Consider the following 115343-nt stretch of genomic DNA (forward strand, 5'->3'; position numbering starts at 1 on the left):
ACCAGCGAGGCGAACGGCTCGGTGATGCGCGCCGCGCCGCTCGGCATCCTCGGCGCGGGCCGCCCGCAGGAGGCCGCGGCCTGGGCGCGCGACGACAGCGCGCTCACGCACCCCCACCCGGTCTGCTGCGCCGCCTCCGCCGCGTTCGTCGCGGCCATCGCCGCCGCCGTGGGCGGCGCCGGCGTCGAGGGCGCCTTCGCGATCGGCCGCGCCGAGGCGGAGCGGAGCGGCGAGCGCGTGGTCCTCGCCGCGCTGGAGGCCGCGCGCCGCGCGCCGCCCCGGAGCTTCTCGCACCAGGCCGGCTGGGTCCTCATCGCCCTGCAGAACGCCTTCTACCAGCTCCTCCACGCGCCCTCGCTCGAGCAGGGGCTCATCGCGACCGTGATGGCCGGCGGCGACGCCGACACGAACGCCGCGATCGCCGGCGCGCTGCTCGGGGCGGCGCACGGCCGGGACGCCATCCCGGATCGCTTCCGCCGCCTCGTGCTCACCTGCCGCCCGCTCCCCGAGGCAGGGGCGAAGCACCGGCGCCCGCCCGAGCTCTGGCCGGTCGACGCGATGCTCCTGGCCGAGGCGCTCCTCGCCTCGGGGCAGCGAGCGCAGCCCGAGGAGAGCGACCTACCGGAGAGCTTCCGGACCGGTGATACAGGTTAAATCATAATAATTTCAACAGTTTACATCCATTTTATGAGCCTCTCCAGGAGGATGAGAGGTTCCCGGGCGGGGGTGGCCCGGGCGCGCCGGGAACGCGCTCCCGGCTCGTCGCTCGAATGGCGGCCGGGAGCGCCGCTCAGCCCCCCGTCGGGCGCTCCAGGTGACCGCCGAACTTGTGGCGCATCGCCGACAGGACCTTCTCGGCGAAGGTGTGATCGTGGCGGGAGCGGAAGCGCGCGTAGAGCGCCGAGGAGAGCACCTCGGCGGGCACCGCCTCCTCGATCGCCGCCATCACGGTCCAGCGCCCCTCGCCGGAGTCCTGCACGAAGCCGCTGTACTCGCCGAGCTCCGGGCTCTCGGCGAGGGCGATCGCCGTGAGATCGAGCAGCCACGAGCCCACCACGCTGCCCCGCCGCCAGACCTCGGCGATCTCGCCGAGGTCGAGCGCGTACCGGTGCTCCTCGGGCAGGCGCTCGGTGGCCGCGTTCTTCAGGATGTCGAACCCCTCCGCGTACGCCTGCATGAGGCCGTACTCGATGCCGTTGTGGACCATCTTCACGAAGTGGCCGGCGCCGACCGGGCCGCAGTGGAGGAAGCCCTCCTCCGACGTGCTCTGCGCCGCGCGCCGGCCCGGCGTGCGCGGGATGTCTCCCGGCCCGGGCGCGAGCGTCCGCAGGATCGGCTCGACGAGGGCGAACGTCTCGGGGGCGCCGCCGACCATGAGGCAGTAGCCGCGCTCGATCCCCCACACGCCGCCGCTCGTCCCCACGTCGACGTAGCGGATGCCCTTCGGGGCGAGCGCCCCGGCGCGGCGGACGTCGTCCTTGAAGTAGGTGTTGCCCCCGTCGATGATCACGTCGCCCGCGCCGAGCTTCTCGCCGAGCTCCTGCACGACGTGCTCGGTCGGCGCGCCCGCGGGGAGCATGACCCAGATTACGCGCGGCGATGCGAGCTGCGCCGCAACCTCGTCGAGCGACGAGGCCGTCCCTGCGCCCTCCTCGCCGAGCTGCTTCACGCTGTCCTGGTTCAGATCGAACGCCACGACCTCGTGGCCGCCGCGCATGAGCCGGCGCGCCATGTTGGCGCCCATCCTCCCGAGTCCGATCATTGCGAGCTTCATCTGTCACGCTCCGGTTTGCGACGGCGGGCGTATCACGGGGAGCTGCGCGCCGCGCGCGGCAGGCGCCGCTCCGATCGGGGCGCTCCTTCCGCAGGCGGCCGGAGGCGGCTACCGCGGCTTCGGCCGGAGGACGCCCATCACGTGCTCGAGCGCGCTCTTCAGCGTGCTGAACACCGGGATCCCGTCCAGGCTGCCGCCGGCCTCCAGGATGTGCTCGACCATCACCGCCGGGACGCCGGAGATGATGCACTGGCTGCCGAGCAGCCTCGTCGCCGCGAAGAGCCGGAGGAGGTGCTCGATCGTCGAGGCGTCGGTCGCGTGCGCGCCGGTGAGATCGACGATCATGAAGCGGGCGGCGTGCTGGACGACCGCGCCGAGCACCTCTTCCATCATGCGCGCCGCCCTCACGCCGTCGATCATGCCGATCACGGGCAGCGTGAGCACGCTGTCCCACACCTGGATGAGCGGCGTGGACATCTCGAGCATCGCCTCGTGCTGCGCGCGGGCCCGGTCGAGCTGCAGCCTGAGCTCGAGCTGGACGCGCTCGAGCTCCTCGTTCTGCTCACGCAGCTGCGCGCTCGCGGCGGCGAGGTCGAGCGAGTTCTTGAGCATCGTGTAGGTCGCCCCGACGTAGAGCGCGTACGTGGTCGCGCTCGCCAGCGCCTTCCGGTCGATCTGGCGCTGGTCTTCCAGGGCGAAGAGCATCGTGCCGATCGTCTTCTTGTAGACCTGGATCGGCACGTGGAAGACGACGTCGGGGTCGTCGGCGAGGAGCCACGCACGCGCGCTGTCCGCCTCCCGCGCCTCGGCCCACGGCCCCTTGAACCACGCGGCGCGCTGCGCCTCCAGCGCCGCGACCATCCATGCGTCCACGACGACGCCGCCGCCCTCGGGCGCGCCGTACTCGAAGCTGCCGCGCTCGTACCGCGCCGCGACCCGCGCGCCGCCGCCGTCGTTGCCGAGCACGACGCAGAGCCGCTGGGACGGGACGATCCAGCGCGCGCTCGAGCAGACCTCTTCCCAGAGCGATCTCAGATCCGGCTGGCTCGCGAGCTTGAGGAGGATCTCGTTCAGGACGCCGAGGACGATCCACCCTCCGCCGGCCTCCGGGGGCTGGCCAGACTCTGGCGTCGGCGTCAGCAATCGACGTCGAGCGCGGGGCCCGCTGCGTGGGTCCGTGGTTCGGTGCGCTGCGAGGAGGCCACCGTCATGACGCTCCCCCGGGACGCTTCCGCGCAGAGCCCCGCCTCGCCGATGCGAGCGACGGGATCAGGACCAGATCGAAATCTCGGCACGGTGCATACTCCTCGCGCGCGGCGCGGTTGCATCCTACAGCGCAACCCGCCCGCGGTGGAGGGTCTCTCGCCCGGCCGGCCGTCGGGGACGCCGCCGCGCGCGCCGCGGCGCGGTGTGCGCCGCGCGCGGCCGTTGCGTGCTACCGCTAGGGCATGAAGATCAAGGCGCGTGACGGCAAGGTCTACGAGGTCGCCCCCGCTCCGCCCGGAGGGAGCCACGAGGTGCGGCTCGACGGCAAGGTGGTCGGCTCGTTCGTGCTCCTGCCCGACGAGACGCAGGTCACCGTGAAGAGCAAGCCCGCCACCGACGCGCTCCTCGTGGACATCGCCGATCGGTTCGTCGCCGAGGGCGGCGCGCCCATGGGCATCAGCTGATCCTGCGCCGACGCGGGGCCGCCTGCGGGCCCCACTCCCGAGAAAGGCCGGTCGTTCCGGCGCTCTCGTCGCGGCGCTCTCCTCGGCCGCCCTGTCCCGTTCTACCTCGACGGCGTCGGTGCTGCAGACTTCGTCCGACATCGTCATCCTGATCCTGACCGCATGTCGTTTCCGAGATAGCGCCGTCGCTCTGCCCGGAACCCGTCAACGACGTCGACCCGTTGCACCGCAGCGGCAGCCTGAGCGCAATCTCGCGCGCCGCTCTCCGGCGTCCTCGTCGGAGACGGCACTCGTCATACTGCTCCTGGCCGCGGTCGCGCCGCTGCGCCGGGCCGCGCGGAGGGGGAGGGAGGCGGCGTAAAGCGTGCGGCCATCTGAGGCGGCGCGCAGCGTGCGGGCGGGGTGCTCCTCGCTCCGGCCCGCACCAGGTCGCTCGACGCGGATGGGACGACCTCGGCGTCATGCCTACCTCTCCTCGTGTCCAACTCTGGGCGAGCGTAAGCGCTCCCCCAATCGTCACCGTATATCCGCCCGCCCCCCGCGCCCGACGCGTGAACACACACGCCTGGCCCACCCAGGAGCATTGTATACCGTGCAAAGGAGGGATATAAAGTTGATCATGCGATACATCCGTACAAGCGCCGCTGGCGCTTGCCTCTCCCTCCTCGTGCTTGCGGCGTTCCCCGGGACGGCGTCTGGGGCGACGACCGCGATCACGCTCATCATCAACCACGCCGATTGCGGCGACGCCGAGTTCTCACTGTACCTGAACGGGGTCCACCTCGGCACGATCCCGAGCGTCAACGACTGCGAATGCGGCACAACGACGCTCCAGAAGAGGTTCACCGAGCCCGAGGTGCTCGCCCTCTACAATCCGGCCACATGCAACGATGTCCGGGTCGATATCGCCAGGGGCGCGAATCTGCTCGTCGGCTTCGCGCGCATCCACGTCGATGGGACCGAAGGCTCGTCGTTCCTGTGCCTGCACGACGCGGTCTCCGGTACGTTTCCGTGCGGCGATCGCGACGTCTGCGACGGCTACAACCGCGGGCTGACGTCGCTCGGGAGCCACGACGGGGACGGCGTCGCGCCGGGCCTGGGCACGGGCTGCGACAACTGCGCCACCGTGAACAACCCGGACCAGGCCGACAGCGACGCTGACGGCATCGGCGACGCCTGCGACCCGTGTCCGCGCGGCGACAGCGACGGCGATGCCGTCTGCGACGCGGTCGACAACTGCCCGGGCGTCGCGAACCCGGACCAGGCCGACAGCGACGCCGACGGCATCGGCGACGCCTGCGACAACTGCCCGGGCGTCGCGAACCCGGACCAGACCGACGGCGACGGCGACGGCACCGGCGACGCATGCGTGGACGCGTGCGTCACCGTGCAGCGAGGCACCGCCGGCGAGGTCGCGGACGCCGGTATCTGGGAAGCGTTCCCCGACTACGGCGACGGCCGCGTCCCCTACAACGACTCGGGCTCCGCGCACGGCCTCCCCAAGCAGGCGCTCTTCAGGTTCGGGCTCGACAGCATCCCCGCCGGCGCCACCGTCACCTCGGCCGACTTCGGCGTTGTCGCCTACGGCGCCGGCGATCAGCGCGTCCGTATCCACCGGATCACCGCGCCCTGGAGCGAGGACGCCGTCACATGGAACCGCTTCGCCGCAAGCTACGACGAGGCCGTCGAGGCCGACCTGACGTGGGCCGGCCCCTATGAAATGACCGCCGATCTGACCGGCCTCGTCCAGGCGTGGGTCGATGGCTCCGCCCCGAACCACGGCTTCCTCGTCGAGGAGGATCCGCACGGGCGCACGTCGTACAGGTCGAGCGACCACCCCCTCCAGAGCGACCGACCCTGGCTCGAGATCTGCTACTTCGTTCCCTGATCCGCGCCGCGCGGGCTCGCCTCCGCGCCGTCCGCCGCCGCCGGGTAAGCAGGACGAGCACGCCCTGGTGGACGCCCGAGAGCGAGGACTCCAGGCCGAGCGTCATCGGGAGCTTCAGGCTGCCGGTCATTGCCCTGGCGGGGACCGTCGATGAGGATGCGCGCGTGAACTATGCGTGCGGCATCGACTCGTTCTCGTCCATCCTCGAGGCTCCCTGCACGCTGTCCGAAGCCATGGATCGTGCGCCGCTCCTCATCGCGAACGCGGCCGAGAATGCGCTGCGCTACATCCTCATCGGCCGAGCTCTCCCCGGGCTCCGCGAGGCGCGCGGGCGCCCTCGTTCACGCGCGCGGGGCGGAGCGGGTGCGTCTCGACGCGCCAGTTGCCCTCGTCCGTCAGCCGGATGGCCGCGAACCGGGCGATGCCGTCGAGGTGGCCGTCCGTCTCGTGGCCCAGCGTCGACGAGGGGTGCGCGTAGACGCTGACGCGACCGCCGCTCTTCGAGCGGTAATGGCCGAAGAACGCGAGGTGCTTGTGCCCGTGCAGCACGAGCGCGCTGTTCTTCCTCGGGTTCTTCTGCTGATACGCCGCGAGCATCTCGAGCAGGCGCGGGCCATCCATCGCGATCATGAACGTGTCGTTGAGCGAGATCGGCCCCGCGAGGCGCGCCACGTGGTGGTGCAGGAGCACGACGACCGGGCCGGTGCCCCGCCTGAGCGCGCGGGCCAGGCGCCGGAGCTGACCGCCGCCGATCTGCCCGATCGCGTTCGACCCCACGAACCGCGACCGGTAACGGTTCGAGTTGAGCCCGAAGATCCGGATACCCCCCTCGAGATCGAGCCGCCTCGGATACAGGCCGGCGATCGCGCGCAGCCGGCGCCGGGCCCGCTTGCGGGCCGGGATGTGCAACGGGGGCTGGAACGGGCCGCGCTCGACCCGGGTGAGCACCTCGATGAAGCGCTGCTCGCGCTCCGCTCGCTTCGTGAGGTACGGATCGGGCGACGTGCCGAGGTTGATGGCGATATCATGGTTGCCAGGCACCATGAGCACCTGCGTGGCGGCAGGGATGCCGGCGAGCGCCGCCTCGAGCTCGGCCCACTGCGCCTCTTCCCCGAGATCGGTCATGTCGCCGGTCAGCGCGACGAGCGGCGGCCTCATGGCCGCGATCTCCGCGACGAGCCGCCGGAGACGGCCTGTCAGATCGGCGGTGTCGGGGCGCGCGACGCCCTCGGGCCACGCGGCCGAGCTCTCCTCGATCTCGTACGGCTCGCGGCCGTCCGCCGTGAGGTGCAGATCGGAGAGCTGGCAGAGCACGAGCCGCCCGCCGGGGATCGCGTCCCCGGGGTCGGGGAAGAGCGTCGCCGCGCCGCCATACCGCAGGATCACGCGGATCGCCTCGCCCATGGCGAACGCGAGCCAGGCATAGAGCGAGATCCCGAGGGCGAGCAGCGCGAGCGCCACGCAGCCGACCAGGACGAGCGCCGCGCCGCCCCCGAAGGAGAGCCTGCCGCCCGCAGGGAACCACGCGAGATCGGACCCGACGGACGAGGCGAAAGGCCCGTCCGGCCGCGCAGAGACCCAGCTCGGGACCCCGATCTCCAAGAGATGCACGATGAGCCCGCCGGCGAGACAGAGCGCGGCGAGGAGGAGGACCAGCAGGATCACGCGATCGCGGACGACGTCGATGACGTCGACGACCTCGCCGAGCCGCCCCCGAAACGACGATCCGAAGTAGCGGCTCCCGTAGGAGATCTTCTTCCATGTCTCGGGCCGCCACACGCGGCCGCGGCTCGCGATGCGCGAGACGACCACGGCGGGGGCGACGATCAGCGCGAACAGGACGAGCACCGGCAGGAGCGCCAGGTAGAGAATTCGGAGGGCCGCCCTGCGCACGATGCCCCATTTGACGTGCCCCGGGCAGGACCGTCAAGGCGTCGCTCGGGCCGGCTGGCGATCGCGCGCGCTCTGAAAGTTGCCGAAATCGACGGATGTCCGTAGCCGTAAGCGCGAGGTCGCACGCCGATGTCCTGCCCCGAGACGCCGAACGATCCGGCCTCCGCGCCGCGACCGCCCGCGCCGAGCGCACCGCCGCCGGCGCTCTCGGCGGGCGTGCGCGCCGACAGGGCGCGCGGGGGCGGCCGCGGAAGGACAGCGGCCCTCGTCGCCGCGGGCGTGCTCGTCGCGGGCGCCGCCGTGTGGATCGGCGCGGGCGCCGCCGTGTGGACCGGCGAACGCGCGCGCCTGTCGAGGGCGCCGGTGGCGCGCACCGCAGCGCCGCTCCTCGCAGGCGCGCTACGGGAGCGCCCGGCCGCCGCGTCGGCCGCGCCGGCGGAGCGCGTGGCGCCCACCATGGATGATGAGGACCTCGCGCCTGCCACGCTGGACGAGCAGCGCGCCCGGCTGTTCGCGCGGATGCGGCGCGAGCTCGCGCTCTCCGACGAGGCGATGCGGCAGGTCGAGGCGATCTTCGCGGCGTCGCCGGTGCTCGGCCAGGGCAACCCCGCGCTCACGCGCCACCCGATGTCGCGCTCGGAGTGCCGCCGCATCCGGGAGATCGCGGGCGTCGAGCGGGCGCGCGAGCCGGCCTGCGGCGCGCCGGGGATGGTGCCGCTCTTCGACCCCACGCGCGGGCAGACGGCGGAGGACGCCCCTGTCTGCATCGATCAGCTCGAGTTCCCGAACATCCCCTGCGAGTACCCCGTGGTGCACGTCCGGGCGCGCGAAGCGGCGCTCCTGTGCAGGGCGATCGGAGAGCGGATCTGCGATGCGCACGAGTGGGAGGGGGCGTGCGCCGGCGCCCTGAGGGAGCCCGACGTCGAGTACGAGTGGGAGAGGCCCCGGAGCGAGGCGAGCTGGCATCACAACCTCCTGCGCGAGAAGGTGTGGAGCTACGGTCCCGAGAAGAACCACGCGCTCTGCGGCACGGAGAGCTCCCGCACGCCGGGATGCCCAGGCGGCGGGTGGGACCGCTGCGGCTCCAACACGTATCCGGCCGGCGCCTTCCCCGCGTGCCGGAGCAGCCTCGGGGTCTTCGATCTGCACGGCAACGTGGCCGAGCACATGAGCCTGCCCATCCTGCCCGACGAGCTCGCGCGGCGCGGCGATCGGGGCTTCACCGAGATGAAGGGCAGCTGGTTCGCGTTCTCGTCGATGGAGGTCCACGCCGACGACTGCCGCTTTCGCGCGCCCGACTGGCACGCGACGCGGCTCATGAGCAAGGGCAGCCACGCGAACTACCACCTTGGATTCCGCTGCTGCAAGGACATCGCGCCGCCGTAGAGCCCGGGCGGGTCGACGGCCAAGGCGCCGAGGACGGCAGAGAGGAAGAAGAGGCGAAGAAGAGATGGAGCGTGGAGGGGCGCCGTTCAGGCCTTGAACGTGTCGTAACGACCGGCTCGGGGCGCGACGCGCGCCTCGAGCGCGCCGCGCTCGGCGGGCGGCATGGGGAAGGGCAGGGCCCTCGCGCCGAGGTTCTCGCGCACCTCGGCGATCGAGGAACAGCCGATGATCACCGTGTCGGCGTGGCTCGCGGCGTAGTGGATGAGCTCGCCTGGGCTCGCGGCGCGATCCTGGAGCAGGCGGCCCGCGGCCATGATCTTCATGCCGATGACGCCGACGCCGCGCCGCCGCGCCTCCTCGACCACCGTCGTCAGGAAGGGGAGCCGCGCCGGATCCGCGGGGTTGATCGCGCACAGCACGGTGTCGACCGGATAGCGCCGCATCGCCTCGACGAGGATCTGCGGGTCGTGGTGCCCGGTGATCCCCACGTGGCGCACGCGGCCGTCCGCCCTGGCCTGCTCCACGGCCTCGATCGCGCCCCCCTTGCCAAAGATGGCGTCGAGCTCGTCGCTCTCGCGCAGATCGTGCAACTGCCACAGATCGAGGTGGTCTGTCCCGAGGCGGCGCAAGCTGTCGTCGAGCAGCCTGAGCGCGCCGTCGCGATCGCGCGCGTGCGTCTTGGAGGCGAGGAATACCTGCTCGCGGGCCCCCGGTCCGGCGGCGCGGAAGGCCTCACCATAGTAGTCCTGGCTCTGGTGGTACGCAGGCGCAGTGTCGCAGTACCTGACCCCGAGGCGCAGCGCCTCCAGGATCACCGGCACCGCCTCGCGGTGGCGACCGGTCGTCCGGAGGATCCCCTCTCCGCCGAGCGACACCGGCTCCACCTGCGCGCCGGTCCGCCCGAGCCTGCGCAGCGGCGCCGCCGCCGCGGCATCTCGCGGGGCTGCAGGCGCCCCGGGCGGCGCGCACCCGACAGCCCCGCCCGCCATGGCCGCCTCGGTCGTGGCGGCCGCTCGCAACACCCCACGACGACCCGTGTCTGCCCCTTCCGTCTCGCTCGGCTCGTTGCTCATGCGTCCTCCGGAGAAAAGTTCTACCAACCCGCCGGCCGTACGTAAACGGCGCCTGGATCCACAGAGCGCATACTTGCTCACATGAGCCCACTTGCGCGCATCTGGTGGTCTGCCAGCGCAGGAGCGCGCCGGCAGGGTTCGTTTCGAGCGCCCATCGCGGAGCTGCGGTGACGGAGGCGGATGGTTACGGCCCGAGTCGATCGATTCTCGTGCTCTGCCTTCATTGGTCACAAACGGCGCATCCTGAGCAGGTCAGGCGCAGAAGTGTCGATATCTCCGGGGCGGTACGGGCGGGTTCTGGCCGGGTCAGACGAGCGGCGGAGAGGCGGCGCGCGGCGGCCGTCTGCGCGTCGCCGGAGGGGCCCAGCTGCTCTCGTTCGCGACGGCCGCGGCGCGGGCGAGAGCGCACGTGATCTGCTCGAACGCGCGAGAGAGATGGGTTTGCGCGCCCCGCTCGAGCGCCGGCCGCCGAGGCGGTGAGTTCGCCATCTCCAGCCGATGCACGCAGCCCGCGCGCAGGGGCCGCGGCGCTGGGGGGCCGTCCGGCCGGTCCTCGCGTTGAGATATCGGAAAACCAGAGCCGGCGCTGATCCAGAGAATGTCTTTTCGCCGATGCGGCGAGGCCGGCGACGCGAGCTCGCAGCGGCAGTGTCTGCACACGAGCGCTGAGGCACACAGCCTGCTCTTCGGTGAACCCAGGATGGCTCGGGGCTTCCGGCCATCACGGGATATTGAGGAGGACAACACATGCTCTCGATTCATGGCAAGGTGATGGGGCTCGCGATGGTGATGGCGGCGCTGGGCACGGGGTGCGCCGTCGATTCAGTGGGCGACGCGGACCTCACCGAGGTCGAGCTCGTCAATTCGGCTGCCGGGGCGCTCGAGGGGGACGAGGCTGCCGGGGCGCTCGAGGGGGACGAGGAGAGGGGTGGATTCCAGGCGCCGGGCAAGTCGCCGCTCGGGCCGAGCAAGGGGAAGGGAGGGATGCTCGGGCCGCAGGGGCCCATCGACCTCGGGCAGGGGACGGCGGGCCCCGGTCTACAGGAGCAGATTGGCCAGGTGGGCCAGGCGCCGATTGCCCAGGTGGGCCAGGCGCCGATTGCCCAGGTGGGCCAGGCGCCGATTGGCCAGGTCGGGCAAGGGCCGGTGGGCGCGCCGGGCCTCGGCGCGCCGGGTGTCGGCCTCGGCGCGCCGGGCGTCGGCCTCGGCGCGCCGGGCTTCGGCTTCGGCGCGCCGGGCGTCGGCGCAGTGGGCTCGCGCTTCGGCGGCTTCGGCGGCTTCGGCGGCGGCTTCGGCTGCTGCCCGTCGAATTTCATCAACAACAACAACATCAACATCAACACGCTCTTCGACCACAACTTCCGCCACGACTGCTTCCGCAACGACTTCCGCCACGACTGCTTCCGCGACGACCGCTTCCGCGGCGACTGCTTCCGCGACGACTGCTTCCGCGACGACTGCTTCCGTGATCGCAACAGGTTCGACGACTTCGACTTCTGCTGCTTCCGTGATCATGACAGGTTCCGTAACCCCGGGTTCCGGCCCCCCCACTGCGGTGGGGAGAACGGCTTCCGCTGGTAACGGGCGCTCGAACCTCCGCAGCTGCTGGCGCCACGCCCGCTCGCGCGGCGCTGGCGGCCCCCTCGACCGCCTGACGGCGTGCCTCCGCAGGCGCACGGGCGGTCACGGGAGAGCGCGAGTCGCTCGTCCTCGATGGCCGACCGGGCGTCGGCCTCCCGTCGCGCGCTCTCTCGCAGACCTCTCCGCGGTCGCCTGGGGTCCACCCCCCAGGCGGCCGGCGGCGCCGGGGACGTGACGGCGGCGGAGGCGGGCGGCCGGCGCCTCGACCCGACGGGGCGCGACCGGGTGGGGCCGCCCCCGTTTTCGGGGGTGGGCTTCCCTCAGGAGCGCGATCTGTCCCGCCGAGCTGTACGAGGATCCGCGGCAGGTTGAGCCGCGAGCGCGCGCGCGTTCGCGGACATTGCTCCCCCGTGCGCAATCCCCTAGAGTGCCCCTAACGCTGTGATCGGCACGATCATCGACGGCAAATATCAGATACGCCAGCTGCTCGGAGAGGGCGCCATGGGCTCGGTCTATGAGGCCGAGCACACGGGGACCGGCCGTCGCTGCGCCGTCAAGGTGATCAGCTCGGCCGATCTCACCCGCGATCCGAAGGTGGTCAGCCGCTTCCAGCGCGAGGCGCGCGCGGCGGGCGCGATCGACACGCAGCACATCACCCAGGTGCTCGACGCCGGCGTCGATCGTGGATCGAACCTGCCTTTCCTCGCGATGGAGTTCCTCGCCGGCGAGGACGTCCACCAGCTCATCAAACGCGTCGGGCCGCTCGCGCCCGACCTCGCGCTGCGCATCGTCGCGCAGTCGTGCCTCGGGCTCCAGAAGGCGCACGAGGCGAGCGTCGTCCACCGCGACATCAAGCCGCACAACCTGTTCCTCGCGCGGCGCGACGCCGGCGAGATCCTCGTCAAGCTGCTCGATTTCGGCATCGCCAAGGTCAAGATGGACCGGGCGAACGAGACCGAGGGCGCCGATCTCACGCGCACCGGGAACCTCATCGGGTCGCCGCTCTACATGTCGCCCGAGCAGGCGCGCGGCCAGAAGGAGATCGACCACCGCACCGACATCTGGTCGCTCGGCGCCGTGCTCTACCAGGCGCTCACAGGGCGAACCCCGTACCATCACATCACCGCGCTCGGCGAGCTCATCATCTCCATCTGCTCGGATCCCCCGCCGCCGGTGCAGGACTTCGCGCCGTGGGTGCCGCCGGAGGTCGCGGCGATCGTGCACCGCTGCCTGCTGCAAGCGCCCGGGCAGCGCTACCAGAGCGCGCAGGAGATGTTCGGCGCCATCCGGCCGATGCTCCCCTACGGCTGGGGCATCCACGAGAGCATGCTCGTGCCGCTGCCGGAGGCCGTGCACAGGCAGTCCGCGCCGCGGTTCTCGGTGAACGTCAGCCTCCCGCCCCCGAACCAGAGCGGCGCGTATGCCGGCGCGTCGCCCGCGAACCAAAGCGGCGCGTATGCCGGCGCGTCGCCCGCGAACCAGAGCGGCGGATACGCGGCGCTCGCGGCGTCGCCCGCGAACCAGAGCGGCGGATACGCGGCGCTCGCGGCGTCGCCCGCGAACCCGAGCGGCGGGTACCCCGCGGCCCCGCACGAGCACCGCGGCGGATCGCACCCGTCGTTCGCGCCGCCGGCGAACCAGAGCGGGCCGCACGGCGCGGTCGTCCCGGCCGGCAACCACGCCGGCGCCGCGACGACCGGGGCGCTCACGCAGTCGCATCGCGGCACGCAGCCCGGCGCGTCGCGGGGGCCGGTCGTGGCCGGCGCCGCGCTGCTCGCCGCGGTCATCGCGGCCGGCGTGTACTTCGTCAGCAGCCGGCGGTCGCCCGAGCCCGTCGCGCCGCCGGTGGCGCAGGCGACCGCCGAGGCGCTCCCGCCGGCGGCGGCCACCCCGGCGCCGGCGCCGATGCCGCCGCCGCCGCCGGCCGCGACGGGGACGTCGGAGGTCGTCGAGGCCGCCGAGCTGCATCCGAGGCGCGTTCAGGTGGTCATCCTGCCTGCCGACGCCTCGGTCGAGATCGAAGGCGCACGCGCGAAGACCAGGAACGGCATCCTGGAGATCACCGGGCCGCTCGGGAGCGAGCACAGGGTGCGCGTGTTCAAGGGGGCGAACGAGGTGGTGACCGACGTGTTCGTGACCACAAGCGGCGCGCGGCCGCTCAAGATCGAGCTCATGCCGCCCTCGGCGAAGGGCGCTCCGGCGCCTCCGGCGAAGAGCGTCTCCGCCGCGCCGACGCCGCCACCCGCGCCGACGACCCCCAAGGGGATCATCGACAACACCGAAGAGTTCGGAAAATAACAGCAGAAGAACAGGCTGAGTACGGTGCTCGATCGAATGGATCTGCGTACGCGGCGCGGCGGCTCGTGCCCTCTCTCCCTCGCGCGACGCCCCCGGCCGGCGCGGCGGCTGCGCGCGCTCTCGGCCGCGCTCGCCGTCGCGATCGCCGCGGGACCGGCGCTCGCACAGCCGGCGCCGGCCGGCGCGGAAGGCGCCGCGCCGGCCGGCGCGGAAGGCGCCGCGCCGGCCGGCACGGAGGGCGCCGCGCTGGCCGAGGAGGCGCCCGTCTCCGAGACGGACCGGCAGGTCGCGCGGCTCCACTTCGAGAAGGGGCTCGCCCTCCTGCGCGAGGAGGCCTGGAGCCCCGCGCTCGCCGAGTTCCTCCTCTCGCGCAAGCTCTACCCGACGCGCGCGGCCACGAACAACGCCGCGATCGCGCTGCGCAAGCTCCAGCGCTACGACGAGGCGCTCGAGATGTTCGAGACCTTCCTGCGCGACTTCACCATGTCGACCGCCGAGCGCGCGGTCGCGCAGCGGGAGATCGCCGAGCTGCGGGCGCTCGTGGGGACGCTCGACATCACGAACGCGGAGCCCGGGGCGTCCATCGTGGTGAGCGGCGAGGAGCGCGGACAGTACCCGCCCGTCAAGCCGATCCGCGTGGCGGCGGGCGCGCACGTCGTCCGCGTCTTCAAGGAAGGCTACGAGCCGGTGGAGACGCGCGTCGACGTCGCCGGGGGGCAGACCGTCACGATGAACGCGAAGCTCCGCAGGCTGACCCGCTCCGGCCGGCTGCGCGTGGTGGAGCGCGCCGGCAAGACGGTCGACGTGCTCGTGGACAACGTCGTCGTGGGGCAGACCCCGTGGATCGGCGCGCTGTCGGTCGGCGACCACATGGTCGCGCTGCGCGGCGCGGGGAAGCTCGGGACGCAGCCGACGGCGGCGCCCGTGAAGCCGCAGGAGCTCACGACGCTGTCGCTGCTCGCCGAGGATCTCGACGCGTCGCTGCGGATCGACCCCACGCCGCCCGGCGCGAGCGTGTGGATCAACTCGGTCAACGTGGGCAACGGCGTCTGGCTCGGCCGGCTCAAGGCCGGCACGCACCGGGTCGAGGTGAAGGCCGACGGGTTCGTCACCGGGACGCGCACGGTGGCGCTGCAGAAGGGCCAGCGCCAGAGCCTCGACATGCGGCTCGAGCGCGACGAGGACGCCGACATCTGGCGCAAGCCGCCGAAGATCACGCTCGACGTGAGCGCGTCGTTCCTGCTGGCGCCGACGCTGGGCGGGGCGATCACGGACGGCTGCGATTCGGGTTGCTCCAGCTCGCTCGGCCTCGGCGGGCTCGGCATGATCCACGGGGGTTACGAGCTCGGCTCGGGGATCGGCGTCGGGATCGAACTCGGCGGCCTGTTCGCGGCACAGCAGATCGACGAGCGCTCGGCGACGCTCAGGCCGGTCGGCTACCGGGATCCGCTCGACGGCACGGCGAGCGACACGCTCCGCCTGGGCGGCTTCCTTGCCGGCGCGACGTTCGGGTACCACTTCGGCGAGGACTTCCCGGCGCTGCTCCGGCTGGGCGCGGGGGTGCTCGTCGGCGAGGTCCGCGATGAGCGGACCGGCAGGTTCAGGACGACGGGCGGGGAGTGGTTCAACACGTCCCCGGTGGTCGACTTCGCCTCGGCGACGTACTTCTACGCGGATCCTGAGGTGCGGCTCGGCCTGCGGCTCGGAGAGCGGTGGGAGGTGTCCGGCAGCCTGAAGCTGCTGCTCCTGATCGGCCTCAGCAAGCCGAAGTGGGACAGGACGATCGAGCTGGCGGCGGCGAACGACGGGATCGGCACGTACGACGCCGAGTCGCTCATGGGGGACTTCGTCTTGATGATCTCGCCCGGGGCGAACCTGCGATACCAGTTCTGAGGAGCTCGGCGCCGATGCGCCGGTCCGCTGGATGCCGTCACGAGGCGGCGCTCAGCGCGGCGTGTGCCTGACAAGGTGCGACTGGAGGCCTGGCCTCATCGCGCTGCACCTGCGCCCGGCCTCCGCGGTGCGCGCTGGGCACCTGCGGAGAGCCGGGAGCGTGCAGGCTGGAACGCCTACCGGCCGCGCCGTCGGCGGCGAAGCCCGGCCACCGCCGCGGCGGCGGCGAGCAGGACCGAGACTCGTGCGGTGTTGTTCCCGGTAGAGGCCCCGACGATGCGGCAGGAGCAGGACGGGATTTCCAACGGTTCGATCGGCGAGACACACTGGCCCGCGAGGTTGCACACGGAGCCATCGACGCAGTCGGCAACCGATCTGCACGGGGAGGCGCAGGCGCTGCCGCCCGGCGGGCAGCTGTACGGGGTACAATCCGTGTCGGCGCCGGCGGCTCGGAGCGTGTGCTCGCCGTCGCAGCTCGGTCCGACTTCCTTGAGGTCGGCGCAGACGCCGTCCTGGCAGATGAAGTCCTGGATGCAGTCGGCGTCGGAGGCGCACGAGGTCTTGCAGGCGGTCTCGTCCGCGCACTTGAACCCGCCGCAACGTTCGGTCACGGGATCCTGCTCTTTGCCTTCTTTACCGCAGAAGAAGCGGGTGAGCGTCGCGGGGCCGACGGCGCAACCCTCGTCCGCGCAGGAGCACGTGGAGGTCCTCGCGACCGCCCCTTCCACTGGGAACATGCACTCGGCTTCGATAGCGCCGCCGCAGTAACCGGCACACGCCCCCTCGCCGGGGCAGGCCTCGCGCTGGAAAGTGCCGCCTTCGTTGGGGTGCGGGGCTTCGTGGTCGACAGGCGTCCCGACGGGCGTGCACTTGCCGGCGTTGTTCACCACGTTGCACGCCTGGCACTGGCCTTCGCAAAGGGATTCACAGCAGAAACCGTCTACACAGTAGCCAGAGTCGCACTGCCGATCCCGGGTGCACTTTGCGCCGTTGGCGAGCCGATCGACGCAGAGGCCCGAGCCGGGGGGCGCGCCCCCCGATCCGGTGTCAGCGCCACCCGATCCGTCAGCGGCCCCCCCCGATCCGGCAGCAGCATCGCCCGACCCGGCAGCAGCGCCGCCCGAGCCAGCAGCAGCGCCGCCCGAGCCAGCAGCAGCGCCGCCCGAGCCGGCAGTTGCGCCACCCGCACCACCTACGCCACCCGCACCACCTACGCCACCCGCACCGCCTACGCCACCCGCACCACCCGCGCCACCGGCGCCCATACCGCCCGAACCAGCAGCGCCTCCCCCTCCACCGGCGCCCCCTGCGCCAGCCGACGAGGTGCTGCCCACATCGCAGGTGCCCGGATCTCCCGCCTCCGCATTGCACCAGCCGGTCTCGGAGCATTCGCAATCGTTGAAGCAATAGGGGATGCAGACGTTGTCACGCCCGCAGCGGCCCGGCTTGCAGTCCCTCGTGGCCTCGTGGGCGATCACGTTCCCCGCGCCGTCGCACTGGGTGTGCACCTCGATCTCGTTGAGGCAAGCGACGGGGAGCTTGATCCCATATTTCGTAGGACCGCAGGTGCCGCTCGGGCTGCCGTCCGCCTTGCCCTCCTGGGTGCACGAGGTGCACACGCCGGTGCACGCTCGGTCGCAGCAGACCTTCTCCGCATCGGAGCAGTGCCCTGACGCGCACTCTTGATCGCGCGCGCACGGCTCCCCGTTGGCCTTGATGAGCAGCTGGGCGCTGGCGAGCGGCTGCGCGCTCGTGGCCCCGATGCCACCCGCGACGAGCACTGCTTGACCTGCCGCGCGGTCGGCGCCGGCGTTGACGACGACGGCGACGTGCTCCCGACGAGCCTCCTGAGCGGGCGAACCGTTCGGGGGGCTGAGGAGGGTGAACGCCCTGGTCAGCGGATCATAGATCTCGGCGCTCGCGAGCGAGGTCGTGCCGTCGAACCCGCCGGCGATGAGGACGTCTCCCGTTGGCAGAAGGCTCGCCGTATGGTAGGCGCGCGCGCTCTTCATCGGGATCAGCGTGCTCTGGAGCTCGAAGCCTCGCTTGGTCGGATCGGCCACGCCATCGTGATAGATGTCGATGGTGTTGGTGTAAGCGCCTCCAGAGAGCCGTGTGGTGCCGCCGACGAGGAGCACCTCGCCTGAATCGAGCGACGTCGCCGCCTCACCGCCCAGCGTCTCCGTGCGATCGATGAGCGTCGCCGTGTGGAAGCCGCGGAGGGCGCTCATCTGCGACCTCATCGTCATCCCAGGCGGCGATAGGACGGAGATCGGCTGGAAAGCGCGCGTGTCCTCGTCGAAGATCTCGGCCGAGGTGAGCGCGGCGCCCGAGAGGACGAAGCCGCCTGCGATGAGGACGTTTCCGGCCTTCAAGCGGACAGCCGTGTGGGCATGGCGCGAGGTCGCCATGCCGCCGACGGGGACGAGCGTGCTCGAGATGGGCGCGCCTCCGCTCGGTCCGAAGGAAGCGAAGGTGTAGATGGAGGCGGTGCTTGTAGGCTGGTTGAGCGGATCCGCGAGGCCGCCCGCAACGAGGACCACGCCTGGATCGAGGAGGGTGGCCGAATGGTCGAACCGGCCCAGCGAGGCCCCCGAGTCCCTGACGAACTGGCCGGTGGTCGGGTTGTAGACCTCGACGGCGGCGATCGGCGTGCCGCTCGTACGCTGGCTGCTGCCACCCACGACGACGACGGCCGGCGGCGGGGGCGCAGGATCCGACGGCGTCGGCGGGGCGAGCTTCGTGACCCCCGTGGCGGTGTGGGCGCCGCGCGCGACGTCCATCGCGTCGGTGCTCGCGAACGTGCGGTCGAGGGGGAAGTACAGCTCCGCCGTCGCCAGCGCGCCGCCAGACGCGTCGAAGCCGCCGGCGACGAGCACGGGGCTCGCGGGGTTCGCCGGATCGATCACGGTCGCGGTGTGACGGGCGCGCGGCGTGATCATCTGGCTTGCCGTGGCAGTCCACTGCGGGTCGAGGAGCGCCGGATAACGAACGCCGGCGGGCTGCCATCCGACGATCACGGTGCACGCCGGCGCGCCCGGGGGCGTGACCGGCCGGCCCCACGGGGCGCGAGGGCTCGTGTCAACAGCGCAACCCTCGACGGAGAGCGAAGCTGGAAGGCGCGCGCCGGTCGCGTCGACGAGGTAGGGAGGTGCGACGCGCAGGCGGGGCGAGCCGCCGGCGTCGAGGAACTCGAGCGTGCGCTCGACGAGGCGGAGGCCTGAAACGGCGGTAACATCGACGAGGTAGCGGAGCTCCTTGCGCGCTGGCTCCTGTTCGAAGACGATGAAGTCCTCGGTCCCGTGCGGGAGGACGCGGTGCAGGACGTCGCGGGCGGCGCCCCCCTCGCGCAGCGCGCCCGCGTAGAGGACGAGGCCGCCATCCACAGCCGCGGGCACGTCGGCGGCGTCGGTGAGGGAGAAGGCGATCGACACGCGGGACGCGCCGTCGGCGAGGCGCACCGGACCGGCGGCGCGCGCCGGGAGCTCGACGGACGCGGCGTCGGCCTCCGGCTTTGCGGCGCGCAGGGCGCCGGCCGGGGTCCGCGCGACCGTCTTGACGGGGCTGGGTGAGATGGCGTCGGCGAAGCGCGCACGGATCGCGGCGATGCGGGCGCGCGCTCCGGGCGACGCCGCCTGAGGCGACGCAGCGCCTGGCGCGGGGGAGCGCCGCGAGGCGCCCTCGTCGGAGCAGCCGAGGACCTGGGGGAGAATGGCGCACGCAGAGAGCAGCGCAGCCGTTCGCAGCCTGAAGCCGAGTCGCAGCACGCGGTGGTTTCGCAAGGGGTCGTTCCGTGGTCGGCGCGGCGCGCGCGACGTGAGGTGGCGGATCTGGGCCATCCTAACAGAAGGTGGCCCGCAGCCGAATAGGAGGCAGCGCGTTGCCGGGGCAGCCGGGGCTGCGAGGGGGGCTCCTCCGACCGGGGGCGGGCGGCGGCGGGCGAGCGCCGGCTCGTCGAGCGCGCGGCGATGGAAAACCTCCCCAGGAGGAGGGCGAAACTGGGTAGGCTTACGGGGGCGCTGTCGCGTACGGCGCGATCTGTCTGGAGGAGCCGCGATGACCTTCCCCGCCTTGCCTTGGATGTCCCGCCACCTCGCGCACGCCGGCGCCGCGCGACGCGGCATCTTGCCGCTGCTCGCGGGCCTGATCGCGCTCGTGGCGCTCGCGCCGCGGCCGGCGGGCGCGGCGCTGTGGGACACGGACAACGATCAGGTCGCGAACGAGCTCGACAACTGTCCTGGGGTCAGCAACCCGAGCCAGTATGACGGCGATGGCGACGGTCAGGGCGATGCCTGCGACGATGACGACGACAACGACGGCATCCCGGACAACGAAGACCCCGACGACGACAACGATGGGATAGAGGATGTCGACGACAAGTGTCCGACGATCCCCACGCCCATGGCCGCGGATCCGGACGCCGACACCGACCACGATGGCGTGCCGAACGTCTGCGACAACTGCGACACGTCGAGCAACGAAGATCAGCTCGACAGCGACGGCGACGGGATCGGGAACATATGCGACGACAACAACGATAACGACGCGCGCGCCGATGGTATCGACAACTGCATCAACGTTCCCAACGACAACCAACGCAACGGCGATGGCGACGCCTACGGAGACGCGTGCGACAACTGCCCCGACGCATACAACAACGATCAGCGGGACACGGACAACGACGGCATCGGAGACGCGTGCGACAACTGCGCGAACGTTCCGAACCCCGATCAGCACAACGCTGACGTAGACCTCGCCGGCGACGCCTGCGACAACTGCCCTCGCACATCCAGCAACAACCGGACAGACACGGACGGAGACGGGGTTGGCGATGTGTGCGACATCTGCCCGAACCACCCGAACGAGAACCAGGCCGATAGCGATGGCGACGGGATCGGCGACGCCTGTGACAACTGCCCCTCTACGCCCAACAGCGACCAGGCTGACGGTGACCGCGACGGGTTCGGCGACGCCTGTGACAACTGCCCGAATCACCCGAACGATCAGCAGAACGCGGACGGCGACGCCTTCGGAAATGTGTGCGACAACTGCCCGGACGTCCCGAGCCTGGACCAACTCGACACCGATGGTGATGGATTCGGCGACGTCTGCGACAACTGCCCGCTTCTCATCAACGTGAACCAGGCCGACGGCGACCAAGATGGGGTCGGCAACGTCTGTGACAACTGCCCGGAGGTCGTCAACACGAACCAGATCGACAGCGACGGCGACGGCCTCGGCAACGTCTGCGACAACTGCCCTAGCATCGCCAACGCTGGCCAGGCCGACGGCGACCACGATGGGGTCGGCAATGTCTGCGACAATTGCCCGGACACACCGAACGGGCCGAGCGACACGAACGACCAGGGCGACGTCGACGTCGACGGGATAGGCGACTCCTGCGACAACTGCCCGGACACACCGAATGCGAACCAGAGGAACACCGATCAGGACCTCTCGGGCGGCGATACGTTGGGCGACGTGTGCGACGACGACGACGACGCCGACGGCGTGCCCGACGCCACGGACAACTGCCCAACCGTGCCGAATACGAGCCAGCGCAACACGGACCGGACGCTGCCCGGCGGCGACATGCAGGGCGACGCGTGCGACGACGACGACGACGCCGACGGCGTACCCGACACCACGGACAACTGTCCGCTCACGCCCAACGCCGATCAGACGAACACCGACGAGGGCTGGGTCGACGGCGACGGGTTCGGCGACGCGTGCGACGACGACGACGACGCCGACGGCGTGCCCGACGTGAACGACAACTGCGTCACGACGCCGAACCACGCCCAGGCCAACACGGATCGGACGCTCCCGGGCGGCGACGCCTTCGGCGACGAGTGCGATGACGACGACGACGCCGACGGCGTGCCCGACGACGCCGACAACTGCCCATTCGTGTCGAACAGCGCCCAGATCAACACCGACGAGAAGCTGCCCGGCGGCGATGCCCTGGGCGACGCGTGCGACGACGACGATGACGCCGACGGGGTGCCGGACGCCGCTGACAACTGCATCACCATCCCGAACCCCGAACAGGCGAACAACCCGAAGAACGGTCCGGACGACGCGCTCGGCGACGAGTGCGACGACGACGACGACAACGACCGCATCCTCGACGCCGACGACAATTGCCCGTACGACGTCAACACGAATCAGCTCGATACGGATCACGATGGCGACGGGGATGTCTGCGACGACGACGACGACGACGACGGCCTCACGGACGCCGAGGAGGCGGCCCTCGGGACCGACCCGACCAGCCGCGACTCGGACGGCGATACCATCGCCGACATCGAGGAGGTGGTGAACCGCAGCGATCCCACCGATCCGGACAACAACGCCGACGGGGACGCATACATCGACGCCTTGGACCCGGACAGCGACAATGACGGGGTGTTCGACATCGAAGAAGCAGGGGATGCCCTGCTGAATACGCCGGCGGTGGACACGGACGACGACGGCGTTCCCGACTACCGGGACACAGATTCAGACGACGATGGGGTGCTCGACGACGAGGACAACTGCCGGCTCACGGCGAACCCGCCGACGCGTCCGGGCGAGCCCCAGATCGACACCGACGGCGACGGCAAGGGCGACGTGTGCGACGGCGACTCGGACAACGACGGTGTGTTCGACGTCGACGACAACTGCCCGCTCGTCGCGAATGCCGGACAGCAAGATGACGACGGCGATGGCGCCGGCGATGCTTGCGACCCGGACGCCGATCCGGACGCCGACGGAGTGATCAACGAGGAAGACAACTGCGACTTCATCGCAAACCCGCCGCCTGCGCTGGGTGAGCCGCAGGCCGACCTCGACGCCGACGGCCTCGGCGATCCCTGCGACGACGACACCGACGGCGACAGGATATCGAACGCGACCGACAACTGCCCGCTCGTTGCGAATGCAGCCCAGGAAGACGCCGACCGCGACCATCGCGGCGACGACTGCGACAACTGCCCGCTCGTTGCGAACGCCGGCCAGGAAGACGCGAACGGCGACGACATCGGCGACGCCTGCGATGCCGACGCGGACGGGGTGGCGACAGACCGTGACAACTGCCCGGACGTCGCGAACGCCGACCAGGTGGACACCGACGGGGATGGCGTGGGTGACGCATGTGAAGCGCAGGATCCGACCGGCGGTGGCGGCATGGGCGGCATGGGCGGCGCGGGCGGCGCGGGCGGCATGGACGGCACCGGGGGCGAGGCTGTGGCGGCGACGGCGACCAGCGGCGGCGGCACACCTCCGGATTTCAAGGGTGGCTGCGACTGCCGTATGGGCCATGCGCCGATGCCCCGGGAGGCATGGGGCGTGCTGCTCCTCCTCTCCGCGGCGCTGCGGCGGCGCGGGCGGCGGCAGGCGCGGCGGGCGGCGTGACGCCGCCCCGCCGCGGCCGGAGCACGTTCTCTCGAGACCCACGTTCGCGAGCGCGACGGCCTCTCTTCGCCGCAGCCGTCCGAGCTCGTCGATTCGATAACAGAGCTTCAAGGAGGACCCTTATGCAGGCATCTCGGTGGATCGCGGTGTGGATTGCCGTGGGTGCGCTCGGCATCGCCGGCGCGGGTGCGGGGTGCGGAGGAGACGACGGCGTCAAGAACGACGCGACCACGAGCGCGACGGCGACCACCACCGGTGAGGGCAGCGCGAGCAGCACGGGGACCGGCGGCGCTCAGGGCACGGGAGCGGGTGGCTCAACCAGCGCTGGGACCGGCGGCGCCGGCGGCGGGGGAGGGACCGGCGGCGCCGGCGGCGGGGGAGGGACCGGCGGCGCCGGCGGCGGGGGGGGGACCGGCGGCGCCGGCGGCGGGGGAGGGACCGGCGGCGCCGGCGGCGGGGGGGGGACCGGCGGCGCCGGCGGCACCATGGACCCGCTCTTCGATTTCAGCCTGCGCGGCGCCCGCTACACGGGCTACGAAGACGGCGACAGGGTCTATGTGGATCTCTACGCCGCCGGCGCTACCGAGGCGACCCTGCACGCATCCGATGCCATCGGGCCTGACGGCACGTTCAGCGTGTTCGTGACAGGGAAGGTGCCCGGCGGCAAAGCCTATACGATATACTGGTATGTGGACAGCTACAGAAATGGAGAGTGCGACGCGACCGAAGACGTCTGGAAGATGGATATCCCTACCGTCACCGCGAATATCGAGCGCAGCGTCCAAGGCAACACCAACTTCGCCGAATGTCCGTGAGGTCGCCACGCTCGGCCACCGCATGGCCGTTCGCGATCCTCGGTGCGTGGCGCGCCCGCCGTGAGGGAGCGCGCCACGGGACATGAGGCCGTCCTGCGGCCAGGATGACAAAGCTGTGCAGGGTCGAGCAAGAGCGGCGCAGGCTGCCGCCCGGATCCTGCCCGGCGTCGCCGCGCCCCGCCCTGGGATGCGGATGTTGCCCCCCACCTCACCCCCCCGCTATCGTGCCCGGCCGATGAGGTCTTCCTCCGTCGCAGCGGTCGCGTCCACAGCCGTCCTCATGACGCTCGCCGGCGCCTCGCGCGGTCAATCCACCGGCGGCTTCTCCCTCGACCGGTTCGAGCCCGCGCCCGCCGGCGACGCCTTCTTCAGCGTGCCCTCTCCGGCCGCCCCCGGCCACCTCGCGCCGCGCGCCTACGTGGGGCTCGATTTCGCTCACCGCCCCATCCATTCCAGCGGCGACAACCCCGTCGACCTCGTCTCCTCGCAGACGTTCCTCCGCCTCGACGCCTCGCTCGCGCTGTGGGATCGCCTGCTGCTCTCGATCGACGCCCCCCTCGCCGTCGCGCAGGGCGGCAACGACCCAGGCATCCCCGGCGTCGAGTTCACCGAGCTGACGGCGCCCGAGCTCGGCGACCTTCGCTTCGGCGCGCGCGTCCGCCTGCTCGGGGAAGACGCAGGCCCGTTCCAGCTCGGGATCGGCGGCTACCTGTTCGCGCCCACCGGCTCGCCGGCGCAGTACACCGGCGACGCGGAGACCCGCGGCGCCGTCCACGCGAGCCTCGGCGGGCGCGTCGGCTCGGCGGGCTCGTCGCTCGGCTTCCTGTGGAGCGCGAGCGGCGGCGTCGAGCTCGGGGGCGGCTCCAACCGGCCGCAGCTGTTCACGTTCGGCGGCGCCGCGGGGCTCCTGATCGCCGACGATCTCCTCCAGCTCGGCGCCGAGGCGTACGGCGGCGCGCCGCTCGGCGACGAGCTCCTGCTCTCTAGTACGCCGGTGCAGCGCGACGAGGCGAGCGTCAGCGCCGAGCTGCTCCTCGGCGCCAAGCTGCGCGTCCTCGACGGCCTCACGTTCGGCGCCGCGGTCGGCCCGGGCCTCACGAGCGCCATCGGTACGCCGCCGATCCGCGCGGTCGGCATGATCGGCTGGACGCCGCTCCCGAAGCCGGCACCGGAGCGCGCTCAGGCCGCCGCGGTCGCGGGCGACAGGGACGACGACGGCATCAACGACGACATCGACGCCTGTCCTGATGTCAAGGGCGATCCGTCGCCCGATCGCGCGAAGGACGGCTGCCCGCCGGCGGATCGCGACGGCGACACCGTGCTCGACATCGACGACGCGTGCCCGACCACCCCGGGCGCTCGCCGCGCCGACCCCACGGCGAACGGCTGCCCGGACGACTCGGACGACGACGGCTTCCACGACGGCATCGACGCTTGCCCCAGCGTGCGCGGCGGCCCGAGCGACGACCCGAAGCAGGTGGGCTGCCCGGGCGACGCGGACGGCGACGGCATCGCCGACGCCTCGGACGCCTGCCCGAAGCTCAAGGGGCCAGCGAGCAAGAACCCGAAGCTGAACGGCTGCCCGGACGATCCGGACGGCGACGGCGTCCGCGGCGCCGCGGACGCCTGCCCGAACGAGCGGGGGCTCTCCGATCCCGATCCACGGAAGAACGGCTGCCCGAAGTTCGTCCGCGTGAGCGCCGACGAGATCACGACGTCGAGGCCGGTGCAGTTCGTCGTCTACGGCAAGACGCGCACCCAGACGGTCGATCCCGTCTCCGACGAGATCCTGTACGAGGTGCGCGACGCCATCCAGCAGAACCCGGACATCGAGCTCGTCGAGGTGCAAGGCCACACGGACGACAGCGGGACCGAGGGGTACAACCTGCGCTTGTCCCAGCAGCGCGCGGAGGCCGTCCTCTCGTGGCTCGTGGCCGCCGGGGTGCCGCGGGAGAAGCTCGTCGCCAGGGGCTACGGCTTCGAGCAGCCGCTCGGCGACAACCGCGTCAAGACAGGGCGCCAGAAGAACCGCCGCGTGCAGTTCATGATCATCAAGCGCAAGGGACAGCCGTAGCGAGCAGGCGTCGTCGCCAGAGCGACGACCGCGGACGACACGGCGCCCAAGACACCACAACACCACACTCCCCGACAGCCCGACAGCGGCCACCCGAGGGCGCCCGAGGATCACGCCCTCGCAAGCCTGGCCAGGAGCAGCCTAGGACGATGCAGCACCGCCGCGTCCGCACGCGCCCTCCGCGCCCTACGCGACGCCCGACACCCGGTCGTGACCATTCCCTGACAGGCCGTGAACAGGCGCGTGTGTCATCTTGACGAGATGCTCCATACGGTGGCAATCTCAGATATCCATCTTTGTGAGCTCGAGCCGGGTGACGGTCTGTGGATGCGCTACCGTCAGGCTCCGTACTCCCCCGACAGCGAAGTCGCGGCGATGCTGGACGCGCTTCGGGACGAGATGAAGCAAGGCACGGCGCGCGACGCCCGGCGACATGAGCTCACGCTGGTGCTCAACGGCGATGTGTTCGACCTCGACGCGCCGCGCGTGATCGACCAGAAGAGCGTCTTCCACGACCTCCCGCGCAGCGCCGAGCACGCGGTCCCGGCGATGGCGGCGATCCTCGCGGATCATCCGGTGTTCATCGAGGCGCTGGGCCGCGTCGTCGCGGATGGACACACCGTCGTGTTCATCTCGGGCAACCACGACGTCCAGCTCACGTTGCCCGAGGTGCGCGACATGGTCCGGGCCCGCGTGGTCGAGGCGGCGCTCGCCGCGCTGGCCGACGCGTCGCGCCCCGGCTCGATCTCGCGCGCAGCGCTGGGCGCTCGCGTCGTGTTCCGCGCCTGGTTCCACAAGACGCCGGACGGCATCATCGTGGAGCACGGCAACCAGTACGACGCCTACTGCAGCTACCGCTACCCGATGGTCCCGTTCGGTCGGAAGCCGGGCGAGATCCAGCCGACCATGGGCTCGCTCGTGTGCCGGTTGCTCGTCTCGCGGATGGGCTACTTCAACCCGCACGTGGACTCCTCGTTCATGCTGTCCGCGTTCGGCTACCTCGCGCACTGGGCGCGCTACTACATGTTCTCGCGCCGCACGCTCGCGGGGGCCTGGGCGCTCGGCGCGCTCCGCACCGTCGTCGAGCTCGTGCGCCGGCGCGAGCCGGAGCGGCGCGCCCGCCTGCGCGAGTGCCTTGCGGCCGCCGCGCAGGAGACAGGCGCCCCGCTCCGCGCCGTCGCCCGCCACGCCCGCCTGTTCGCGCGGCCGGCCGAGGACCGGCTGGGGCTCGTCGCGCGCGAGCTCTGGCTCGACCGGGCCGCCCTGGCGCTGCTCGCGGTCGCGGTCGCCCTCGTGTGGCTGCTGCTCGTGCCGGGCTGGCTCACGCCGGCGGCGCTCGTCGCGCCGGCGGGGCTCGTCGTCTACGAGCGCCTCGTTCCGAAGCTCCCGCTCGACGCGACGTGGCAGCGGGTCAGCCGCGCCGCGCGCCAGGTCGCCCGCGCCCACCGCGCCAGGGCGGTCGTCTTCGGCCACACGCACACGCCCGAGGGCACCTGGGAGGGCGGGCTGTTCTTCGGCAACTGCGGCTCGTGGTCCGCCGCCTTCGAGGACATCGCCTGCACCAAGCCGGTCTTCGCCGCGCGCCCCCTGGTCTGGCTGAGGTCCGAGCCGGGCTCGGGCAGCACCGCGCGCCTCTCGGGCGGGCTCGTGACCTGGAAGAACGGCCGCTTCGAGGTCCGCACGGCGAGCGTCCCGCCCCCTGCCGAGCCGCTCCGCGAGCCGCCGCTCCGGTCGCCCGCGACCGCCGCGCTGCGCACGTAGCCTGGCCACGCGAGCCCGAGCGGCCCGGCGCTCTCCGCTCGAATTGAGCCCCTTCCTGACTTGCGCAAGGCGTCCGGCCGCTGGATGCTGCCCGGAGTCGACACGCGTGTCACCGACGAGGAAGCTCCGTGAACTCCCCGCTCCGTATCGAAGCCGCCGGTGACAGCCACGTTGGCCGCCAGCGCGAGCACAACGAGGACAGCTTCGCCGTCGATCTGGATCTCGGCCTCTTCGTCGTCGCCGACGGCATCGGCGGCGCCGCCGGCGGTGAGATCGCGTCGCGGATGGCGGTCGACATCGTGCAGTCGTGCTGCAAGGACGGCGAGGGCGAGATCACGCAGCCCACGGGGTACGACGAGATGGCGGCGCCCCTCGAGTTCCGCCTGGTCTCGTCCATCTGGCGCGCCAACGAGCAGATCTTCGAGGTGGGGCAGCGCGATCCGCGCTTCTACGGGATGGGGACGACGTTCGCGGGCGTCCACGCCGACGCGACCTCGGCGTGCATCGCGCACGTCGGCGACAGCCGGGTCTACCGTTACCGCCAGCACCGGCTCGAGCGGCTCACCGAGGACCACTCGCTCTGGAACGAGCACCTGCGCAGCGGCGAGGAGCTGCCCGACGACGTGGATCCGCTGCTCGCCCGCAACGTCGTGACGCGCGCGCTCGGGATGGGAAAGACCGTCGACGTCGCCACGCGCATCGAGCGGCCGGAGGCCGGCGATCTCCTGCTCATCTGCTCGGACGGCCTCTCCGGCCCGGTCCCCGAGCCGGAGATCGCCGAGGTGCTCGCGCAGGGCGACGACCTCGCCGCGACGGCGCGCTCGCTCGTCGACCGCGCCAACCTGCACGGCGGCCCCGACAACGTGACCTGCGTGCTCGTGCGCTGGAACGCCGCCGGCTGACGCGCCCCCCTGACGCGCCCTCCCGGACGCATGATTGCCGTCAGGGCAGCTCGTCGATCCCGAGGAGATCCGCGGATCGCGTCATGTCGTACGCGAGCGTGCCCGGCGTCGCGTCGTCGCTCTCGCGCGCCACGAGCGAGAACAGCACGCCGAACGGGGTCGCGAGCTGCTCCTCGGTCGGCGCCACGTCGCTCCACCCCTCGGGCAGCGGCGGCAGCGCGTCGCCTTCGATCGCGTCGTAGGCGCTCGACAGCCGGTCGAAGCCGGCGACCACCGCCTTGTCGACGTCCGCGCCCTCGGCCCCCTTGGTGAGCAGCCACGGCTGGAAGGCGGCGTAGGTCTGCGCGCCGGCCGCGACGTTCGCGCGCATGTCGGCGAGGGTGTACTGCGCGTAGCGAGACTCCTCCTCTCCGGTCGCCGCTTTGCTCGTCTTCTCGACCTGCTCCAGGATGGAGCTGATGACCCCGCGGTACGCGGACGGCGCGTCGAGCGCGAGGCCCTCGAAATCGGTCTGCATCTTCTCCGCGTCGGCCCTGAGCCGCTCGCAGAGCTCGTCCTTGAACGCGGCCGCCTCGGCCTCGGTGGCCGGGGGGGCGGCGGGGCTGTAGTTCGTGAGCGCCGACTCGAAGTCGAGGACGGGCTGCGGGATCTCGTCCGCCCAGAGGATGCGCTCGACCGCGTGCACGCCGGTCACCCCCTCGCCGTCGAAGAGGTCGTCGTCGGCCGTGACCTCGATGAACGCGTCGTAGCGGGCGTCCGTCGAGGTGTCGAGATCCTGAAAGACGACCGCGATGGCCCCCTCGACGCGCTCGTAGGCCTGACGCGCCTTCTTCCACTCGGCCTTCATGGCGTCGACGGCTTCCTTGTCGCTCGTCGCGCTCCACCCGTCCTCGTCCGGCTCGGGCGCGGCCGCCTGGAGCGCGGCCGTGGCGGCGGCGAACTGGTCGAGGTTGTCCTGGATGAAACGCTTCACGTCGAGCACTGCCCGCCGCTCGTAATCCGCGTCGGTGTACAGCGTCTCGTTGTCGCTTCCGCACGCGGGGAGCGAGAGGGCGGCGGCGGCGATGGCCAGACCGGACCGCAGGCAGGCGGGGAGTTGCATGGATCTTCGAGCTCCTTGCCGCGGCTCGCCCGGAGCGAGCGCGCGAAGTGGGTGGGCGCGAGCGCGCGCCCTCGAACGTCGTTCAGAGCGAGCGCACAAAGTCGATGAGGGCCTCGCGATCCTCGCGGGAGAGCGCGCGGAACGCGGCGACCGAAGCGGCCGCCTCCGAGCCCGGGCCGTCGTGGAGCAAGATGGCCTGCTCGATGGTCATGGCGCGGCCGTCGTGGAGGTACGAGGTGCTGTGACGCATGCCGATGAGCGGCGCCGTCCGCCAGGAAGCGGAGCTCGCCGACTCGTCGGCCAGCCCGTCGGCGAGGTCCGGGCCGAGGTCGTGCAGGAGGAAATCGGTGTAGACGGGGGCGTCGATGTCGGCGAGCTGCGCGATCGGGTAGTCGGCGCGCGTCCTCAGCGAGGGGACGTGGCAGCCGGCGCAGTCGACCTCGGCGAACAGCGCCTGACCGTGCTCGTCGGCGGGCGCGCGTTTCGGGATCTCCAGCAAGCGCATGTAGTCGGCGACGGCGTTCACCGTGTCGACGGCCACGTCCTCGCCCGGCTTGGCGTCGTCCGTGAGCCCGTCGGGGTTCGGCAGCTCCTCCGGGCGGAGCGGCGAGGTGATGCCCATGTCGCCCTGGTAGGCGTCGGCCGTGAAGTCGTCGAGCGTGGCCACCCGCGCCTTGAACCCGAAGCGGCCGATGAGGTTCTCGTCGCCCTCGGCGAAGGTGTGGAACGACTCGTCCGCGTTCTTCTTCGAGTGGAACACCACGCGGTTGACGCGCCCGCGGATCGCGTCGCCCCGCGCGGCCTGCTCGGCCGCGACCCGCTCGATCTCGGCGTCGTCGACCGCCTCCATGTAACCGCGCCCGAACACCGGCGGGCCGAGGCGCTGCGAGAGCTTGATCGTCCCCTCGATCTCGGGTCGCGAGAGCGTCGTCGCCCCGCCGACCGCGTAGGGCCGCATCGTGTGCCCGTAGGGGAGCCCCGCCTGATCCACCGCCGGCGTCACGCCGTCGGCGTCGACGAGCGCCATCTTCTGGACGGCGCCCGGGCCGCGCGCGGCCCCCTCGTGGCACCCCGCGCACGAGGCGCGGATGTAGAGCGGTCCGAGCCCGTCGCGCTCGCGAAACACGAAGTCGAAGAGCGCGTCGCCCTCCTTGAACCGGGCCACCTGCTCCGCCGAGGCGCCGTGCAAAGGGATGTCGCTGAGGTCATCGCCGATCAGCTGGACGCCCGCCAGCGGGTCGCTGGGCGCAGGCTCTCCGCCGCAACCGGCGTTGCTGAAGAGCAGCGGAAGCACGAGAACCGAGGCAAATCGCGACATCTTCTCGACGCATAGCGCAACGGTAAATGAAAGTCAATGTCAACAACGCGGGCGTTGTGTGCCCGGCGACGCGCCCGACGCCGCCGCGAGGAGATCGCGTGCGGGCGGTTCGTGTCGCCTCGCGAAGCGCGGTGGAGGCCCAGGCGTTACACTGCCGGGCCGGCGCGGACAGGGCTCACGCTGGAGGACAGCGGATGACGCAGCGAGATGACGAGCGGCGCGCGGCCTCGAGGGCCCTTCAGGACGGGCTGCGGGAGATCGCGTTGAACGAGGAGCGCCGCGCGGCTCACCAGAAGCTCAGCGCCGGCTGGCTCCGGTACATGGGCCCTGGCTACGGCAACGACATCTGCTCGATGTGCGGCGCGCTCCTCGAGCGGGGCACGGGGTACATGCACTGCGCGCGCTGCCTGGCGACGCGCGGGATCGACGAGCAGGCGCTGCTCGGTGCCTGCGCGGAGGCGACGGCCGGGCACTGGCCGTTCCAGGACCGCCGGCTCGACGGCAGGCGCTGGGCGCACGCGCTGATCGCGTTCTGGCGGAACCACGTCGATCCGATGGAGTCGAGGGCGGTCCCGTACCGGAACAACACGCTCGAGTCCGCGTTCTCCTACATGAAGCGGCGCCTCGCCGAGGCGGGGGTCGCCGAGATCTGGACGGTCGCTGACGAGAGCCAGCGCGGGCTTGATCCGGCGATGGTCGTGCGCGCCCGCGGCGACGCGCTGGCGATCGGCGTCACCACGCAGCGGCGCATCGCGACGGCCGAGGACGGGGCGCGCGGCGGGCACGTCGCGCTGTTCGACGAGTTCCTCCGCCTCGCGGGCGAGCGGGAGGGGTTTCTGGTGGTCGAGAAGCTGAGCCGGCGCGCGCGGCGCGACGCGCCGGTCCGGGAGATCGCGGTGACCACCGCGGAGGGACGGCGCGTGACGCAGCTCCGCTGCATGCAGGAGGATCGGAGCTGGCCCTCGCCGCCGCCGCCGGATTAGGCGCTATCCGCTACTGCCCGAGCCCCTGCTCGATATCGTAGATCTCGGCCGCCACGCCGTCCGCCCCGTTGTACTTCGGCGCGGCCCCGCGCCCTCCGGTCCCGACCTCGCCGATCTCGATCGTCGTGTTCTTGAGGAGAGGCTCCCTGACCGCATAGGCGATGGCGATCGAGTGGCCGCCGAGCCCGCCGCCGCCGCGGCCCCCCTGACCGCCCCGGCCGCCCGGGCCGCCGCTGCAGGCGAAGTTCAGCGCGGTGGCCTTGCCCAGGATGCCGCCTGGCCCGCCCAGGCCGCCCTCGCCGCCGTCCTGGCCCTGGCCCCCGTCTCCGCCCTTGCCGCCGCGGCCGGTCTTCAGCACCACGTCGGTGAGGTAGACCGAGGCGCTCCCTGCGAACAGGGCGATGCTCGCCCCGCCGGCGCCTCCGCCGTTGCCGCCGAGCCCGCCGCAGCCGCCCGCGCCGCCGGAGCCCCCGCCGGCGCCGCCCGCCGAGCTCGCGAACGGGCACATCAGCGTGCCCGTGCCGCCCTTTCCGCCGCCGCCGCCGCCGCCGCCCTGGCCCGGCAACCCCGGCAACCCGTTGCTGGCGAGCGGGCCGGTGTACCCATCCAGGAAGAGCGAGCCGAAGCCGGTCGCCCCCGCGCCCGGCAGCCCGTCGGCGCCATCCGCGCCCACCTTGCCCGGCGTGCAGGCCCTGGAGCTTGTCTCGCCCGTTCCACCGTTCGCCGCGCCGGTCGGGACCCCATCGCCCCCGTCGGCGCCCGACTCGACCCGACCCGTCCCCCCGATGCCGCTGCGCGAGTCGTCCGAGCGGTCGTCGGACGTACCGCAGGTGTTGTTCACCGGGACCGCGCCGGCGACCGTCGCGGACGTGCACGCGGCGTTGCCGAAGGTGCCGGACGTCCCCGCCTCGGCAGGGTCGTTCACGAACGCGTCTCCCGGGGCGCCCGGCGCCGCGTCGCCCGCCTCGAGGATGCACCGGTTGAAGTCGACCGAGATCCCCGAGGTGTTCGCCGCGATCGACGAGCGGCCGGCCAGCCCGGTGTGGGTCGGCAGGATCGAGCGCGCGATGACGTGGATGTCCTCGATCACCGCCACGCCGCTGCCGCCGTGGAACTTGAGCGGCGTCTCGCCCTCGGGAGCGGTGAGCGTGGTCTTCTTCTTGTCGCCTATCCAGCGCCAGCCGTCGCGGCAATCGAGCCCACCGAAGATCATGTGTCCCCCGGGCACGAGCAGCGGCTCATCGAACTCCTGGGCACAGACATAGACGCGCTTTCCCTGGTGCCAGACGAGCTGGAGCGCCTTCGAGATCGTCCGCAGCGGCGCCCCCGAGGTCCCCGCGTTGCCGTCGTTCCCGGTGCTCGAGACCCACAGCCCGCACGACGAATCGACCTTCTTCTTGTTCTTGCTCGGGACGCAGGCGTCTTCCGACGAGCGATCCTCGGTCTGCATCTCCACGGAGTCGCCCCCGAACGCGCAACCGCTGCCCGTCACCGCGGCAGCCGAAATGAACCCCAGCAATACCAGTGCATCAACTTTGAATTGAATCCCCATACTATTCTTATTCCGGCCAACCCGACGTGTTTTCCAAGCAAAGCGACCTGGCACGTCCGCGCGGCGCGCTCTCCACGGCTGTTCCTCGTCACGGCCGCGGTCGACGCGAATTGTCACCGCCGCGCGCGGCCGTGGCGGGAAGCACGGCCGCGCGACCGGAAGGGGGCGTGTCTGTGTCTGCCGAATTGCCCACCGCCGGGGTTTCCGTGCGAACATCGGCCCATGAGCGCGAACCTGAAGGACCTCGTGCGCGAGCTGCTCGAGGCCGGCGGTGGGGAGCCGCTCGACGGCGGTCGTTTCCTGCCGCTCGTCACGCTCGAGTCGGGCGCGCGGGTGGGGCTCGACAGCTCGGCGACCTGGGTCTTCGCGCCCGAGGGCGGCGGGGCGGCTCAGGCCCTGGCGCCCGAGCGCGGGCGCGCCTTCTTCGAGGTGCTGGAGTCGAAGCGGGACGACTTCGACGCGAGCATCGAGGCGGCGGCGAAGGCCGCGGGCTTGCCTCCCGAGGAGGTGGCCTTCTCGTTCCCCGCCGCCGACGTCGTCCGTACGGTGCTCGCGAGGGGCCTGCCGAGCATGACGCGGCTCGCGCTCTCGTGGCTCCGGTTGACGGAGGTGCGCGCGCTCCGCGCCGACATCATGGCCGTGTCGCGCGACCCGACGATGCCGGTGCCCGTCCGGAACCTGGCGGAGCGGCTCACGGTCCCGGAGTGAGCCCGCCCCGCGCGGCCGAGACCCCGCCCGGAGGCGGGGTCGGCGCGGGGAGGGAGGTCAGGCGGTCGCGAGCGCCTCGACCGGGGTGAGGGAGGTCAGACGGTCGCGAACGCGTCGATCGGGATGTCGAGGGCGGACGAGTCCTCGCGGCCGAGGAGCTCGGCGGAGAACTTCGCGTGCGGCAGCACGTTGGCGGCGAAGTAGAGGGCCGCGTGCTTCTTGCCCTCGTAGAAGGCGCGGTCCTTCGCGCCGGCGTCGCCCGGCGGCAGGGCCTCCAGCGCCTTGAGCGCGATGACCGCGCCGTCGAGCAGGAGCCAGCCGATCGCGAGCTCGCTCATCATCTCGAGGAAGCGGTTCGCCGAGAGCGGCACCATCGGCATCTTGCCCATCTGGAACCACGAGAGCAGCCGCATCGCGGAGCCGGCGACGGCCTCGTGCGCCTCGCGCAGCTCCTTGACGCTCGCAGCGAGGACGGGGTGCTTGTCGTTCGCCTTCACGAACTCGGCCACGTCGTTCAGGAAGGCCTGCAGGTTGACCCCGCCGGCCTGGCCGAGCTTGCGCCCGACGAGGTCCATCGCCTGGATGTGGTTCGTGCCCTCGTAGATCGAGAAGACCTTCGCGTCGCGGCAGTACTGCTCGACCGGGTAGTCCTTCGTGTACCCGGCGCCGCCGAAGGTCTGGATCGCCGTCTCGCAGACGTGGAACGCCTGATCGGACGAATAGGCCTTCACGAGCGGCACGAGCAGGTCGACCTGGCCCTGGTTGTACGCGGCGGCGCGATCGTCCTTGCCCTGGTAGACGGCGACCGCGTCCTGGTGGCGCGCGAGCTTGATGATCAGCGCGCGGATGCCCTCCACGCGGCTCTTCATGTCGAGCAGCATCCGCCGCACGTCCGGGTGGTCGACGATCGGCACGCGCGGCGCGGTCGCGTCCTTCCACTGGAGGATCGACGAGCCCTGCTTGCGGTCCTTCGCGTACTCGAGCGCGTTCAGGTACGCCGACGACGCGACCGACACGCCCTGCAGGCCGACCGAGATGCGCGCGCCGTTCATCATCCGGAACATCTGCGGCATGCCCTGGTGCTCGACGGTGCCGACGAGCTCCCCGAGGCAGGCGTCGTTCTCGCCGAAGTTGAGCACGCACGTCGACGACCCGTTGATGCCCATCTTGTGCTCGATGTTGCCGACGAGGACGTCGTTCGGCTCGCCGAGCGCGCCGTCGTCGTCCACCCGGAGCTTCGGCACGACGAACAGGCTGAGCCCCTTCGTGCCCGGCGGAGCGCCCTCGGCGCGGGCGAGCACGAGGTGCACGACGTTCTCGGTGAGATCCTGGTCGCCGCCGGAGATGAAGATCTTCGTGCCGCGGATGAGGTACTTGCCGTCCTTTTGTTTCACCGCGGTCGTCCGCGACGAGCCGACGTCCGAGCCCGCCTGGGGCTCGGTCAGGCACATCGTCCCGCTCCACTGCCCGCCGTACATCCGCTTCAGGTAGATGTCGCGCTGCCGCGGCGTCCCGAAGTGCTCGATCAGCTCCGCCGCGCCGTACGTCAGCCCGGGGTACATGTTGAGCGCCGCGTTCGCGCCGCAGAGGAACTCCTCGACCACCGTGTAGAGCGTGAAGGGGCCGCCCTGGCCGTCGTAGGCGGGCGAGACGGAGACCGACTTCCACCCGGCCTCGTACAGCTTGTCCCACGCCCCCTTGAACCCCGGCGGGGTCTTGACCTGCCCCGCCTCGATGCGACAGCCGACCCGATCGCCGACCGCGTTGAGCGGGCCGAAGATCTCGCACGCGAACTTGTACGCCTCGTCGACGACCATCGAGACCTCGTCGCGTCCCCACGCGTCGTACGGCGCGCTGCCGAGCAGCTCGTCCAGGCGGAATTGCTCGAACAGGAGGAAGCGGATCTCGCGGAGGTCAGCCTTGTAGCGGTTCTGGTGGGTTTGGGCATTCGACATGGGAGACCTCCTCGTTGCCGCGGCGAGGGGCGCTGGCAGCCGGTTCCCTTCCCGGTCTTCCGCGCAGCTGCGGCACAGTTCTTCATTCGCCTAGCATGCCGCCGCGCCGCGTCAACAACCGTCCGTGACAGGGAGGCCATCTTGTGGAAATCAAAGGTGATCAGGGGCTCCGCCGGGGGTGTTTTGGGGGACTCCGCACCGGGCGCAACGGTGGTGGATCTGGCGGGCGGCGCGGCGTAGGCTCCGTCGCGATCGAACCATGTCCGACCCGGCTTACATCACGCCCGGCGGGGCGAGGAAGCTGTCCGAGGAGCTCGCGCGGCTCCGTTCCGTGGAGCGGCCGCGCATCGTCCAGGAGGTCGCCGAAGCGGCGGCGCAGGGCGACCGGTCCGAGAACGCCGAGTACATCTACGGCAAGAAGAAGCTGCGCGAGATCGACCGGCGGATGCACTTCCTGACCAAGCGGCTGGAGAAGGCCGTGGTGGTCGACCCGTCGGAGCAGCGCGGCGACAAGGTCTTCTTCGGCGCGAAGGTCGAGATCGAGGACGAGGACGGCGCGCGCCACACCTACCAGATCGTGGGCGAGGACGAGATCGACAGCGCGGCCGGGCGCATCAGCTGGCGCTCGCCGGTCGGTCGATCGCTCCTCGGCAAGCGCGCGGGCGACGTGATCACGGTGCGCCGCCCGGCGGGCGAGACGGAGATGGAGATCATCTCGGTGCGGTACGGCTGAGCGCCGCGCTGGCGCGGACGCGCGGAAGGAAGAGAAGGAGCAGGAGTCGGCATGAGGATCTTGCACACGATGCTGCGGGTCGGCGATCTCGAGCGCTCGATCGGCTTCTACAGGGACGTGCTCGGGATGCAGCTCCTGTCGCGGCAGGACTACCCGGAGGGCAAGTTCACGCTGTGCTTCCTGGGCTACGGGAAGAACCCGGAGCACGCGGAGCTCGAGCTCACGCACAACTGGGGCGTGGAGAAATACGAGCTCGGCACCGCGTACGGGCACATCGCGCTCGGGGTGGACGACATCCGCGCGGCCTGCGACCGCATCCGCGCGGCGGGCGGGAAGATCACGCGCGAGCCGGGCCCGATGAAGCACGGCAAGACGGTGATCGCGTTCGTCGAGGACCCGGACGGCTACAAGGTCGAGCTCATCGAGGAGTCGAGCCGCAACCGGTAGCCCGCGGATCGCGGCCGGCGGGTCGAGATCGAGGAGAGAGCGCCGGAGGGGGGCGGGCGCGGAGAGGCGCGGAGGCTTGAGGGCCCCCGCGCCCTTCCTCGTCGCGTTCGCGAGGCGCTGGCGCTCAGGCGCTGGCGATCGGCGCGGCGTCGTTCGCCGGCTCGGTGGACGAGAGCGCGCCGCCTTCCGCGGCGGACGCCTCGTCGGCGGTCGCCTTCGCCGACGCCTCGGCGGCCGCGCCGCTCGCGGCCGCGGCGGCCTTCTCGGCGTTCGGCCGGCGGCCGCGCGGCTTCTGCAGGAGCGACGGGGCCAGATCGCCGTCGCCGCCCTCGTGCCAGCGCAGGTAGGCGACGGCGCGGCGGCACTCCTCGTAGGCCTTGGCGACCAGCGAGATCGAGCGCGCGCGGCGATCGCTCGCGTCGGTGATCTTCGGCGCCGCGGACGAGCCCTTGCCGGGCTTCGCGGCGAGCGCGGCGAGCAGGCGCACGCCGAGATCCGCGGCGCGCTCGAGCTCCTCGTCCTCGACCGCCGTCTTCGCGCGGACCTTGTCCCAGGAGCTGCGGAACAGCTCGACCAGGGCGATGAGATCGCTCGCGAGATCCGTGTGGCCCTTGCCCTTGCGAATGTCGGCGATGCGCTGCTTGTCGAGCAGGTTCCTGTACGCGAGCGCCTCGGCCGCGACGAGGAGCCCCTCGCGCACGGTGCCGGCATCGTCGGTGAGCTTCTTCGCGTCGAGCTCGCTCGCGGGCGTGCTGTAGAGCAGGTCGGCGTACCACGCCGCGAGGGCGTAGTCCTCGAGCTCGTCCAGCATCTCGATCGGGTGGTTCGGGAGATCGCGGACGATCTCGTCGCGGAGCTCGCGCAGGTGGGGCAGGGCGGAGAGCACGGAGCTCACGGCCCTGGGGACCTCAACGTAGACGGTCACGAGGTCGTCGGGGCCGAGCTCGAGGAGCTTCGGCTCAACACGGCCGTACGCCGCGAGCGCGGCGGCAGGCGAGGAAGGGAGAACGGGAGCAGGTGCTGCTTTCGGGGGTCGCGCCATACAGATGTCTCCAGCGGAGGGCGCGCACACTGCCAGACGAGAGCGCGAAGGGAAAGGGGGGCGTGCGCCCTCGCGGGATCCGCCACGCCGCCGCGCTTCCTCATGGCGGGCCGCCAAGTCAAGCCTGGAGATCGCGATGGCGACACATTCCGTCGATGCCATGGTTTTTCTCGCTGCCCGTCGCGGCGAGCCCGCTGGCGCGCGTTCGCGCCCTGCGCGGCCGCGCGATCTCCTCCGGGCGGCGGCCTGGCAGGAACAGGCCCGGCCGGGCGCTGCGCTCTGGTAGATTGCGGCCCGAGGAATCGAGACATCATGTACGCGATTGCGATCATCCGTTACCGACGACCGCTCGACGAGGTGCTGAAGGTCGTCGACGACCACCGCGCTTATCTGAAGAGGCTGATGGAGCAGGGGCTGCTGCTCGCGTCAGGGCCGCTCGATCCGCGTTCTGGCGGGGCGCTCCTGCTCCGGGTGCCGGACGAGGCGGTCGGGGCGACGCTCGATCAGATCCGGGACGACGATCCCTTCACGAAGCACGGGCTGGCGCAGTACGAGCTCCTGCCCTGGGCGCCGGTGTTCGGGAAAGAGGGGCTCGACAGGGGCTTCGCCGCGAAGCCCTGAAGGCAGCGCCGCGCCGGGATCGCGCCGGCCCCCGCCGCGCCGCCCTGCGCGGGCCGCGCGCTACGGCGCGCCGAACGTCAGCACGCCCGCGTCGTCGGTCGTGTGGGCGCTGCCCGGCGTGACGCGGACCACGAGCTCCGCCCCCCGCGGGACGACGGCCACGTCGTAGCCGGCCTTCGGCTGAAGGCCGGTGATCACGTGCCTGCGCGTCGTGCCGGGCACCTGATAGGACACGGGCCCCGGGGTCGCTTGCAGGTCCGAGCGGAAGAGGACGGCCCTGCCCGCCACCAGGGCGCCCTCGAAGCCGGAGCCCTGGGCGCCCTCGATCCGCGCGGCCGCGTCCATCCTCGCGCCCGCGTCCGCGCCTTGCAGCACGTGGAGGAAGCGGACGTCCGCGGGGCCGGCCGGGTCCTCCACGACGAGGCGGTGGGTCGTCGGCTCCATCTGCGCCGCGTCGTCGACATCCTCGACCGGCACGGCCGTCATGCGGGCGTTCAGCGGCAGGAGGCTCTGGACGAACAGCGTCTGCCCCTTCGGGGTCACGGCGCTGGCCGTCCGGCCCGAGAGCCGCGGCGCCGCGGTCGTCATCAGGTTGAACCGCTTGAACCGGCCGGCGGTGCGCGACGCCGCGCGGTCGTAGACGACCACGTGATCGGGCTCCAGCCAGACGACCGACCGGCTCGCGTGGACGATGTCGAGGGCGGCGTCGGACGGGGTCCAGGCGTTCGGGCGGGTGTTGTACAGATCCGTCGCGAGCCCCTCGGCGAACACGTAGCCCGCGCCCCGGCTCATGCGCGCGGTCGGATCGCCGGCGGCGCGCCCCTCGCGCCACTGGCCGCCTCGCGGGGCGAGCTCCTTCTCGAACCAGCGCAGCCGCGACGGCTGGTCGTTCTGCAGGGAGAGGGTGTTGTGGTAGTCGACCGTGGTCCCGATGAGGTTGTTCGAGTAACTCGTGTGCTCCTTGGTCAGCCACTCTCCCTTCCGGTAGAGCTCGATCTGATTGCAGTCGCCGAGCTGGTGGTTGATGGTGACCCAGCCGCACCGCCAGGTGAACCACGTCGCGCTCTTCGTCCAGTCCGAGCGCGCGAGGACGGCGCCGCGGCCCGGCGCCCGCTCGAAGAAGGCGGTGGGCATCGCGGGCCGCGGATCCGCCGGGAGGGGCGCGGCCGGGTCGAAGAGCATGAAGCTCAGGATGGCGCGGCTCGGGGCCGGCGAGCCCCAGACCTTGGACGTGCGCGCATAGAGCGCGGGCGCGCCGCCCTCCATCGCGTTGGCCACGATCCACCGCGCCTTCTTCAGGCGCGCGGTGTTGCCCGTGAGGTGGTCGTAGACGCCCAGCGAGCCGAACACCTCGGCGAAGCGCGGCTCGACCCAGAGCCGCAACGTGTCGCCGTAGTTCGCCGCCTCGTAGACCGGCCCGAGGTCGGGCATCGACGGATACGTGACCGGGCCCGGCGCGATCGAGTGCAGGAACCCGTCCGTGAACCGGTCCCAGTACCCGCTGCCCAGCAGGCCGATCGGAGGGCCCGAGAGGGCGCGGGTGCCGTAGCCGGCCGTGTGGAGCCCGAGGAGCGCCTGGTGGAGGCTCGCGAGGCCCCCGCCGTAGAGGAAGCCCTCCACGGGGAGGCCGCCGCTGGCCACGCCGAGGCCGTCGGACGAGACCCCGAGGTGCTTGGCCGCGATCTCGGGGGCCTCGAAGACGGCGAAGGCCTGGTAGAGCCAGGCGCCTGTCGCGTCGGCGAGGTAGCTGCGCAGCGTGTTGCCGAGCGCCTCGGGCGGGGCGTTCGGATCGAGCGGGCGGTCGTCCGCCTCGTCCATCGCGAGCGACATCAGCGTGACCTGGCGCAGGTGGCCGAGATAGAAGTTGTTCGCCGCCCACCGGAGCTGGAGCGGATCGCGGAGCAGCGCCGGATCGTTCATGACGCCGACCGGGTGGGGGTGCTCGTTGCCCGCCGTGGCGGCGTGGAGGTTGTCGTCAGCCCACCTGAGGAACACCTGCCGTATCTTGGCCTTGTCCCCGGCGGTGAGCAGGGGGCGGCCGCTCGCGTCGGTCGCACCGTAGATCCAGTCCACCGTCAGCGGGAACCCTTCACCCCACCAGCGCGAGCGGTCGCCGGTCGCGAACCCCGGGGCGCGGAAGGGCTCGCCGGCGGCTCGCCCCTTGCTCGCCTCCTCGATGGCGTACATCAGCAGGTTGCGCGCCCTGACGGCGTGCACCGGACGGGCCGCGACGTCCGGATCGATGAGCGACATGAAGGCGAAGAACTCCGCATACGCCTCGGTCGGATATTGCACGTAGGCGTTGGTGCCGCCGTCCGGCCACGCCGGGTTCGGCCGGCCGTTCGGGTAGAAGCGGCCCTCGTAAGATGCGATCGCGCCCTGGAGCGCGGGCAGCAGGGCCTCCTTGTACATGCGGTTGCGGCTGTCGGCCGCCCACCCGCGCAGCCTGGGGAGGTGGTCTTTCGTGAGCCAGAGTCGCGGGTGACCGGCGACGGGCGCCGCGTCGGCGCGCGCCGCCGCGCCGACAAGGCACAAAGAGAGCACCGCAGCGGTGAGGATGTGGTGAATCGGTCGCATGCGCTCCTCGGTGTTGCTCGGCGCGAACCGCCGCGCCGGCCAGCGTCGACCGACGCCGAACAGCACGCGTCATGCCGGGTACAAGCGTGCACGCCGCGCGTCACCCGGAAAAACGGCGCGTGACGCCAATCCGTCGCACATCGGAGCGGACCTGCCGCTATACTACGAGAAGATGGGAGTGCTCAGTCGTATGCTGGCGCCAGACTTCTCCCCGTTCCTCGGCGATCCTCGGATCCTCGGGGAGGGCAATCTCGTGAAAGGCACCCTGATCGGCTCGCGCGCCCAGGCGCTGCGACAGAGCTACGGCGAGCGGTTCGTGGCGGATCTGAGCCGTCGGCTCTCGCCGCAGGCGGCCCGCTACCTCGGCGAACCGCCGATCCCTTCGACCTGGAACGAGCTGGCGCCGCTCATCGAGATCGACTGCGCGCTCCTGCACGGGCTCTTTGCCGGCAGGATGGAGAAGATGCGCCATTTCGGCGCGGACGTCGCCCGGAACGATCTGACGACGATCTACAAGACGATGGCGCAGGGGGGCTCGCCGTCGATGCTGTTCAAGCGCTTTGGCCTCGTGTACAGGACTTACTTCAAATACGGCGACTTCAGCGTGCGGGTCGTCAGCGAGGTCTCGGGGACGGCCACGCTCGCGGGCGGCGGCCTGCCGCTCTACATGTGCAGTCAGGCCATCTCGGGCTGGGTCGAGGCGGGCCTCGCGCTCTCGGGCAGCCGGCGCATCGCGGTCGAGCACACGACCTGCAGGCACCGCGGGGCGCCGCGGTGCACCTGGTCGATCTCGTGGGGATGAGCGGGGAGGGGGGCCATCCGCCTCCACGACGAGCGCCAGCTCCACCGCCATTTCCGGCGGATCCTCCGCACGACGCCGGGCCGTTGCCGGCGCCGGCGTCCTCCGCTTCAGGCGGCGACCCGCCCGCCGCCTCCGAACGCCGCCCGCGCGAGCAGCCGTCGCAGCGCCTCCGCGCTCTCCTCCCACGACGGGGGCGCCGCGTCGGCGAACGCGCCGTCGTCCCACGTCCGCGCGAGCGCGTCGCGGAGCGCCCGGGCGAGCGCTCCGGCGTCGCGCGGCGGGACGAGCAGCCCGGTGCGCCCCGGCGTCACCACATCCGGAATGCCCCCCACGCGCGTCGCCACGACGGGCCGCGCGGCCGCGAGCGCCTCGAGCACCACGTTCGGGGTTCCCTCCGCCCAGCTCGGGAGCGCCAGTAGATCCGTCGCGGCGAGGTGGCGGGCAACCTGGGAGAGCGGCCGCGCCCCGACCGCGAGGATCCGGCCGCGCAGGTCCGCCGGTCCGCGCTCACGATCGCGCCGCAGCGCAGCCTGCTCGACCGCCTCCCGCGCCGGGCCGTCGCCGACGACCACGAGGTGGACCGGCTCGCCTCCGTCGCAGCCGTCCCTGCCGAGCGCCTCGAACGCGCGCAGCAGCTCGTGGATGCCCTTCTCCCGGCTGACGTTCCCGACGAACGTCACGACGCGCCCGCGCTCCGGGAGCCCGAGCTCGCGCCGGGCGGCGCCCCGGTCGGCCGGGTGGAAGAGCGCGCGGTCGACCCCGTTGCGGACGAGGACCGCGCGCGCCTTCGGGGCGCCGAGCGCCGCGAGCGCCTCGACCATCGGCCGGCTCACGCCGATGGCGTACGCGGCGGACCGGAGCGCGCTGCCGACGAGCGGGCGCACCGAGCGCCAGCGGGCGACGACGTTCACGTCCGTGCCATGGGCCTTCACCACATAGGGGAGGCCGAGCATCCGGGCGAGCAGCGCCGCGGCGCAGGCGTCGGGGTAGAGCCACGCCCCCAGCACGACGTCGAACCGCCCGCGGAGCCCCGGGACGTGCGGCAGGAGCCCCGCGAGGTAAAGCGGCGCGTTCACGGGCGCCAGCACGCGGCCCGCCCCCGGGAGGTACGGCGCGCGCGGGTGCACAACCGAAACGCCGTCGATCTCGTCGCGCTCGGGCACCGCCGTCAGGCGGCCCGGACGCGTGCGCTCGCCCAGGAGCGATACGCCCGGGTGGTACGGGATCGCCGCGAGCACCTCCAGCGCGCAGCGTCGCGACAGCGCCGCGAGCTGCTGCCGCTGGAACGCGCACGACAGCGGCTCAACCCGGTTCGGAAAGATGCGCGTCACCCAGAGAACGCGCAGCGACCTCGACCCGCCTTCCTCCCCCACGCCCGCTTCCACGCCAGACTTCATGTAGTAATATATATTACAAATCGTTCCTCCGCCCTCAGCGGGGCAGGGGCGGACTCCGAGGTACGTCCCGCCCTGCCTGCGCACGTCCACACCGCGAGAGCGCGTCCCGCGCCGCGGCCGCAGCCTGTCGAGGCAGATTTGTAATGTTGCAAACATCAACGAACGTGGGACGCTCCGGGCGCCGGGCGTGCTGCCGGGGAGGGGAGGGCGGCCGATTCGGGTCGCTCCGCGCCGCGGGGCTGCCGCTCGACAGCGAGGGGGCGCGTGTTCTCGTTCGTCTTGCCGATGTGGGACTCCGACGTGACGGCGCGGGCCGTGGTGGAGCAGAGCGTGGCGTCGAACGTCGCGGACGTGGGCTCCGGCGCGCTGATGGCGGGCGTCGGGGGCTCGGTCGAGGGCTCGCTGCGCGGCGAGAGGTCGCGCTACGGATTCAGCGTCGACGGGAGCTACGAGCGGGTCTTTCGGATCTCGCTCGACGCGGCGCGATCCTCGCCGTCCGACAGCGTCTCGGCGCGCCTCGGCGGGGGAGCGGGCTGGGCGCTCTCGCCGCGCGCGGATCTCTCGATGGCGACGGCCGGCTACCTCGCGACCCGCCTCGGCGTGCGCGCCGCCGATGCGCTCGCCACGCGCGATCCGTTCCTGTCCGGCAATCGCCTGCAATACACGCTCTCCGGCGGACCGACCCTGTCGATCACCACGTCGCGGCGATCCGCGGCGCGCCTCGACGTCGGGTACGAGCAGGCGGGCGCGCTCTCGGCCGACGACCCCGCCGCGGTCGGGATCGACGCGCACACGGGGCGCGCCCAGGTGAGCACGGCGATCGAGCTCGGCGCGCTGGACACGCTGACACCCGAGCTCCGGTACGAGCTCACCCAGTACCACCACGCGCTGCTCGACACCGAGCTCACGCGCGGCGAGGCCCGCGTCCACGCCGGCGTCGCGCTCCTCTCCGCGTCTCACGAGCTCACGCGGAACGCCTCGACGCGCATCGAAGGCGGCGTGACCGTCGCGAGCCCGCCGCCCGTGCTGTCGTCGCGCGACGCGGTGGTCGCGCCGACGGCGCGTGTCGGGCTCACCTACGTGCAGGAGCGCTACCGGCTGACAGCGGGTTATGCCTATGCCTACACGTCGCTCGGGCCGAGGATCGGATTCGGTCACGAGCACGAGGCGTCCCTCGAAGCGAGCTTTCGGCCCGCGCGGGGCGGCGCGACCCGCGACCTCCTCGTGACCGGCGTCGCCCGCTTCGCGACCGGCAGCGCGCCCGTCGCCGCGAATCCGCCGCTCCACCTCGCCCCCGGCGCGCCGGCGCCCTCCAGGGAGGGGTCGCTGTCCACGACCACGGCGCTCGCCGGCGCGGAGATCGCCTACCCCCTGGCGCGCGGGATCGCGCTCCGCGGCGGCGTCGATCTGGAGTACGTGCGCGCCGCGCTCGACCCGGCCCCGAGCGCGGGCGAGGCCGGCGGCTCGCTGAGGAGCATCGTCATGGCCGGGATCTCGGGGACGCTGTCGACGGATCGCCGCCGGACGGTGCGCCGCGATCCCGACAGCGCGTGGGACGACGAGCGCCGCACCGCGATGATCCAGGGAATGCCGTCCGGCCGCTGGCAGCCGCCCGAGCCGGGCCGAGAGCGCGACGACAGCGACGGCGCCCCCGGCGAGACCCCGGGCGAGACGCCGCCCGCGCGCGCCGGTGAAGCCGGCACGCCCGCGACGCGCGAAGCGCGATAAGCCGCCTCGACGCTTCGACACGCTTCGACGCACCAGAGCCAAGCGCGCTCCCGGCCGGGAGCGCCGCGCCCGCCGCGCGGCAGATCCGCCAAAGCCCCAGCGCGCCCCCTGGACGCGACGTATGCAGTCCGTCGACGGTGTTCTCCCGCCGCGCCCCCTCTCGACGGCCTGTACATCACCGGCGCAATCGCCCGCGATGAGGTCAATTGCGCCGCGCTCAGCTTCGCGCGGGGCGGCTCAGTCCGCCGCCGATGAACGAGATTCGTCGGAGGCATCTGGCGATCTGCCCCGGCCTGCTCTAATGTAGGTCCAACTACAACCGTGTGTGCCCCGCCAGAGGCGATGCGCTGTGACGCGCGAGCGCCCGGGGCCGACGAGAGTGGAGGGACGATGCTGGAGCTGTTCCGGTCGCCGCGCCGGGCCATGGTGTGGTTTGTCGAGGCCAGCCTGCTCTCGTTTCTGGTGTGTTGCGCGCCGGGCGTGCTCGTGGGCTGGGAGCACGCGCTCGACGGAGCGCGCTTCGGGCAGACGTTGAGCATCTCGCTCGTCGCGCTGACGTCGCTCTACTATCACGGCCTTTATGGGCCCGAGCCGCCCAGGGCACGCGCGCTGTTCCTGACGACGTTCCGGGCGCTCGGCCTGGCGGCGGCGGTGCTGTGGCTCGCGTTCTGGCTCGTGCCGGACGCGGAGGTCGGCGATCGGGTGCTCCTGACATCGCTCGGGGCGGCGGCGATCGTGCTCCCGGCGTGGCGCGCGGCGTGCAATCGGGTGCTGAGCAGCGAGAGCTTCTCGAAGGTGGCGATCGTGCTGGGGTCGGGCGAGCTCGCCCGCGCATGCGCGGCCCTCATCCGGAAGGACGGAGACGTCCTCGGGCTGCGCCTCGCCGGCCGGGTGGTCAGGGACGAGGAGCCGATCGACGAGCCCGAGGTCGCGGGGAGGTACCGGGATCTCCGGCGCCTCGTCGAGCAGCGCGGCGTCGCGGCGGTGATCGTGGCGACCTCCGAGCGCCGCGCGGCGTTCCCGCTGGAGGAGCTGCTCGATCTGAAGTTCCGCGGCGTCCAGATCGAGGAGGGCATGGACTTCTACGAGCGCGTGACCGGCAAGATCTGCGTGCGCGAGCTGAAGCCGAGCCAGATCATCTTCTCTCACGGGTTCAGCGTGCGGCGCCGGACGCTCGTCGCGAAGCGGATCTTCGACGTCGTGTGCGCGACCGCCGGGCTCGTTGTCGCATTGCCGCTGATGGCGCTCACGGCCATCGCGGTGAAGCTCGATTCCAGCGGTCCGGCGCTCTACTCGCAGATCCGGACAGGCGCCCTCGGGAAGCCGTTCAGGATCCACAAATTCCGGTCGATGCGCACCGACGCCGAGAAGAACGGGGCCGCGTGGGCCATCGAGAACGATCCGCGCGTGACCCGCGTCGGGCGGTTCATCCGGAGGACGCGGCTCGACGAGCTGCCGCAGCTCTGGAACGTGCTCGTCGGGGAGATGAGCATGGTCGGGCCGCGTCCCGAGCGCCCCGAGTTCATCGAGGCGCTGGAGAAGCAGATCCCCTTTTTCCGGCAGCGGCTCTGCGTGAAGCCGGGAGTGACGGGGCACGCGCAGGTGCGCTGCCGTTACGGCGCGTCCGCCGAGGACGCGCTGGAGAAGCTCCAGTACGATCTCTATTACATGAAGAGCTTCTCGCTCTGGTTCGATATCTCCATCCTCATCGACACCGTGAAGGTCGTGCTCTGGCGCATCGGCGCGCGGTGATTGCTCGGGCTGCCGCCGCGTGCAATGGCTGCGCTCTTTAACGCCGAGGCCGGTGGCGCGGCCTCTGCAGAGAACACCCGATGGATCGGCGAGCGTCGGTCTGCGGGGGGATCAGCGATGAAGACGCAGATGAAGGCGAGCCTCGTGAGCTCGGTATTCCTGGTCCTGGGCTGCGCGGAGCTCGACCGCGCGCCGGAGGAGAGCGTCGCCGTCGCGGCGAGCACCCTGAACGGCGCGACCTTCCGGTTCATCGAGGGTGGGCCCGTGCCCTACGTGCTGGGTTACTCGCCCGAGACCGGCCAGATCCTCGGCGGCTCCCACCAGCTCCTCCTCCCCGGGCACGGCGCCCGCGAGGCGATCGACGGCGCCAACCTGCCCTTGCACCTGCACCCAGAGCTCCAGGGCGCCCGGCTCCGGCTCGACTCGACGCTGCTGGGAGGCGAGGCGCAGACGAACGCGTTCGCCTCGAACTGGTGGCCCCAGCGGCAGAACGGCATCGCCGACCGCTGGAACTCGACCATCAAGAACTACTCGGATCGGACCTCCGACCCGGACAACCTCTCTCCCGTCGAGAAATACGACGTCCTCTTCCACCCCGGGCAGACTGAGTCGCTCGCGAGCATCGCCACGTGGAGCACGGACGATCTCCGGAGGCCCCAGTACCTGCGCAACCCTCCTTATATCCAGCCGGCGGTGGTCGTGGCCGGTCCGGCCACGCGCTGGGAGCTGCAGCATCACGGGCTCTACCAGGGCGTCTATCCGGAGTACTGGTGGGGACACTGCAACGGGTGGTCGGCCTACGTCGCCGCCGAGGACGCCGTGCCGCGCCGCGACGTCCGCGTGAAGCTCGTCGGCTCCAAGGTGACCGAGTGCGCCGCGGCGGAGACCGACTGCGTCCTGTTTCGCATGGCGGACATCGAGGCGCTGATGAGCGAGCTCTACTTCAGCGACGCGGTGACCTTCTCGGGGCGCCGCTGCGAGACGCGGGCGGATCGGACGGCGCGCGACGTCTACGGCAGGCCGATCGACCCCGCCTGCCGCGACCTCAACCCCGCCACGATGCACGTCGCCATGACCGGGCTGCTCGGGGTCGGCGCGAAGCCGCTCGCCGGCGAGTCGACCCAGAAGCAGCGGCTCATGTTCATCGTCGACCACACCTGGGACTGGGAGGTGTGGAGCTTCCCCGTCAAGCAGTTCGCGATCGACACCATCGAGGAGGTGGACCCACAGCAGGCCGCGCGGCTCATGTGCGGCGGCGCCTATATGGGCGCCGACTGTTACAATTACCGGTTCAACCCTGGCGCGAGGCGCTTCGTCCGCGTGGCCGCGCGCTTCTGGATGATCTCCGATTCGGTCACCGGCGAGACGCTCCTCCGCCCGCCCGCTCAGCGCGACGTCCCGCTCTCCGTCTCTGAGCTGCACTACGTGCTCGAGCTCGACAACGACCTCACGATCCTCGGGGGCGAGTGGATCAAGAACCCGTCGCTCGTCAACGGGATCAACGGCAGGGAGCTCCACCCGGATTACCTGTGGATGCCGATCCGGGCCCAGGGCGCGGGCGAGGACACCGACGATCTCGGGGGCGAGGAGGACAACCCCCACATCTCGTACGCGAAGGTCAAGGCGCTGCTCGCGCTCGCGCAGCGCGGCGGCTGAGGGGGCGCGGCCCCGCCCGCGAGGGGCTCAGAGCACCCGGGAGATGTCGAGGATCTGCCGCGCGCCCTGCGGGGGCGTCACGAAGAGCTGCAGCGCGATCTCGAAGCGCGGCCCCTGGAAGTAGCCGACCCGGATCCGGTGCTTGCCAGGCTGGAGCATCACCGAGCCCTGCGCGCTCTGCGGCTCGTGCCGGCCGTCGTTCTCGACCACCAGGTGATCGTCGATGAAGAGCCTGGCGCCGTCGTCCGAGAGCAGCTCGAACTGGTGCGCCCCGCTGCGCGCGGTCACGAACTCTCCCTCGTACGCGATCTGGAACCACTCGTTGCGGCCGCCGGGCACGCCCGGGAAGCCGCTCTGCCAGGAGCGCGGCGAGATATCGAGCCGCGACGTGTAGAGGACCGCGACCGGGCTCAGCGAGGCGGTGTTCAGGAGGTGCGACGTGCCGTTCGGCACGAAGTACACGAGGCCGCGCAGCGCGTTCACCCCGGAGGCATGGGGCCCGCCGAAGTCCGTCGCCTGACCGACCACGACGACCCCCGGCGGCGCGGCGGGCACCACGTCGATCGTGATCACCGCGCCGCTCACGAGGACCGGCTCGGTCGGCTGCGGCTGCGTCACAGCGCAGCGCCCGACGAGCACCGCGGCGCCCAGGGTGACCACCACGACGCACGCCGCCGCGGCCTTCACCGTGACGGATGTCGCCTTCCACCAGATAAGAGATCGACTCATCAAGCGCTCCGTGTCTCGGCGGCCGAGCCGGCCGCTCGGCGGCTATGCACGCGAAGATGATGTGACTTGTCAAGGAGAAGCGTCGCATTCGCGTCCGCGAAATGGATTGCGGCGGATCGAGCCACAGGCGCTGTCAGGCGGTCGTGCCACAGGAGATGACGGTCGGGCAGATCCTTATCTGCTCCCCTGGCGCGCTCTGTGCCGACGTTCTCTGGGTGTTGTCCCGGACGTGTACGAAACGTCGAAGCGCTTTGGTGCGAAGTGAAGGTGAGAGCCGCGATGCCGTGACGGGGCCCCAGCGAACGCAGCTGTCCAACGGCCTCATCCTCGCTCTCGGAGCGTCGGCGGGCGATGCGCGTGCTGGAGGCGGCGGACGGGCTGCCGATCGAGCCCAACCACGTCTACGTCACCCTGTCGAACGCCACGCCGATGATCCAGGACGGCGTCTTCCGGCTGAGCAGGCTCGTGGATCCGCGCGGGCATCGCGCGGCGATCGACGCGCTGCTCGAGTACGCGCGGCGCCTCCCCGTGGAGGAGGATCGCGCGAACCTCGTCGACGAGCGGCTCCTGCGCGACGAGATCAGCGACTTCGTCTCCTGGTCCTGGACCTGAAGGTGGTCATCGAGGTGCGGGATCAGGGCGTCGGCATCGAGCCCGAGGTCCTGCCGCGGATCTTCGACGCCTTCGAGCAGGGCAACGCGGACACGACGCGGCACTTCGGCGGGCTCGGCCTCGGGCTCGCGCGCCATCGTGCAGCTGGTGCGCATCGCCCGGAGCGTGCGCTCGGCGCTCGACCTTGTGAGCTCCGCGCGCCGGGACGTGGTGCGCTCCGCGCCTGCGGTCCAGCCGATGGCGGCCTGACGGTCGAGCGTCGGAGATCCGAGACGTGCTGGCGGGGTGGACGGGACTCGAACCCGCGGCCTCCGGCGTGACAGGCCGGCGTTATAACCAACTTAACTACCACCCCAGATGTCAGTGATCCGATCGCCCAGCGCACACCGGCGCTGCTCGGTGCGCGCTGCCCACGTGCCAGATCTCGTCGTCGCCCTGCATCGAGCGATGCAGGGCGACCGAGGGAAGCTCAGGTGAGCGGCAGCTCGGAAATACGGAAGAAAGCTGGCGGGGTGGACGGGACTCGAACCCGCGGCCTCCGGCGTGACAGGCCGGCGTTATAACCAACTTAACTACCACCCCAGACTGAACTCATCACAGCTGCCCCGGGGCCCTAACCCAGGGGGTGGGCGGGACAGGGGTCGAACCTGCGACCATCGGCTTGTAAGGCCGACGCTCTGCCGCTGAGCTACCCGCCCCGTCGGAGAGGTGCGCGACTCTACTTGCCGAACGGGTTCCGTCAAGATTTATTTTCGGACGGCCTCCGTCCCTGGCGAATCCCGTGGCCGATCGAGCCTGGGTTTGCCGCCCGAAGTCGAGCGCCTGCGAGCGTCGCGCATCCACGCGCGCCGAGCTCGCGGAGACGCGAGCGTTCCCCCTGCTCGTCCCGCGCACGGCCCCTGCGACCTCCATGGCGAGCACCGGATGGGCGGGCGGACAGAGCCGTTGGCCGGTTCGAGCGGTCGGTTCGCGGATACAATTATAGCATAAATTTCCTGAGTATCCGCGCTACGCTGCGCGTCAACGGCGTAGCCGCGAAACTGTGTGGTGGGAGGAGACAGCAACGTATGGCGGACAAGATCGGCATCCTCGTTGGCTGGGAGCAATCGTTCCCGCAGGCCTTCCTCGAGAGGTGCAACAAGGTGCCGGGCATCCGGGCGGAGATCGCGACGATCGGCGGGACGCCCGAGCGCTTCGAGAGCCCCTACCGGGTGCTCATCGACCGGATCAGCCAGGAGGTGAAGCACTACCGCTTCCACCTGAAGGCGGCGGCGCTCGGCGGGGCGTTCGTGATCAACGACCCGTTCTGGTGGAGCGCGGACGACAAGTTCTTCGGCTACTCGCTGGCGTCGCAGATCGGGATCGCGACGCCGCGCACCGTCATGCTGCCCCAGCGCGACTACATCCCGGGGATCGTCAAGGAGCGCAGCCTCCGCAACCTCGAGTACCCGCTCAACTGGGAGGCGATCATCGACTACGTGCGCTTCCCGGCCATCCTCAAGCCCGCGGACGGCGGCGGCTGGAAGGACGTGTCGGTGGTGCGGAGCCAGGAGGAGCTGCTCGCCGCCTACAACGGCTCGGGGCAGAACGTCATGACCCTGCAGGAGTTCATCGACTTCGAGGACTACGTCCGCTGCATCTGCGTCGGCAAGGATCGCATCCTCCCGATCCAGTACGACCCGAAGGCGATCGGCCCCACCGGGCTCCGCGGCTGCTACGTGCAGCACGAGGACGAGCGGTGGCTCCCGAAGCGGCTGCACGATCGCATCATCGAGGACGCGATCAAGATCAACAGGGCGCTCGGCTACGACATGAACTCGATCGAGTTCGCGATCCGCGACGGGGTCCCGTACGCGATCGACTTCACGAACCCGGCGCCCGACATGCACATCGAGCACCTGCGGGAGCGCTACTTCAACATCGCGGTCGACTGGATGGTCACGTTCGCCGTGGAGTGCGCGCGCGGCGGCCGGCGGACGCGCGACGACTACGCGTGGTCGAGGCTGGTCCGGCCTTCCGTGCAGAAGGTGCGGCTCGGGGCCTCGTCGTGACCGCGGCCCTGGGGCTCCTCGACGGCCAGTTCACGCTGGGCATCGAGGAGGAGTTCCAGATCGTCGACGCCGAGACGCGCGAGCTCAAGTCGTACGTGAGCCAGCTGCTCGAGGGGGGGCAGGGCCACAAGCTCCTGCGCGAGCGCGTCCGCGCCGAGATGCACCAGTCGGTCGTCGAGACGGGCACCGGCATCTGCCAGGACGTCCGGCAGGCGAGGGGAGAGCTGACCGAGCTGCGCGGCAGCCTGAGGGCGCTCGCGCAGCAAGGCGGGATGCGCATCGTCGCGGCGGGGACGCACCCGTTCAGCGACTGGAAGAAGCAGGAGATCACCGACGGCGAGCGCTACCGGGGCATCGTGGAGGACCTGCAGGACGTCGCCCGGGCCAACCTCATCTTCGGGCTGCACGTGCACGTGGGCGTCAAGGACCGCGAGGTGGCGATGGCCCTCGCGAACCAGATCCGCTACTTCCTCCCGCACATCCTCGCGCTGTCGACGAGCTCGCCGTTCTGGCTCGGCCGGTGCTCGGGCCTGAAGAGCACGCGGAGCGAGATCTTCAAGCGCTTCCCGCGCACCGGCATCCCGGGGCTCTTCGAGTCGTACGGCCACTTCCAGCGCTTCGTCGACCTGCTCGTGAAGACGGGCTGCATCGACAACGCGAAGAAGATCTGGTGGGACGTGCGCGCCCACCCGTTCTTCGACACGGTCGAGATCCGGATCTGCGACATGACCACGCGCCTCGACGACACCGTCGCGCTGGCGGCGCTCATCCAGGCCGTCATGGGCAAGCTCTACCTGCTCTACCGGCGCAACCTCGGCTTCCGCGAGTACCGGCAGGAGCTCATCGAGGAGAACAAGTGGCGCGCGGTGCGCTACGGCATCGACGGGCAGCTCATCGATTTCGGCAAGCAGGAGCAGGTCCCCGTTCGCCTCCTCGTCGGCGAGCTGCTCGAGTTCGTGCAGGAGTCGGCCGAGATCTTCAGGTCGCAGGACGAGCTCGAGCGGATCCGGGCGATCCTCCACGAGGGGACGAGCGCGGATCGCCAGCTCGCGGTCTACGCCCGGACACCGCGCTTCGAGGCCGTCGTCGACGACCTGATCGAGCAGTCGAGCCTCGGCCTCTAGACGAGAATTTCTGCTCGCGCGCCGGCTCTGCTACCGTGCGGCCGTGGGAATCGCTCCGCGCCGCTGCGCTTTCGCTCTCTCGGTGGGCTGCCTGGTCGCGCTGTCTGTCACCGCGGGCTGCGCGTCGACCGAGTACGTCAACGAAGGTCCGGGGCAGCCGACGCCGCGGGCCTCCGGCGCGCTGCCCCCCGGCTCGACGGGCGTCTGCAAGCAGCCGCAGACGAAGCGGCCGCCCATCGTGAGCGAGGAGCTCTGGGCGCACACGAAGCCGTGCACGCCGCGCACGCCCGCCTCGTACATCCGCCTCGGCTACGCGAAGGACGGCGCGGCGGGCGCCGACCCGGAGGCGGAGCAGCTCGTCGAGCGGGTGCTCGCGGCGCTCGCCGAGGGGCCGAAGCCCGAGGACGGCAACAACCAGGTCACGAGCGCGATCCGCGCCGTGCGGGCCTACGCGGCGAGGAAGGACGAGCTGCGCGCCCGGATCGTGCGGGAGTCGGCCGCCGGGCAGGCGTGCGACGTGACCTACCTGCTCAACACGATGTCCGCGGCGCGGAGCAAGCTGTCCGGGGGCGAGGCCTGCACGGCCGAGGTGTTCGACCCGGAGACGCGCGGCGACGCGTGCCTCTTCGACACGAAGCGGCCCGAGGGGCTGTGGCTCTCGAGCGGCTGGTCGTGCATGACGTTCACCGGCGCGCTCGGGAACGAGGCGTCCTGCCATCAGCTCTGCGGCTACGACGACTACTGCGCGCGGCAGGTGTACTGCGCGGCCGGCGACGTCAACCTCCTGCTCTGCACGCTCGGGGTCTGCCTGCCCGAGCCGTCCGCCGGCATCAAGTGACGGCGGACGGCCGGCCTTGACCGAACGCCCGGCGGGCCGGAGCTAGTCGGCCAGGAGGGCGCTCAGCCGCTCGAGCACGCCGCGGAGCAGGTCGCGCGCGCCGCGCAGGAGCGAGCGCCCGTCGCGCAGGACGTCCTGCACCTCGCTGGGTACGGGCAGGAGGCCTGCGCGGGCGGCGAACGCCGCGCCCGTCAGGAGCAGCAGGATCGCGAGCAGGGCCAGAAAGGCGCGGCGGCGCCACGTCCGCCGGGCGCGGGGCGCCGGGGTGACCAGGGACGGCGGCGCGGACGCGACCGGCCGGGCGAGGCTGGAGGGCGGCGACTGCGACGAGGGCTTGGGGGAAGGCTCGTCGAGGGAGACGGGGAGGATGCCGGCGAAGGTGGCGGGGAGGGGCGTGTTCCCGGCCGGCGGCCGCTTGGAGCGCCGCTCGCCCCTCACCGAGGACGCGGTGCGGCTCTCCCCGCGCGACGACATGCGGCTGTCCGCGAGCTGGATCGCCGTCGCGAGCTTCTTCCGGCGCTCGGACACGATGTCCCCGAGCGTGTCGCGGACGAAGTGGCCGACGTCGCCGTCCGAGACCGCGATGCCGAGCGAGATCGCGATCTGGTCGATCGTGCGCTGGAACGAGGCGCAGTCGTTCCAGCGGTCCGCCGGATCCTTGGCCAGCGCGCGCTCGATGGCCACCGCGAGATCGAACGGGACGTCCGGCACGAGCTCCCGGAGGGGGACCGGGGCGAACCGCAGGATGTTCTCCATCGTCTTGGCGTCGCTCCGGCCGCGGAACGGGTGGTAGCCGCTGAGGGTCGTGTAGAGGAGGACGCCGAGCGAGAAGATGTCGGAGCGGCGATCGACCTTGCCCGACGTGAGCTGCTCCGGCGAGAGGTACGGGATCTTGCCCTTGAGCTGGCCGGCGACGCGCGTCTCGTGCAGCCGGCCCGTGGCCTTGGCGACGCCGAAGTCGACGATCTTTACGATGCCGTCGAACGACACCATGACGTTCTGGGGCGAGATGTCGCGGTGCACGAGGTCGACGAGCTTCCCGTCGTCGTCGCGGAGCTCGTGCGCGGCGTGGAGGCCGGCGCAGATGCTCGAGGCGATGCGCAGGAGGATCGGCAGGGGGACGCCCCCGGCCGATTTGACCTGCTTGTTCAGCGTGGAGATCGTGTCGCCGTCGACCCACTCCATCACGATGTAGAGCACGCCGTTCTCGTCGCCGAGCTCGACGATCTCGACCGCGTGGGGGTGCCGGATGCGCGACGCGAGGCGCGCTTCGTCGAGGAACATGGCCTCGAAGGCCGGGTCGTCGCCGAACTCCGGCAGCATCGTCTTGATGGCGACGATCTTCTGGAAGCCGCGGGAGCCCACGAGGCGCGCCGCCCAGACGGCCGCCATCCCTCCACGGGCGACCGGCATGAGGATCTCGTAGCGGCCCAGCGTGTCTCCAGGCTTGAGGTCCGACAAGAGCTGCACGCGGTGATCCTAGATGGGGAGGCGGAGTTTTGGAGGGGTGGGGCTCGAGTGCCGCCGTTACGTTCGTGGAGGCACGCAGCCTCGACGTCTGCCGGAGCGACGCAGCGCCATCGCGCTCGCACGTCACGAAGGAGGTCCCGCGAAGCCAGGGTGCCACGAAGGGGACACCGACCTCAAGTTCGGGGGCGCCAGCGCCCGAGCGGAATGATCTCCGGCGCCCGGCGGGCAGGAGCGCAGGCGCCGAGGAGGCGCGACGCGGCCGCGCGGAACGGCGGCGGCGGGTGCACGGCGCGAGAGCGGCTCATCGCAGCGGATACTACGCGAGCACGGTGGGGCAGGAAGAATGCAGCGAGCGCTGCCGGAGCATCGATGGGGCGCGCCGAGGAGAAGCGAACCGCGCGAAAGGGAAGGATTCGTAGCGAAGAGTGCGCCAGATCGCGCTGGAGACGCGGGCGCTGGAGTCGTGATACACGGGGAGCGACCCGCTCGACGAGGCCTCATGGAAGCCAATCTGCGCCCGATCCCGCCGCCGCACGACGAAGACGACGAAGATGTGCACTGGGCGCTGTCGACCGCGACGGCCCTGTGGGGGCGCGGCGAGCGTGATGAAGCGCTGAGATGGCTGCGCCGCGCCGCGGAGCAGGCCTCGGATGCCAACGCCGACCTGCGCGCGCTGGAGCTCTTCAAGGCCGCCGCGGAGGTCGCGCAGAAGATCGCGGCGATCGACGCGGTTCCGGGCTCGGCCACGGCGACGGACTCGCCGCCGGCGATCGCGAGCGCGGCGCCGAAGACGCCCTTGAGCGCGCCTCCCCAGGCGTCCGGCGCGGCGCCTGCCACGGCGAGCGCGCCGCCGCCCAGGCCGAGCGCGTCGGGGGCCGGGTCCCACGCGACGCCGTCGCGGCCGCCGGGCGTGGAGGGAGGCTGGACCGAGCGCGGCGGCGCGGGCACGAGCGTGCCGCCGGCCGCCGCGACGCGGGCGCCCTCGGTCCGCGCGCCTGCCGACGACGCGCCGGTGGGGCCGATGACCTCGGCGATGGCGTCGTCCCGCGACGCCGGCGCGTCCAAGCCCGTCGGAGGGCTGGGCCGCGCGGTGCCGCTCGCGCCGGGGCGCGCGCCCGCGCCGGCGAGGTCCGTGGCCGTGCGCGAGGTGACCCCCACGCAGCTGTCGCCGGCCGCGCGCATGGCCGGCCCCGCGCCGGGGCTCCCGACGCGGCCCGCCGCCGGACCGCAGGCGCCCGAGGCGGCCGGCCGTGCTGTCCCGGCAAAGGCGCGCCCGATCGCCAGCTTCACGGCGACCCACTCGAGGGTGTCGTCGACCACGGCGGTGACCGAGGAGGTCCCGGCGGTCAAGCTCCCGGCCGCGGGCGCGCTCGCGGGCCAGGAGCCGGGGCAGGGCGCGTCCGGCGCTGCGCCCCGGAGCACGGCCGGCGAGCAGCTCCCGGCGGACGGGGACCCCCCGCCCGATCAGCGCGAGACGGTGCCTACGGCCATCGCCGTGGCATCGACGCGGCGGCAGGCGGTCCCGCTCGGCGCGAGCTCGTCGCAGGAGGCGACCGAGCGGCGCCCGCGGCTCTGGCCGGATGACGAGGGCACCATGCGCCGGCCGCTGACCGCGCAGGAGCAGCGGGTGCTCATGGAGCACCGGCTCGAGGACCTGGACGAGGAGACGCCGACGCTCGGCCTGGAGCAGGCGGGCGACGACGAGCCGTCCGCCGCGGCTTCAGCGGAGGCGCCGGCGGGGGCCCACGCGTCCGACGACCGCGCCGACTGGACCGACGCCGAGCCGGACGACGACGATGCGAGCGTCGCCTCTGCGGATCCGCAGGGAGACATGACGCTGGCGGCGGCGCCTTCGGGGGCGATGCAGGCGCGGCCGTCCGAGGGGACGGGGGTGGACTCGGCGTGGAGCGATCCGCCCTACGAGGGCGAATGGCAGGCGCCGCCGCCGCGGCTGCCCGCGTCGCAGATCGAGCCGCTGCCGGCGCTGCGGATGGCGGTGATCGGCATCTCCAGCACGGGGGAGCTCCGGCTCGTCCCGATGGATGGAAGGAACGCTCCGCCGCGGGGCGCGGCGCTCGGGATCCTCGTCCCGCTGAGCCCCGGGGACGGCGAGACGATCGCGCGGTTGCTCCAGCTGCGCGGCTGAGGCGTCGCGGCGCTGCGACGCGCGGGATCGGCAAGAAGTGGGGCATCCCGCGCTATGGCGGTAGCCTCGGGGGATGCATGACGAACGGACCGCCCCGAAGCGCATCCGCGTGACAGGACTGCAGGAAGCCCAGCTGCCGGCGCTTGTCGCGACGGAGCAGGCCTGCACGGCGATGTACCACGAGATCGGCGTTGACGCGGCGGAGGTCCCGGCGCGGACGCACTCGGACATCATCGCGCTGACGCGGCAGCACGACGTGCGCGTGGCGGAGGCGGACGAGGAGGTGGCCGGCTACCTGGCGTGGCGCGACGAGGCGCCCGGGGTCGCGTACCTGGAGGAGCTCTCGGTGCATCCGGACCACCAGCGGCGAGGCATCGCCACGCGGCTGCTCGCGGAGCTGGAGGAGCGGGCGCGGGACCTCGGCATGGAGCAGATCGTGCTGCGATCCCGGGAGAGGGCGAGCTGGGCGCAGGCTTTCTACAAGAAGGCGGGCTTCGCGCCGCTCGGTGACGACGCGCCCGCGAAGGTCCGCGCGTGGCGGAGCGAGCAGGAGGCCGCCGGGAGGCCGCTGACGCGAAGCGGCGAGGTCGTCCTGTGGGCGGCCATCGCGCCGAAGGCGGCTGATGCGCAGGACGAGGACGAGGCGCTGGGCGACGGCTGAGCCTTGCCGGAGGCGGCCGGTGGAGGGCCGCCGTGGGTCGGCGTGCGCCCGACGGGAAGGTGCGCGGCGCGGAGCGGAGCGCGGGCGGTCGACCGGGTTCGCCGCGTTGCCGAGCGTGCGTCCGTCGGCGGGGTTCGCTGGGTGGGGCTGACCTGGGTTCGGACACCGGCGGGGGCGCCGTGAACTGGCGCGGGTTTGCCGACGGCGCGGTGGACCGACCCAGGTTCGCCGACGGGGCTCGCTCGGACGGGTTTGGCTCTGGCCGAAGGTCAGCCCAGACGCCCGACGGCGCGAGTTGACATAATGTTTCTTATGCGATCCAAGACCGGTCCAGGGGCAGGGGGACCAGACCTTGGTTTCACGAGTAATTTCATGGCCTCAACCCAACCCGGGTCGGCGCTGGCCTGGACCCAACCAGGGTCGGCTTCGCTACCCAACCCGGGTCGGCGCTGGCCTGGACCCAACCAGGGTCGGCTTCGCTACCCAACCCGGGTCGGTCTCGTCGCAACCCAACACGGGTCGGCGCTGGCCGGACCCAACCAGGGTCCGCTAAATATGTGGGCCTAGCTCGCCTCTGGCGCACAACGTGGGCGTACGTCGCAGGCATTTCCTGAGACGCCTGGACGCCCTCAGCGCGCCGGCTTCAGAAGAGCGTCCCGGAACTGAACGAACGCTCAGCCCTTCGGGAGCGGCGGCGTCTCGACGTCCAGGCTGAGCAGCGCGCCGCCGTTCGTCAGTACGAACGCCCGCCGACCGTAGGCCGCCGGCGTCATCGCAATGCCGCCGCCGGTCTCGATGCCGTCGATCACGGCCCCGTCCAGCGGCGAGAACAGGAAGACCCCGTAGCGCGTGGTCGTCACCAGCACCGCCCCCGCGAACGGCACCGGGGCCGAGATGCCACCGTCCGGCAGATCCCGGCGCCAGATCGTCCGGCCGTCCTCCGGATCCAAGGCCCACAGGCCGGTCAGGCCCGAGGACGCGAGGAGCACCTTCCGCTCGGGCACGATCGGACCGCCTCCGCTCCGAGGCTGGTGCGCAGGCTGATGCCACAGCACAAGCTCGGTGACGCCGACCGCCGCCTCGTTCACCCAGGCCCGGGTCCCGTTCTCGGCGTCGAGCGCGAAGATACCGCCCGCATAACCCGCCACGAAGACCACATCGCCCGAGGCGATCTGGCCGAAGACCGGCGTGGTGTCCGTGTCGAGGTACTTCGGCGTCTGGCCACCCGCGCTCTGCTCGGCCTCGGCAGCCAGGTCGACGAGCGCCCACTGCTCGGACCCGTTCTTGAGATCGTAGGCCATCACGACCCCGTCGGAGAACGCGGTGTACACCTTGTCCCGCCCGAGCGCCGGGCCGGCGTGCCCGGAGATCTCCATCCCGAACGCCGGCGTCCGGTGCTGGTGCCAGCGCATCGCGCCCGTCGCCGCGTCGAGCGCGATCAACGTGTCGTTCGAGTTCGTCACGTAGAGCACGCCATCGCGCAGCACCGGCCGCCGCGAGACCTTGGCGTTGGTCATGAAGCGGTAGAGCAGCTGGCCGTCCGAGGCGCGCACCTTGTAGAGCGCGCCGTCGTTCGAGCCGAAGTAGACCGCGTCCGACACCGCGTCGTAGAGCGGCTCGCTCTGCACCGGGCCGAGCGTCTCGAACCGCCAGATGACGTCGCTCGTGTCGGCGCGCACCGCATACAGGCCGTGATCGCTCGACCCGACGAAGACACGCCGGTGCGCCGCGTCGATCTCGGGACGGCCGCGCTCGTAGGCCTCGCCGACCTTGCGCGTCTCGGCCGTGAGGTCGCGGCGCATCGTGATGCCCAGCGCGCTCCCCGGATGGTGCAGCCAGAGCGGCGCGTCGGGCGCCGCGGCGACGCCCAGGTTGCCGCAGCCGCCGAGCGACGCGAGCGCCAGCCCGAGGAGCGCAGCGCCCACAGCGCGGCTAGTGCGGCGCATCGCCCGCCTTCTTCTCCGCGTTCTCGCGCGCCCGGCGGATCAGCTGCTCGATCTCCTCCGGCGTCATCGTCTGGCCCTTCGGGCCGCCGAACGCGGCGCGAGGCGGCACGGCGGCCGGATCGATCTTGCGCAGCATCTCCTCGACGACGGCCTCGAGGAACTGGAACGAGCGGCCCTCGGCCGACGGCGCCTGGAGCTTCTCGTGCGCGCTCTTGAGCAGCTCCTTCGCCTTGTCGCTGTCGCCCTTGGCCAGGTGGATCCGCGCCTGGTGGTACAGCGCGAGCTCCTTGTAGCCCCTCATGTCGATCGCCTCGAGCTCCTTGAACGAGGCGAGCGCTCCGTCGAGATCGCCCTTGCCCTCCCGCGCGAACGCGATGCCCTCGATGGCGCGCCCCTTCACGTCGGGATCGGCCCCCGCGAGCGGCGACGAGACCACGGCGCTGTACGCGTCGAGCGCGTGCGCGTAGTCCTTCTTGTCGAGCAACACCCCGGCCTGCCCGAGCTTCGCCAGGATCGCCGCACCGGTGCCGCCGTGCTCGTCGATGACCTTGTTGTAGGCGGCGAGCGCGGTGTCCGACCGCTCCTCCGCGGTCTTGAAGGTCCTCGTGGCGTCGAGCTCCTTCTCCTCCTCGCTGCGCGTGTCCTCGGCGACCACCCTGCCCCGATCCGCAGCGACGGCCGCCACGAGCGCCGACGACGACACGGCGTCCCTCTTCTCGGCCCGCGACAGGTAGAACAGCAAGCCGCCGGTCGCGACCACCGCCGCCAGCGCGCCCCACTGGACGATGTGGAAGTTGCTCTTGAGCCACCGGCCGGCGCCGCTCGTCATGCGGCTGAGCGCGTCCTCGACCATCTCGCCCGGCAGCAGCTGGACCGGGCGACGCCCCGCAGCCTGCTCCCTGCGGCGCGCGAGCAGCTCCTTCGCGCGGGCGTTCTTGTCCTTGGGCAGATCGTCGCCGGCCGCCTTCTTCTTGCGACGGCGCACGGTGGCCTCGTCGCGGCGACGGGCCGCGCGGTTCGGCGCCGCCTCGACCGCCGCCTCGCCCGCAGCCTCCGCCGGCGGCGCCTCGTCCGGCTCGTTGACGCCGAGCGCATCGGCGACGCGCTGCGCGGCGTCGTCATCGCCCTCGCCGCCGGCCTCCTTCACCGGAGCGTCGCGCGGCGGCCGCTCCGGAGCCGCCTCCGCAGCCCCGACCTCGTCGCCATCGCTCCGCGTGGCTTCGTCCTTGTCACTCCCCGCGGATTTCTCTTCGGCCTGCTCTCGGTCCTTGTCCGACACGCGGCGGACTCTAGTCTCGCGGCTTGCGGCGTCAATCTGGCCGGTGAGCGGCAGGCGCTTCATCCCCCGAGCGCGGCGGCGGCGCTCGCCGATCGCGGGCGTCGCGGGCGCCGCCGGGCGACCAGGGCGCAGGCGGCGGGGGCGGGATCTCGTCGCTCAGCGGGACGACGGCGCACGCGAACACCTCGACGTTCTGGGTCGCGTACACCACGAAATCGGCGTAAGAGCCCGGCTTCGCGCCCACGGCGAGCGGCAGCGTCGCGAACGCCTCGGTCGGCTCGCTCCCCGGCGGGATCACGAGCGTGACCGCGCGCTCCGGATCGAGCTCCGGCGCGCTCGCCGGGACGAGCGACGCGCCGTCCCGCTTCGGCGGGCGCGCGCCGCGCCTGGGGCTGCCGAACCGCACCTCGCCGGGGCGGCCATCGTCGGTCCGCGCGCGGCAGAGGACGCGCACGCCCTTGCCGTTGCCCGCCTTCGGGATCACGACGCCGAGCCCCACCCCGCTCTTCGCGAAGCGGCGCAGGCGGCCGAGATCACGCTCCCGCGGCCCGCCGAGCAGGTCGAGGATGTCGGCCCGGAGCGCGAAACCAAGCCCCCCAGGCAGCGGATCGGGCGTGCCGAGCATGCGCAGGAGCGGCGTCCACAGCTCCGGGCCGGCGCCGAGCTTCACCAGCGCCTCCGCGATCGCGACGCGCGCGGTCTGGTAAGGCTCCTGGCTGAGCCGCTCGGCGAGCGCCGGCCGCGCGGCGTCCTCGCCGATCGCCGCGAGCGCGGCGGCGGCGTACGGGCGGAGCCGCACGTCGCCGAGCGCCGCGATGAGCGGCGGCAGCGCGGCCTTCACCCGGATCTTGGCGAGCGCGTCGACGATCTCGCGCGCCCGCTCGAACGACGTCGTCTCGCCGGCGTCGGCGCCGCCGTCCTGCTCCGGGCCCCGGACCACCTGCCTGAGCCACGCCACGAGCACGTCGTCGCCGCGGCGATCCCCCGCCTCGGCGAGCGCGAGCGCCGCGAGGCGCCGCCACTTGCGGTCGCGATCGACGACGAGATCGCGCGTGAGCGGCGCGCCCTCGCCGAGCCGCGTGAGCGTGAGCGCCGCCCACCGCCGCACCTCGTCGTCCTCGTCGCGCACGAGCGCGAGCCGGAGCGACGGCGCCGCCTCGGAGCGGCGCAGATCGAAGAGCACCTCACCCGCCTTGCGGCGGATCGCCACGTCGGCGTCGTCGAGCAGCGCCGCGACCTCCACCACCGCGTCGGCGTCGCCCGCGATGCCGCGGCGGAGCGCGTCGGGCCAGCCCTTGCCCTCCCTCCGGAGGCCGCGGACCTCGTAGCGCCCGTGTGACGCCTCGACGGCGCGCAGCTCCGACCGCATCGCGCCGAGCTCCGCCGGACGCAGCGCGGAGATGTCCTGCCGCTGGCCCGGATCGGTCGCCACGTCGTAGAGCGCGCACGCGCCGATCTTGCGCGCGCAGACGAGCCGCAGCGTGCCCTTGGCGAGCAGCGTCTGCGTGTCCGTCTCGGCGAACGCGAAGCCCGGGAGCGACGGAGGCCCGCCCGGCGACGCCTCGCCCTGCTCGGCCGCCGCGTCGCCGGAGGCGAGCAGCGGCCCGAGATCGGCGCCGCGCACGCGCGCGGGCCTCGGGATGCCGAGCCCCGCGAGCACCGTCGGCAGCAGATCGACGAGCTGCACCGGCGCCTGCACCACGCGGGGCGAGAGCAGGCCGGGCGCGCTCACGATGAGCGGCACGCGCGCCTGCTCCTCGTACACCGTCGTGCCGTGGTAGCGCCCGCCGTGCTCGCCGAACTCCTCGCCGTGATCGGCCGTGACGATCACGACCGCGTTCGGCCGCTCCTTGCGGATCTCGTCCACGATCGCGCCCACGCCCGCGTCCGCCACGGCGATCTCGGCGTCGTAACGGTCGATGTCGCGGTCGCCGAGCGGGTGCTCCGGGTGCGCCTCGTACGGCTCGTGCGGCTCGAAGAGGTGCACCCACATGAACGAGCGCTGCTCCGGCCCGAGCCCGGCGAGGTAGCTCCGCACCTGCTCCAGCCTGAGCTGCGCGCTCGCGAACTCGATCTTCTGGTACTCGAAATCGAGCGCCCGATCGCGCAGCGCGCCGAAGCGCTCGCCGTCGATGAAGAACACCGCCGGCGGGTAGAAGCCCGCCGTCTTGTAGCCGTAGCGGCGGAGGTGCTGCGCGAACGTCTCGGAGTCGTCCCCGAGCCCCTGCAGCACGAGCGGGCGGATGTACTTGCCCGTCATGAGCGACGAGACCGCGTACGACGTGTGCGGCGTCGGCGTGTACGCCGCCTCGAAGCGCACGCCGTCGGCCGCGAGGCGATCGAGGTTCGGCGTGATCTTCCTGTCGTAGCCGTACGCCCCAACGTGATCGGCGCGCAGGGCGTCGATGCTGATCAGCACGATGTCCCGCCCCCGCAGATCGATCGCGTGCCCGCTCGCGCGCTCGTCGAGCGGCGCGGCGTCGAGCGGCTCGGGAGGCGACAGCACGGCGGCGAGCTCGACCACGTGGCCGAGCAACGGGCCGTGCGTCGCGTAGATCAGCCGGATGTTGTCCGCGAGCGCGAGCCGATCCGCCGCGCCGGGCGCGAGCGCGGCGCCGAACGCGAAGAGCACGAGGGCGAGCGCCGCGCGCACGAGCCTCGGCGAGCGCCGCTCGCGCCCGTCGCCCTGGCGGGCCGCCCGCGTGGGCAGCGCCGGCGTGGCGAAGGTCGCCGCCGCGAGCGTGAGCGCCGCGAGCCCGAGGTGGAAGGCGAGGTAGAGCCGCGGCAGGATGCGCACGTTCGCGACATCGAGCAGGACGACCGCGCAGGCCGCCGCGAGGACGAGCCACCTGCCGGCGGTCGCGGAGCGCGCTCGCTTCAGGGCGCGGGCCACGGACGGCGCCGCCGCGAAGGTCACGCCGGCGGCGAGGAGCGACAGCGCCGCGACGAAGGGCGCGCGCCGGCCGCCATCGAGCATGCGCCCGGCCGAGACACCGAAGGCCACCGCGCCGCCGAACGCCCCGGCGAGCAGCGCCGCCGCGGCGCGGAACCCCGTGCGCTCGGAGCGCGTGACGATCTCGAGCACCGCACCGAGGAGGGCGGCGCACGGCGCCGCGGCCGCGAGCGCGAGCGGCAGGAGGTCGCGCACGGCGCGGCCGAGCTCGTAGAGCCCGAGGAGCTCACGCCACCGCAACGCCCCGACGACCAGGAGCTCGGCGAGCGCGAGCGCCGCGAGCGCGAGGTAGGCGTCCGCCATGCGCCATCCGACCTCGGTCTCCAGCTTGCGCGGAGGAGCGTCGGAGCTCCCGCTCGGGAACGTCGCGCGGCTCGGCGCCGGCGCCGGCGTGGACGGGCGCGCCGGCCCGGACTGAAGGCGCGGCGCCGAGGGAGCCCGGTGCGCGGGCGCTCCCGGCGCGACGCCCGCGAGCCCGTCCGCAGCGGCGGTCGAGTCGGGCCGGCTCCCGTGGGCGGATCGACCGGGGGCTGCGGACCCCCCGGGAGGCCGGCTGGAGCCCCCATGGCCCCGCGGGCGCATCGGAGCCGCCCCGTTGCGATCGGTCATGCGTAGGAGACTTCGAGGATCTCGTAGGTGCGCGGCCCGGCCGGCATCATCACGCGGACCTCCTCGCCGACCTCATGGCCCAGCAGCGCGCGCGCGAGCGGCGAGGCGATGGAGATGCGCCCGACCTTGAGATCGGCCTCATCCGGCCCGACGATCCGGAAGCTCTGCTCCTCGTCCGTGTCCACGTTCGTGAGCTTGACCCTGGCGCCGAACTGGACCTTGCTCCCGCTCAGCTTGGACGGATCGATCACCTCGGCGCGCGAGAGCGTCTGCTCGAGGTAGCTGATGCGGGCGACGATCATACCCTGCCGCTCCTTGGCGGCGTGGTACTCGGCGTTCTCGGAGAGATCTCCGTGCTCCCGGGCCGTTCCGATGTCCTTGACGACCTGCGGCAGGTCGCTCTCTTTCAGCCGTCGCATCTCTTCGCGGAGCCGCGCTTGTCCCTCGGGCGTCATCGGTACTTTCTCGGACATGGTGGGGACGCTTTTAGCATGGCTCCCGGCCGGTCGACGACGGCGCGAGACGCGCCGATCGCTCAAAGCGCCGGACGCCCGGGCCGCAGCGCGCGCTCCGCCCCCGCCGGCCTACCCCCGCCAGCGCACGATCTTCCGCGGGGGCCGCCGCGCGTGGGCGTCCGCTGACTTCGTCGCGCTCCGGACGAGGGCCGCCGCGGTCCGGGAGAGCTCCTCGGGGTGCGGCCCGCCGTGCGGGACGGCACCGGCATCCACGGCCGCCGTGGCCGCGCCGGTCGCCTCGACGACCCGCACCTCGACCGGGACGTCCGCGTCCGGGAGCCGCACGAGACCGCGGTAGACGAGCTCGCCCGGCGAGTCGTCGGTCTGCTCCAGCACGTAACGAGCGCCGGAGGACGGCCGCCCGACGGCCTGCGTCACAGCTGCGGCCCCGAGCGGGCCGGGCCCGACGCCGCCTTGGCGGGCGCGCGGCGCTGCCCGCCGGGGCCCATCTCGTCGAGGAAGCGCCGCGCGGTCACGGCGAACGGGCCGCCCCAGTCCCGGATGACCGACTCGAACACGGCGCGCGCCTCGTCCGGCTTCTTCATCTTGAGGAGCGTCTCGCCCTTGAGGACGAGCGCCTCCGGATCGAGCCCGGAGCCGGGGAAGGTCCGCAGCGCATAGTCGATCCGCGCGAGGGCCGCGTCGAACACGTCCTCCTTGAGGTAGTAGCGGGCCACGTAGAGCTCGTGGCGCGCGAGCCGCCCCGTCACGACCTCGAGCATGTAGGCCGCGTCCTCGCGGTAACGGCTGCGCGGGAACTGCCGGAGGAACGTGCGGATTTCCCTGTGGGCCTCGATCGTTGTCGCCTGGTCGCGCTCCTCGGCCGGCGGCAGGAAGACCGTGTCGTCGATGTCCAGGTAGAGCGCCTTGGCCATCCGGTACTTCGCGTACTCGACGTTCCGATCCGTCCGGTGCTCCTGGATGAACGCGCGGTACGCCGAGATCGCCTCGGGGTACTTGCCCTGCTCGAACTCGAGGTCGGCGATCCGGAGATCGGCGAGCCGGGCGTAGCGGCTGTACGCGAAGCGGCGCTTCACCTCGGAGAAGAGGGCGCGCGCGTCCTCCCAGTCCTTGGCCTCGAAGGCGGCCATCGCCTCGTTGTACGCGGCGCGCGCGTCCTCGGTATATGTGAGGGTGGCGGTGCGGCCGTCGTTGAGTTCGAAGTCGCAGCCCACGAGCCCGCCCAGGGCAGCGAGGCACCCGGCAAGGGCGAGGACAGCGGCGGAAGGTCTCATCGGGCACGCCTCGTACCCAATCCGGCGCCGGCGCGCCAGGGCTTCCGCCGCGGGCTGCGCCGCCCGCCCCTGCTCCCGCGTCGTGGCGCGCGGGTGAGCTGGGGTATGGTCCGCCCATGCCCGCTTCCCCTCCAGCGCCCCCCACCCCGACGCTGCACCCGGGAGGCGCCGCCTCGCCCACGATCCTCATCGTGGACGACGAGCGCAACATCCGCCGCACCCTCGCGCTCGTGCTGCAGGGGGAGGGCTACAGGGTCGCCGAGGCCCCGAGCGCCGAGGCGGCGCTGGAGCTGCTCGCGCACGGCGACAGCCCCGTCGACCTCGCCCTGGTCGACCTGCTCCTGCCCGGCATGAACGGCCTCGACCTCCTCCAGCGCGTGCGCCAGGACGACGCCACCCGCGAGCTGCCGGTCATCGTGATCAGCGGCCACGCGACCGTCAACGACGCGGTGAAGGCGGTCAAGCTCGGCGCCTGCGACTTCTTCGAGAAGCCGCTCAACCGCGAGCGCGTCCTCGTGGGTGTCAAGAACGCGCTGCAGAACTCGCGGCTCGCGCGGGAGGTCGAGGATCTGAAGGCGCAGGTGCAGTCGCGTTACGAGATGATCGGCCAGAGCGCCGCGATGCAGCGGCTGTTCAAGGAGATCGATCGCGTCGCGCCCACGAAGGCGAGCGTGCTCATCACCGGCGAGAGCGGCACGGGCAAGGAGCTCATCAGCCGCGCCATCCACCTGCTCTCGCTGCGGGCGCGGGGGCCCTTCGTCCGGGTCAACTGCGCCGCGATCCCGCGCGAGCTCATCGAGAGCGAGCTCTTCGGCCACGAGCGCGGCGCGTTCACCGGGGCGAGCGGGCCGAAGCGGGGCCTCTTCGAGCAGGCCCACGGCGGCACGCTGTTCCTCGACGAGATCGGCGACATGGACCTCGCCGCCCAGGCCAAGGTGCTGCGCGCATTGCAGTCGGGCGAGATCTGCCGCGTCGGCGGCGAGCACAGCCGGCACGTCGACGTCCGCGTGCTCGCCGCGACGAACAAGGACCTCTCGCGCGAGGTCGCCTCGCTGCGCTTCCGCGAGGACCTCTTCTTCCGCCTCGCGGTGTTCCCGATCAAGAGCCCGGCGCTCCGCGACCGCATGGACGATCTGCGAGCGCTCGCCGACGCGTTCATGGCGGCGTTCTGCAACGAGAACGGCCTGAAGCAGAAGGCGATCGATCCGGTGGTCTACGCCGCGCTCGAGCGCCGGAGCTGGCCGGGCAACGTGCGCGAGCTCAAGAACGTGATCGAGCGCGCCGCGATCCTCTCGAGCGACGTCGTCACCATCGCCGATCTCCCGGAGGATCCCCACGAGAACCCGTTCGAGGACGACGCGCAGGGGGCCGCCGGGGAGGGCTCGATCGCGCCCCCCGCCCCCGGCGCGGCCGAGCCGCACGCGGGCGCGGCCCGCCACGAGCCGGAGCGCCCTCGCCTCACGCTGCGGGAGTTCCGCGATCGGGCCGAGCGCCGCTACATCGTCGAGGTGCTGGCCAGCCTCGACTGGAACATCTCGCGCGCGGCCGTCCTGCTCGGCGTCGAGCGCACGAACCTCCACAAGAAGATCCGCGCGTACGGCATCAAGCGGGGCGAGGCGCCGTAGCGCCGACGGGCCGCGCGCGGCGCTGCAGGCCCCCGCGCCGCCCCCGCAGCCCGCGCTACGCGGCCCCCCCGAGCGCCCTGCGGACGGCGCGGAGGAGCGACTCGGCCGTGAACGGCTTCCCCAGCACCGCGGCCTCCGGCCGGGCGGCGAGCGGGCCGTCGAGCGCGTCGCCCGTGTAGCCGGACATGAAGAGCACCCGCATGTCCGGCCTGAGCTTCACGAGGCGCTCGGCGAGCTCGCCGCCGGACATCTCGGGCATCAGCACGTCGGTGAGCAGGAGGTCGACGCGCCCGCGCTGCGCCTCGCAGACGCGCAGCGCCTCGCCCGGCCCGCGCGCCGTCAGCGTGGTGTAGCCGTGCTGCGCGAGGATCCGGCTCGCGAGCGTGACCACGGCGTCCTCGTCGTCGGTGACGAGCACCGTCCCGCCCTCGCCCCGGCGCGGCGCGGCGTGGGGCGCGCGCTCGCGCCGAGAGGCCGCCGCCCGCGCCGAGAGCGGCAGGTAGATCTCGACGCGCGTGCCCTCCCCGGGCTGGGACGCGAGCTCGATGAAGCCGCGCCACTGCTTGACGATCCCGTACACGGTGGCGAGCCCGAGGCCGGTCCCCTTCCCCCTCGGCTTCGTCGTGAAGAACGGCTCGAAGGCGCGCGTCCGCACGTCGTCGCTCATCCCGCTGCCGGTGTCGCTCACGACGAGGCGCGCGTACCGGCCGGGCGGGATCGCCGGGTGCGCGTCGTGCAGGCTCCCCGCGGCGCCGACGCGGACCGCGCGCGCCTCGATCGACAGCCGGCCGCCGTCCTGCATCGCGTCGCGCGCGTTCAGCGCGAGGTTCATGACCACCTGCTCGATCTGCCCGGCGTCCGCCAGCACCCGGCAGCCCGATGGGCCGAGCGCGATCGCGAGCCCGACGCCGCCCCCGACGTCGGCGCGGAGCGCGCCCTCCATACCGCGCACGACGTCCCGCAGATCGAGCACGACCGGCTGCGCGAGCCCCCGCCGGCTCACCGTGAGCAGCTGGCGCGTGAGCGACGCCGCCCGCTGCGCGGCGCCCTTGATCTCGGCGAGGTCCTTCTGCACCGGGCTCTGCTCGTCGAGCTCCTCCATCACGAGGCTCGTGTAGTTCAGGATGATCGCGAGCAGGTTGTTGTAATCGTGGGCGATCCCGCCCGCGAGCCGCCCGACCGCCTCCATCTTCTGCGCCTGGCGGAGCTGCTCCGAGAGCTCGCGCCGGCGCTCCTCGGTGCAGCGCGAGGACGAGAGATCGACGATCGCCCCGACCACGAGCCGCTCCCCGCGCCGCTCCGTGAGCGCCTCGGTCCGCATCACCCGGACCGTCGACCCGTCGCGACGCGTGAGGCAGGTCTCTATCGCGCTCGCCGGCGGCGGCTTCGCGCCCGCGCCGCCCGTCACGCGCCCGCCGAGGGGGGGCTCGGCCGCCGCGAGCGCGTCCTCCCGCGAGCCGTAGCCGAGCAGCCGGGCGAGCACCTCGTTGCAGTCGACGAGGCGGCCGTCGAGCGAGGCGACGTAGAGCCCGGCCGGCGAGCAGGACGCGAGCAGCGGGCTGTGCTCCACCGGGTCTCTCGACGATCGTCCGCTGCTCATCGACGCGCTATCCGTGCCGAAACATCCGGTCGGAGGGAGATCCCCGACTACCCGAACTGAAGCGCGGACTCCCCTCGACTGCAACGCCGTTCACACCGGCAACACGCATGCGTCGCGGGCGGGACGGGCCGGCGAGCCGCGCAGCGTGGGCGGTTTCTTCTTCTCCATCCCGTCAAACTGGCCTAGACCCCGCCGGGGCTCGGGCGAGCCCTCAGGAGCGCGGCATGTTCTTCCTCGACAGCTCGAACCCGGCCGAGATCAAGGAGATGTTCTCCTGGGGCGTGCTGGCGGGCGTGACCACGAACCCCCTCATCCTCTCGCGCGACGCGGGCTGCGTCGATCTCGAGCAGCGCATCCGCGAGGTGCTGTCGGCGTCGGCCGGTCCGGTGTCGGTCGAGCTGACGAGCGAGACCGAGGCGGCGATGCTCGAGGAGGCCCGCGGCTACCACGCGTGGGCGCCCGAGCGGATCTGCATCAAGGTGCCCTTCAGCGACGTAGGCCTCAAGGTGACGCACGCCCTCGCGAAGCGCGGCGTGCGCACCAACGTCACGTGCGTGATGAGCTTCAACCAGGCGTACCTCGCGGCGCTCGCCGGCGGCGCGTACGTCTCGATCTTCAGCGGGCGCATCCGCGACATGGGCTACGCCGCGGCCCCGGTCATCGAGCGCACGCGCGTGCGGCTCGAGCGCGAGCGGCTGGGCGCCGAGATCATCGTCGGCTCGATCCGCCACCTCATGGACGTGAACGAGGCGCTCGACGCTGGCGCGCACATCGTGACCGTGCCGCCGGTCATCCTGCGGAAGATGCTCCACAATCCGAAGACCGAGGAGACGATCCGCGAATTCAACGCCGCCTGGGAGAAGCGTGCTAAGTAGCCGCGCGTGAACGCCGAGCCCGGCCGCGCGCGAGGAGAAGTGGAAGCTCGAGGGCCGCGTCCCCCCGGAGACCTGAGAGACGAGGACAACCCCGGCCGCCGCGCGCCGCTCCACGCCCCGGAGGAGGCCCCCGCCGAGCGCAAGTACGCGGTCGAGGAGGTGAACCGGGCCCTCGTCGCCGTCGCCGGCCGGCCCCGGACGGTGCTCGACGTCGGCTGCGGGATCGGGCTCAACGGCGCCGCCGTCAAGCGCACGGGCGCGCGCGTGACCGGGATCGAGATCGCGCCCGGGTCGCGCGCGCGCGCCGGGGGAGTGCTCGACGAGGTCCTCGCCGCCGACATCACGAGCGACGCCGCCGTGCGCGAGGCGCTCGGCGACCGGCGCTTCGACCTGCTCCTGTTCGCGGACGTCCTCGAGCACACCGCCGACCCGCTCGCCGCGCTCTGCCGCTTCCTGCCGCACCTCGAGGAGGACGGTCACGTCATCGTCTCGCTCCCCAACGTCGCGGCGTGGCCGGTGCGCCTCGGCCTGCTCGCCGGGCGGTTCGACTACGCGCCGAGCGGCATCCTGGACGACTCGCACCTCCGCTTCTTCACGCGCGCGTCGGCGCTCCGGCTCGTCGAGCAGGCCGGGCTCGAGGTGCTCCGCGTCGAGCAGAACCCGATGCTCGTCCGCGCCGCCAAGGCGCTCATCCTGAGCGGCCTCGGCGCCGGCGAGGACCCCGCCGATCTCGCCCGCTCGCTCCCGTACAAGGTCTACCAGGCGCTCGTCCGCCCGCTGGAGGACGTCGTGGCCGACCGCGCGCCCGGCCTCCTCGCGTTCCAGCACGTGATCGTCGCCAGGAAGCCGCCGCGCCCCCGCCGGATGCGGCTCACCGTCGGCATGCTCACGATGGATGAGGAAGAGAGCGTCGGCGCCATGATCGGCGAGATCAGGAAGGCCGTGCCCGACGCGGAGATCCTCTGCGTCGACAGCTCCACGCGGGACAGGACCGCCGAGATCGCGGCCAGCCTCGGCGCGCGCGTGCTCCGCCAGGTGCCGCCCCGCGGCCACGGCCCGGCGATGGAGCTCCTCATGTACAGCGCCGCGGCCCGGAGCGAGCTGCTCATCTACCTCGACTGCGACTTCACCTACCCCGCCGAGAACATCCCGGTGCTCCGGCGGCTCGTCGAGGAGGAGGGCGCCGACGTGGTGAACTGCGCCCGCACCCGCACCAGGCCCGCGGCCATGCCGGTCCCGAACTACCTCGCCAACCGCGCCTTCGCCGCCATGGCGCACGCGATGCACGGCATCCCCACCTCGGACGTCCACAGCGGCATGCGCGCTTACCGGTGCTCGGTGATTCGCGCGTTCGACTTCGACGGAGAGGGGGACGCGCTGCCCATCGACACGCTGCTCTTCCCGGCCAAGTGCGGCTATCGCGTGGTGGAGCTGCCCATCGAGTACAACGAGCGCGTCGGCACCTCGAAGCTGCGCAAGCTGGCTGGCACCGTGTGGACCATGATTCGCCTCCTGCGCGCGCTCCCCGTCGGCGACCGCCTCGGCGATCGCTACGAGCGCCGCTAGGCGTCACGGCGCGCGCCGTCAGGCATCACCGCTTCGGAGATCAACGGCCATGAAGCGGTGGCGACGCGGTGCGGCGTCACCTCTCCCGCGTGGTCATCCCATTGCGGTCGCCTATACTCCGCATCTTTGACTCCAGAGGAGGCAAGAGATGCGGTTTCTAAAGGTAGTTTATGTACTAGGTGTATCCGCGCTGACGGGCGCGGCCGCGGTGGCGGGGTGCGGGGGCGATGACGCCGGCGGGACGAGCTCGAATTCGCCGGGAGCGACCAGCGGCGGGGCCGAACGCGACTGCTCGCTGAAACACCCGGTCTGCACGGCGGTCACCTCGGACTGCGTTGCCGTCCACGACAATCGGGGCGCGACCACGCTCGGGCTGCGCATGGCGCAGCTCACGATCACGAAGCCCGACGTGCTCGCGAGCGGCTATGTCGCCGGCCTCGTGGCCCAGGGCCTGACGATGAATTTGCCCCAGTGTAATCTGAACGGCACGGGCACCTTTTCCTGGCTGCTCGAGTTCGACACGACGACGGGCAAGCTGCGCACCGGCGGCGCGATGCCCACGGACGACCCTCTCGAGGGCTACTGCTTCGCCAACACGACCGCCGGCGAGTTCGAGATCGCGCCGACGGAGATCGACGCCCCCCTGTCCGACGGCGCATGGAGCGGGGAGGCCGAGACCCTCAACGTCCCGATCTTCCTGGAAACGAGCCCGGAGCCGATCATCCTACCCCTGCACCAGGTGCGGCTCACCGACGCGAAGGTGTCGGCGGACAACAACTGCATCGGCCGGTACAACGTCGAGGGGCTCGAGTGGGAGAACGCCTGCCTTCCCGGCCAGGACGGCGATCCCCCGGCGTTCATCAACGGCGGCAAGCTCGCCGCCTTCATCACGCTGGAAGAGGTCGACCGGGTGATCGTCGACACTATCGACCAGAGCCTCTGTGTCGTGCTCTCGGGCGATATCGTAAAATACGGAACTGGTGAGGAGCCCAATACCTGCAAGCGCGACGAGAACGACCAGATCGTGCTGAAGGGCGACTGGTGCAGCGCGACGAACTCGCCTGCGACGGACGACTGCGCAGACGCCTATGCGCTCGGCGGCGAGTACGCTGCGAGCGCCGTCAAGATCAACGGTCTCTGCCCCCAGTAGCGCTTGCGGGCGGCTCTCCGGGGAGCGTACGCTCTGTCGTGGCGTCCTGACGCCCGCGCCCAGCGGGCTCGGCGCTGCGGGCCGCGCTCCTCGGAGGGTTCCTTATGCCCCGCATCATCAAGCATTTCTCCTCCATCCTTGTGCTCCTTGTCATCGCCGGATGTGCCGCTTCGGGCGGCGGGTGCTCCGGCTGTGGAATGACCCCCCTCCCCGCCGGCTTCAAGCCCGCGGACCGCATCGAGAACGCCGGCGCGGCGCGGGTCACGCAGTCGGGCCTCGAGTTCCTCGAGCAGAACCTGGGTGTCCTCGGGCGCGCGCTGCTCGGCGGCGGGGACAGCGGAATCATCACCTTTCCGATCCCCTCATCCTCCGGGTCCGCTCTGGTCGACTACACGGTCTGTCCTGGCGGAGCCAACCCGGACGCGAACCCGCCGAAGTGCACGGCGGAGATCGACGTGGGAAGCGCGGCGCTCCAGATCGAGCCGGGGCCTCCGCACAACCTACGTATCCGGGGGCCTCTGCCGGTGCGCCTGCAGAGCCTCCCGATCTTGATCGACTTCCTCATCACGGACAGCACGGTCATCGCCACCCTCAACGGCAACGACGCGTGCCCGCCCGATAGCCAGACCTTCACCAACATCACCCTCGACGTCGAGCTCTCGGTCGAGATCGACGTCAGCCCGCAGCACTCGCGGCAGGGCTACTCTCGCGTCAAGATCGTCCGGCTCGACATCGACGAGGATCGGCTCGAGTCGAGCCTGCAGCTCGACTGCGGCGACTCCATCGCCGGCGACATCCTCGATTTTCTGAGTCCAGTCGTCCTCCCCCTCCTGACCGGCTCGCTCGCTGACACGCTGAAGGGCCAGCTCGACCAGCAGCTCTGTCTGAAGGCCGATCCGGCGCTGGATCCGGCCTGCCCCGACGGCACGAACGACATCGGCGGCGTCTGCCGCTACGGCACGCAGGCGACCGACGAGTGCGCCTCGGTCCTGCTCGGCGTCGAGGGGCACCTCGACCTCGGCCGGCTGCTCGCGGGCATCTCCCCCGGCACCCAGGGCGGGTTCGACCTCCTGCTCGCCGGCGGCGGCATGAGCGAGCGCGACGACGGCTCCGATCTCGCGTGGGGCGACCTCAACCCCGTCGGCAACGGGGTCACCCTCGGCCTCTACGGCGGCGCCGAGCCGCTGCCGATATCGAAATGTGTGCCGCTGTCGGACATCGATCTGCCAGCGGGCATCCCGATTCCCGATGAGCTCGTCGCAAACACCATCCCCGGCTGGCCCGACGACCTCCCCGGCCCGCACATCGGTCTCGCGATCTCCGAGCGCTTCGCGAATTACGCCATGAACGGTCTCTACAACAGTGGACTGCTCTGCCTCGGGATCTCCACGGAGACGGTGCCTCTCCTCAACTCCGGCACGCTCGGGCTGCTGGCCGCGTCGGCGAAGGACCTCACGCTGCAGCGCGAGTCGCAGCAGGTCGCGCTCGTCATCCGCCCGCAGACCCCGCCGCGGGTCACCTTCGGGGATGGCACGAACGCCACCGACGATCCGCTGATCCGTATCCGGCTCGACCGGGCGAGCTTCGATTTCTACATCTGGTCGCTCGATCGGTTCATCCGGTTCATGACGGCGACGTTCGATCTCGATGTACCCATGAACCTCGCGGTCACCCCCGAGGGGCTGACGCCCGTGATCGAGACGCTCGGGGTCACGAACGGCGAGGTGACGAACAGCGGGCTGCTCCGGGAAAATCCCGAGTCGATCGCGGACGCGCTCGGCAGCCTCATCGGCGGTCAGGTCGGACAGTTGATCGGCAGCGGCCTCCCGACGATCGACCTCGACGGGCCGCTCGCGGGGCTCGGGCTCTCCCTGATCGTCCCGGAGTCGGCCCAGGGGGCGGGCTCCCCCGGCCTGCGGAAGCTCACGAAGGGTCAGGACAACTACCTTGGCATCTTCGCGTCGTTCAGCACGGCTGCGCCGCAGCGCTCGAGGCGGAGCGAGACGCAGGCCGAGCTGAGCCGCAAGGAGGTGCGGGCCGAGGGGCTCCGTCTGCCGACGATGACCCGCGACAACGGGCCCACGGCCCGGCTCGTCATGGGCTCGCCGCTCGACGACGGCACCCGGGTCGTCGAGTACTCGTACCGTGTCGACAGCGGCGTGTGGCGCCCGTTCACGCGCGAGCGCATCGTCGACCTGCGCGACGACTGGCTGCGGCTCCCGGGGCGTCACGTGATCTCGGTGCGATCGCGGATCGCGGGCGACCCGCTGTCGCTCGATCCCACGCCGGCGACCGTGGAGATGGTGGTCGACGTCGATCCGCCGGTCATCTCGGTCGGCGCGGCGGTGGACGGCTGGGTGCCGCTCGAGGTGCGCGACCGGGTGTCGGACGCCGAGCGCGCGAAGGTGCGCGTGCGGCTCGACGGCGGGGCGTGGTCGCCCTGGTCGACGGCGGCGGAGATGCGATCGGTGGACGTCGGCGACGCCGCCGACATCGAGGTCGAGGCCGTGGACGAGGAGGGGAACCTCGGCGCGGCGCGGCAGGCGATCCTCCGCGGCCGCGTCCCCATCGACCCGTCGGCCGGCTGCGGCTGCGTCGTGGCCGGCGGCCCGGGCGAGGGCCCGTCGGGCGGCCTCTGGCTCGGCCTCGCGGCCGCCGCGGCGGCCGTGCGGCTCGCGCGGCGCGGCGGCTCCCGAGGCGCCGCGCCTGCCCGGGGCGATGCGCCTTCGCGCGCCCGGCGTGGCGCGCGCGGCGTGCGGGGCGCGCTGGCCGGCGTCGCCGTCACCGCGCTCCTCGGCTCGCACGCGGGCTGCTCGTGCAGCGATGAGCCGGTCGTGGAGGACCCGGGGTGCGTCGCGCCCGGCTGCATGACGCTGGAGCACGGGCTCATCGGGGCCTACACGTCGGTCGCGGTCGCCGCCGACAAGCGCACGGTCTGGGTCGCCGGATACGCGGAGGCCGACTGGCACAACGCGTTCCAGTGGGGCGACCTCGTGGTCGGCACGTGGGACGGCGAGTCGGTCGCGTGGGAAGCGATCGACGGCGTGCCCGCGGAGCCTCCGGTCGACCCGGCCAGGTTCGACGTGAGCGGGTTCCGCGGAGGCCAGACGGATCCGGGCGACGACGTCGGCCTCTGGACCTCGATCGCGATAGGTCCGGACGGCGAGCCGGCGGTGGCCTACTACGACCGGACCCACCGCGGGCTGAAGCTCGCGCAGCGGCAGGGCGACACGTGGGCCGTGAGCTCGGTGCAGCAGGCGCCGAACAGCGATATCGGCCGCTACGCGAAGCTCCTCTTCGTGAAGGGGCTGCCCGTCATCGCCTACCTCGCGATGGAGCCTGGCGAGGACGGCGCGGTCACGTCGAGCGTCCGGCTCGCGACCGGGGAGAGCGCCACGCCCGGGGAGGGCGCGTGGCGGTTCGAGGACGTGGCGACGGACGAGGCGACGCCGTGCCGGGAGTTCCTCTGCGACGAGGGGACGAAGTGCATCCGGGCCACGGGGCGCTGCGTGAAGCCGCTCGCGAGCGGCGACTGCGCGCCGGCGTGCGCCTCGGGGCAGGTGTGCATCGACGAGGGCGGCTCGCCGGCGTGCGCCGCGATCTCCGACGGGAACCCGACCGACACGTACCCCGAGGCGATCGGCGACTACATCGCGATGGCGCCGGACAACGCGGGCGGGTTCGGCCTGGCGTTCTACGATCGCATCCACGGCGACGTGGTGATCGCGTCGCGCTCGGCGGGGGCGTGGGAGACCCGGATCGTCGACGGCGCGGCGCCCGACGGGACCGACACGGGCGACGTGGGCATGGGGGCGTCGCTGTTCATCGATCGCGCCGGGGACTGGCACCTCGCCTACGCGGACGGTCGCTCGGAGGGGCTCCGGTATGCGCGGGTGAAGGGCGGCGAGGACGTCGAGCCGGCCGAGGTGGCGGACGACGGGCTCGGGATCGAGGGCGTCCCCTTCGAGGACGGGCAGCATCTCGTCGGCGACGACGCGAGCGTGTTCGTGACGGCGGCCGGGGAGGTGCGCATCAGCTACCAGGACGCGACGAGCGGGACCCTGCGGCTCGCGATCGGGACGAAGAGCGGCGACGGCCACAGCTGGCTCGTGCAGCAGATCGAGCAGGAGGGGTTCGCGGGCGCGTTCTCGCGGATCGTCGAGGTGGACGGGCAGCTGCTCATCGCGAACTGGTGGCGCGTCGGCGGCCGGACCACGAAGGGCGACGTGGCGCTCGTCGCCCCGTGAGGCGCCCGCCCGGGTCGCGGCGCTGTCCCGCGAGCGCTCCGTCGGCGGTTCGCCCTTGATCCGACGATCCGCCGACTGAGTATGCTCCGGTCGGCGCCACCAGGGCGTGGTGCGTCTTCTGCAACGATGTGCAGGCAGAGCGAAGCGTCACAGGAAAGGCTTGGGACGATGAGAGCGACGGAACGGACGAGCAGCAAGGCGGTGAGCAACGCATCCCCTCTCCCCTCCGGCGGAGCGCAGGACGGGGGCGGCGCGCCGGCGCGGCGCGCCGCGCGCCGGCGGAGGGTCGGCATCCCTCTCTCCTTGTGGGTGCTCCCCGCCGCGTCGGCGGCCGTGGCGTTGCAGCTCGCCGGATGCTGGCCGCTGTCCTACTCCGAGGACTGCGAGGACGACTCCAGGTACTGCCCCCCCGCCGGGACTGGCGGCACCGACACGCCCAGCCCCACCTGCGACGCGGATCCGACCCAGGATGCGAGCACGGTGACGGACCGGTGCGCTGTGTTCGCGAGCGCGGGCGCGGCGTCCGGAGGGAACGGTACGAGAGGGAGGCCGTACGCGTCGCTCGCGGAGGCGATCGCGAACGCGAACGGCAAGCGGGTGCTGGCGTGCTCGAGCGGGGCGTTCGAGGAGAGCGTCACGATCTCGGCGGCCGTCGAGGTGATCGGCGGGTTCGACTGCGCGGCGGGCTGGACGTGGAGCGATCAGGCGCGGAGCGCGATCGAGGGCCCCGCGGACAAGGTGGCGCTCACGCTGGCGGAGGACGCGAGCGGGGTGAGGCTGCAGAGCTTCGCGATCCGCGCGGCCGACGCGACCGAGCCGGGCGGCTCGTCGATCGGCGTGGCGGTCGCCGATATCGAGGCGGAGCTCGTGCGCGTCGACGTGATCGCGGGCGACGGGAGGGGCGGCGCGAGGGGCGAGACGCCGGCGGTGGCGCAGGACGGCGTGAGCGCGCCGGATGACGTCTCGGATACGTGCGTCGGAACCGTCTATGGCGGCGTGCCCGGCGTGACGAGCTGCGACGATGGCGAGACGCGCGGCGGCATCGGGGGACTCGGTGGAAAGATCGCGGAAGACGAGGGGCGCGGGCAGAACGGCACGGACGGCACGCCGCTACCGGGAGAGAACCCCGCGGGGGACGGCCTCGGCGGCATCGGATACGGACAGCCGGATGCGCTGAACAACTGCACGCGCGGCGAAGAAGGCGCGCCTGGCGCCCATGGCCAGACCGGCGACCGTGGCAGCGACACCCTGCTGACGCTCGCCAGCGTCAGCGGGGGCGACGGCAAAAGCGGCACGAGCGGGGTGCGCGGACAAGGTGGAGGGGGCGGCGGCGGCGCGAAGGCGGGGCAGTTCTGCGCGGCCGGCGAAGGTAGGTACGACGACGGCGTGGGCGCCAGCGGCGGCGGAGGCGGGGCCGGCGGCTGCGGGGGGAAAGGAGGGGGCGGCGGCAAGGCCGGCGGGTCGAGCATCGGGATCCTCAGCCTCGGGACCAGGCTGGTGCTGACCGAGGTGAAGATCACGGTCGGCGCCGCGGGCCACGGAGGGACCGGAGGCGACGGAAAGCGCGGCGGCAACGGCGGCAACGGCGCTGCGGGCGGCTCGGTCGGTGCGGATACAGGCCCGGGCGCCCGGAAGGGCTGCGACGGTGGCCCCGGCGGCGCGGGCGGCGACGGCGGCCCCGGCGGCGGCGGTCGAGGCGGCCATGCGGTGGGCATCGCCTACAAGGTCACGCCGACCTCCGCGCTCGCCGATGTACCGTTCGAGGGAGGCCCGGCCGGAGACGGCGGTCCCCCGGGGTTCAGCGGCGCGGATGTCAACGCCGGCGCGCCCGGGGTGACCGGCGCATGCTGGGACTTCGCCACGAACACGAGCTGCGCGCCGCAGTGAGCCGCGCAGCGGCGCCGTCACGTGCTCACACGGACGCCGAGCGGATCTCCGCCGTCGCCGGGCCGCTCACGCGCGCGCGCTCGGCGGCCACGAGCTCCAGGAGCTCCTGCCGCGTCGCCTGCCCGCTGTCGAGCAGTTCGCGCATGGCGCCGTCCACGTAGCCCTTCGTGCGCGCCAGGCGGGGAGCGCTCTCCCCGCCCTCCCGCGCGGTCAGCATGTCGTGCAGCATCCGCCTGAGCCCCGTCATCGCCTCGGTCTTCGAGCGCATCGCCATCACCTCGCCCGATCGGCCTAGCGAAGGCGGCGCGATCCGGCCAAGTTTCAGGCGCGCGGCAGCCTGCTCAGCGCGAGATCCGCGGCCGCGCGCTCGATCCCCGCGAGCGCGACCCCCGGCCCCTTCCGCGGGACGAGGACCACACGGCAGCGGCCGCGGGTCGCCGTCTCCGCGTGGGACAGCCCGAAGTCGAGCGCCGCGCCGATGGCGAAGACGAGCGCGCCCATCCCGAGCAGCTCGGGCGACCCCGCCCGCGCGCCGTCGACGAGCAGCGAGACGCCGAGGTAGGTCCCCAGCCCCAGCGCGACGAGCCCCGCGTAGAGGCCGAGCCGCGGGTAGCGCACCTCGCGCGTCGCGCGGAGGAGCGCCTCGACAGGGATGTACGTCTCCTGCTCCCGCAGGGTCCGGCCGAACAGCTCGGTCCGGCTGCGGACGGTCACGCCCCTCGGGCCGATCTCCACCGAGGCGGGCCGGCGGTACCGCAGGAGGAGCCGCCCGGCGAGCCGGGCGACATGCGTCACCAGCAGGATCCCGGTCGCGGCCAGCAGCACGAGCGCCACCGGCCCGCGCGGCGGCGGCGACAGCTCGCCCGCGAGCCGCCCCGGCGCCCGGCCGTCGGCATCCGGCCCGCCGGCCGCCGAGCCCTCGTCCCCGGTCGCCCCGGCGCCGCCCAGCGCGGCCTCGCCGTCTGCGGCCGAGGCGCCCGGCGCGCGGCTCGGCCGCCTCCCGGGCGACACCGCGTCGCGCAGCAGCGAGCGCACGATCGGATCGCGCACCTCGTCCACCAGCGCCGCGGCCTCGGCGCGCGCGTCCGGCGAGGCGCTCCCCCGCAGCGCGGCCGCGGCGATCAGCGCGCCCGCCCGGCCGAGCTGCGGCAGCGCGCCCTGGTCGGCGCGCCGCACAAGCGCGGCGACCGCCCGCCAGAGCCCCGCGGCGCGCTCGCCGAGGGCGGCGTCCAGGGCGGTCAGCGCGTCGACCGAGGTGTACGTCGCCAGCCAGACGAGCGCCTCGGCGACGCGCCCCTCCGCCTCCGGCCCCTCGGGCGGCGAGAGGGCGACCCCGCGGGCGAGCAGCGTGGCGAGGAGCACCCGGGTGGCGCTCCCCGCGCCCTCGCTTGTGCCGCGCTCGAGCGCCCGGATCACGTTGCCGAACCGGGTCTCCGCGTCGGCGACCGACAGGCCCGCGCGGTCCACGAGCTCCGCGAGTCCGCCCTCCAGGGTGGTCCGCCGCTCGTCCGCGGCGGCAAACGCCGCCGTGTGGACGACCCGCGCGAGGTCGTCGCCATGGGGGTGTCCGGCAAGCTCATCGAGCGCGGCGTGCGGAGAGTGTTCGGGCGTCATCGGCGCGGGCTGGTCGGATTAACTGAACGCCGCCCCTTTGGCTAGTGTTCCGCGCGGCCCCGGCGCCGCGGCCGGCGCTCCGCCCCCTCCGGCGCGGCCACCCCCCGCCCCGCGCGCCGCCTCTTCCGCGCCCACGCGCTACTTCCTCCGCGCTGCGGCCTGGTCCCGCAGCGCCTGCTCCACGAAGCCCATGATCAGCTTGAGCTGTCGGTTCGTGACGTGGAGCTTCGACCAGATGACCTTCCCGTCGGTGTTGAAGGTGACCTCATCCACCACGTCGATCGTCGTGATCCCCAGGTTGATGCTCCGGATCGCGTTCAAGATCCTCGTGAGCTCCTGCGCGTGAACCAGCGCATCTTCAGGGGATTCGTCGCCCGCCGTGACGGCCAGGTCGGCGCCCCCGTCCCGGGTCGGCGTGACGGTGAGCCGCATCCACGCGATGCTGCGCGGCAGCGCCTGGACCCCGCGGAAGGCGTTCGCCGGCGTGAGCATCGAAATGACGATGCCCGCCGTCGACGATTTATTGAAGCCTTTCATAGACTTCAACTTGGATAGTTGATCTTTTTCTTCAGCAGGAAGGACCACGAGCAGCCGCCGGTTCGGGACCATCGCGAAGATGCGCTCGCTGCGGTCGGCGGTGGCCCGGGCGGCGGGGACGGGGGCGTCCTCGATCCACGACCCGTTCGATCGCTGGACGACGACGTCGACGGCCGCGCGCATCGCCGCCTCGGGCGCCCGGTAGTCCATGACGGCGACGACCTTGCTGGAGTCGCGGAGCTGCGGCCCGGCGATGAGAAGGTGGTCGATGTCCCGGATCGGGTCGATGGTGGTGTCCTGGAAGAAGGACTGCCACTGGGGGATGGTCGTCAGGATCCGGCCGAACCAATCGCCGAGCTCGTGGCTGCGCAGCCGGTCGCCGGCGATGAGCACCTGTACGTTCGGGTCCTTCGACGCGAGCTTGCCCGGCGCGCCAGCGACGCTCAGCGGGGTGCGCAGGTTCGGTTGATCGCTGTCGTCGCCCGTGCCCCCATCCCCCGCCGCGTCCGGGCCCGCGTCGCCCGGCGGCCGGCGGCGCGGCGGCTCGGGCGCGCCGGCGTCCGGCGCCGCGGGCGCGGCGCTGGCCGACGCCGCGGGGGGAGACGGCGCGGGCGGCGGCGTCGCGCTCGCCGCGACGCCCGCCCCGCCGGGCATCGCCTCGCCGCCGGTCGCGGAGGGCGCCGCGGCGACCGCGCTGGGGTCGTCCGCGAGCAGGTCGAGGTCGATCGGGACGATCGTCTCGCCGGCGTCGTAGTCGGTCAGCTCGCCCCGCAGGGCGAACATGGCCTCGAGCCACGAGAACAGCGGGGTCGGGAGCAGCGGCAGGTGCAGGAGCAACGCGACGGCCGCCGCGGTCGCCAGCGCGCGCCTCGATGCGGCGCGGACGAGCGGGATGACCCCGGTGCCCATGCCCGCGCGCCGGGCCGCAGTCGTGTTGTTCAAGCCACGCCCCGGGGTCCGTTCCGCCACGGCGGTACCCTAGCAGCAGCCGCCCGAACGGCATCCGCGCTGCGGACGGCGCGCCGCCCGCGCGTGCGCCGCGCGTCGCGGCTGCGTGGCATGTCGTTCGCTCTGGCGACGGTCATGCGATGCCGCCTGCCCCGGCGCCCGCCGCGGTGAACCGAGGGACGCGCGCTCCGCAGAGAAGTGGATCGACACGTGAGTGACCAGGTACTAAGACCGCCGAGCCGACCCGACCCTACGGGTCGATCATCAGACCGCGAGGATCGGGAAGGCCAGTCCTCGCCCAACGCTGTGAATGCGATGAACCGCTCTCAGGCGCCCCGACCCCGCGGGCAGAACGACCCCGCACGATCGCACGGCAGCGGCAACGTCCGCACCGGCGGCGCGCGGAAGCCGCAACCTGCGCCGGACGCCGGCCGCTCCGGGGGCGGCGCCGGGCGCACCTCGTTCGTCTCGAGCGCGCTCGGGTTCATCGCCGCGGCGGCCTTCGCCGGCACGGCGGCGTGGGCGAGCGGCTGCCAGGGCGAGGCGCCTCCCGGCCCCTCCACCGAAGGCAAGTCGCCGCCCGAGCGGACGTCGTCCCTCCCCCGCCCGTCGCCCACGTCCGCCGCCCGCGCGATCGCGTCCGCCGAGGCCCCGAGCCCGAGCCCGAGCGTCGAGCCCTCGGCGGCCCCGGAGCCGCCCGCGCCCGACAAGCCCTACACGGGGCCGCTGCTCGGCTCGATCGTGCCGCAGGCCTCGGTCTACCCGACGATGGAGTTCTCCAAGCAGCGGCTCGGCTACATCCGGCTCGGCAGCAAGGTGCCTGTCGATCCGAAGCCGATCAAGGGCGGGAGCTGCGCCAAGGGCTGGTACCGCCTCCTCGACGGCGGCTACGTCTGCGGGAGGTCGGCCACGACCGATCTGTCGAACCCGCATGTCCGCCTCGGCATCACGCCGCCGAACCTCGACGAGCTCCTCCCGTACAAGTACGCGTTCAACACGACGCACGGCACGCCGCTCTACCGCTCCGTCCCCTCGAAGGACGAGATGACGCGCTACGAGCCGTACCTCGAGTCCTCGAAGCGCAAGAAGAAGGAAGAGGAGAAGCAGCGCGCCGAGGAGCTCTACGAGGAGACCGAGAAGGAGGTCGCCGCCGCTCGCCGCTCGGCGAGCCCCCCCGAGGCGGGCGCGACCCCCGTGGCCGCGGTCACCTCGGAGGCGTCTGCGACGGAGGACAAGGCGGCGGCCGTCGCCGCGGCCGCGTCGCTCGGCATCGCCTCGGCGCCGGTCGAGGAGGAGCCCGAGAAGCCGTGGTGGGAGAACGTCGACGACAAGGGCAAGCCGCTCAACGTCACGCTCGCCGATCTCGACAAGGACGCCGACTCGACGGTCGCGAAGCGGATGGTGAAGGGCTTCTTCGTCGCGGTCGACAAGACCTTCGGCTGGAACGGCCGCAGCTGGTACAAGACGACCGCGGGGCTCGTCGCGCCGAGCGACCGCATGTACGTCATCAAGCCGCCGTCCTCGCAGGGCATCGACTTCCCCGAGGGCGCGAAGTCGGTCGGCTTCATCCTCGCGAAGTCGGCGAGCAAGTACCGGTTCGACGACGAGATGAAGTCGGTCTCCGTGGCCGGCTCGCTGGAGCGCTTCGCGGCGTTCGGCCTCACGGGGGAGTCCCACAAGCACAGGTCGGTCGTCTACCGGAAGACCACCGAGGGCTGGTGGATGAAGGGCGCCGACGGGACGTACACCGAGCTCGGCGCCCCGCCGCCGGACCTCGCGCCGGGCGAGAAGTGGATCGACGTGAACGTGTCGCGCAAGACGCTGGTCGCGGTCGAGGGCGACAGGCCCGTCTTCGCGGCGCTCATCTCCCCGGGGAGGCGCTCGAAGGACAAGAAGAAGGACCACCCGACGCTCACGGGGGTGTTCCGCATCCGCGAGAAGCACATCGCGACCACGATGGATGGCGACGGGACGGTCGCGGGCGACCTGCCGTACAGCATCGAGGACGTGCCGTTCGTCGCGTACTACGACGGGTCGTACGCGTTCCACGGCGCCTTCTGGCACTCCAACTTCGGCCGGGAGATGAGCCACGGCTGCGTGAACCTCTCGCCGCTCGACGCGAAGAAGGTCTTCTTCTGGAGCGAGCCCAGCCTGCCCCGCGGCTGGCACGGGGTCTGGTCGACGCCGGAGAACCGCGGGACGCTCGTGTCCATCCACGAATGAGCGGGCCACGCGCGAGCGGCCGCGGTTCCTCGCCTCGACCGGACGACCGGCCGCCTGCCGCCAGGCGAGCGCCGGGCTCGTCGCTGGAAATCCGGGCGGGTCGTGTTTGGAACAGCTTGAACGGTCGCTTTGACAGGGCTCCCTCTTGACTCTGGAGCCCCCTTCGCACACTTGTGGAGCCGCCATGGACCAGTTCTCGGCGCACCTCGATCGCGGGTGGGATCTTGTCCAGCGTGGCGACACGCGCGGAGCAGAGGCATCGGCCCGGCGGGCGCTCGAGCTCGATCCGAACTCGCCGGAGGCTCACAACCTGCTCGGCTTCGTCGCCGCCCTCGAGGGCGAGGGCGAGGAGGCCATCGAGGCGTACCGCCAGGCGATCGCCCTCGATGACACCTACCTGGAGGCGATGCTCAACGCCGCCGAGGTGTACATCCACCCGCTCGGCGATTTCGATCAGGCGATCGAGATGTGCGACCAGGCGCTCGATCTGGCCGAGGTCGATGAGGAGATCATCGACGCGCTCCTCCTCAAGTTCGACGCGCTCCTCGGCAAGGGCGATCTCGACGAGGCCGCTCAGGTCGCCGCCAGGATCCCCGAGGGCCCCTACGACAACCCGAACCACACGTTCCTCGTGGGCCGCGCCTTCTACGAGATCGGCCAGGCCGACAAGGCCGCCGCGCTCATCGAGGAGGCAGCGCTCAAGGATCCGCGGCATGCCGAGGCCCACTACTACCTCGGGCTCATCCGCGACGAGCGGGGCGATGTCCGCGGGGCGACGCAGGCCTTCCTGCGCTCGCGCGAGCTCGACGTCGAGCTCGGCATGCCCCCCTGGGCGCCGAGCCGCGACGGCTTCATGGCGCTCGCCGAGAAGACGATCGCCGCGCTCAACCCCGTGCTCCGGCGCTACGTCGAGGGGGCGGAGCTCTACATCTCCGACGTGCCCGGGATGGAGCTCGTGGCCGAGGGGGTCGATCCGCGCGCGCTGGTCCTCCTCGACGGCCTCGACGCCGACGAGCGCGAGCGCGGCCTCCGCGGCAGCGCCGAGGTCCACCCGTGCGCGCGCGTCTTCGTCTACGCCCTCAACGTCGCGCGCCTCGCGGGCAGCGTCGAGGCGCTCGACCGCGAGATCAACCTCGCGCTCGAGCGCGAGATCACCGCGACGTTCCTCGAAGCCGAGCAGAACGAGCGGACCGAGAAAGAGCTCAACTGACGCCGGCGGCCGTCCGCACGTCCGCACGCGAGAACGGCTGCGGGCGCCTGCGCGCCGCGGCGTCAGGGCGACCGGCGTCGCCGCTCACTTCCACTTGATGGCGATCACCTCGGTGCTGATGCCAGGCGCCGAGCGGATGACCACGGAGCTCATCAGCCGGTGCACGGCGCCGAGCCCGAGGCCGAGCCCCTGACCGGGCATCCTCGGCACAAGCCGCGCGGAGTTCGACGAGGACGGGCTGCGATCGCTCTTCGGCCCCACGTCCTCCAGCATCGCGATCTTCGGATCCAGGCCGGGGCCGGAGTCGCGCACGATCACCTCGACGCCCCAGCGGCCGCTCCCCGCCTGCGCGTCCTCGCGGATCGCGCGGATGCTGATGCTGCCGCCGCCGCCGTGGCGCACGGCGTTCGACACGAGCTCGGCGATCGCGATCGCGAGCTCGTGCTGCGCGCGCTCCGAGAGCCCCGCCCAGCGCGCGATCTGCGCGCCCTCGGCCGCGCAGGCGAAGCGATCCTCCTCGCGCGTGACGGGGATGCTGAAGGCTGGCGGGGTCCGCTGCGTCACGCCGCGCCCCTGTCGCGGAGCACGGCGACGACGCACGTCGCATCGTCGAACGACTTCTTGTGGGCCTCCACGATCCGGCGCGCCATCTCCTCCGGATCGAGGTCGCGGAACGCGCCGAGATCGAAGCCGCTGGCGATGCCGTCCGAGTGCAGCAGGACGACATCGCCCGTGGCCACAGGGAAGCGAAAGCTGCGGAGCCGCCGCACGCGCCGCCCGAGGATCCCGGCGGAGCAGAAGATCGGCATGGCCGTGCGCGTGATCGCCTTCATCGCGATGTTGCCGACGCCCGAGAACTCGAGCTCGCCCGCGCTCTCGTCGATGCGCAGGAGCGCCGCCGCCGCGCCGCGCGTCGACGCGATGTGCTCCCCTGCCCCTGTCAGGAGATCCTCGAGCGGCATCGAGGCGTGGTCCTCCACGTAGCGACAGAAGGCGGAGGCCGCCTGCGCCGCGTGAGGACCGTGGCCGAGCCCGTCCGCGAGGCCGATCAGCACCCAGGGTGCCTGCCGGATCACCACCACCTCGTCGCCGGCAACCTCTTCGCCGGCCGCGACGCAGCACGCGGTCCCGATCGCGATCGTCATCCGAGATACTTCCTGACCGTCACGGTCGTCCCCGCGCCGGGCGCCGTCTTGACATCGAACGCATCCATGAGCGCCTTCGTGCCGCGGAGACCCGCGCCCATGCCGTGGCGCGAGCGGTACTTGCCGCTCAGGATCTCCTGCAGGTTCGAGATCCCGGGCCCGTGGTCCTGCGCGATGATCTCGATCGCCCGCATCGGCGAGGTGAGCGAGCGGACGACGATCTGCCCGTTGCCCGCGTACCTGACGATGTTGCGCCCGAGCTCCGAGATCGCGGTGACGATCTTCGTCTGCAGGACGTCGCCGACGAGGTGCTCGATGCAGAGCTCGCGGCCCGCAGACCGCGCGCGCAGCACGTCCTCCTCGTTGCGCACCTCGATGGTGATCTCGCGCGGCGCCGGGGCCGCGTGATCGAGCTCGCCGAGCTCGGTGATGCACCGATCGAGCTGCGCCTGGTCGCGGACGAACAGCTTCACCCCGCGCTTGACCTCGACGAGCAGGCGCCGCAGATCGCCCTCCCGCGCGTAGAGCGGGTCGACCTTCGCTTGCCGAATGCCGCAGTCGATCACGCTCTTCCTCACCGCGGGCGAGAGGAACTGCGCCAGCACCGTCTCGATCTGATCAGTGATCGAGCGGCCGACGATCTGCGGCGACGACGGCACAGGGCCGCGCGCCGACTGCGGCGAGCTCGGCAAGCGCGTCGACACCGGTCCACCGGACCGGCTCGACGGCGGCCCCGTGGCGCCGCCGCTGGAGGGCGGTCCGTCACGAGGAGGGATCTTCATGCGACACCTCGTTCGTGAGCTCCGGCGGCATCATGTCGTCCTCGGCGGACGGCGCGAGCATCTCGACGGCGCGCTCCAGGTTCAGCGCGGTCACGACGCCAGGGATCTCGAGATCCATCTCCACGAGGGCGATCGCGACCGCGGGACGCAGGCCGCACACCGCCGTCCGGACACCCATCAGCCGGGCCGTGAGCGCGATGTCACGGATGGCGCGGGTGAGATAGCTGTCGAGAATCTCGACGCCGGACAGGTCGACGATGAGACCGCGGGGTGAGCGCGCTTCGATCGACCCCGTCACGTCGTCGCGCAGCTGCTCGACCTGGCCGTCGGTGAGCCCACCCTGCACCGAGACGATTAAATTCCCGAAGAGGCCCACGATGGGGACCCTACCCGCTTGCATCAAGTGGACGTCTCCTTCCTCGCGCTGAGCTGCAGCTGTGACGTGGTCATCGGACCGCTGCCCGACGGATCGAATGCGGCCTGCGTGCCACCAGAGGTGAACGGCTGTCCTGCCGGCCTCTCGTCGCCGTTGGCCGCGCCGCGACGGCCGCCCATGAGGGACGAGAGCGTCGGCTTCTGGCCGGCGAGCGCCAGGCTCTCGCGCAGCGCGTGCTTCAGGTTGCGCGCGGCGCGGACGGTGCCGAGGTTGATGCCGAGCTCCACCATCGTCTGCGCGACCGCGGGCCTGACCCCGGTGATGCGACACCGCGCGCCGAGCAGCTCGACGGCCTTCATCAGCTTCATGAAGTGGTCGGCCGTCTGCGTGTCGATCACCTCGACGCCCGTCACGTCGATGATGACGTAGCGCGCCTGGCGACGGACGATCTCGTCGAGCAGCCGCTCCATGATCTGCGCGCTCCTGCGCGAGTCGACGACGCCGATGATCGGCAGCGCGAGGACGTCGTCCCAGAGCTCGAGGATGGGCGTCGAGATCTCGTCGATGGCGTAGCGGAGCCGCTCGACGAGCTCGCTCTTGGCGCTCTCGCTCTCGACCAGATCGCGGTTCTTCCCCTCGAGATCCTCGATGAGGCGCTTCTTCTCGGTCGCGTCGCGGAAGACGGCGACGGCGCCGGAGATCGAGCCGTCCTTGCCCCGCATCGGGCTCGCGCTCACCGTCAGGAACAGCCCCGTCGCGGGGCCGGCCTCGATGCGCGCATCGGCGAACACCGGCGGCAAGCGGACCGAGCGCGGCTCGGCGTCATCGCCCTGCGGCCCCGAGGCGGGGGCGAGGGTCGGCATGGCGCTGCCCGGCATGCCCTGATGCCGGCGGGCGAGCCGCGCGTCGTGCTCGGCGGACCTCCGCGCGAAGAGCTCCACCTGATCGACCGTGTCGCCGCGCAGCGCGCGCGCGAGCGGGTGCTCGGACGCAGGCCAGGGCGTCGCCTGGTCCGGGAAGAACAGCGTGGCGTCGCCGGGCCCCGGGTCGTCGCCCGATGCGAGGTCGAGCGGCGCGCGGCCGAGCATGTGCTCCGCGGCCGGATTGCGCATCAGGAGCTCGCCCTTGTGGTCCACGACGGCGACGCCGTCCGCCATGCTGTCGAGCACGAGCTTGAAGATGCCAGCCTGCCGCCGCAGCTCGTCCTCCGAGCGGGCCAGCTGCTCGCTGCGCTCGCGCGCCTCGCGCATCGCCCGGTCGAGCTGCGCGGCCTGCTCCTTCGCCGCGCGCTCGTGCCCCTCGATCTGCCGATCGAGCGTCACGATGCGCTCCGTGAGCCTCGCAACCTCTTGCCGCAGAGCATCTTCGCTCATCGCGAACTCTCCGTCCTGAGCCCGCGCTCGCCGTGCGCAGCGCTGGGCAGCGCATCTCTCCGATGCGCGCCGCGGCGAGCCGCCTTGCAGGCTCGCCCGAGATCTGCGCACCGGGAGGATGAGCCGCGCGGGCCGGACGAGACGGCCGCGGAGTGCGCCTGGCGCTCCGCCGTCCTGTCCGTCCTTTGCACGCTCGTAACGCTCATGTCTTCTCCTCGCAGGGTGCCCTCGCCCGCACGGGGACCGTGTCCAGCACCAGTCGAGAAACACAGCTTATCGCTAACCGGGCAACCTACCGTCAAGCTTCGCGTCGGCCGTGCGTGTCGCTTGTGGCGACGGCATCCGCCGTCGCCCAGACGAGGTAGCCCGTGCCCATACAACCTCGCCCTGCTCTGCGTCACGACGGACGTCCTCTGCCGCACCGCAGCGCGGCCGGGATCGGTCGCCGAGCACCTGGGCTTCCGCTTCGAGTGAGCGGATGGAAGGTCCGAACGCACGTGAGGTTCCTCGCGTGGGGCGCTCTGCGCGGAGAAGCGCGCCGGTCGATCAGTCGCCGAGGCTCTGGCGCTCACGCCGGCGCTTGGCCTTGCGCTTCGAGTCGGCCGGGCGCCGCGGGTCCGGCCCGCTCTCGCCGGTGGTCGGCGCGCCGGCGTCGAGCCAGCGCCACAGCGCCATCTGGTCGGCCGTCGCCCCGTGGCGGATGGCGCGCTTCAAAATTTTCTTCGCGAGCACCAGCTTGCCGCACCGGGCGAGCGCGTGGGCGTAGCTCGCGGCGATGTCGGCCTCGCCCGTCTGTGCCTCGGTGGCCTGCGCCAGGAGCGGCAAGGCGTCCTGGGGGCGGTTCAGGGCGACGTCGTAGAGGTGGCCCAGGTTGTGGGCGTACCACGGGTTCTCGGGCGCGATGGCCAGGGCGCGCTCGTAGGCGCGCGCGGCGTAGCGGTAGTTGCCGAGCAGCGACTGCGCCAGGCCGAGCACCGCCCACGCGCCGTCGTCCTCCTCGTGGAACTGCAGCACGCGGCGCGCGAAGAGCGCGGCGCGCCACGGGTCGTGCTCGACGCCCATCTCCGCGAGGTGGCGGTGCGCATAGAGCCACGGCTCGCTGCCGGGCGCCGTCGCGCGGGCCAGGCGCGCGAGCAGCGGGAGGACCCTGTCCGCGTCGAGCTTGTCAGCAAGCGCTCGATCGATGTCCCGTCGAAGCCGGTCGATATCCTCCGCTCCACTTCGCGCCATCCGTTCCGTGATACGACCAGTGGGCGAGCTTGGCTAGCGCGTTGCGCGCCGGGAGGCGCCGCCTGAACGGCGTCGCACGCGAGCGCCCACCGACGTACGCCGGCGGGCGGAGTCTGGCGCGCGCGGGGACAGCGGGGAGCGCCTGCGCGGAGCCCGGTCCGCCGCCTCGTCACGGCGGACCGACACGCCCGGCGGCGCGCCGCGCTCAGGCGTCCTCCGTCACCTCTTCGGCGCTTGACGTGCGCTCCCGAGCCTGCTCCGCGCGCGCCTCCTTGCCCGCGATCGTCGCGCCGTTCAGCGCCGCCACGACCCGCGCGAGATCCGCCTTCGGGACGCTGACGAACGCGTTGCGCTCGCGCACCCGGATGCGCCGGATGTCGCCCTTGGACATCCCGGCCTGCTCGATGAGCACGCGCTGGAAATCAGCCGCGCGCGCGCCGTCGCGGCGACCCAGGTTGATGAAGACCTCGACGAACTCGCCGTCCGCCTCGTCGCGCGAGGGCTCGGCGCGCGGCGCCTCGCCGGGCTCGCCGCTCTCGATCTCGACCGCGGGCTCGCCGGGGGGCGAGGGCGCAGCGCTGCTCACGCGCTCGCGATCGCCGCCGCGCGACGCGGGCGAGCCGGGCGGCGGGGACGGCGGCTCGCCGAGGATCGGCTCGTCGTCGCCCTCCTCCTCCGGCGGCTGCCACATGGTGAAGTCGGCATGGCGGGAGAACGGCTGGCCCGGCGCACCGCCCTGAGGCCGGCCAGGTGCGGCGGCGACGCCGGCCGCGGCAGGGCCTCGGCGCGCCGACAGCAGCGTCGCGGTGCCGGGGCGGTCGCGCAGGCGCTCTGCCGGGCCGCGACCCGGCGCGCCCTCGCCCCGCGGCGACTCGAGCCGCATCAGCGGCTCCGGCCGCGTGAGCGGCTCGACCGAGACGGGACCCTCGTCGCGCGCCCTCGTCACCTCGGGTCGGCGCGGATCGAGCCGCAGATCGTCCCCGGCCGGCGCGTCCGCGCCGCGCGGCCCGCGCCGCCCCTCGTCCCGCCGGAGGCGCAGCGATCTGCGATCGCGCTCCCGCCCGCGGTCCCGATCGCCCTCGCGCGCGGGATCGCGCTCGCTGCTGCGCTCCGTCTCCGGCGGACGCGGATCGGCGGAGTCGGCCGCGCGCGGGATCGCGTCGCGCGGCGCGCGCCCCTCGCCCCGCGCGCTCGCGCGCGCCGCTGGCTCGGGCCTTGTCGAGGGCTCGGCGCCCTCGCGCGCCGCCGCGCGCTGCGGCTGCTGGGCGCGCCGCGCCGCGCTCGCTTCCTCCTGCGCCGTCGGCCGCGCGCCGAGGTGGTCGCGCAGGAGGCCCGCCACGATCGCCTCGGCCTGGTCGTGCGTGAGCAGCCGGCGCGCGAGCGAGAGATCGGCGGGGTGCGTGCCCTTCGGCAGGAACGCCTCGGCGAGCATCGCGACGAGATCGGCCTCGGCGCGCGTCTTGAGCTCCCCCTCCGTGGGGAGCTGCTTCTCGAGCGGCCGGATCTTGTACGTCAGCCGGAGGATGTAGAGCGGCCCGACGTCCTGCGGCGTGATCAGCGCGATCGCCGTGCCGGTGCGCCCCGCGCGGCCGGTGCGGCCGGTGCGGTGCACGTACGCCTCGGCGTCCTGCGGGAAATCGTAGTTGATGACGTGCGTGAGGTGCGAGATGTCGATGCCGCGGGCCGCCACGTCGGTGGCGACGAGGAAGCGCAGGCGCCCCTCGCGCGTCGCGCTCATCACCTTCTCTCGATCCGACTGCGGCAGATCGCCGTTCAGCCAGTCGGCGTCGTAGCCCTGGCGCTTCAGCGCCCCGGCGACGGCCTCCGTCTCGTCCTTTGTGTTGCAGAAGACGACCGCGTTCTCGGGGTTCTCGACCTCGATGATGCGGATCAGCGACGTCAGCTTGTCGCCCGTGATGAGGTAGACGTAGTGCTGGATCTGGAGCGCGCCGACCGCGTCGCCCGAGAGGGTGATGAACTCGGGCGAGCGCAGCTTGCTGCGCGCGATGCGCTCGATGTCGGGCGGGAGCGTCGCCGAGAACAGGAGCGTCTGCCGCTCCGGCGGCAGCTCGGCGAGGATCGCGGTGAGCTCGCGCTCGAAGCCCATCGAGAGCATCTCGTCGCACTCGTCGAGCACGAGCAGCCGGATGTGCTTGGCGACGATGGTCCCGCGGCGCAGGTGGTCGAGCACGCGGCCCGGCGTGCCGACGATGACCTGCGCGCCGGCGGCGAGCGCGTCGATCTGCCGCTGCATCGGCGCGCCGCCGTACACGGCGACCACCTTGATGCCCTTGCGCTTGCCGAGGCGCTCGACCTCCGCGGAGACCTGGACCGCGAGCTCTCGCGTCGGGCACAGCGCGAGCACCTGCGCCTGCGCGAGCGAGCGCTTCACGGCGTGGTCGACGATCGGGAGCCCGAAGGCCGCCGTCTTGCCGGTGCCGGTGCGCGCCTGCACCACCGCGTCGCGCCCGCGCGTGACCGGCTCCCACACGGCGAGCTGCACCGGCGTCGGGTGGACGTAGCCAATCTCCGCGAGCGTCTCGCGCAGCTCGGACGACAGGGGCAGCACATCGAATGTGGGAAGCGGCTGGGGCTTTTCGCCGGTCGGCGCTTCACCCGCCACTGCGGCAGGGGGAGAAGGAACGGTCATGTCGGTCATATCGTCCTGCGTGATCGCCGCGTCGGGGTATTATCTCGGGGACACGGGCCCAAGCTGGCCATCGACGATCGCCCGGACCCGACGCCGTAGCGGAGCCAGATCGCCTGCCTCGCGCCGCGCTGCGTGCTCCTCCGCATAGCGGAGCCGCTCGATGGCGTCGAGAGCGCGCTCGTTCTCCGCGGAGCCCCGGCACGAGACGGCGACTCCGTCCCGGTAGGTCCACGCCGGAGCGAGCGTGCTCCGGAACCGGGCGAGGGCGGCGTCCTCCCCGTCGGTCCCGGGGGCGGCCTCCCTGGCGCGCTCGACGGCCCGGACCAGCGCCAACAGGCCCTCCTCGCAGCTCCCGTAGGGCGACGGCCGGGCCGGCAGGAAGAAGACCTGCCGGATCAGCTGGAGGGTGCACGAGACGATGATGAGCGCGGCGAAGCTGTAGTAGGCGACCAGGGCGATGCGCCGGCCGCGGGCGCGAGGCCCGCCTGGGCGCCGCCGCCCGCCGGGCGATCGCGCCTCGGTCCCTGGCACGGCCGGGGCAGGAGCGATGGGCGCGGGAGCTTGGGCGGGCATGAGAGCTGCGATTCCTTGGGCGGGAAGTTGTGCGCGGGTGGCGCGCGGCCAGGCGCGCGGGCCGCTCTATGATGTCGCTCAGGTTGCGAGCCGGGGCGCCCTGGAGCCGGGCCCGGCCAATGCAGGTCGGGCTCGCTTCCGCGGTCCCTTCCGTGCGGGCCAGTGCTATCACCTCGCCGCGGGCGCGACGAGATGCTGTTGGACCGGAGCAGCGCGAGGTGACCGAGATGACCGCGGCGCGCCGTGCCGCCCGCCGCCCCGCTGCGGCGCTCGCCGCGGTGGCCCTCGTTCTCGGCCCGCCGCAGGCCGCGCCGGCCCAGCCGCTCCGGGACAACGCCTACACCATCGACCTCTTCCAGGGGCCGATCCTGGCGCCGCTGCGTGTGACCGGGATCGCCGGCGCTTACGCCGGTTACGCCGAGGGGATCGCCGGTATGGTGGCCAACGCCGCCGCGCCCGCGGTCCGCGAGCCCTTCAGCGTGAAATGGCTCGAGGCCGACGTCGCCGCGTCGATCTCGATACCCATCGAGCTCTTCGAGAACAACGACTTCGATAACAGCGGCGACATCGACCTCGACTACTCGAACTTCGTGTACCTGACCCTCGGCGGCCAGCTCCAGGCGGGCGATTTCGGCGTCGGGGTCAACGCCGAGCTGCAGCGGTACTCGCTGAGCGACGCCGACGGGGTCGAGACCACGGTCGTGACCGGCAAGTACCATTTCCTCGGCGGAGTCCGCCTGCTCGGCGACACGCTCGTGCTGGGCGCCGGCGCCCGCGCGGTGACGCTCAGCCTCGGCGCGGAGCAGAGCGACCTGACGATCGCGGGGATCTCCCCGGAGCTCGGGATGCTCCTCCGCCCCGACTGGGCGTCCTACCGGCTCGGCGCCACGTTTCGCTTTCCGGTGAACGCGGGCCGGCTGCTCGGCGAGGACGTGGTCGTGGACGGGCAGGTCTGGCGCGCCGGCGGGCTGATCCTGCCGGACGAGGTCGTCCTCCCGTGGGAGCTCGAGATCGGGCTCGCCGTGCAGGTCGGGCCGCGCCCGCTCAACCCGGCGTGGATCGACCCGCGCGCTCAGGAGCGGGAGCTCCGCGACGCGATCGCGCGCAGGCGAGCCGCGCGGGAGGCGCGGCGGGAGCGCCAGCTCGGCGCGATCGTGGAGCCGGAGGAGCGCGCCCGGCGGGAGCGGATCTTCGCGCTGGAGCGCGCGCGCGAGCGCGAAGCCGACGAGCGCGAGCTCGCCGCGGGGCCGGACGTCCTCCAGAGGGAGCGGCGCGCCCGCTACTGGAACTGGCCGCGCGAGCACCTGCTCATCACCGCGGAGCTCCTCGTCACGGGCGCGGTGTCGAACGGGGTGAGCCTCGAGCATTTTCTGGCGCAGCACCAGCCGGAGAGGGAGAACGACGCCTCGGTGGTGGGCACCTCGGGCGCGCACGTGAGCTTCTCGCCGCGGTTCGGGATCGAGACGGAGCCGATCCCGGGCCGCGTGCACACGCGGTTCGGGAGCTACTACGAGCCGAACCGCTACGGCCGCCTGGGGAGCGGGCGCCTGGGACGGCAGCACTTCACCTTCGGCGCGGACATCCGCGTGCTGTCGACGACCCTCTGGGGGCTGCTCCCCGAGGTCGCCTACACGCTGCAGGCGTCCATGGACTTCGCGCCCCGCTACGACAGCGTGAGCGCCGGCATCGGCGTCTGGCACTGAGCGCCGCGCGGCGGCTCACGCCGAGAGCGCGCGCTGGCGGTGCTCCGCGAGGAGCACGCGGAGGTGGCTCATCCGGGCGGGGTCGCGCTTGCCGAACTCGTCGAGCGCCGCGGCGACCGCGACCGGAGCGCCGCCGCGGGGCTCCTTCCGGAGCGCCCGCGCCGCCAGCGCGAGCGCGCGCGGGCGCAGCACCTCGTCGATGCAGAGCCGCACGGGCGGAGGCCGCCACGCGGCGTCGCGGTACCCCCCCGGCCGCGCGGGCTCCAAGACGGACGCGAGGCCGTCCGCCTTGGCCTGCATGGCGGAGAGGAGCTCGCGCTCGATCGCGCTGCCCTCCTCGCGATCGCCGGAGCGCTCGATGGTGAAGATCGCGTGGGGCGCGCCGCGCCGCGCGCCGCGGAGCCAGTCCTTGCGCCAGCGCACCGCCGTGGCCCGGCTGATGGTCGCCTCGCCGCGCGCGACGAGGCCCGTGAAGGCGCTGAGCATCAGCACCTCGAACGGCGAGAACGCATCGCGGCCCTGCGCGCCGGCGATGCGCGAGAGGTTCGCGGCGACGGCCGGGAGCCCCGCGTCGATGGCGTCCGCCGAGCAGAAGAGCGTCGAGCCCGCGCTCGTGGGGCGGAACTCCGTCAGGCTCACGCCCTCGCCGGCGCCGTACCATCCGAAGAGCGTGCTCACGGTGCCCCGGCGGGCGCCGTCGGCGGAGCAGTACGACCACGTGGTGCCCCAGAGCTCGAACAGCGAGCGCACGATCCACCGCGAGAGCTTCATGCCGACCGCCAGGATCGCGACGAACAGCGTCGCGGAGACGAGGGAGCTGTCCGCGGACTCGGCGAGGCCGGTCAGGAGCAGCAGGTAGAGCGCCGTGTACGCAAGCAGCAGGCCGCTCGTCATCGCGCTCAGGAACAGCTCGATCCTCGGCGAGGCGCCGTGCTGTCTGGACCGTCGCCACACGGCGCGGCGCGGAGGCTCGCCGCAGCGGGCGCAGGGATCCGCGGCGCCGCATCGCCGCCTCTTTCCGCAGCCGAGGCAGATGTCATTCGGGGGCAACCGGCTTGGCATCGGTGATCCAGAATAGTGGCGCATCCGTGTTCCGTCGCCATCACTTGGCCTGCCCCCTGGCCCTCACCTACGGTTTCGCACACGCGCGCAGGCCCGGACAGTGCCCCCGTCCGCTTCGGGCTTGTCGTCGCGCGATGGACAGCGCATCGAGTCGCGCATGCCCCGTCGCCGGCTCCGCATGGTCGCTGTCCGCACCCTCGCCTTCCTCGCCCTTCATCAAGGCGTCGCCCTCGCGCAGCCGGCGCCTCCCCCGGGGCGGCCGGGCCAGCAGGCCCCGGCGGCGGCGGCCCCCGCGGCGGCGCCGGCGCTGCGGCGCATCGAGGTGAACGACCCGGCGCTCGCGCCCGTCCCGCCGCCGGCGCGCACGCTCACGAGCTGGAACGAGGCGCGCGCGATCATCGACCAGCGCTCTGTCGATCTCGTCGTCGCCGTGCAGGAGGTCGCCCGCGCCGAGGGCATCGCGCGGCGGGCGCTCGCCGCGGCGCTGCCGAGCCTCGACGCGACGGGCAACCTGACCCACCACCTCGCGGGCGACGAGACGATCGTTGGCGCACCGGCGGGCCTGACGCCCCAGGGGACCAGCGCCTCGGCGTCGCTGAGGCTCAGCCAGCCGATCCTCGCCCCGCGCGCGTGGTACGGCATCGGCACCGCCAACCTGTCGGTCGAGGTCGCCAAGCTGAGCCTGGAGGATCGCCGCCGCGTCACGATCGGCGCGGTCGCGGACGCCGTCGTCTCGATCGTCACGGCCGAGCGGGTCAGCGAGGTCAACCGCGTCGGGCTGCGCAGCGCGCTCGAGCTGCTCGAGCTCACGCGGCGCCGGGAGCGCCTCGGCACCGGCACCAAGCTCGACGTGGTCCGCGCCGAGCAGGACGTCGCGCTCGCCCGCGCGACGCTCGTCACCGGCGACGAGTCGCTGCGCAGGTCGCGCGAGGCGCTCGGGGTCGTGCTGGGCGAGCGCGGCGAGGTCGGCGTCCCGCAGACCTTCTCGCTCAACGGGATCGCGGCGGAGATGCAGGCGCAGTGCGCCCAGGGGCGCTCGGATCAGCGCGCCGATGTCCGCGCGGCCCGGGCCGAGCTGGAGATCGCCGAGCGCAACCTCACCGACGCGAAGCTCGCGTTCGCCCCGTACGCCGAGCTGTCGAGCACGCTGCAGACCCAGACCCAGTCCGGGAACGATCTGGGCATCCGCCGGCGGTCGTGGGACTGGTCCATCAGCGCCGTGCTCACCATCCCCATCTGGGACGGCGGCGCGCGCTACGGCGATCTCCGGGTGAACCGGGCGCTCGTCGAGCAGCAGCGGGCGCGCATCGGCCTGGCGGAGCGCGCGGCCGAGCTCGATTCGACGCAGGCGGTCCGGAGCGTCGCCGTCGCCGAGCAGGCGCGCGCGGTCGCCGAGCAGTCGCGCGACCTCGCGCGCGAGACCGCGCGCCTCACGCAGGTCGCGTTCGAGGCCGGCACTGTGACGAGCTTCGATCTCGTCGAGTCCGGCCGCAGGCAGCGCCAGGCCGAGATCGACCTGGCGGTGCGGGAGTTCGAGGTGGTGAAGGCGAAGATCTCGGCGCTGCTCGCGTCCGCCTCCTGCAAGTAACCTCGCGCAGGGAACGAAGCGACGCGAGGGCCCGCGCGACGCGGCCGAGCGCGTGCTCCGCGCGACCGGCGAGGCGGCGATCCGTCCCGCGTGGGGGTTGTGCCGAGCGACCGCGCGAGTAGGCTACGCGCCCCATGGAGCGGCTCGAGAGCTACGTCGAAGGGCAGTGGATCGCCGGTCAGGGAGCGCCGCACGCGCTCGTCAACCCCGCGACCGAGGAGCCGCTCGCCGAGACGAGCACGGATGGGCTCGACCTCGCGGCCGCGGTGGCGTTCGCGCGCGCGCAGGGCGGGCCTTCCCTCCGCGCGCTCACGTTCGCGGAGCGCGGCGAGCTGCTCCGCGCCATGTCGCGCGCCGCGCACGCGCACCGCGACGCGCTCATCGACGTGGCCATCCAGAACGGCGGCAACACCCGCGGCGACGCCAAGTTCGACGTCGACGGCGCGATCGGGACGCTCGCCTACTACGCCGACCTCGGCGCCCAGCTCGGCGACGCGCGGCTGCTCGCGGACGGCGAGGGCGTGCAGCTCGGGCGCTCGCCGCGGTTCTTCGGCCAGCACATCCTCGTCCCGCGCCCCGGCGTCGCCGTGCACATCAACGCCTTCAACTTCCCCGCGTGGGGGCTCGCGGAGAAGGCCGCCTGCGCGCTCCTCGCGGGCATGCCCGTCCTCACGAAGCCCGCGACGAGCACGGCGCTCGTCGCCTTCCGGCTGATGAAGATCTTCACCGAGCGCGCCCCGCTCCCGCGCGGCGCGCTCTCCTTCGTCGCCGGCCCGCCGGGCGACCTCCTCGCGCACCTCGGCGGCGAGGACGTCCTCGCGTTCACCGGATCGAGCGCCACCGGCGCGGCGCTCCGGCTCCTGCCGGGCCTCGCGCGGGAGAGCGTCCGCGTGAACGTGGAGGCCGACAGCCTGAACGGCGCGGTCCTCGGCCCCGACGCCGCCCCCGGCTCCGAGACGTACGCGATGTTCCTCCGCGACGTCGCGCGCGACATGACCCAGAAGGCCGGCCAGAAGTGCACGGCGATCCGGCGCATCTTCGCGCCCGCGGCCGTCGTCGACGCGGTGCGCGACGACCTCGTCGACCGCCTCCGCGACGCGCGGGTCGGCGATCCCGCGCAGGACGGCGTCACCGTCGGTCCGCTCACCACGGCCGAGCAGCTCCGCGGCGTGCGCGCGGGCATCGAGCGCCTCGCGGCGGGGGCGTCGGTGGCGCTCGGCGGGACCGGGCCGTTCGAGAAGATCGGCGTTCCCGACGGAAAGGGGTACTTCGTGCCGCCGACGCTGCTCGTCGCGCGCGGCCCCGACGGCGCGCCCGCGGCGCACGAGCACGAGGTCTTCGGCCCGGTCGCGACGCTCTTTCCTTACGACGGCGGCGCGGCGCACGCCGTCGCCCTGCTGCGCCGGGGCCGCGGGAGCCTCGTCTGCGCCGTCTACAGCGACGACCGCGCCTTCGCGGCGGAGGTGCTGCTCGGCGTCGCGCCGTACCACGGCCGCGTCCTGCTCGGCAGCGAGAAGGTCGCCGATCAGGCGCCCGGCCCCGGCACCGTGCTCCCCCAGACGATCCACGGCGGCCCGGGCCGCGCGGGCGGCGGCGAGGAGCTCGGCGGTCTGCGCGGGCTCCACCTCTACTCGCAGCGCACGGCGGTGCAGGGATCGCGGCCGATCCTCGAGGCGATCCTCGGGACGAAGGGCGACCCCCGGCCCGCGCCGGCGAGGCCGTAATCGCGAACGCCTGGGGTAGCCCTTCTAGAAGGACGCAGAGGACTCTATGGTGCAGTCTCGCTCATGAGCGCGGGCCCGGAACTCATCGGCCGAACCATCGCGGGGCGCTTCCGCGTCACGGGCTTCATCGGCGAGGGCGCGATGGCGGCGGTCTACCGCGGCGTGCAGGACGGCGAGCCGCGCGACGTCGCCATCAAGATCATGCACCCGCAGCTCCTCGGCGACGAGACCTTCATGACCCGCTTCTACCGGGAAGCGAAGGCAGCCTCGCGCCTCCGCCACCCGAACACGGTGCAGATCCTCGACTCGGGGGTGGAAGGCCACCTGCCGTACATCGTGATGGAGCTCGTCTCGGGGCAGGATCTGTTCGAGGTCCTGCTCGCCGAGCGCCGCCTCTCCGAGGCCCGCGCCGTGCGGATCCTGATCGGCATCGCCGACGCCCTCGCCGCCGCGCACGCGCGGGCCATCGTGCACCGCGACCTCAAGCCCGAGAACGTGATGATCCTGCGGGATCCGGCGGATCCGTCGGTCGAGCGCGTGAAGGTGCTCGACTTCGGGATCGCGAAGATGGTCGAGGGCGGCGCCCGGGCCGGCGACGACGGGCCGAACAGCGCGCCGATCAGCGTCTGGGGCTCGGTCACGACGGTCGGTATGGTCGTCGGCACGCCGGCGTACATGTCCCCGGAGCAGTGCCGCGGCGACCCCGTCGACGGGCGCAGCGACGTGTACGCGTGCGGGATCCTCCTGTTCCTGCTCGTCACCGGCCGGCTCCCCTTCCCGCCCACGTCCCTCGTCTGGGAGGTGGCCATGGATCACCTCCGGAAGCAGCCGCCCGCGCCGAGCCTGTTCCTGCCGCAGATCCACCCCGCGCTGGAGGCGATCATCCTCACCGCGCTCGCGAAGTGGCCGAGCCAGCGCCAGCAGGGCGCGCGCGAGCTGCGCGAGGAGCTCGAGCGGCTCCTGCCCCACCTGTCGGACGCGCTGCTCCCCGCCGCCCAGACGAGCGCGCTCGCGGACGCACCGACCGTCGAGTCGGCGATGCCGGTGTCGATCCGGAGCACGATGACGGCCGCGCCGCCGCTGCGCGAGATCGATCTGCCGCCGCCGGCGCAGCGGGGCGAGGTGCTGGCGAAGGCCATGTTCCGCGAGGGCGCGCTCACGGAGGGGCCGGCGTCGAGCGCGATCTCGTCGCGCGCCGCGACGCTGCCGGGCGGCGCCCTCCGGCACGACCCGCCCGCCGGGCCGACGCCCGAGGACCTCTCGCGCACGCTCCCGCAGGCGCGGCGGATCGGCACCCCGTCGAGCGATCCGCCGGCGAGCGACGTCGTGATCCACGATCGCAAGGACTTCGCTCCGCTCTTCTCCCCGTCGGGCGCCCGCGCGCCGTCCCCCCGGCCGGAGGCGCCGCGCGGCCCCGGGGCGCCCGTCGCCGCCGCGCCGCCGCCGTACCCTGCGCGGCCCGCGGCCGAGCACGTCATCGAGGTCACGCCGCTCGTGGCCCGGCGGGATCGCCGGCCGCCCCCGCGCCCGACCGACCTGTGGCTGGTCCGGCTCGCGGTGCCGCTGGCGCTCGTGATCGGGCTGGCGCTCGGGGTGCTCGCGTTCTTCCTGAGCCGCTGACGCGGCGCTCCCTCGAGCCCGGCCGCGCTCAGGCGCGCGAGGCGTGGACCGGCGGCTCGCGCGCCTCGAAGGCGGCGCGGAGCGCCTGCGCGCGCAGCTCGACCGCCGCCGAGGCCGGCGGCGGCACGGGCGCCTCCGCCTCGGCCGACAGCGCCATCGCGAAGGCGTCGATCGCGGCCTCGACAACGCCCTCGATCGAGCGCGCCGCGAGCTCATCGGGGGCGTCGTGCACCGCCACCATGCCCATCAGGACCGCGCGCACGTGGGCCGCCGCCCGCGGCGACGGCGCGGCGCCCGCATCCTCCACGCCGACCTCGTTGTCATCGTCGACGCCGCGCGCGCGGCGCGCCCCCGGCTCCGCGCCCGCGTGGGCCGCCCGCGCGATCTCGGCCGACAGCGGCCAGCTCAGCCGCGTCACGAGCCGCTCCTGCACGTAAGCGCGGACGCTGGCGTCCGTGCGCTTGCGCTCCTCGGGCAGCGCCGCGATCGGGCGCAGGTCGGCCGCGAGCTCCCGGCGCGCGGGCTCGAGCGCCTTGTCGATCGCCGCGGCGATCGTCCGCCGCTCGCGGCGCAGGTAGGCCGCGCTCGCGCGGAGCCGGTCGGCCTCGGCGCGCGCCCTTCGCCCGGCCTCGCGGTCCTCCGCGGCGCGGGCCGAGGCCGCCTGCGCGAGCTCGGCCGCGATGCGGCCCGCCTTGCGCCGGAGCGCGCGCTCGCGCAGCGCGTCGCTCGCGTCGACGATCTGCTCGGCGAAGAGCGCCTCGACCTCGGCCCACCCCGAGGCCGCGAGCGCCGCCTCGTCGCCGAGCCGCCCCTTCAGCGAGAGCCGCGCCGAGAACGCGATCGGCGGCGTGAGCGAGGTGATGGCGCTCGCCGCCAGGCTGTCGCGCACGTGCGCGAGCACCGTCTCCAGGGCGTCGGGCTTGAGCCGATCGGCCTTGTTCGCCAGGATCTGCACCGGCACGCCGAGCGCGCTGATCTCGGAGAGCACCCGCCGCTCCGACTCCTTCATCGCCTGGGGCGCGTCGAGCAGCCAGATGACGACGTGGGCCTCGTCGAACGCCCGCCGCGCCTCCGCGATGTGGTCCGGGTCCGGCGCGTTGAAGCCGGGCGTGTCGAGGATCTCGACGCGCTTGAGCCGCTCGATCGGCGCGTAGATGAAGACCCGCGCGACCTTCGCGCCGGAGGCGCCGAGCGCGCGCAGCGTGTCCTTCACCGCCGCGTGCGGCACGACGCGGTCCTGGCCGCCGCGCACGACGATGCGCGCGAACGGATCGGGCGCCCAGGCGACCCAGTGGAGCGTCGCGGTCGTCGGCAGGACGCCGGTCGGCGCCACGTCCTCGCCGAGCAGCGCGTTCAGGAACGTGCTCTTGCCGGCGTTGAACTCGCCGAGCACGGCGGCGCGGAGCGGGCGCTCGCGCTCCACCGCGAGGGCCTCGGTCGCCGCGAGCAGGTCGAGCCGATCGAGGCGCTTGGCCGTGCGCGCGAGCTCGCGCAGCACGTCGCCCCACGCCGCGGCGGCGGCGCGGGACCCGGCCGCGCCCTCCGCGGGGGAGAGCCACGCGCGCACGATCGCGCGGCGCATGTCGTCGGCCCACGCCGCGCCCTCGCCGGTCACCGCGTCGAGCGCGTCGAGCGCCTCGCCCCCCTGCCCCTCGGACGCCATGGCCGCGGCGTCGCGCAGCCGGACGAGGTCGGGCGGGAGCGGCGGCGCCGTCGCGCCGCGCAGGTCCACGCCCGCCGCCCGCGCCGCGAGCGCGTCGAGCGCGCCGAGGTCGCGGGTCTCGACGGCCATGCGGAGCAGCGCCGCCGCGGCCGTGCGATCGCCGGCGGAGAGCCCGCGCGCGAGCGCTCGCCGCGCGTCGTCGCGCCGCCCCTCGGCGAAGGCGAACGCGGCGGCCCAGGTCGGCTCGTCGAGCGCGCCCGCGGCGCGGACGACGCGGCGCACGCGGTCGACGACGAGCACGTCGCGGGAGGCGGCGACGAGCGAGGCGCAGAGCTCCGCCGCGCCGGGGACATCGAGCACGAGCGCCCGCAGCCCGAGGTCGAGCGCCCGCGCCACCTCGGCGGGCGACGGCGCGGCCGCGGGGGCGCCCGGCGCGGCGCCCGCCTCGGCCAGCGTGAGCCGGGCCAGCACGAGGGCGGCGCGCCCCTCGATCGCGGTGGGCTCGCCCAGGATCTCCGCGGCCGCGCGCGCGCCATCGAGGTCACCGTGCGCGAGCGCGCACTCGGCGCGGCGGAGGGCGGCGTCGCGGTCGGGCACGGTGGAGAGCGGCGCCGGGATGCGGTCGAGCCAGCGCTGCGCGCGGGCCGGATCGCCGGCGGCGAGGTCGAGGTCGCAGAGGTCGAGCAGCGCGAGCCGCGCCGCGTCGCGCTCCTCGGGCGCCGTGGTGGCCCGCTCGAGCGCGTCGCGCGCGCCGTCCCAGCCGACGCGCCGCCCTGCGCGCCCGAGGCGGAGCCACACGTCGGCGCGCCAGGGCACGCGCTTCGCGAGGTCGGTGAGCGCGGTGACGACCTCCTTGTCGAGCCACGCGTCCTCCGCGGCGTCGGCCCAGAGCGCGAGCCCGACGGCCGAGTCGGGCAGGACGGAGAGGATGCTGCGGGCGTGCTCGCGGGCCTCGAGCGGCATCCCCTTCGCGAGCGCGGCCTCGGCGGCGCTGCGCTCGTTCTCGAGGCCGAGGGCGAGGATCTCGACCCGCCCGAAGAATCGGTTCAGCGCCTCGACGAGCCTCGCCATGGGCGGGATGAGAGCCTTGCGGGAGGGCGCTCGTCCAAGAAAATCGGCCAGGTCGCGGCCCGGGCGGGGGCGTTCGGGGTGCGGCTCGGGTCGCCCGTCGTGCCGGGCGGGACGAGGCCTCGCCCGCGCGAAGGCGCGCGCGCTTGTTTGTTAGAGTGGCCCGGTGCCGCAGGGCCTCCCCACAGGGCGCGTCGAAGCGCTTGTCGTGACCGCGCTGCAGGACGAGCTCGAGGCGGTGCTCGCGCTCGGCGAGGGCGGCCGGGACGGCTGGCGCGAGGCGCGGGATGCGGCCGGCTTTCCGTACTACGTCCGCGAGCTCCCGAACGACCGCGGCCAGCCGCTCCGCGTCGCCGCGGCGTGGTCGGGGCGGATGGGCGAGAGCGCGGCGGCGGCGAGGGCGCAGGGGCTCATCGAGGAGCTCGATCCGGGGTGCCTCGCGATGTGCGGCATCTGCGCCGGCAAGCGCGGCGAGGTGTCGCTCGGCGACGTCATCGTCGCGGATCGGGTCTACAGCTACGACGAGGGCAAGCGCGTCGCCGCGTCCGCCGGGGGCGGCGACGGCGCGTTCTTCCACGACATCGAGACGTACAACCTCGAGCGGACGTGGAACATGGACGCCGCGCTCTTCGCGCGCGAGTTCGAGCGGCAGGCGCCGCTCGCGGCAGAGCGCCCGCCGTCGAAGGCGTCGCAGGCGTGGTGGCTCCGGCACGCGCTCTACGCGAGCCAGGTCGAGGGGGGGCCGCCGCCTGTCGCGCGGCCGGAACGCGCGCAGCGATGCCCGGGCTGGGCCGAGCGCATCGGCGAGCTGGAGGCGGAGGGCGTGCTCCGCATCGGCGACGGCGGCCTCGAGCTCACGGAGGCGGGCATGGCGCAGGTCCGCCGGGATCGCCTGATCTACCCGGACGGCCCGCCAGAGGCCCGGCCGTTCCGCGTGCACATCGGCCCGATCGCCACCGGCAAGGCGGTGCAGGAGGACGCCGGGCTGTTCGAGCGGCTGAGGCCGATCGGGCGGAAGGTGCTCGGCGTCGAGATGGAGGCCGCCGCGATCGGCTACGTCGCGGAGCGCCTCGGGCGGCGGTCGATCATCGCGAAGGCGGTCTCGGATCACGGCGATCGCGACAAGGACGACAGCTTCCGCGCGTTCGCGTGCCGCGCGTCGGCGGAGTTCCTCTTCGCCTTCCTGCGGCGCTACCAGGAGCCGGCGCGCGGCGAGCACGCCGGGCGAGGCCGGAGGCTGCGCCGCTTCCCGGCGCGCGCGGCGGGCGGCCAGGCGAATCCGCACGGCGACGACATCCTCTTGCCGGGCGAGGGGCGCAGCGACGACTTCCTCTCGCGCGTCGAGCGCGTGTGCAGGCTGCGCGAGCCCGAGGGCGTGGACATCGAGTGGTTCGACGCGCCCCTCCCCTTCGGCTGCTACCTGCGCGTCTCGGTCAACGAGGGCGGCATCGTCCGGATCGCGCCGCTCGCGGCGCTCGAGAGCGGCATCTCGACCGAGGCGGTCTCCGCGTTCCTGGAGAGCATCGACGCCTCGTACCGGCGCGAGGATCCCGGCCTCGTGTCCACGCTTGTCTACGGCGGTGAGCCCGCGCCGGAGGAGCTCGTCCGTTACGCGAGCGCGCGGCGCGTGCGCCTCGTGCGGTTCCTGGAGTACCAGGGGCTCATCGACTTCCGCGGCTACCTGGCGTGGCAGAGCGCGCGGCTCGAGCGGGACCCCACCTATCCGCCGGCGCTCTACGTCGATCAGCGCATCGCGCTCACGATGGGCCAGGAGGAGGCGCTGCGCGAGCGCGCGCTCGACGCGTTCGCCGAGCTGCTCGACGCGGAGCACAGCCGGTTCGTGCTGGTGCTCGGCGACTTCGGCACGGGCAAGACGTTCCTCTTGCACGAGCTCGCGCGGCGGATGGGCAAGTCGGGCGGCCCGCTGACGCCGGTGCTCATCGAGATGCGCGCGCTGGAGAAGGCGCGCGATCTGAACGCGCTCATCGCGCAGCACCTCGCGCTCGCGGGGCTCGGCAAGATCGATCTCCCCGCGTTCCGGCACATGCTCGCCGAGGGGCGGATCGCGCTCCTGTTCGACGGCTTCGACGAGCTCGCCTTCCGCGTGACGTACGATCGCGCGGTCGAGCACTTCGACACGCTGATCCAGGCGGCGCAGGGCAAGGCGGCGAAGGTGGTGGTCACGAGCCGGAGCCAGCACTTCATCTCGGAGCAGCAGGTGCGCTCGGCGCTCGCGGAGCGGGCCGCCTTGCTGCCCGGCTACCGGCTCGCGCGGCTCTTGCCGTTCACCGGGGCGCAGATCCGCAGGTTCCTCGTGAACCGGCTCGGCACCGAGGAGGTTGCCGACGAGCGCATGCGGCAGCTCGCGGACGTGAGGGACCTGCTCGGCCTGTCGGCGAACCCGCGGATGCTCGGGTTCATCGCCGAGATCGAGGAGGCGCAGCTCCGGCAGGCGCGGGCGGGCGACGGGGAGATCACGTCGGCGGGGCTGTACCGGCTGCTCCTGGATCGGTGGATCGTCTGGGAGTACGAGCGCGCGCACCCGAAGGGCGCGCAGCCGGGGCTGTCGGTGGCGCAGCGGTGGCGGGCGGTGACGGAGCTCGCGACGCGGCTGTGGCAGCGGACGGAGCAGAGCGTGAGCATCCGCGAGCTGCCGGCGGAGCTCATCGCGGCGCTGCAGGCGCTCGGGCGGCACGAGCTCGATCTGGACGTGACGAGGCACCAGATCGGCTCGGGGACGCTGCTCGTGTGGGACGACCAGGAGAACTTCCGGTTCATCCACCAGTCGGTGCTCGAGTGGCTCGTGGCGCGGGAGGCGGCCGAGGAGGTGCAGCGCGCCGGCGAGGCGGCGGCGCTCGCGCAGCGGGAGGTGAGCGACCTGATGGCCGACTTCTTCGGGGCGCTCGCGGGGCGCGAGGCGGCGGCGGCGTGGGCGCGGAGGGCGCTCGGCGGGGCGTTCGGGGCGGTGGCGGCGGGCAACGCGCTGCGGATCGACGGGCGGATGGGGCTCGGGGTGAGCGAGCGGATGAACCTCGCGGGGGCGGATCTGCGGGGGCAGGACCTCTCGGGGAAAGACCTCAGCGGGTGGGACTTGCGGGGGGCTGACCTGAGGGAGGCGAAGCTCGTGGGGGCCAACCTGAGCGGGGCGCGGATGGCGGGGGCGCAGCTCGACGGGGCGGACCTCTCGGGGGCGGCGCTCTGCGGGGCAGAGCTGACCGGGGCGACGGCGGTACGGGGGCGTTTCCTGGGCGCGGACCTGACGGGGGCGAAGCTCGCCTCGGTGAGGCTGCGCGGGGCGAAGCTCGTGGGCGCGCGGGGCGCGCATTTCGACGGGTGCGACACGTTCGGCGCGGCGATGCCGGCGACGGCGCGGTTCGAGCCGACCTGGGTGCAAGGCAGTCGATGCAACACCGTGGCGATCAGCCGCGATGGAACCCTGCTCGCATCCGGTCATGCTGGCTGGATCGTGCTGCGGGAGCTGGCGACCGGCACCGCGCTGCGCGTCCTGACAGGCCATTCCGATTGGATTACGAGCATCGCTTTCAGCCCTGACGGCGACACCCTCGCCTCGGGCTCGGACGATTGCACCATCCGGCTCTGGGACGTATCGACCGGCAACGTGCTCGGCGTGCTCAAGGGGCACTCGCGTCACGTGACCACCGTCGCGTTCAGCCCTGGCGGTGAGCTATTGGCCTCCGGCGCTCACGACGCCACGGTCCGGCTCTGGCAGGTGGCCACCTTCAGGCAGCTCAGCGTGCTCCAGGGTCATCTGGACGGGGTGACGTCGGTGACGTTCAGCCCCGACGGCGAGGTGCTGGCCTCCGGCGCTCACGATGCCACCGTCCGGCTCTGGACGCTCTCGACAGGCGATATGCTTCGCCTGTTGAGCGGTCACCGGGGTGGCGTGCTCAGCGTCGCCTTCAGCCCGGATGGCGAGATGCTGGCCTCCGGTTCCCTGGACTACGACATTGGCCTCTGGCAGGTGTCGACGGGCGAGGCGCTGCACATGCTGAAGGGCCATACGCGGCACGTGAGGAGCGTCGCCTTCAGCCCGGATGGCACGACGCTCGCTTCCGGTTCGGGCGACGGATCGGTGCGGCTGTGGCGCCAGCTCCGCGTCGCGTCGCACGTGCTCGAGGGCCATTCCGCCGGCGTGAGGAGCGTCGCGTTCAGCCCGGATGGCGCGACGCTCGCCTCGGGATCGAAAGACAGGACGGTGCGGCTGTGGCAGGTGTCGACCGGCGGCGCGCTGCGCGTGCTCGAGGGACAGTCGAGGGCAACCATGGCGATGGCCTTGAGCCGCGATGGCGCGACGCTCGCGCTCAGCTCCGACGATCTCGGCATTCATCTCTGGCGAATGTCGCCATGGAGCGCGCTGCCGCCGTTGATGGAGAGAAGCTGCCCCTCGGCGAGGCCCGCCTTCAGCCCTGACGGCGCAACGCTGGCTTTCGCCGCGTACGACCATACGGTCCAGCTCGCGGAGCTCGACGCAAGTCGCACGAAGCGCGTGCTGAAGGGGCACTCCAACGGCATCACCGATATCGCGTTCAGTCGTGACGGGCGAATGATCGCTTCAGGGGCGTTCGACAGGACGGTGCGGATCTGGCGCGCCGAGACGGCGGAGCCGCTTCGCGTGCTGGCGGGTCACGACGATGTTGTCAGGTGCGTGGCCTTCAGCCCGGATGGCGCGACGCTCGCCTCGGGATCGGTCGATCGAACCGTTCGACTCTGGAAGGTGGACGGCGAGGGAGCCGCGCGCGTGCTGGCGGGTCACGACGATGTTGTCAGGTGCGTGGCCTTCAGCCCGGATGGCGCGACGCTCGCCTCGGGCTCCGACGACTCGACCGTGCGGCTCTGTCCGCTCGTCGAGCGCGGTGTTCCGCGCTCGACGAGCGGCCATACCGGCCGGGTGAACGGTGTCGCCTTCAGCCCTGATGGGGCCGTGCTCGCCTCGGCGTCCGATGACCGGCGCGTCCACCTGTGGGAGGTGGCGACAGGCAACCTCGCGCACGTGCTGCAAGGGCACTCCGATTCGGTCTTGAGCGTGGCCTTCACCCCTGACGGCGGCACGCTCCTCTCCAGCTCCATCGACAGCACCGTCCGCTTCTGGGACGTGCGCACCGGCGCGTGCCTCGCCGTGCTCCTCAAGCTCCCCGAGGGCTGGGTTGCCTGCCGCCCCGACGGTCGCTACAAGCTCGGCGGCAACGTCGTCGGTGCCTTCTGGCACGCAGCCAGCCTCTGCCGTTTCGACCCGGGTGAGGTCGATGCGCTGTTTCCCGGCCTGCGCATCCCGGACGACGAGCCGCTGCTCCCGGTGCGGCCGGCGCTCGACCGGAGCTGAGCGCGGAGTTGTCGCGAGCTCGGCGCGATGGCGCCGATGCCGATCGAGGCGCGTACGTCTTCCGGAACCGCAATTCCCAGGGGCATCGATCGACCGGCTGGACCGCGAGCTCCGCCGTCGCATTCGCCGGACGCCAGCTTCCTCGCCGGAGGGTGCCGATTGTTGACCCCGACCTGGACAGGCGTGTAGACGGCGCCCGATGGGCTCGACCCGGACGGCCTGGCACGTGCTGCTCGTCGCGCTGCTCAGCGAGCGCGGCTCGCGTCGGTTCGAGGTGCGCAGCGAGGTGCCGCTCTCGACGGAGCCGCTCCGCGCAGACTACCTGCTGCTGCGCAGGGGCGCGGGGTCGAGCGGGTCGGCCGGCACGCTCAAGAGACTCTGGGACCTGCTCCCCAGGGACACGATCGTGGAGTTCAAGAGCAGCGGCCGGCCCTACCGCCGGCGCAACTTCGACCGGCTGTACAGCTACCTGCATCTGTACTTCGCCGACGAGACGGAACGGATGGAGCAGCGGAGCGATCTGTGCGGTGTGTTGCTCGTCCCGTCGCGCACCCGGTCGCTCGATGCGGATGTCGCGGACCTCGGCCTCGGATGGAGCGACCTCGGCGGCGGCTACTGGCAGCTCAGGGGCGGAGCCTTCGCGTTGTTCGTCGTCGACATCGACGCGGCGGCCGAGGCGGAGGACGACGATCTGCTACGCTTGTTCGGGCACGGCGAGGCCCGGACCGTCGAGGCCCGCCGGTGGCTTTCGCAGCAGCTTGGAGCCGAGGAGATCGCCATGGAAATGCACGATTTGGAAGGCTTCGACGAGGTGGTCCGGAAGCTCGTGGCCGCCCTCCCGCCCGAGCGGGTGCTGTCGGCGTACGCTCCCGAGCAGCGCATGGCGGGCCTGCCGCCCGAGCAGCGCATGGCGGGCCTGCCGCCCGAGCAGCGCATGGCGGGCTTGCCGCCCGAGCAGCGCATGGCGGGCTTGCCGCCCGAGCAGCGCATGGCGGGCTTGCCGCCCGAGCAGCGCATGGCGGGCCTGCCGCCCGAGCAGGTGTTGCTTGCGTTGCCGGATGAAGTGCTGCAGGCCCTGTCCGATTCCTACCTCGATACGCTCTCGGAGGAGACGCGCGCCGCCATCCGCGCGCGCATCGGACGGTAGCGGCTCGAGGTAGGAATCGGAGCCGGTGCCCGGGAACGGCCTACCCGCCGGCTCGGACGCGGCCCCCCAGGCCCGGCCACCGGTTGCCTGTCGCCTCGGAGACGTGTTTGTAAACCAGATTGCGTCTTCACCGGCGCTTCGAGGGCACTCCGGGTAGCTTCCCCGGCCACGTCCCTGGCTGCACACCGCCGGCCAACTCGCGACACGCCCGCCTGCCGCGTCGACCAGCCCCCGGCCATGGATCGTCTCGCCCGCCCGCCCCGCCCTCGCCGCCCCTCACCGGTACGGCCCGCCCCGCCGCTCCCCCCGCATCTCGCGCGCGAGCGCCAGCATGGGCCGCTGCACCTCCTGCGCCGCCGCCGGATCCGCGAGCGGCGCCGCCATCACCACGGAGATCTCCCCCGGCGCCACCGCGACCCCCGCCTCCGCGCCCGCGTCCGCGACGCGCCCGAGGCGCGCCGCCTGCTCCAGGATCGTCGCCGCGATCCGCTGCTCGGCCGCCTTCATGGTCCCGCCCGCGCCCGCGATCGGCGGATCCAGCCGCAACACGAGCCGCGTGCCCGTCGGCGCAGCCCCCTTGAACAGCGTCTCCAGCTCGAACCGCCCCCCCTCGAAGGTCCACGCCAGCCGCATCGACCCGACCCCGAGCGCCCCGGCATTCTCCTCCGCGAAGCGGCGCCACGCGGGCAACCACGCCGCCATCGCCGCCGGCGGCGGCAGCGCCGCGCCGGCCTTCGCGATCGCCCGTGCAAGCGCGTCGACCTGCGCCAGGAAGGCCTCCAGCCCCGGCCCGTCCGACGCCCCCGCGGCGCTCCACACCCGCGCCTCCGCGTCGTCCACGTCGGCCAGGTGGAACGCGCTCAGCGCTCCCCGCAGCGCGGGCGTGAGCGCCGCCAGTACCTGTGCCTCTTCCCGCCCCCGCACCCGGAAGCGCCGGTCGAATCCACCCTCCTCGAAGCCACCCTCCCCGGTCGCCATCCCGCCGAGATCCAGCACGCCTCGTGGCCGCACGCCAAGATGCAGCCCCCAGGGCTCCGCGAACCGCACCGTCGCGCTCAGGCCGGCGCTCGACTCCTTCTCGGCGGGCGCCACCTCCACGGCGCACCCCGCACGCACACCGCGGAGTCGCAGCCCCCGTCCCCCCAGGGAGAGCCCGACCCGCTGCCCCACGCTCGCCCAGACCGCGCGCCAACGATCCGCGCCGACCGGGGGCCGCTTGCCCTCGCGCCCGGTCCGCGGCTCGAGCCGGTCGATCACCACCGGCACGGAGTGCAGCACCCGGCCCCCTACGTGCTCGAGCGTCACCTCCAGCCGGTACTCCAGGGAAACTTCCGCGGCGCTGTAAGAAAACGCGAGCTCACGCGGCAGAGCGATGCGGAATGGCACCTCGGCCCCCTCGGCTACCCCCGCGAGATCTTTGAAAAATGAGAGCTGACGGCCCTCGCTGGAGAGGGTGTGCTGGCTCAGCTGGGCCCGCTCGACGGCGATCAGGGAGACATCGAGCGTGAAAGGGCGGCGCCCGCCGAGATCGCCGAAGGCGATGGCGCCGGCCAGGGGCTCGCCCGGGGCGAAGGTCCGGCGCGGCAGCGACACCTCGACGAAGGCGCCGTGCTCCCGGGAGCTTGCGCTGGTGAACGGCTCGTCTTTCGGCGCCGGAACGGTCGGACGCCCGACGAGGATCACCTCGCTCTCCTCGGCATTGAGCCACCACGGAATGGAGACAAGCACGCTGACCCGGCACCGGCAGCTCGCGAGAGAACCGGCGTGCGACGGCGGGAGATCCACCGGCAGCGCGAACGAGACCCGGTAGCGGTGAACCCCCTCGCCGAGCCGCCCCTTCCCGGCAACGTCCTCGCTGAGAAACAGCAGGTCGCGGGAGACGGGGAGCGTCTGGCTCCCCTGGCTCCCTACCTTCTGCGTGTGCTCCAGGGTCACGCGCACGAAGTCGATCGGCGTCTCCGTTGCGCTGTCGAGCGAGAGCCCGACATCGATCGTCTCGCCCGGGAACACGACCCTGGGCACCTGCAGCCGGATGAGAGGGCGGCTCCTCATGACCAACCTCCGAGCGTAACCGATCGCCATCCCGCGGAGGAGCCCTGCCGCTCAGCCGCTCGGTGGACGACAACGCCCCTGCCCTACCCACCCAGCAACGCCCCTCCGCCCCGCGCCATGTACGTCGCGAACAGCGCCGGCGCGAGCCGCTTCATCGCGCGCCGCGCCTCGATCCTCGCCTCCCCGGACCCGCGCGCCTCCCGCGACGAGGCGCCGCGCGCGCGAGAGCGCCTCTCCCTTCCCGGGCGACCACCGCCGCTCCAGAGCTCCCTCCGACGCGGCAGCGTCCCCGGAGCCCAGCTCGCCGAGCGCGATCTCCACGGGCAGCGGCGGGCGGCGGCAGCACGCCGGTCACGCCGCCGGCTCGTCCTCGATCTCGAGCTCGTCGCGCGCGACGTCGGGCAGGTCACGCACCGCCTCGTCGCGCGCCCTGTCCAGCGCGCCGTGGTTGCGCGGGGATCGCCGGCCGACGAGCGCCGTGCGTCGACGATCTCGACGCGGGCTGGATGCCCGGTCCGACCCGCCGGAGGGTGCCGATTGTTGACCCCGACCTGGACAGGCGTGTAGACGGCGCCCGATGGGCTCGACCCGGACGGCCTGGCACGTGCTGCTCGTCGCGCTGCTCAGCGAGCGCGGCTCGCGTCGGTTCGAGGTGCGCAGCGAGGTGCCGCTCTCGACGGAGCCGCTCCGCGCAGACTACCTGCTGCTGCGCAGGGGCGCGGGGTCGAGCGGGTCGGCCGGCACGCTCAAGAGACTCTGGGACCTGCTCCCCAGGGACACGATCGTGGAGTTCAAGAGCAGCGGCCGGCCCTACCGCCGGCGCAACTTCGACCGGCTGTACAGCTACCTGCATCTGTACTTCGCCGACGAGACGGAACGGATGGAGCAGCGGAGCGATCTGTGCGGTGTGTTGCTCGTCCCGTCGCGCACCCGGTCGCTCGATGCGGATGTCGCGGACCTCGGCCTCGGATGGAGCGACCTCGGCGGCGGCTACTGGCAGCTCAGGGGCGGAGCCTTCGCGTTGTTCGTCGTCGACATCGACGCGGCGGCCGAGGCGGAGGACGACGATCTGCTACGCTTGTTCGGGCACGGCGAGGCCCGGACCGTCGAGGCCCGCCGGTGGCTTTCGCAGCAGCTTGGAGCCGAGGAGATCGCCATGGAAATGCACGACTTGGAAGGCTTCGACGAGGTGGTCCGGAAGCTCGTGGCCGCCCTCCCGCCCGAGCGGGTGCTGTCGGCGTATGCTCCCGAGCAGCGCATGGCGGGCCTGCCGCCCGAGCAGCGCATGGCGGGCCTGCCCCCCGAGCAGCGCATGGCGGGCCTGCCGCCCGAGCAGCGCATGGCGGGCTTGCCGCCCGAGCAGCGCATGGCGGGCCTGCCGCCCGAGCAGCGCATGGCGGGCCTGCCGCCCGAGCAGCGCATGGCGGGCCTGCCGCCCGAGCAGCGCATGGCGGGCCTGCCCCCCGAGCAGGTGTTGCTTGCGTTGCCGGATGAAGTGCTCCAGGCCCTGTCCGATTCCTACCTCGATACGCTCTCGGAGGAGACGCGCGCCGCCATCCGCGCGCGCATCGGACGGTAGGGCGGCAGCTCCACCGCCCAAGCAGAGGCCGGAGAGGTCGTCTGTTGGGCTGGCGCCGTGGCGAGAGAAGCCTGGACTGACGTCGTGCTGAGTATCCGGCGCGCGGTCGAGGTGCTCCGAGGGCGCGCCGACTAGCTCCCCAGACCCTTCCGCGGGCGCACGCACACCCCGGGCCATGTCGCGACATACCCGCCTGCCTCGCCGACCAGCCGCCGGCCATGTGGCGACATACCCGCCTGCC

78 protein-coding genes, 3 tRNA genes and 2 pseudogenes (1 of these 83 only partly in view) are annotated in these 115343 nt (G+C 72.6%); 45 read left to right on the plus strand and 38 right to left on the minus strand.

Annotated features, from left to right (window positions below; translation table 11 throughout):
• Positions 1-654, plus strand: partial view of an inositol monophosphatase family protein gene (locus WMF28_RS17450; protein WP_437603373.1) — the 3' end only. The gene continues 1245 nt to the left of window position 1, outside the view; only the last 654 of its 1899 coding nucleotides appear in the window; its start codon lies beyond the left edge, outside the window; the stop codon is at positions 652-654.
• 136 nt (positions 655-790) lie between these two features.
• On the opposite strand, the gene gnd is transcribed toward WMF28_RS17450, so the two are convergent.
• Together gnd and WMF28_RS17460 are read right to left on the minus strand one after the other, a co-directional pair.
• A complete protein-coding gene (gene gnd, locus WMF28_RS17455; protein WP_437603374.1) occupies positions 791-1774 on the minus strand; it encodes a phosphogluconate dehydrogenase (NAD(+)-dependent, decarboxylating) in 984 nt (327 codons plus the stop codon).
• A 108-nt stretch (positions 1775-1882) separates the two neighbouring features.
• Positions 1883-2917 carry an STAS domain-containing protein gene (locus WMF28_RS17460; RefSeq protein WP_437603375.1) on the minus strand — a complete coding sequence of 345 codons (1035 nt, stop codon included), beginning with the start codon at positions 2915-2917 and terminating at the stop codon, positions 1883-1885.
• 305 nt (positions 2918-3222) lie between these two features.
• Here WMF28_RS17460 and WMF28_RS17465 point away from each other — a divergent pair, with 305 nt between their 5' ends.
• From WMF28_RS17465 to WMF28_RS17475, 3 genes and pseudogenes are all read left to right on the plus strand, one after another.
• A complete protein-coding gene (locus WMF28_RS17465; protein ID WP_012236178.1) occupies positions 3223-3444 on the plus strand; it encodes a hypothetical protein in 222 nt (73 codons plus the stop codon).
• Positions 3445-4063: 619 nt separating this feature from the next.
• On the plus strand, positions 4064-5332 hold the full coding sequence (locus WMF28_RS17470; RefSeq protein ID WP_437603376.1) for a DNRLRE domain-containing protein: 1269 nt from the start codon (positions 4064-4066) through the stop codon (positions 5330-5332).
• A 164-nt stretch (positions 5333-5496) separates the two neighbouring features.
• Positions 5497-5562, plus strand: a pseudogene (locus WMF28_RS17475) (hypothetical protein); the annotation flags it as partial.
• A 61-nt stretch (positions 5563-5623) separates the two neighbouring features.
• Here the strand turns inward: WMF28_RS17475 and WMF28_RS17480 are convergent.
• Positions 5624-7225 (minus strand): metallophosphoesterase family protein, encoded by a 1602-nt coding sequence (locus tag WMF28_RS17480; protein ID WP_437603377.1) that lies wholly within the window; start codon positions 7223-7225, stop codon positions 5624-5626.
• Between the two features lie 129 nt (positions 7226-7354).
• Here WMF28_RS17480 and WMF28_RS17485 point away from each other — a divergent pair, with 129 nt between their 5' ends.
• Entirely contained in the window at positions 7355-8611 is a 1257-nt protein-coding gene (locus WMF28_RS17485) for an SUMF1/EgtB/PvdO family nonheme iron enzyme (protein WP_437603378.1), read from the plus strand.
• An 86-nt stretch (positions 8612-8697) separates the two neighbouring features.
• Here WMF28_RS17485 and WMF28_RS17490 read toward each other — a convergent pair whose 3' ends face one another.
• Complete coding sequence (locus tag WMF28_RS17490) at positions 8698-9684, minus strand: aldo/keto reductase (RefSeq protein WP_437603379.1); 987 nt, start codon at positions 9682-9684, stop codon at positions 8698-8700.
• A gap of 747 nt (positions 9685-10431) precedes the next feature.
• Between WMF28_RS17490 and WMF28_RS17495 the strand changes: the two genes are divergently transcribed.
• From WMF28_RS17495 to WMF28_RS17505, 3 genes are all read left to right on the plus strand, one after another.
• Entirely contained in the window at positions 10432-11265 is an 834-nt protein-coding gene (locus WMF28_RS17495) for a hypothetical protein (protein WP_437603380.1), read from the plus strand.
• A gap of 441 nt (positions 11266-11706) precedes the next feature.
• On the plus strand, positions 11707-13563 hold the full coding sequence (locus WMF28_RS17500) for a serine/threonine protein kinase (protein ID WP_437603381.1): 1857 nt from the start codon (positions 11707-11709) through the stop codon (positions 13561-13563).
• A gap of 24 nt (positions 13564-13587) precedes the next feature.
• Complete coding sequence (locus WMF28_RS17505; protein WP_437603382.1) at positions 13588-15456, plus strand: PEGA domain-containing protein; 1869 nt, start codon at positions 13588-13590, stop codon at positions 15454-15456.
• Positions 15457-15632: 176 nt separating this feature from the next.
• Here WMF28_RS17505 and WMF28_RS17510 read toward each other — a convergent pair whose 3' ends face one another.
• Positions 15633-19295 carry a kelch repeat-containing protein gene (locus WMF28_RS17510; protein WP_437603383.1) on the minus strand — a complete coding sequence of 1221 codons (3663 nt, stop codon included), beginning with the start codon at positions 19293-19295 and terminating at the stop codon, positions 15633-15635.
• Between the two features lie 217 nt (positions 19296-19512).
• On the opposite strand from WMF28_RS17510, the gene WMF28_RS17515 reads away from it, so the two are divergent.
• The 5 genes from WMF28_RS17515 (at position 19513) to WMF28_RS17535 (ending at position 28403) form a co-directional block, all read left to right on the plus strand.
• Positions 19513-22851 carry a thrombospondin type 3 repeat-containing protein gene (locus WMF28_RS17515; RefSeq protein ID WP_437604274.1) on the plus strand — a complete coding sequence of 1113 codons (3339 nt, stop codon included), beginning with the start codon at positions 19513-19515 and terminating at the stop codon, positions 22849-22851.
• A gap of 122 nt (positions 22852-22973) precedes the next feature.
• On the plus strand, positions 22974-23666 hold the full coding sequence (locus tag WMF28_RS17520) for a hypothetical protein (RefSeq protein WP_437603384.1): 693 nt from the start codon (positions 22974-22976) through the stop codon (positions 23664-23666).
• A 235-nt stretch (positions 23667-23901) separates the two neighbouring features.
• Positions 23902-25740 (plus strand): OmpA family protein, encoded by a 1839-nt coding sequence (locus WMF28_RS17525; RefSeq protein WP_437603385.1) that lies wholly within the window; start codon positions 23902-23904, stop codon positions 25738-25740.
• Between the two features lie 375 nt (positions 25741-26115).
• A complete protein-coding gene (locus WMF28_RS17530; protein ID WP_437603386.1) occupies positions 26116-27501 on the plus strand; it encodes a hypothetical protein in 1386 nt (461 codons plus the stop codon).
• 128 nt (positions 27502-27629) lie between these two features.
• Positions 27630-28403 (plus strand): PP2C family protein-serine/threonine phosphatase, encoded by a 774-nt coding sequence (locus tag WMF28_RS17535; RefSeq protein WP_437603387.1) that lies wholly within the window; start codon positions 27630-27632, stop codon positions 28401-28403.
• Positions 28404-28443: 40 nt separating this feature from the next.
• On the opposite strand, the gene WMF28_RS17540 is transcribed toward WMF28_RS17535, so the two are convergent.
• The gene (locus WMF28_RS17540; protein ID WP_437603388.1) at positions 28444-29505 is read right to left on the minus strand and encodes an EfeM/EfeO family lipoprotein; all 1062 of its coding nucleotides are present in this window, start codon (positions 29503-29505) and stop codon (positions 28444-28446) included.
• A gap of 82 nt (positions 29506-29587) precedes the next feature.
• Positions 29588-30823, minus strand: a complete 1236-nt coding sequence (locus WMF28_RS17545) for a di-heme oxidoredictase family protein (RefSeq protein ID WP_437603389.1) — start codon at positions 30821-30823, stop codon at positions 29588-29590.
• Between the two features lie 194 nt (positions 30824-31017).
• On the opposite strand from WMF28_RS17545, the gene WMF28_RS17550 reads away from it, so the two are divergent.
• The gene (locus WMF28_RS17550; protein ID WP_437603390.1) at positions 31018-31806 is read left to right on the plus strand and encodes a hypothetical protein; all 789 of its coding nucleotides are present in this window, start codon (positions 31018-31020) and stop codon (positions 31804-31806) included.
• A gap of 10 nt (positions 31807-31816) precedes the next feature.
• Here WMF28_RS17550 and WMF28_RS17555 read toward each other — a convergent pair whose 3' ends face one another.
• The gene (locus WMF28_RS17555) at positions 31817-33298 is read right to left on the minus strand and encodes a PGRS family protein (protein WP_437603391.1); all 1482 of its coding nucleotides are present in this window, start codon (positions 33296-33298) and stop codon (positions 31817-31819) included.
• Positions 33299-33580: 282 nt separating this feature from the next.
• Between WMF28_RS17555 and WMF28_RS17560 the strand changes: the two genes are divergently transcribed.
• Positions 33581-34066 (plus strand): hypothetical protein, encoded by a 486-nt coding sequence (locus WMF28_RS17560; RefSeq protein WP_437603392.1) that lies wholly within the window; start codon positions 33581-33583, stop codon positions 34064-34066.
• A gap of 95 nt (positions 34067-34161) precedes the next feature.
• On the opposite strand, the gene WMF28_RS17565 is transcribed toward WMF28_RS17560, so the two are convergent.
• On the minus strand, positions 34162-36021 hold the full coding sequence (locus WMF28_RS17565) for an acyl-CoA dehydrogenase (protein ID WP_437603393.1): 1860 nt from the start codon (positions 36019-36021) through the stop codon (positions 34162-34164).
• A gap of 259 nt (positions 36022-36280) precedes the next feature.
• On the opposite strand from WMF28_RS17565, the gene greB reads away from it, so the two are divergent.
• Both greB and gloA read left to right on the plus strand, forming a co-directional pair.
• Entirely contained in the window at positions 36281-36754 is a 474-nt protein-coding gene (gene greB, locus WMF28_RS17570) for a transcription elongation factor GreB (RefSeq protein ID WP_437603394.1), read from the plus strand.
• A gap of 51 nt (positions 36755-36805) precedes the next feature.
• Positions 36806-37201, plus strand: a complete 396-nt coding sequence (gene gloA / locus WMF28_RS17575; protein ID WP_437603395.1) for a lactoylglutathione lyase — start codon at positions 36806-36808, stop codon at positions 37199-37201.
• Positions 37202-37325: 124 nt separating this feature from the next.
• Here gloA and WMF28_RS17580 read toward each other — a convergent pair whose 3' ends face one another.
• The gene (locus WMF28_RS17580) at positions 37326-38243 is read right to left on the minus strand and encodes a hypothetical protein (protein ID WP_437603396.1); all 918 of its coding nucleotides are present in this window, start codon (positions 38241-38243) and stop codon (positions 37326-37328) included.
• 312 nt (positions 38244-38555) lie between these two features.
• On the opposite strand from WMF28_RS17580, the gene WMF28_RS17585 reads away from it, so the two are divergent.
• Positions 38556-38864 (plus strand): YciI family protein, encoded by a 309-nt coding sequence (locus WMF28_RS17585; RefSeq protein ID WP_437603397.1) that lies wholly within the window; start codon positions 38556-38558, stop codon positions 38862-38864.
• Between the two features lie 60 nt (positions 38865-38924).
• Here WMF28_RS17585 and WMF28_RS17590 read toward each other — a convergent pair whose 3' ends face one another.
• Positions 38925-41441, minus strand: coding sequence for a hypothetical protein (locus WMF28_RS17590; RefSeq protein WP_437603398.1), 2517 nt, complete (start codon positions 41439-41441; stop codon positions 38925-38927).
• A gap of 172 nt (positions 41442-41613) precedes the next feature.
• Here WMF28_RS17590 and WMF28_RS17595 point away from each other — a divergent pair, with 172 nt between their 5' ends.
• Positions 41614-42243 carry a hypothetical protein gene (locus WMF28_RS17595; protein WP_437603399.1) on the plus strand — a complete coding sequence of 210 codons (630 nt, stop codon included), beginning with the start codon at positions 41614-41616 and terminating at the stop codon, positions 42241-42243.
• 107 nt (positions 42244-42350) lie between these two features.
• On the opposite strand, the gene WMF28_RS17600 is transcribed toward WMF28_RS17595, so the two are convergent.
• The gene (locus WMF28_RS17600; protein WP_437603400.1) at positions 42351-43640 is read right to left on the minus strand and encodes a glycosyltransferase family 4 protein; all 1290 of its coding nucleotides are present in this window, start codon (positions 43638-43640) and stop codon (positions 42351-42353) included.
• 264 nt (positions 43641-43904) lie between these two features.
• On the opposite strand from WMF28_RS17600, the gene WMF28_RS17605 reads away from it, so the two are divergent.
• The 3 genes from WMF28_RS17605 (at position 43905) to WMF28_RS17615 (ending at position 48776) form a co-directional block, all read left to right on the plus strand.
• Positions 43905-45368: a hypothetical protein gene (locus WMF28_RS17605; protein ID WP_437603401.1), complete on the plus strand. Its 1464-nt coding sequence runs from the start codon at positions 43905-43907 to the stop codon at positions 45366-45368.
• Positions 45369-45758: 390 nt separating this feature from the next.
• On the plus strand, positions 45759-47120 hold the full coding sequence (locus WMF28_RS17610) for a TIGR03013 family XrtA/PEP-CTERM system glycosyltransferase (RefSeq protein WP_437603402.1): 1362 nt from the start codon (positions 45759-45761) through the stop codon (positions 47118-47120).
• 117 nt (positions 47121-47237) lie between these two features.
• On the plus strand, positions 47238-48776 hold the full coding sequence (locus WMF28_RS17615) for a hypothetical protein (RefSeq protein ID WP_437603403.1): 1539 nt from the start codon (positions 47238-47240) through the stop codon (positions 48774-48776).
• Between the two features lie 27 nt (positions 48777-48803).
• Here WMF28_RS17615 and WMF28_RS17620 read toward each other — a convergent pair whose 3' ends face one another.
• Entirely contained in the window at positions 48804-49505 is a 702-nt protein-coding gene (locus WMF28_RS17620) for a PA14 domain-containing protein (RefSeq protein WP_437603404.1), read from the minus strand.
• 348 nt (positions 49506-49853) lie between these two features.
• Here WMF28_RS17620 and WMF28_RS17625 point away from each other — a divergent pair.
• Together WMF28_RS17625 and WMF28_RS17630 are read left to right on the plus strand one after the other, a co-directional pair.
• Positions 49854-50117: pseudogene (locus WMF28_RS17625) on the plus strand (hypothetical protein); the annotation flags it as partial.
• A 14-nt stretch (positions 50118-50131) separates the two neighbouring features.
• A complete protein-coding gene (locus WMF28_RS17630) occupies positions 50132-50437 on the plus strand; it encodes an ATP-binding protein (RefSeq protein WP_437604275.1) in 306 nt (101 codons plus the stop codon).
• On the opposite strand, the gene WMF28_RS17635 is transcribed toward WMF28_RS17630, so the two are convergent.
• The 3 genes from WMF28_RS17635 to WMF28_RS17645 all read right to left on the minus strand — a co-directional run bounded on the left by WMF28_RS17635 (position 50396) and on the right by WMF28_RS17645 (position 50815).
• A tRNA-Asp gene (locus WMF28_RS17635) sits at positions 50396-50472 on the minus strand. The genes WMF28_RS17630 and WMF28_RS17635 overlap by 42 nt on opposite strands.
• Before the next feature lie 150 nt (positions 50473-50622).
• Positions 50623-50699: transfer RNA gene (locus tag WMF28_RS17640), tRNA-Asp, on the minus strand.
• Between the two features lie 44 nt (positions 50700-50743).
• Positions 50744-50815: transfer RNA gene (locus WMF28_RS17645), tRNA-Val, on the minus strand.
• A gap of 369 nt (positions 50816-51184) precedes the next feature.
• On the opposite strand from WMF28_RS17645, the gene WMF28_RS17650 reads away from it, so the two are divergent.
• The 3 genes from WMF28_RS17650 to WMF28_RS17660 are packed head-to-tail and all read left to right on the plus strand — an operon-like array spanning position 51185 to position 54130.
• Positions 51185-52168 (plus strand): ATP-grasp domain-containing protein, encoded by a 984-nt coding sequence (locus WMF28_RS17650; protein WP_437603405.1) that lies wholly within the window; start codon positions 51185-51187, stop codon positions 52166-52168.
• Entirely contained in the window at positions 52165-53292 is a 1128-nt protein-coding gene (locus tag WMF28_RS17655; protein ID WP_437603406.1) for a carboxylate-amine ligase, read from the plus strand. The genes WMF28_RS17650 and WMF28_RS17655 overlap by 4 nt, the downstream gene beginning before the upstream one ends.
• A 43-nt stretch (positions 53293-53335) precedes the next feature.
• A complete protein-coding gene (locus WMF28_RS17660) occupies positions 53336-54130 on the plus strand; it encodes a hypothetical protein (RefSeq protein ID WP_437603407.1) in 795 nt (264 codons plus the stop codon).
• 42 nt (positions 54131-54172) lie between these two features.
• Here the strand turns inward: WMF28_RS17660 and WMF28_RS17665 are convergent, their stop codons facing one another.
• Positions 54173-55600 carry a serine/threonine protein kinase gene (locus tag WMF28_RS17665; protein WP_437603408.1) on the minus strand — a complete coding sequence of 476 codons (1428 nt, stop codon included), beginning with the start codon at positions 55598-55600 and terminating at the stop codon, positions 54173-54175.
• A 499-nt stretch (positions 55601-56099) separates the two neighbouring features.
• Here WMF28_RS17665 and WMF28_RS17670 point away from each other — a divergent pair, with 499 nt between their 5' ends.
• A complete protein-coding gene (locus WMF28_RS17670; protein ID WP_437603409.1) occupies positions 56100-57746 on the plus strand; it encodes a hypothetical protein in 1647 nt (548 codons plus the stop codon).
• A 73-nt stretch (positions 57747-57819) separates the two neighbouring features.
• Positions 57820-58407 carry a GNAT family N-acetyltransferase gene (locus WMF28_RS17675; RefSeq protein WP_437603410.1) on the plus strand — a complete coding sequence of 196 codons (588 nt, stop codon included), beginning with the start codon at positions 57820-57822 and terminating at the stop codon, positions 58405-58407.
• 674 nt (positions 58408-59081) lie between these two features.
• On the opposite strand, the gene WMF28_RS17680 is transcribed toward WMF28_RS17675, so the two are convergent.
• The 6 genes from WMF28_RS17680 to WMF28_RS17705 form a co-directional block, all read right to left on the minus strand.
• A complete protein-coding gene (locus WMF28_RS17680) occupies positions 59082-60353 on the minus strand; it encodes an outer membrane protein assembly factor BamB family protein (RefSeq protein ID WP_437603411.1) in 1272 nt (423 codons plus the stop codon).
• Positions 60340-61695: a tetratricopeptide repeat protein gene (locus tag WMF28_RS17685; RefSeq protein ID WP_437603412.1), complete on the minus strand. Its 1356-nt coding sequence runs from the start codon at positions 61693-61695 to the stop codon at positions 60340-60342. Before WMF28_RS17685 ends, WMF28_RS17680 begins: the two co-directional genes overlap by 14 nt.
• On the minus strand, positions 61664-64888 hold the full coding sequence (locus tag WMF28_RS17690) for a sulfatase-like hydrolase/transferase (RefSeq protein WP_437603413.1): 3225 nt from the start codon (positions 64886-64888) through the stop codon (positions 61664-61666). Before WMF28_RS17690 ends, WMF28_RS17685 begins: the two co-directional genes overlap by 32 nt.
• Before the next feature lie 302 nt (positions 64889-65190).
• Positions 65191-65667, minus strand: coding sequence for a transcription elongation factor GreA (gene greA / locus WMF28_RS17695; protein WP_437603414.1), 477 nt, complete (start codon positions 65665-65667; stop codon positions 65191-65193).
• A gap of 111 nt (positions 65668-65778) precedes the next feature.
• Complete coding sequence (locus WMF28_RS17700) at positions 65779-66087, minus strand: hypothetical protein (RefSeq protein ID WP_437603415.1); 309 nt, start codon at positions 66085-66087, stop codon at positions 65779-65781.
• On the minus strand, positions 66084-66944 hold the full coding sequence (locus WMF28_RS17705) for an outer membrane protein assembly factor BamD (protein ID WP_437603416.1): 861 nt from the start codon (positions 66942-66944) through the stop codon (positions 66084-66086). Before WMF28_RS17705 ends, WMF28_RS17700 begins: the two co-directional genes overlap by 4 nt.
• A 116-nt stretch (positions 66945-67060) precedes the next feature.
• Between WMF28_RS17705 and WMF28_RS17710 the strand changes: the two genes are divergently transcribed.
• Positions 67061-68569 carry a sigma-54-dependent transcriptional regulator gene (locus tag WMF28_RS17710; RefSeq protein WP_437603417.1) on the plus strand — a complete coding sequence of 503 codons (1509 nt, stop codon included), beginning with the start codon at positions 67061-67063 and terminating at the stop codon, positions 68567-68569.
• 55 nt (positions 68570-68624) lie between these two features.
• Here WMF28_RS17710 and WMF28_RS17715 read toward each other — a convergent pair whose 3' ends face one another.
• Positions 68625-70169 carry an ATP-binding protein gene (locus WMF28_RS17715; RefSeq protein WP_437603418.1) on the minus strand — a complete coding sequence of 515 codons (1545 nt, stop codon included), beginning with the start codon at positions 70167-70169 and terminating at the stop codon, positions 68625-68627.
• Between the two features lie 224 nt (positions 70170-70393).
• On the opposite strand from WMF28_RS17715, the gene WMF28_RS17720 reads away from it, so the two are divergent.
• The 5 genes from WMF28_RS17720 to WMF28_RS17740 all read left to right on the plus strand — a co-directional run bounded on the left by WMF28_RS17720 (position 70394) and on the right by WMF28_RS17740 (position 79894).
• Positions 70394-71044 carry a transaldolase family protein gene (locus tag WMF28_RS17720; RefSeq protein WP_437603419.1) on the plus strand — a complete coding sequence of 217 codons (651 nt, stop codon included), beginning with the start codon at positions 70394-70396 and terminating at the stop codon, positions 71042-71044.
• A 6-nt stretch (positions 71045-71050) separates the two neighbouring features.
• Positions 71051-72610, plus strand: coding sequence for a methyltransferase domain-containing protein (locus tag WMF28_RS17725; protein ID WP_437603420.1), 1560 nt, complete (start codon positions 71051-71053; stop codon positions 72608-72610).
• A gap of 148 nt (positions 72611-72758) precedes the next feature.
• Entirely contained in the window at positions 72759-73760 is a 1002-nt protein-coding gene (locus WMF28_RS17730; protein ID WP_437603421.1) for a hypothetical protein, read from the plus strand.
• Positions 73761-73864: 104 nt separating this feature from the next.
• On the plus strand, positions 73865-78007 hold the full coding sequence (locus tag WMF28_RS17735; RefSeq protein ID WP_437603422.1) for a hypothetical protein: 4143 nt from the start codon (positions 73865-73867) through the stop codon (positions 78005-78007).
• A gap of 333 nt (positions 78008-78340) precedes the next feature.
• Complete coding sequence (locus tag WMF28_RS17740) at positions 78341-79894, plus strand: hypothetical protein (protein ID WP_437603423.1); 1554 nt, start codon at positions 78341-78343, stop codon at positions 79892-79894.
• A 25-nt stretch (positions 79895-79919) separates the two neighbouring features.
• On the opposite strand, the gene WMF28_RS17745 is transcribed toward WMF28_RS17740, so the two are convergent.
• The 3 genes from WMF28_RS17745 to WMF28_RS17755 form a co-directional block, all read right to left on the minus strand.
• Positions 79920-80162 carry a hypothetical protein gene (locus tag WMF28_RS17745; protein WP_437581061.1) on the minus strand — a complete coding sequence of 81 codons (243 nt, stop codon included), beginning with the start codon at positions 80160-80162 and terminating at the stop codon, positions 79920-79922.
• 53 nt (positions 80163-80215) lie between these two features.
• Positions 80216-81508: a hypothetical protein gene (locus tag WMF28_RS17750; protein WP_437603424.1), complete on the minus strand. Its 1293-nt coding sequence runs from the start codon at positions 81506-81508 to the stop codon at positions 80216-80218.
• Positions 81509-81646: 138 nt separating this feature from the next.
• On the minus strand, positions 81647-83014 hold the full coding sequence (locus WMF28_RS17755) for a hypothetical protein (protein WP_437603425.1): 1368 nt from the start codon (positions 83012-83014) through the stop codon (positions 81647-81649).
• A gap of 294 nt (positions 83015-83308) precedes the next feature.
• Between WMF28_RS17755 and WMF28_RS17760 the strand changes: the two genes are divergently transcribed.
• Entirely contained in the window at positions 83309-85216 is a 1908-nt protein-coding gene (locus WMF28_RS17760; protein WP_437603426.1) for a L,D-transpeptidase, read from the plus strand.
• A gap of 184 nt (positions 85217-85400) precedes the next feature.
• Positions 85401-86426, plus strand: a complete 1026-nt coding sequence (locus WMF28_RS17765; protein WP_437603427.1) for a tetratricopeptide repeat protein — start codon at positions 85401-85403, stop codon at positions 86424-86426.
• A gap of 84 nt (positions 86427-86510) precedes the next feature.
• Here WMF28_RS17765 and WMF28_RS17770 read toward each other — a convergent pair whose 3' ends face one another.
• From WMF28_RS17770 to WMF28_RS17805, 8 genes are all read right to left on the minus strand, one after another.
• Positions 86511-86990 (minus strand): ATP-binding protein, encoded by a 480-nt coding sequence (locus WMF28_RS17770; protein WP_437603428.1) that lies wholly within the window; start codon positions 86988-86990, stop codon positions 86511-86513.
• Positions 86987-87571: a SpoIIE family protein phosphatase gene (locus WMF28_RS17775; protein ID WP_437603429.1), complete on the minus strand. Its 585-nt coding sequence runs from the start codon at positions 87569-87571 to the stop codon at positions 86987-86989. The genes WMF28_RS17770 and WMF28_RS17775 overlap by 4 nt, the downstream gene beginning before the upstream one ends.
• Positions 87568-88353 (minus strand): anti-sigma regulatory factor, encoded by a 786-nt coding sequence (locus WMF28_RS17780; protein ID WP_437603430.1) that lies wholly within the window; start codon positions 88351-88353, stop codon positions 87568-87570. Before WMF28_RS17780 ends, WMF28_RS17775 begins: the two co-directional genes overlap by 4 nt.
• Complete coding sequence (locus tag WMF28_RS17785) at positions 88334-88729, minus strand: STAS domain-containing protein (protein ID WP_157906757.1); 396 nt, start codon at positions 88727-88729, stop codon at positions 88334-88336. The genes WMF28_RS17780 and WMF28_RS17785 overlap by 20 nt, the downstream gene beginning before the upstream one ends.
• A gap of 23 nt (positions 88730-88752) precedes the next feature.
• Positions 88753-90102, minus strand: coding sequence for an STAS domain-containing protein (locus tag WMF28_RS17790; RefSeq protein ID WP_437603431.1), 1350 nt, complete (start codon positions 90100-90102; stop codon positions 88753-88755).
• A gap of 546 nt (positions 90103-90648) precedes the next feature.
• A complete protein-coding gene (locus tag WMF28_RS17795; RefSeq protein WP_437603432.1) occupies positions 90649-91332 on the minus strand; it encodes a hypothetical protein in 684 nt (227 codons plus the stop codon).
• A 205-nt stretch (positions 91333-91537) separates the two neighbouring features.
• Positions 91538-93982 (minus strand): DEAD/DEAH box helicase, encoded by a 2445-nt coding sequence (locus tag WMF28_RS17800; protein WP_437603433.1) that lies wholly within the window; start codon positions 93980-93982, stop codon positions 91538-91540.
• 39 nt (positions 93983-94021) lie between these two features.
• On the minus strand, positions 94022-94555 hold the full coding sequence (locus WMF28_RS17805) for a hypothetical protein (RefSeq protein WP_437603434.1): 534 nt from the start codon (positions 94553-94555) through the stop codon (positions 94022-94024).
• Positions 94556-94782: 227 nt separating this feature from the next.
• On the opposite strand from WMF28_RS17805, the gene WMF28_RS17810 reads away from it, so the two are divergent.
• The gene (locus WMF28_RS17810) at positions 94783-96258 is read left to right on the plus strand and encodes a hypothetical protein (RefSeq protein WP_437604276.1); all 1476 of its coding nucleotides are present in this window, start codon (positions 94783-94785) and stop codon (positions 96256-96258) included.
• A gap of 15 nt (positions 96259-96273) precedes the next feature.
• On the opposite strand, the gene WMF28_RS17815 is transcribed toward WMF28_RS17810, so the two are convergent.
• A complete protein-coding gene (locus tag WMF28_RS17815) occupies positions 96274-97152 on the minus strand; it encodes a hypothetical protein (RefSeq protein ID WP_437603435.1) in 879 nt (292 codons plus the stop codon).
• Positions 97153-97477: 325 nt separating this feature from the next.
• Between WMF28_RS17815 and WMF28_RS17820 the strand changes: the two genes are divergently transcribed.
• From WMF28_RS17820 to WMF28_RS17830, 3 genes are all read left to right on the plus strand, one after another.
• The gene (locus tag WMF28_RS17820; protein ID WP_437603436.1) at positions 97478-98908 is read left to right on the plus strand and encodes a TolC family protein; all 1431 of its coding nucleotides are present in this window, start codon (positions 97478-97480) and stop codon (positions 98906-98908) included.
• 134 nt (positions 98909-99042) lie between these two features.
• The gene (locus WMF28_RS17825) at positions 99043-100632 is read left to right on the plus strand and encodes a 3,4-dehydroadipyl-CoA semialdehyde dehydrogenase (RefSeq protein WP_437603437.1); all 1590 of its coding nucleotides are present in this window, start codon (positions 99043-99045) and stop codon (positions 100630-100632) included.
• A 63-nt stretch (positions 100633-100695) separates the two neighbouring features.
• Positions 100696-102252: a protein kinase domain-containing protein gene (locus WMF28_RS17830; protein ID WP_437603438.1), complete on the plus strand. Its 1557-nt coding sequence runs from the start codon at positions 100696-100698 to the stop codon at positions 102250-102252.
• Positions 102253-102280: 28 nt separating this feature from the next.
• Here the strand turns inward: WMF28_RS17830 and WMF28_RS17835 are convergent, their stop codons facing one another.
• A complete protein-coding gene (locus WMF28_RS17835; protein ID WP_437603439.1) occupies positions 102281-104986 on the minus strand; it encodes a dynamin family protein in 2706 nt (901 codons plus the stop codon).
• 163 nt (positions 104987-105149) lie between these two features.
• Between WMF28_RS17835 and WMF28_RS17840 the strand changes: the two genes are divergently transcribed.
• Both WMF28_RS17840 and WMF28_RS17845 read left to right on the plus strand, forming a co-directional pair.
• Positions 105150-110324 carry a pentapeptide repeat-containing protein gene (locus tag WMF28_RS17840; protein ID WP_437603440.1) on the plus strand — a complete coding sequence of 1725 codons (5175 nt, stop codon included), beginning with the start codon at positions 105150-105152 and terminating at the stop codon, positions 110322-110324.
• 406 nt (positions 110325-110730) lie between these two features.
• Positions 110731-111471, plus strand: coding sequence for a hypothetical protein (locus WMF28_RS17845; protein WP_437603441.1), 741 nt, complete (start codon positions 110731-110733; stop codon positions 111469-111471).
• Positions 111472-111747: 276 nt separating this feature from the next.
• On the opposite strand, the gene WMF28_RS17850 is transcribed toward WMF28_RS17845, so the two are convergent.
• Complete coding sequence (locus WMF28_RS17850; protein WP_437603442.1) at positions 111748-113523, minus strand: hypothetical protein; 1776 nt, start codon at positions 113521-113523, stop codon at positions 111748-111750.
• Positions 113524-113640: 117 nt separating this feature from the next.
• Between WMF28_RS17850 and WMF28_RS17855 the strand changes: the two genes are divergently transcribed.
• On the plus strand, positions 113641-114090 hold the full coding sequence (locus tag WMF28_RS17855; protein ID WP_437603443.1) for a hypothetical protein: 450 nt from the start codon (positions 113641-113643) through the stop codon (positions 114088-114090).
• Between the two features lie 10 nt (positions 114091-114100).
• Complete coding sequence (locus WMF28_RS17860; RefSeq protein WP_437603444.1) at positions 114101-115102, plus strand: hypothetical protein; 1002 nt, start codon at positions 114101-114103, stop codon at positions 115100-115102.
• Positions 115103-115343 lie beyond the last annotated feature (241 nt).

It is taken from the genome of Sorangium sp. So ce590, from assembly GCF_051521365.1.
Lineage (GTDB): Bacteria > Myxococcota_A > Polyangia > Polyangiales > Polyangiaceae > Sorangium.

Bases quoted from the DNA above. Each gene is read 5' to 3' on its own strand.
- WMF28_RS17710 (WP_437603417.1), top strand. From the start codon at position 67,061: ATGCCCGCTTCCCCTCCAGCGCCCCCCACCCCGACGCTGCACCCGGGA.
- WMF28_RS17685 (WP_437603412.1), bottom strand. From the start codon at position 61,695: ATGAAGCGCCTGCCGCTCACCGGCCAGATTGACGCCGCAAGCCGCGAG.
- WMF28_RS17830 (WP_437603438.1), top strand. From the start codon at position 100,696: ATGAGCGCGGGCCCGGAACTCATCGGCCGAACCATCGCGGGGCGCTTC.
- WMF28_RS17760 (WP_437603426.1), top strand. From the start codon at position 83,309: ATGAACCGCTCTCAGGCGCCCCGACCCCGCGGGCAGAACGACCCCGCA.
- WMF28_RS17675 (WP_437603410.1), top strand. From the start codon at position 57,820: ATGCATGACGAACGGACCGCCCCGAAGCGCATCCGCGTGACAGGACTG.
- WMF28_RS17470 (WP_437603376.1), top strand. From the start codon at position 4,064: ATGCGATACATCCGTACAAGCGCCGCTGGCGCTTGCCTCTCCCTCCTC.
- WMF28_RS17720 (WP_437603419.1), top strand. From the start codon at position 70,394: ATGTTCTTCCTCGACAGCTCGAACCCGGCCGAGATCAAGGAGATGTTC.
- WMF28_RS17620 (WP_437603404.1), bottom strand. From the start codon at position 49,505: ATGAGTCGATCTCTTATCTGGTGGAAGGCGACATCCGTCACGGTGAAG.
- WMF28_RS17820 (WP_437603436.1), top strand. From the start codon at position 97,478: ATGCCCCGTCGCCGGCTCCGCATGGTCGCTGTCCGCACCCTCGCCTTC.
- WMF28_RS17590 (WP_437603398.1), bottom strand. From the start codon at position 41,441: ATGCGACCGATTCACCACATCCTCACCGCTGCGGTGCTCTCTTTGTGC.
- WMF28_RS17835 (WP_437603439.1), bottom strand. From the start codon at position 104,986: ATGGCGAGGCTCGTCGAGGCGCTGAACCGATTCTTCGGGCGGGTCGAG.
- WMF28_RS17610 (WP_437603402.1), top strand. From the start codon at position 45,759: ATGCTGGAGCTGTTCCGGTCGCCGCGCCGGGCCATGGTGTGGTTTGTC.
- WMF28_RS17735 (WP_437603422.1), top strand. From the start codon at position 73,865: ATGCCCCGCATCATCAAGCATTTCTCCTCCATCCTTGTGCTCCTTGTC.
- WMF28_RS17670 (WP_437603409.1), top strand. From the start codon at position 56,100: ATGGAAGCCAATCTGCGCCCGATCCCGCCGCCGCACGACGAAGACGAC.
- WMF28_RS17765 (WP_437603427.1), top strand. From the start codon at position 85,401: ATGGACCAGTTCTCGGCGCACCTCGATCGCGGGTGGGATCTTGTCCAG.
- WMF28_RS17680 (WP_437603411.1), bottom strand. From the start codon at position 60,353: ATGCGCCGCACTAGCCGCGCTGTGGGCGCTGCGCTCCTCGGGCTGGCG.
- WMF28_RS17650 (WP_437603405.1), top strand. From the start codon at position 51,185: ATGGCGGACAAGATCGGCATCCTCGTTGGCTGGGAGCAATCGTTCCCG.
- WMF28_RS17495 (WP_437603380.1), top strand. From the start codon at position 10,432: ATGCTCTCGATTCATGGCAAGGTGATGGGGCTCGCGATGGTGATGGCG.
- WMF28_RS17545 (WP_437603389.1), bottom strand. From the start codon at position 30,823: ATGTCGCGATTTGCCTCGGTTCTCGTGCTTCCGCTGCTCTTCAGCAAC.
- WMF28_RS17585 (WP_437603397.1), top strand. From the start codon at position 38,556: ATGTACGCGATTGCGATCATCCGTTACCGACGACCGCTCGACGAGGTG.
- gnd (WP_437603374.1), bottom strand. From the start codon at position 1,774: ATGAAGCTCGCAATGATCGGACTCGGGAGGATGGGCGCCAACATGGCG.
- WMF28_RS17560 (WP_437603392.1), top strand. From the start codon at position 33,581: ATGAGCGCGAACCTGAAGGACCTCGTGCGCGAGCTGCTCGAGGCCGGC.
- WMF28_RS17490 (WP_437603379.1), bottom strand. From the start codon at position 9,684: ATGAGCAACGAGCCGAGCGAGACGGAAGGGGCAGACACGGGTCGTCGT.
- WMF28_RS17550 (WP_437603390.1), top strand. From the start codon at position 31,018: ATGACGCAGCGAGATGACGAGCGGCGCGCGGCCTCGAGGGCCCTTCAG.
- WMF28_RS17805 (WP_437603434.1), bottom strand. From the start codon at position 94,555: ATGCCCGCCCAAGCTCCCGCGCCCATCGCTCCTGCCCCGGCCGTGCCA.
- WMF28_RS17465 (WP_012236178.1), top strand. From the start codon at position 3,223: ATGAAGATCAAGGCGCGTGACGGCAAGGTCTACGAGGTCGCCCCCGCT.
- WMF28_RS17775 (WP_437603429.1), bottom strand. From the start codon at position 87,571: ATGACGATCGCGATCGGGACCGCGTGCTGCGTCGCGGCCGGCGAAGAG.
- WMF28_RS17510 (WP_437603383.1), bottom strand. From the start codon at position 19,295: ATGGCCCAGATCCGCCACCTCACGTCGCGCGCGCCGCGCCGACCACGG.
- WMF28_RS17790 (WP_437603431.1), bottom strand. From the start codon at position 90,102: ATGAGCGAAGATGCTCTGCGGCAAGAGGTTGCGAGGCTCACGGAGCGC.
- WMF28_RS17815 (WP_437603435.1), bottom strand. From the start codon at position 97,152: ATGACGAGCGGCCTGCTGCTTGCGTACACGGCGCTCTACCTGCTGCTC.
- greA (WP_437603414.1), bottom strand. From the start codon at position 65,667: ATGTCCGAGAAAGTACCGATGACGCCCGAGGGACAAGCGCGGCTCCGC.
- WMF28_RS17715 (WP_437603418.1), bottom strand. From the start codon at position 70,169: ATGAGCAGCGGACGATCGTCGAGAGACCCGGTGGAGCACAGCCCGCTG.
- WMF28_RS17855 (WP_437603443.1), top strand. From the start codon at position 113,641: ATGTACGTCGCGAACAGCGCCGGCGCGAGCCGCTTCATCGCGCGCCGC.
- WMF28_RS17825 (WP_437603437.1), top strand. From the start codon at position 99,043: ATGGAGCGGCTCGAGAGCTACGTCGAAGGGCAGTGGATCGCCGGTCAG.
- gloA (WP_437603395.1), top strand. From the start codon at position 36,806: ATGAGGATCTTGCACACGATGCTGCGGGTCGGCGATCTCGAGCGCTCG.
- WMF28_RS17540 (WP_437603388.1), bottom strand. From the start codon at position 29,505: ATGCAACTCCCCGCCTGCCTGCGGTCCGGTCTGGCCATCGCCGCCGCC.
- WMF28_RS17530 (WP_437603386.1), top strand. From the start codon at position 26,116: ATGCTGGACGCGCTTCGGGACGAGATGAAGCAAGGCACGGCGCGCGAC.
- WMF28_RS17860 (WP_437603444.1), top strand. From the start codon at position 114,101: ATGGGCTCGACCCGGACGGCCTGGCACGTGCTGCTCGTCGCGCTGCTC.
- WMF28_RS17750 (WP_437603424.1), bottom strand. From the start codon at position 81,508: ATGACGCCCGAACACTCTCCGCACGCCGCGCTCGATGAGCTTGCCGGA.
- WMF28_RS17745 (WP_437581061.1), bottom strand. From the start codon at position 80,162: ATGCGCTCGAAGACCGAGGCGATGACGGGGCTCAGGCGGATGCTGCAC.
- WMF28_RS17595 (WP_437603399.1), top strand. From the start codon at position 41,614: ATGGGAGTGCTCAGTCGTATGCTGGCGCCAGACTTCTCCCCGTTCCTC.
- WMF28_RS17600 (WP_437603400.1), bottom strand. From the start codon at position 43,640: ATGAAGTCTGGCGTGGAAGCGGGCGTGGGGGAGGAAGGCGGGTCGAGG.
- WMF28_RS17520 (WP_437603384.1), top strand. From the start codon at position 22,974: ATGCAGGCATCTCGGTGGATCGCGGTGTGGATTGCCGTGGGTGCGCTC.
- WMF28_RS17525 (WP_437603385.1), top strand. From the start codon at position 23,902: ATGAGGTCTTCCTCCGTCGCAGCGGTCGCGTCCACAGCCGTCCTCATG.
- WMF28_RS17515 (WP_437604274.1), top strand. From the start codon at position 19,513: ATGACCTTCCCCGCCTTGCCTTGGATGTCCCGCCACCTCGCGCACGCC.
- WMF28_RS17850 (WP_437603442.1), bottom strand. From the start codon at position 113,523: ATGAGGAGCCGCCCTCTCATCCGGCTGCAGGTGCCCAGGGTCGTGTTC.
- WMF28_RS17690 (WP_437603413.1), bottom strand. From the start codon at position 64,888: ATGGCGGACGCCTACCTCGCGCTCGCGGCGCTCGCGCTCGCCGAGCTC.
- WMF28_RS17800 (WP_437603433.1), bottom strand. From the start codon at position 93,982: ATGACCGTTCCTTCTCCCCCTGCCGCAGTGGCGGGTGAAGCGCCGACC.
- WMF28_RS17565 (WP_437603393.1), bottom strand. From the start codon at position 36,021: ATGTCGAATGCCCAAACCCACCAGAACCGCTACAAGGCTGACCTCCGC.
- WMF28_RS17780 (WP_437603430.1), bottom strand. From the start codon at position 88,353: ATGAAGATCCCTCCTCGTGACGGACCGCCCTCCAGCGGCGGCGCCACG.
- WMF28_RS17580 (WP_437603396.1), bottom strand. From the start codon at position 38,243: ATGGCGCGACCCCCGAAAGCAGCACCTGCTCCCGTTCTCCCTTCCTCG.
- WMF28_RS17730 (WP_437603421.1), top strand. From the start codon at position 72,759: ATGCGGTTTCTAAAGGTAGTTTATGTACTAGGTGTATCCGCGCTGACG.
- greB (WP_437603394.1), top strand. From the start codon at position 36,281: ATGTCCGACCCGGCTTACATCACGCCCGGCGGGGCGAGGAAGCTGTCC.
- WMF28_RS17615 (WP_437603403.1), top strand. From the start codon at position 47,238: ATGAAGACGCAGATGAAGGCGAGCCTCGTGAGCTCGGTATTCCTGGTC.
- WMF28_RS17810 (WP_437604276.1), top strand. From the start codon at position 94,783: ATGACCGCGGCGCGCCGTGCCGCCCGCCGCCCCGCTGCGGCGCTCGCC.
- WMF28_RS17485 (WP_437603378.1), top strand. From the start codon at position 7,355: ATGTCCTGCCCCGAGACGCCGAACGATCCGGCCTCCGCGCCGCGACCG.
- WMF28_RS17795 (WP_437603432.1), bottom strand. From the start codon at position 91,332: ATGGCGCGAAGTGGAGCGGAGGATATCGACCGGCTTCGACGGGACATC.
- WMF28_RS17705 (WP_437603416.1), bottom strand. From the start codon at position 66,944: ATGAGACCTTCCGCCGCTGTCCTCGCCCTTGCCGGGTGCCTCGCTGCC.